Origin of the sequence: Paracidovorax wautersii (assembly GCF_900113035.1) — a bacterium.
Lineage (GTDB): Bacteria > Pseudomonadota > Gammaproteobacteria > Burkholderiales > Burkholderiaceae_C > Paracidovorax > Paracidovorax wautersii.
In genome coordinates this window covers 1-101,312 of the sequence record NZ_FONX01000017.1, presented here as the reverse complement: position 1 = coordinate 101,312, position 101,312 = coordinate 1, and the positions used below count along the sequence as shown (strand labels likewise).

Annotated in this window: 87 protein-coding genes and 1 pseudogene; 42 read left to right on the top strand and 46 right to left on the bottom strand. The window is 68.7% G+C overall.

Features of this window, described 5'->3' with window-relative positions; translation table 11 throughout:
- Positions 1-167 (top strand): annotated as a pseudogene (locus BM070_RS24455) (IS5/IS1182 family transposase); the annotation flags it as partial.
- A 270-nt stretch (positions 168-437) separates the two neighbouring features.
- Here the strand turns inward: BM070_RS24455 and BM070_RS24450 are convergent.
- The 5 genes from BM070_RS24450 to BM070_RS20350 all read right to left on the bottom strand — a co-directional run bounded on the left by BM070_RS24450 (position 438) and on the right by BM070_RS20350 (position 8,531).
- Positions 438-1,676 (bottom strand): hypothetical protein, encoded by a 1,239-nt coding sequence (locus BM070_RS24450; RefSeq protein ID WP_139222893.1) that lies wholly within the window; start codon positions 1,674-1,676, stop codon positions 438-440.
- Positions 1,677-2,087: 411 nt separating this feature from the next.
- Complete coding sequence (locus BM070_RS20365) at positions 2,088-4,247, bottom strand: hypothetical protein (RefSeq protein ID WP_139222892.1); 2,160 nt, start codon at positions 4,245-4,247, stop codon at positions 2,088-2,090.
- A 629-nt stretch (positions 4,248-4,876) separates the two neighbouring features.
- Positions 4,877-5,662: a TIGR02391 family protein gene (locus tag BM070_RS20360; protein ID WP_217648959.1), complete on the bottom strand. Its 786-nt coding sequence runs from the start codon at positions 5,660-5,662 to the stop codon at positions 4,877-4,879.
- 462 nt (positions 5,663-6,124) lie between these two features.
- Entirely contained in the window at positions 6,125-7,297 is a 1,173-nt protein-coding gene (locus BM070_RS20355) for a GGDEF domain-containing protein (protein ID WP_092941331.1), read from the bottom strand.
- Between the two features lie 331 nt (positions 7,298-7,628).
- On the bottom strand, positions 7,629-8,531 hold the full coding sequence (locus tag BM070_RS20350; RefSeq protein ID WP_092941329.1) for a LysR family transcriptional regulator: 903 nt from the start codon (positions 8,529-8,531) through the stop codon (positions 7,629-7,631).
- Between the two features lie 162 nt (positions 8,532-8,693).
- On the opposite strand from BM070_RS20350, the gene BM070_RS20345 reads away from it, so the two are divergent.
- Positions 8,694-9,416, top strand: coding sequence for a pirin family protein (locus tag BM070_RS20345; RefSeq protein ID WP_092941327.1), 723 nt, complete (start codon positions 8,694-8,696; stop codon positions 9,414-9,416).
- A 138-nt stretch (positions 9,417-9,554) separates the two neighbouring features.
- Here the strand turns inward: BM070_RS20345 and BM070_RS20340 are convergent, their stop codons facing one another.
- The 5 genes from BM070_RS20340 to BM070_RS20320 all read right to left on the bottom strand — a co-directional run bounded on the left by BM070_RS20340 (position 9,555) and on the right by BM070_RS20320 (position 15,688).
- Entirely contained in the window at positions 9,555-10,835 is a 1,281-nt protein-coding gene (locus BM070_RS20340; RefSeq protein ID WP_092941325.1) for a TRAP transporter large permease subunit, read from the bottom strand.
- Positions 10,836-10,848: 13 nt separating this feature from the next.
- A complete protein-coding gene (locus tag BM070_RS20335) occupies positions 10,849-11,466 on the bottom strand; it encodes a TRAP transporter small permease (protein WP_092941323.1) in 618 nt (205 codons plus the stop codon).
- A gap of 89 nt (positions 11,467-11,555) precedes the next feature.
- Positions 11,556-12,740: a fumarylacetoacetate hydrolase family protein gene (locus tag BM070_RS20330; protein WP_092941321.1), complete on the bottom strand. Its 1,185-nt coding sequence runs from the start codon at positions 12,738-12,740 to the stop codon at positions 11,556-11,558.
- A gap of 16 nt (positions 12,741-12,756) precedes the next feature.
- Positions 12,757-14,538 carry an IlvD/Edd family dehydratase gene (locus tag BM070_RS20325; RefSeq protein WP_092941319.1) on the bottom strand — a complete coding sequence of 594 codons (1,782 nt, stop codon included), beginning with the start codon at positions 14,536-14,538 and terminating at the stop codon, positions 12,757-12,759.
- Positions 14,539-14,659: 121 nt separating this feature from the next.
- The gene (locus BM070_RS20320) at positions 14,660-15,688 is read right to left on the bottom strand and encodes a TRAP transporter substrate-binding protein (RefSeq protein ID WP_092941317.1); all 1,029 of its coding nucleotides are present in this window, start codon (positions 15,686-15,688) and stop codon (positions 14,660-14,662) included.
- Between the two features lie 119 nt (positions 15,689-15,807).
- Here BM070_RS20320 and BM070_RS20315 point away from each other — a divergent pair, with 119 nt between their 5' ends.
- Complete coding sequence (locus BM070_RS20315; RefSeq protein ID WP_092941315.1) at positions 15,808-16,773, top strand: LysR substrate-binding domain-containing protein; 966 nt, start codon at positions 15,808-15,810, stop codon at positions 16,771-16,773.
- Between the two features lie 26 nt (positions 16,774-16,799).
- Here the strand turns inward: BM070_RS20315 and BM070_RS20310 are convergent, their stop codons facing one another.
- On the bottom strand, positions 16,800-17,750 hold the full coding sequence (locus BM070_RS20310) for a LysR family transcriptional regulator (RefSeq protein WP_092941313.1): 951 nt from the start codon (positions 17,748-17,750) through the stop codon (positions 16,800-16,802).
- Positions 17,751-17,843: 93 nt separating this feature from the next.
- Here BM070_RS20310 and BM070_RS20305 point away from each other — a divergent pair, with 93 nt between their 5' ends.
- The 4 genes from BM070_RS20305 (at position 17,844) to BM070_RS20290 (ending at position 21,267) form a co-directional block, all read left to right on the top strand.
- Positions 17,844-18,689, top strand: a complete 846-nt coding sequence (locus BM070_RS20305) for an ureidoglycolate lyase (RefSeq protein WP_092941311.1) — start codon at positions 17,844-17,846, stop codon at positions 18,687-18,689.
- A gap of 10 nt (positions 18,690-18,699) precedes the next feature.
- Positions 18,700-19,470, top strand: coding sequence for an SDR family NAD(P)-dependent oxidoreductase (locus BM070_RS20300; protein ID WP_092941309.1), 771 nt, complete (start codon positions 18,700-18,702; stop codon positions 19,468-19,470).
- An 85-nt stretch (positions 19,471-19,555) separates the two neighbouring features.
- Entirely contained in the window at positions 19,556-20,530 is a 975-nt protein-coding gene (locus tag BM070_RS20295) for a Bug family tripartite tricarboxylate transporter substrate binding protein (RefSeq protein WP_092941307.1), read from the top strand.
- Positions 20,527-21,267 carry an SDR family oxidoreductase gene (locus tag BM070_RS20290; RefSeq protein WP_092941305.1) on the top strand — a complete coding sequence of 247 codons (741 nt, stop codon included), beginning with the start codon at positions 20,527-20,529 and terminating at the stop codon, positions 21,265-21,267. The genes BM070_RS20295 and BM070_RS20290 overlap by 4 nt, the downstream gene beginning before the upstream one ends.
- A gap of 120 nt (positions 21,268-21,387) precedes the next feature.
- On the opposite strand, the gene BM070_RS20285 is transcribed toward BM070_RS20290, so the two are convergent.
- Positions 21,388-23,460 carry a molybdopterin-containing oxidoreductase family protein gene (locus tag BM070_RS20285; protein ID WP_092941303.1) on the bottom strand — a complete coding sequence of 691 codons (2,073 nt, stop codon included), beginning with the start codon at positions 23,458-23,460 and terminating at the stop codon, positions 21,388-21,390.
- 190 nt (positions 23,461-23,650) lie between these two features.
- On the opposite strand from BM070_RS20285, the gene BM070_RS20280 reads away from it, so the two are divergent.
- The 4 genes from BM070_RS20280 (at position 23,651) to BM070_RS20265 (ending at position 28,369) form a co-directional block, all read left to right on the top strand.
- On the top strand, positions 23,651-24,793 hold the full coding sequence (locus BM070_RS20280; protein WP_092941301.1) for an ABC transporter substrate-binding protein: 1,143 nt from the start codon (positions 23,651-23,653) through the stop codon (positions 24,791-24,793).
- 146 nt (positions 24,794-24,939) lie between these two features.
- Positions 24,940-26,160: a M20 aminoacylase family protein gene (locus BM070_RS20275; RefSeq protein WP_092941299.1), complete on the top strand. Its 1,221-nt coding sequence runs from the start codon at positions 24,940-24,942 to the stop codon at positions 26,158-26,160.
- Positions 26,161-26,426: 266 nt separating this feature from the next.
- The gene (locus BM070_RS20270) at positions 26,427-28,049 is read left to right on the top strand and encodes a methyl-accepting chemotaxis protein (protein ID WP_139222895.1); all 1,623 of its coding nucleotides are present in this window, start codon (positions 26,427-26,429) and stop codon (positions 28,047-28,049) included.
- Between the two features lie 65 nt (positions 28,050-28,114).
- A complete protein-coding gene (locus BM070_RS20265) occupies positions 28,115-28,369 on the top strand; it encodes an acyl-CoA-binding protein (protein WP_092941294.1) in 255 nt (84 codons plus the stop codon).
- A gap of 95 nt (positions 28,370-28,464) precedes the next feature.
- Here BM070_RS20265 and BM070_RS20260 read toward each other — a convergent pair whose 3' ends face one another.
- The 3 genes from BM070_RS20260 to BM070_RS20250 form a co-directional block, all read right to left on the bottom strand.
- The gene (locus BM070_RS20260; protein ID WP_092941292.1) at positions 28,465-28,791 is read right to left on the bottom strand and encodes a polyhydroxyalkanoic acid system family protein; all 327 of its coding nucleotides are present in this window, start codon (positions 28,789-28,791) and stop codon (positions 28,465-28,467) included.
- Entirely contained in the window at positions 28,784-29,950 is a 1,167-nt protein-coding gene (locus BM070_RS20255; protein ID WP_092941290.1) for an aminopeptidase, read from the bottom strand. The genes BM070_RS20260 and BM070_RS20255 overlap by 8 nt, the downstream gene beginning before the upstream one ends.
- A gap of 66 nt (positions 29,951-30,016) precedes the next feature.
- Positions 30,017-30,943, bottom strand: a complete 927-nt coding sequence (locus BM070_RS20250) for a LysR family transcriptional regulator (protein WP_092941288.1) — start codon at positions 30,941-30,943, stop codon at positions 30,017-30,019.
- Between the two features lie 369 nt (positions 30,944-31,312).
- Between BM070_RS20250 and BM070_RS20245 the strand changes: the two genes are divergently transcribed.
- The 13 genes from BM070_RS20245 (at position 31,313) to BM070_RS20185 (ending at position 42,740) form a co-directional block, all read left to right on the top strand.
- The gene (locus BM070_RS20245; RefSeq protein ID WP_092941286.1) at positions 31,313-32,179 is read left to right on the top strand and encodes a SphA family protein; all 867 of its coding nucleotides are present in this window, start codon (positions 31,313-31,315) and stop codon (positions 32,177-32,179) included.
- A gap of 38 nt (positions 32,180-32,217) precedes the next feature.
- On the top strand, positions 32,218-32,691 hold the full coding sequence (locus tag BM070_RS20240) for a nuclear transport factor 2 family protein (protein ID WP_092941284.1): 474 nt from the start codon (positions 32,218-32,220) through the stop codon (positions 32,689-32,691).
- A gap of 9 nt (positions 32,692-32,700) precedes the next feature.
- Positions 32,701-33,870, top strand: a complete 1,170-nt coding sequence (locus BM070_RS20235) for an alpha/beta hydrolase family protein (protein ID WP_092941282.1) — start codon at positions 32,701-32,703, stop codon at positions 33,868-33,870.
- A gap of 32 nt (positions 33,871-33,902) precedes the next feature.
- Positions 33,903-34,841 (top strand): VOC family protein, encoded by a 939-nt coding sequence (locus BM070_RS20230; RefSeq protein WP_092941280.1) that lies wholly within the window; start codon positions 33,903-33,905, stop codon positions 34,839-34,841.
- Positions 34,842-34,851: 10 nt separating this feature from the next.
- Positions 34,852-35,184, top strand: coding sequence for a Rieske (2Fe-2S) protein (locus tag BM070_RS20225; RefSeq protein WP_092941278.1), 333 nt, complete (start codon positions 34,852-34,854; stop codon positions 35,182-35,184).
- A gap of 14 nt (positions 35,185-35,198) precedes the next feature.
- A complete protein-coding gene (locus tag BM070_RS20220) occupies positions 35,199-36,329 on the top strand; it encodes an FAD-dependent oxidoreductase (protein ID WP_092941276.1) in 1,131 nt (376 codons plus the stop codon).
- Positions 36,330-36,342: 13 nt separating this feature from the next.
- Positions 36,343-37,509 carry an MFS transporter gene (locus tag BM070_RS20215; protein WP_092941274.1) on the top strand — a complete coding sequence of 389 codons (1,167 nt, stop codon included), beginning with the start codon at positions 36,343-36,345 and terminating at the stop codon, positions 37,507-37,509.
- Positions 37,506-38,522 carry a Bug family tripartite tricarboxylate transporter substrate binding protein gene (locus tag BM070_RS20210; RefSeq protein WP_245785315.1) on the top strand — a complete coding sequence of 339 codons (1,017 nt, stop codon included), beginning with the start codon at positions 37,506-37,508 and terminating at the stop codon, positions 38,520-38,522. Before BM070_RS20215 ends, BM070_RS20210 begins: the two co-directional genes overlap by 4 nt.
- A gap of 20 nt (positions 38,523-38,542) precedes the next feature.
- Entirely contained in the window at positions 38,543-39,352 is an 810-nt protein-coding gene (locus BM070_RS20205; protein ID WP_092941272.1) for a cyclase family protein, read from the top strand.
- 15 nt (positions 39,353-39,367) lie between these two features.
- Positions 39,368-39,949, top strand: a complete 582-nt coding sequence (locus BM070_RS20200; protein ID WP_092941270.1) for a cupin domain-containing protein — start codon at positions 39,368-39,370, stop codon at positions 39,947-39,949.
- A gap of 21 nt (positions 39,950-39,970) precedes the next feature.
- Positions 39,971-40,966 (top strand): fumarylacetoacetate hydrolase family protein, encoded by a 996-nt coding sequence (locus tag BM070_RS20195; protein ID WP_092941268.1) that lies wholly within the window; start codon positions 39,971-39,973, stop codon positions 40,964-40,966.
- Positions 40,966-41,970, top strand: coding sequence for an NAD-dependent epimerase/dehydratase family protein (locus BM070_RS20190; RefSeq protein ID WP_092941266.1), 1,005 nt, complete (start codon positions 40,966-40,968; stop codon positions 41,968-41,970). Before BM070_RS20195 ends, BM070_RS20190 begins: the two co-directional genes overlap by 1 nt.
- 86 nt (positions 41,971-42,056) lie before the next feature.
- Positions 42,057-42,740, top strand: a complete 684-nt coding sequence (locus tag BM070_RS20185) for a DNA-3-methyladenine glycosylase I (protein WP_092941264.1) — start codon at positions 42,057-42,059, stop codon at positions 42,738-42,740.
- A gap of 76 nt (positions 42,741-42,816) precedes the next feature.
- Here the strand turns inward: BM070_RS20185 and BM070_RS20180 are convergent, their stop codons facing one another.
- Entirely contained in the window at positions 42,817-44,541 is a 1,725-nt protein-coding gene (locus tag BM070_RS20180) for a methyl-accepting chemotaxis protein (RefSeq protein WP_245785314.1), read from the bottom strand.
- Between the two features lie 470 nt (positions 44,542-45,011).
- Entirely contained in the window at positions 45,012-45,182 is a 171-nt protein-coding gene (locus tag BM070_RS24890; protein ID WP_175518563.1) for a hypothetical protein, read from the bottom strand.
- Between the two features lie 162 nt (positions 45,183-45,344).
- On the opposite strand from BM070_RS24890, the gene BM070_RS20175 reads away from it, so the two are divergent.
- Entirely contained in the window at positions 45,345-46,637 is a 1,293-nt protein-coding gene (locus BM070_RS20175; protein WP_092941260.1) for a class I SAM-dependent methyltransferase, read from the top strand.
- 21 nt (positions 46,638-46,658) lie between these two features.
- Positions 46,659-46,979 (top strand): DUF1840 domain-containing protein, encoded by a 321-nt coding sequence (locus BM070_RS20170; protein ID WP_092941258.1) that lies wholly within the window; start codon positions 46,659-46,661, stop codon positions 46,977-46,979.
- A 99-nt stretch (positions 46,980-47,078) separates the two neighbouring features.
- Here the strand turns inward: BM070_RS20170 and BM070_RS20165 are convergent, their stop codons facing one another.
- From BM070_RS20165 to BM070_RS20130, 8 genes are all read right to left on the bottom strand, one after another.
- Positions 47,079-48,068 carry a tripartite tricarboxylate transporter substrate-binding protein gene (locus tag BM070_RS20165; RefSeq protein WP_092941256.1) on the bottom strand — a complete coding sequence of 330 codons (990 nt, stop codon included), beginning with the start codon at positions 48,066-48,068 and terminating at the stop codon, positions 47,079-47,081.
- A gap of 227 nt (positions 48,069-48,295) precedes the next feature.
- A complete protein-coding gene (locus tag BM070_RS20160; protein WP_092941254.1) occupies positions 48,296-49,543 on the bottom strand; it encodes a phenylacetate--CoA ligase family protein in 1,248 nt (415 codons plus the stop codon).
- 248 nt (positions 49,544-49,791) lie between these two features.
- The gene (locus BM070_RS20155; RefSeq protein WP_092941252.1) at positions 49,792-50,601 is read right to left on the bottom strand and encodes an ABC transporter ATP-binding protein; all 810 of its coding nucleotides are present in this window, start codon (positions 50,599-50,601) and stop codon (positions 49,792-49,794) included.
- Between the two features lie 211 nt (positions 50,602-50,812).
- The gene (locus BM070_RS20150; RefSeq protein WP_092941250.1) at positions 50,813-52,138 is read right to left on the bottom strand and encodes an ABC transporter substrate-binding protein; all 1,326 of its coding nucleotides are present in this window, start codon (positions 52,136-52,138) and stop codon (positions 50,813-50,815) included.
- Positions 52,139-52,319: 181 nt separating this feature from the next.
- On the bottom strand, positions 52,320-53,396 hold the full coding sequence (locus BM070_RS20145; RefSeq protein WP_092941248.1) for a branched-chain amino acid ABC transporter permease: 1,077 nt from the start codon (positions 53,394-53,396) through the stop codon (positions 52,320-52,322).
- A 31-nt stretch (positions 53,397-53,427) separates the two neighbouring features.
- Positions 53,428-54,357 (bottom strand): branched-chain amino acid ABC transporter permease, encoded by a 930-nt coding sequence (locus tag BM070_RS20140; protein WP_092941246.1) that lies wholly within the window; start codon positions 54,355-54,357, stop codon positions 53,428-53,430.
- Between the two features lie 8 nt (positions 54,358-54,365).
- Positions 54,366-55,154 carry an ABC transporter ATP-binding protein gene (locus BM070_RS20135; protein WP_092941244.1) on the bottom strand — a complete coding sequence of 263 codons (789 nt, stop codon included), beginning with the start codon at positions 55,152-55,154 and terminating at the stop codon, positions 54,366-54,368.
- Positions 55,155-55,188: 34 nt separating this feature from the next.
- Positions 55,189-57,126: an AMP-dependent synthetase/ligase gene (locus tag BM070_RS20130; protein ID WP_092941242.1), complete on the bottom strand. Its 1,938-nt coding sequence runs from the start codon at positions 57,124-57,126 to the stop codon at positions 55,189-55,191.
- A gap of 250 nt (positions 57,127-57,376) precedes the next feature.
- On the opposite strand from BM070_RS20130, the gene BM070_RS20125 reads away from it, so the two are divergent.
- The 3 genes from BM070_RS20125 to BM070_RS20115 all read left to right on the top strand — a co-directional run bounded on the left by BM070_RS20125 (position 57,377) and on the right by BM070_RS20115 (position 60,746).
- Complete coding sequence (locus BM070_RS20125; RefSeq protein ID WP_092941240.1) at positions 57,377-59,047, top strand: ExeA family protein; 1,671 nt, start codon at positions 57,377-57,379, stop codon at positions 59,045-59,047.
- A gap of 6 nt (positions 59,048-59,053) precedes the next feature.
- Positions 59,054-59,809: a general secretion pathway protein GspB gene (locus BM070_RS20120; RefSeq protein WP_092941238.1), complete on the top strand. Its 756-nt coding sequence runs from the start codon at positions 59,054-59,056 to the stop codon at positions 59,807-59,809.
- Positions 59,810-59,954: 145 nt separating this feature from the next.
- The gene (locus BM070_RS20115) at positions 59,955-60,746 is read left to right on the top strand and encodes a Crp/Fnr family transcriptional regulator (protein WP_175518562.1); all 792 of its coding nucleotides are present in this window, start codon (positions 59,955-59,957) and stop codon (positions 60,744-60,746) included.
- Here the strand turns inward: BM070_RS20115 and BM070_RS20110 are convergent.
- Entirely contained in the window at positions 60,733-62,439 is a 1,707-nt protein-coding gene (locus BM070_RS20110) for a methyl-accepting chemotaxis protein (RefSeq protein ID WP_092941234.1), read from the bottom strand. The genes BM070_RS20115 and BM070_RS20110 overlap by 14 nt on opposite strands.
- Positions 62,440-62,715: 276 nt before the next feature.
- Here BM070_RS20110 and BM070_RS20105 point away from each other — a divergent pair, with 276 nt between their 5' ends.
- From BM070_RS20105 to BM070_RS20095, 3 genes are all read left to right on the top strand, one after another.
- Positions 62,716-63,351, top strand: coding sequence for a methylamine utilization protein (locus BM070_RS20105; RefSeq protein WP_245785313.1), 636 nt, complete (start codon positions 62,716-62,718; stop codon positions 63,349-63,351).
- Positions 63,348-65,714, top strand: coding sequence for a putative bifunctional diguanylate cyclase/phosphodiesterase (locus tag BM070_RS20100; RefSeq protein WP_092941232.1), 2,367 nt, complete (start codon positions 63,348-63,350; stop codon positions 65,712-65,714). Before BM070_RS20105 ends, BM070_RS20100 begins: the two co-directional genes overlap by 4 nt.
- A 379-nt stretch (positions 65,715-66,093) precedes the next feature.
- Positions 66,094-66,822: a pseudouridine synthase gene (locus BM070_RS20095; RefSeq protein ID WP_245785316.1), complete on the top strand. Its 729-nt coding sequence runs from the start codon at positions 66,094-66,096 to the stop codon at positions 66,820-66,822.
- A 120-nt stretch (positions 66,823-66,942) separates the two neighbouring features.
- Here the strand turns inward: BM070_RS20095 and aqpZ are convergent, their stop codons facing one another.
- Entirely contained in the window at positions 66,943-67,644 is a 702-nt protein-coding gene (aqpZ, locus tag BM070_RS20090; protein WP_092941228.1) for an aquaporin Z, read from the bottom strand.
- Between the two features lie 235 nt (positions 67,645-67,879).
- Between aqpZ and htpG the strand changes: the two genes are divergently transcribed.
- The 4 genes from htpG to BM070_RS20070 all read left to right on the top strand — a co-directional run bounded on the left by htpG (position 67,880) and on the right by BM070_RS20070 (position 73,998).
- Positions 67,880-69,838 (top strand): molecular chaperone HtpG, encoded by a 1,959-nt coding sequence (htpG, locus tag BM070_RS20085; protein ID WP_092941226.1) that lies wholly within the window; start codon positions 67,880-67,882, stop codon positions 69,836-69,838.
- 135 nt (positions 69,839-69,973) lie between these two features.
- Positions 69,974-70,270, top strand: coding sequence for a hypothetical protein (locus tag BM070_RS20080; RefSeq protein WP_092941225.1), 297 nt, complete (start codon positions 69,974-69,976; stop codon positions 70,268-70,270).
- A 135-nt stretch (positions 70,271-70,405) separates the two neighbouring features.
- Entirely contained in the window at positions 70,406-71,026 is a 621-nt protein-coding gene (locus BM070_RS20075; protein WP_092941223.1) for a YjbF family lipoprotein, read from the top strand.
- Between the two features lie 89 nt (positions 71,027-71,115).
- Positions 71,116-73,998, top strand: a complete 2,883-nt coding sequence (locus BM070_RS20070) for a YjbH domain-containing protein (RefSeq protein WP_092941221.1) — start codon at positions 71,116-71,118, stop codon at positions 73,996-73,998.
- A gap of 48 nt (positions 73,999-74,046) precedes the next feature.
- Here BM070_RS20070 and BM070_RS20065 read toward each other — a convergent pair whose 3' ends face one another.
- The 10 genes from BM070_RS20065 to BM070_RS20020 form a co-directional block, all read right to left on the bottom strand.
- On the bottom strand, positions 74,047-75,117 hold the full coding sequence (locus BM070_RS20065; RefSeq protein ID WP_245785312.1) for a serine/threonine protein kinase: 1,071 nt from the start codon (positions 75,115-75,117) through the stop codon (positions 74,047-74,049).
- Between the two features lie 145 nt (positions 75,118-75,262).
- Positions 75,263-75,679, bottom strand: a complete 417-nt coding sequence (locus BM070_RS20060) for an organic hydroperoxide resistance protein (RefSeq protein WP_092941219.1) — start codon at positions 75,677-75,679, stop codon at positions 75,263-75,265.
- Between the two features lie 98 nt (positions 75,680-75,777).
- On the bottom strand, positions 75,778-76,257 hold the full coding sequence (locus BM070_RS20055; RefSeq protein WP_092941217.1) for a MarR family winged helix-turn-helix transcriptional regulator: 480 nt from the start codon (positions 76,255-76,257) through the stop codon (positions 75,778-75,780).
- Between the two features lie 205 nt (positions 76,258-76,462).
- Complete coding sequence (locus BM070_RS20050; RefSeq protein WP_092941215.1) at positions 76,463-77,818, bottom strand: MFS transporter; 1,356 nt, start codon at positions 77,816-77,818, stop codon at positions 76,463-76,465.
- Positions 77,819-77,882: 64 nt separating this feature from the next.
- The gene (locus BM070_RS20045; RefSeq protein ID WP_092941213.1) at positions 77,883-78,668 is read right to left on the bottom strand and encodes a 1,6-dihydroxycyclohexa-2,4-diene-1-carboxylate dehydrogenase; all 786 of its coding nucleotides are present in this window, start codon (positions 78,666-78,668) and stop codon (positions 77,883-77,885) included.
- Positions 78,665-79,705 (bottom strand): benzoate 1,2-dioxygenase electron transfer component BenC, encoded by a 1,041-nt coding sequence (gene benC, locus BM070_RS20040; RefSeq protein WP_092941211.1) that lies wholly within the window; start codon positions 79,703-79,705, stop codon positions 78,665-78,667. Before benC ends, BM070_RS20045 begins: the two co-directional genes overlap by 4 nt.
- Positions 79,706-79,724: 19 nt before the next feature.
- A complete protein-coding gene (gene benB / locus BM070_RS20035; protein WP_092941209.1) occupies positions 79,725-80,231 on the bottom strand; it encodes a benzoate 1,2-dioxygenase small subunit in 507 nt (168 codons plus the stop codon).
- Entirely contained in the window at positions 80,228-81,592 is a 1,365-nt protein-coding gene (locus tag BM070_RS20030; RefSeq protein WP_092941207.1) for a Rieske 2Fe-2S domain-containing protein, read from the bottom strand. Before BM070_RS20030 ends, benB begins: the two co-directional genes overlap by 4 nt.
- 102 nt (positions 81,593-81,694) lie before the next feature.
- Entirely contained in the window at positions 81,695-82,630 is a 936-nt protein-coding gene (gene catA / locus BM070_RS20025) for a catechol 1,2-dioxygenase (RefSeq protein WP_092941205.1), read from the bottom strand.
- 71 nt (positions 82,631-82,701) lie between these two features.
- Positions 82,702-83,904, bottom strand: a complete 1,203-nt coding sequence (locus BM070_RS20020; protein ID WP_092941339.1) for a muconate/chloromuconate family cycloisomerase — start codon at positions 83,902-83,904, stop codon at positions 82,702-82,704.
- Between the two features lie 144 nt (positions 83,905-84,048).
- On the opposite strand from BM070_RS20020, the gene BM070_RS20015 reads away from it, so the two are divergent.
- A complete protein-coding gene (locus BM070_RS20015; protein WP_092941203.1) occupies positions 84,049-85,077 on the top strand; it encodes a LysR family transcriptional regulator in 1,029 nt (342 codons plus the stop codon).
- On the opposite strand, the gene BM070_RS20010 is transcribed toward BM070_RS20015, so the two are convergent.
- The gene (locus BM070_RS20010) at positions 85,071-85,919 is read right to left on the bottom strand and encodes a 3-hydroxybutyryl-CoA dehydrogenase (protein ID WP_092941201.1); all 849 of its coding nucleotides are present in this window, start codon (positions 85,917-85,919) and stop codon (positions 85,071-85,073) included. The genes BM070_RS20015 and BM070_RS20010 overlap by 7 nt on opposite strands.
- Before the next feature lie 171 nt (positions 85,920-86,090).
- Here BM070_RS20010 and BM070_RS20005 point away from each other — a divergent pair, with 171 nt between their 5' ends.
- The 3 genes from BM070_RS20005 to purT all read left to right on the top strand — a co-directional run bounded on the left by BM070_RS20005 (position 86,091) and on the right by purT (position 89,658).
- The gene (locus BM070_RS20005; RefSeq protein WP_092941199.1) at positions 86,091-87,683 is read left to right on the top strand and encodes a GMC family oxidoreductase; all 1,593 of its coding nucleotides are present in this window, start codon (positions 86,091-86,093) and stop codon (positions 87,681-87,683) included.
- A gap of 106 nt (positions 87,684-87,789) precedes the next feature.
- Positions 87,790-88,233, top strand: a complete 444-nt coding sequence (cynS, locus tag BM070_RS20000; protein WP_092941197.1) for a cyanase — start codon at positions 87,790-87,792, stop codon at positions 88,231-88,233.
- 183 nt (positions 88,234-88,416) lie between these two features.
- A complete protein-coding gene (purT, locus tag BM070_RS19995; RefSeq protein WP_092941195.1) occupies positions 88,417-89,658 on the top strand; it encodes a formate-dependent phosphoribosylglycinamide formyltransferase in 1,242 nt (413 codons plus the stop codon).
- 34 nt (positions 89,659-89,692) lie between these two features.
- On the opposite strand, the gene BM070_RS19990 is transcribed toward purT, so the two are convergent.
- A complete protein-coding gene (locus BM070_RS19990) occupies positions 89,693-90,610 on the bottom strand; it encodes a LysR substrate-binding domain-containing protein (protein ID WP_092941193.1) in 918 nt (305 codons plus the stop codon).
- A 142-nt stretch (positions 90,611-90,752) separates the two neighbouring features.
- Here BM070_RS19990 and BM070_RS19985 point away from each other — a divergent pair, with 142 nt between their 5' ends.
- Positions 90,753-92,135 (top strand): L-serine ammonia-lyase, encoded by a 1,383-nt coding sequence (locus BM070_RS19985; RefSeq protein WP_092941191.1) that lies wholly within the window; start codon positions 90,753-90,755, stop codon positions 92,133-92,135.
- An 83-nt stretch (positions 92,136-92,218) separates the two neighbouring features.
- Positions 92,219-93,466, top strand: coding sequence for a serine/threonine transporter SstT (gene sstT, locus BM070_RS19980; RefSeq protein WP_092941189.1), 1,248 nt, complete (start codon positions 92,219-92,221; stop codon positions 93,464-93,466).
- Positions 93,467-93,535: 69 nt separating this feature from the next.
- Here sstT and BM070_RS19975 read toward each other — a convergent pair whose 3' ends face one another.
- The 7 genes from BM070_RS19975 to BM070_RS19940 form a co-directional block, all read right to left on the bottom strand.
- The gene (locus BM070_RS19975; RefSeq protein ID WP_092941187.1) at positions 93,536-95,008 is read right to left on the bottom strand and encodes a methyl-accepting chemotaxis protein; all 1,473 of its coding nucleotides are present in this window, start codon (positions 95,006-95,008) and stop codon (positions 93,536-93,538) included.
- A gap of 138 nt (positions 95,009-95,146) precedes the next feature.
- Positions 95,147-95,914, bottom strand: coding sequence for an SDR family NAD(P)-dependent oxidoreductase (locus BM070_RS19970; protein ID WP_092941185.1), 768 nt, complete (start codon positions 95,912-95,914; stop codon positions 95,147-95,149).
- 336 nt (positions 95,915-96,250) lie between these two features.
- Entirely contained in the window at positions 96,251-97,303 is a 1,053-nt protein-coding gene (locus BM070_RS19960; RefSeq protein WP_092941180.1) for an alpha/beta fold hydrolase, read from the bottom strand.
- 23 nt (positions 97,304-97,326) lie between these two features.
- Complete coding sequence (locus BM070_RS19955) at positions 97,327-98,097, bottom strand: SDR family NAD(P)-dependent oxidoreductase (protein ID WP_092941178.1); 771 nt, start codon at positions 98,095-98,097, stop codon at positions 97,327-97,329.
- Between the two features lie 29 nt (positions 98,098-98,126).
- Positions 98,127-99,785, bottom strand: a complete 1,659-nt coding sequence (locus BM070_RS19950; RefSeq protein ID WP_175518561.1) for a flavin-containing monooxygenase — start codon at positions 99,783-99,785, stop codon at positions 98,127-98,129.
- A gap of 233 nt (positions 99,786-100,018) precedes the next feature.
- The gene (locus BM070_RS19945; RefSeq protein ID WP_092941176.1) at positions 100,019-100,915 is read right to left on the bottom strand and encodes a helix-turn-helix domain-containing protein; all 897 of its coding nucleotides are present in this window, start codon (positions 100,913-100,915) and stop codon (positions 100,019-100,021) included.
- Positions 100,916-100,991: 76 nt separating this feature from the next.
- Positions 100,992-101,312: transposase (locus BM070_RS19940; protein ID WP_139222891.1), on the bottom strand; the 321-nt coding region annotated here is incomplete at its 5' end.

Genomic DNA, 101,312 nt, shown 5'->3' with positions numbered 1-101,312 from the left:
TCGGCACCCTCAAGCACTGGATGGGCTGGACGCACTTCCTGACTCGAGGCATCGAGAACGTGTCCACCGAAATGAGCCTGAGCGTGTTGGCGTACAACTTCAAACGCGTCCTCAGCATCCTGGGCTTCGAAAACACAATGAAGGCAATGCGCCTTTCGGGTGCCTAGGCCGCCCGAAAGGGTCGCTGTAAGCGGGAATCGGCCGTCCGAAGGTACCTCAAAGACCCCTCAGACGAATCGCAGGCTCGGCCAATCCGAGTAAGCCACTGTGGGCCGGAGTAGCGCTGCTGCGAGGTAAGTTCTCCGTGCGTTATCACACGGCCTCCAGCGATAGCAGTCGATCCGTCGTGCTGCCGAAAGGCCGCTTATAACTGTGGCGGGGCATCCTGGTTATGCGTTGATGTGCTTTCAGCAAGATTGCCAAGAAAAATCTGGTGCTTACATCGACGAAACGGGCACCACTCGCGCAGGGTCGCAATATCGCACGGTCTTGTCTGCGAAGTTTTCTCGCCACTTCTCGATCGTTGCTGGCAATGTGCCGCGGGCGTCTGGCACATTAGTGAAGTAACGCACGCAGTCCTCCTCTGAATCTATGTATGCGGCCCACATTTGCCCTAACTGATCGAACATGACAATGCTTTCCATTTGGGTATAAAGGCCTGCCACACCGCCCCAAACGACCGTGATCCCTTCCCCGTCGGCGCATTCGCCTAAGCCAATGTCTGATGTGCATGTCCGCATAGAGCTCATGTACTCGCCGACAAGTTGATAGAGGCGCGCCAGTTCCAGCTCATTCATGAGCCCGCTCTCAAACCAGGGCTCCGACTCGTGGATATAGTTTCCGCTGAAATGAGCCCGCATGCCGCCCCAGTAACGGCAGCGCGCCGCCTCATTGATCTCGATAGCGCGCCCAGCCTCACTGTGCTTGCGCCGAAAAACGAGTTCACCAGCCGGTTCGCCTGGTCCATTTGGCACCTTTGCGAATGCAAGATCGTGCGAAAGAAGCCTCGCGTAAGAAGTTATGCGACCATGGTGTGCGCCGTTGAACACAGCAAGGTCGAAAAGGAACCCACGCGGGCCGACTTCCCTAATGAACAGGTTTCCCCCAGCCATTTCATTCCAGCGCGATGTCCAGCGCCCCCACCAAACCGGAGCATTAGCTCCCGAGGGAAGGTTGCCTACCTCATCGGTAGTAAGTGCGCTGCGGAGGGCCGTTTCAAGCCGACCTTGCAATAGGGCGCGTGGCTCCGCCGGTTGGTCAGTACCAGCTTTGTGATACACAACCGTGCGGCGCCCCCGCAGGTCAAACGGCAACAACTCCGGCCCACCGTAGACGCCGTTTTGTACAAGGATCGTGTTCTCCCATCCGAGCTCCGCGATGGCATAACCAAGCTCCACTAAAACGTTAGGATTCGGACTCGGACGGGCTGCGCTAGCGTTCACGATACTCACGTCGGCGACGAAGACATCGCTGACGGCAATCTTTGCCAAGATGCTATTTGCGATATCGGGAGACCCTGCCAGGTTTGCTGTGTCACGGTCAAGTACTGCTTGTATGCCAGCATCATGGTCGCGGCCTATTGCACGAATTGCACGCTCCAAACTTTCCTGAATGAGATTTCGGTTGCCGGCGGAAGGCAGGTCCGATTGCCATGAGTAGAAGACGATTCGCTGCATCGTGGGGCTTGAGGACGACGATAAACCCCCGATCTTATTTGTCAGATCGCTCTCAGCAGTTAGGCAGTCATTCAAATCATGGCCCAACGTCCGTTTTCAGCCTGAAGCAGTCCTTCGGTGGAAAAAATCGACCGGCAACGTTGCAGCGTGAGGAGCCCCGTCGGCGCCCGCGTGCGTAGTGGGTATTTAAGCCATCGTGGATGCCGCTGCAGCTGACCGTGGGCGGCGTTTCAGCGCCATCTCAAGCTGCACCAGCTAGGTCAGGCGCTCATCAAAACTGAAGCGCCCAGGGTTTCGCGAAGGTCAGTTGGTTTACGTCAGGCGGCTCGCGGCCTGACCAGCGCGTTGTCTGTGGTACTTTGCCTCGGGCCTGGCCGGAGGGGTAGGTGATCACCATACGGTTCACGCACGCTACTTCGACGCCGATAGCACGACCCTCACGTTGCGATCGTTGGCAGAATCCCGCTTGGCAGCATTCAAGGTACCCTGCCCCGCGATACCCTCCGCCGGGACCTTCACCGCGGCCTTGGAGAGCACGCCTGCGGCCCATACTGCACGAGCGCGCGCCAAGGCACGGTTGCCATCGATCTGCGAGGTATTGGGGGCGCAGGAAGCTGGCAGGAAGATATTCGGGTCCTCTCGCGAGGTGAATCTGTAGGTCTGAACTCCATTCGATCCCGACGACGTGATCTGAAGGTCAGATGCATCGCCACCATCAAGCCACTGCTGGAGCTGCTTGCAATCGAAACTGGGTACGGATGCATTCCCTATGACTTCCGCCTTGTAGACATTCCCGCTGGCCTTGGCAGCGCTCGCGATCAGCAACAGCGACTGGCGAAGATCCTCGTCGCTGTAGAGCTTGGCAGCGAAGGGCCCGACATCAAAGCGGAACACCGAGTCGCCCAGGCGCATGCACCTGGAACCGGCCGGCGCGACCGCGCACAGATCCATGGACGGCACGACAGGCGCAGGGTTTGCCGCCTTGGCCGGCGCCGCCGCCGCGGGCGCAGGCGCTGTCACGTAGAGGTTCTGGGTGTTGGTCGACGTGGAGTTGGAGTTCGCAGAGGCCGACGCACTGGCTGTGGCCTGCGCGACAGACAGCGACATCGCCGCGCTGACCGCCATGCCCGGAGAGAAAGATATGCCGCTTTTCCGCGCATCCTCCGATATGGCCATGGAAGAACTGAGCGCCAGTGCGGAACGACGAATCAAGGCCTCGTCGACCGCACCGACCACATACTCTGCTCTCACCACAGCCCCCTTGTCGTCAACCATCTGCGCTGCCGTTGTCGGAGTCATTGCTTGGCGCACTGCCCACTGGGCCGACAGATAGGTCTGGCGCAGCCCCGGGGAATAGTCGGCGGCCACCTCTGGTGGCGAGGCCTTCTCGGTTGGCAGAGCCTTCTCGGCGGATTCAGGAGCAGAGGCCACCTGCGAAGCAGCCAATACCACTTCACTTCTTTCAGACTTCAGCATGTTCATAACGTTCTTTACGGCCAGAGCAAGGCCATGCTCAACGAACGGCTGCAAGGTCGGGCTCTTGCGGATCACCTTCGGATCGCTCAGCCGTTCGCAAGCAGCAATGCCTAGGGGGATCCACAAAGGACTTGCTTTACCCTGATCATTCAAACGTGTCTGAGCGCCCCCCTTGTAAGCCGCCATGACTTGCGCACGAATGAGCCCCTCCATACCCGAGGTTACTTTCTCCTGGATCTGTGTACCAAACGCCGCCATGGAAAGGGAAACGGTGCCATAGAGTTTCGCATTACCTCGGTCAATCAGAAGCTCGATGGGATGCAGGCTCTGGTCGACGAAATCGAATAGCCGGTAGGCTCGCTGATAGACAAGGCTTGCCAGCAAGGTGTCTGCAGTGGCAGCACTGATGTCCCCCGCCAAGGCCGTGCGGGCATCCGCGACATGTCGATCTACGGCAGCGGAGAACTGCGCCATGTCTTTCGCAATAGCGATGGTTGCGGTGTCAGCTGCGCCGTGTACCACAGCCACCTGACGCCGGGCTTGGTTCACACGCAAATTGGTCTCTGCGAGTGCCTTGTAGGCTGCGCTTAGAGAGGTCTGGGCTTTTGCGATCGCCGGTCGATTCGGGGCCTCGTGCAACAGCGATAGGTAACATTGGGAGATGGATGCTAGGTTGCGAGGCGTGAGCGGCGTGCCGCATACCTCAACGATCGCCGCCCTTAAATCCTTCCCAGCATCGGCCAATTGCCGGTCCTGTTCTTTGACCGCTGCAGCTAGTTTGGCCAATTCGGTGTCCATCACGCTGGACACGCTTTCACCTTGAACCTTTACCTTCATCTGCAGGTCTGCCAAGCTGCACTCGATGAGTGAGTGCAGGCCGCCCACGCCATCGATCGACAGGCAATAGGTTTCCGCGCGAAGGCGGGCCTGGATCAAATCCCCGAACTGGCTCGGCAACATGGGTAACGAAGCAGTCTTGTTCTGCTCCAAGTCCTGGCAGGCCTCGGCCAAACTGAGGCTCTGGCTCACATGTTCCGGCAATGAAGAACAGCCTGTCAGTATGAGCCCTAGCGCAACACTGATGAGACGACGCATCTTAGGCTCCATTTATATATTTGAAATTCCCTCAAATGGGCAAGCGCATTTGTAACGTCATATTTTGGTTTATGCAAGCACCACAAATGGAGGTGCACAGCCGGGGCTCAGAAGCAGAAGCAAAGGCTGAAGCGGCGGTCTGCTCAGTGCGCTTGTTGTAGTCAGAGGTTGCTTTTCTCTCACCAGGGCCGGTGCCAAATTCCCATCTGGATTTTCCCTTGGTACCAGGCTCTTTGCCTGGTTTTTTCTAGATCGCCATCCCAACCGTGTGGTTGGCAGTTCTAGTCGTTTGGGAAGCAGAACCGAGATGCGTCGTCATGTGATGCGGGTCAGATAGGCCAGCATGGCGATCAGCGTCTCGTGGGCGTTCCCGGACCTCAGGCGAAAGTGTGGGGACGTGTCCATGGTTCCACTTTCTTCCAGTGCTAGAGACTCCGCAAAACCCGGCGGCGCTTTAGATAGCAGTTATAGATTGGTTCAACTTGATGGAGCTACCCGGTCTTGAGCAGCCATCTTGGTAGGCGCTTCGGCAGCGTCTGCAGTCCTGCTGCTCCGTGGAATTCGACGCCCGAAAGCGGCCGTGCAACACTGTCACGACTGATCTGGCAGTCAGCCGCGTCTACGCAAGGCTATGCGCGCAGTTTGCACTCATCAACCCGGCGCGCAAGCAGGCTCAAGGTCACCAGGTATTGGATCGCTTTGACCTCAGTCAAGTCGTGGGTGAGGGAATGCGCCTTTACGTTCCGTACGCCTGTGTAGACACCCTCAAAAATCATCATGAAGCCTTTCTGGTCATTCTGCCCAGAAAGCGAGTCGACCTCGCTGAAGATGAGGCGCCCGTTGTTCATCCCGAAGGCTTGCCCTACGAGATCTTTTCCGTCTAGGTCCAAACCAGTTCGCGCTCGAATCATGTCAAAAACGGCGACTACGCCAGTCAGCACAGCATCACGCAAATGCCCATTTCGAAAGAGAGGAACTGCATGCGTAACTATCGCTGGATGCAGCAGATCCTCTACCCGAGGAAAGGCTGATGCCACGGCGAGAGGACCGGGCCCCGTGTTCTCTGCGGCGACTTCTGCAGTTGCAGTTTGAGCCTGAACCAACCGCTGCAGCGCGCCCTTCATGATTGCGACTGCATTGCCATACGCCTGCTCCGCCGTGCCCTGCGAGTAAGAGGTTGTCCCACTCACACTTCTAATTGCGCGCTTCAACGCATGTATAGCAGTCGCCGGCACGACCTTTCTCAGCTCAGGTACGAGGTCGTCATTCGCAATCATCGGCTCAACGATGGTTGCAAAGGTCGTCCCAATTTTCAACTCGTCATACGGAACGCCCTTGTCGTACCTCCGAAGGTCTTCGGACACTCGGTCGCACATGGAGATTAGCTCAGCGGCATCTTCAGGAGTCATGCTCATACTAGGGGGAGTCATTCCTTGGTTTTACTGGTGTGTAACCAGCGCGCAGCACATTTTTTCTGGAGCGCAGTCATCGCCCTAGCAATAACTGATAGGAGTCAACCTGAGTCCGCCTCAGACTCGCAGCATTATGGGCCCCCGGTTCTTGAAACACAGCCTCAGAGCCTTCGCTTTTAAGACGTCGTGGAATTTCAGTGCGACTTTCAAGGTGGCGGGGTCGACGTGCGGGAGACGGACCTTGCTAACCTCGAAAGGGCCACTGGCGGCTGACGGCCACCAGCCTGAAGCAGTCTCGCCAAGGTCGCTTCTTCAGCGATTGCTGCTGACCTCGGACGAGGCTCCGGTGACGGCTACGTGATCAAGGATTGCCCCAAGCTCGCGTGCAGCATTTTGGCCAGAACGCCGTCGCTGAAGGTGGATGGCAGCTGCGCACCACAGCCCTGTCCGGCAAGCCAATGCGCATCAGTGCGGACGCCCTGCCAGAGTCGGCGTGACAAGCTCCATCCGATCCCGCCCCTTCCGCTTCGACGCATACAGCGCTTCGTCCGCCCGCTTGAGCCAATGCGACAGCTCGGCTTCAGGATGGTCGAACAAGGCCGCCCCGATGCTGAGGGACACGGGCTCCGGGGTTGCGAACATCGCGCTCGCCTGCTGGGCGAACGCCTCGCGCAATTCCTGGCCCAGGGCCTGTGCGGCTGAAGCCGACGCATTGCGCAGCAGGATCACGAACTCGTCCCCGCCCAGCCGTGCGGCCAGCGCGCCGCTGGGCAGCGTGCTGCGGATCAGGTTGCTGAGCGTGATGAGCAGGCGGTCGCCTGCATCGTGGCCGTGCTGGTCGTTGACCTGCTTGAAGTGGTCGATGTCCATCAGCAGCAAGGCACCCGGGCTGGTGGGCGAAGCCTGCCGCAGCAGCGCCGGGGCGCTCAGGTAGAGCGCGCGGCGGTTGTTCAAAGCGGTGAGGGGGTCGAGGGCTGCTATCTGCGCAATGCGTTCCTCGCGGCGATAGCGCTCGGTGCCAGTCATGGACATGGCGAGCAACATGATCGCCATGACGCCTTCCACGAGCGATACCTGGATCACCACGCCCCGAAAGCTGGCCAGGTTGATGAATGCGTCGAGCGCCACCACCGAAGCGGCCTTGGTGAGGTAGAACAGGCCGTGGGCCCACAGGACGAAGCGCAGCTGCGCCGCGCCCACGCTTAAAGCGGAGCCGACCTGCGGGCGCAGCAGCAGGCCGGCGCGCAGGGTGACGGCGGCGACGAGCAGCGACTGCACGCCCAGCATCGCCTTGGACCACCAGGGCCCTTCGGGCAGCCACAGCATCGCCAGCCAGACGGCGGCCAGCAGCCACCACCCGGCGCGCGGCAGCCGGGCGCGCCTGAACGCGGCAATGCCGGCCAGGAACAGCGCGTGGGCCACGATCAGCAAGCCGTTGGAGAACCAGATGCCCACGAACACGAAGCCGCTGGAGCGCAGCAGGGCGAGCGCGCTGCCGACGGCGATGACGGCGAAGCCCGCGCTCCAAAGCAGCAGCGAACGCTCGCGCACGCTGCTCCACTCCGAAGCCAGGTACAGCGCAGAGGCGGTCGCCAGGGCGGCGGTGATGACGAGCAGGGTGAAAGGATCGAGAACCATGGGCGATAGATGGATATATCGGCACGGGCAGGCCGGGCTCCGTGCGAAGGCTTCCCGGCCAGGAGCCATGCGCGAGGACGGGGCGACTGCTCGGCGGCGACGGGAATCGGGCCCGAAGTGAAGTGCCTGAACCGCCCCTGATTTTTACTTTTCCCCAGGATCTGGACCTCCGTCCCGGGGGGATGGAACAGTATCCAGCAGAGTGCAAACCCGAAGTCGTCGAGTGCCTTTGGGGCTGATGAGGGCGGCGCGAAGCTGAAGCGTTGCAGGCCTGGCCCTTGCCGGGCCATCCAATGCAAGCCCTCCAGTGCAAGCCCGCCAACGCACTCCCTCAATACGGAAGAATCCCCGGCAGCAGCGGCCGGTTCAAGCGCTGGCTCCACCATTTGAGCGCCTCGCCCACGTGCTCCGGCCGCCAGGCCAGCCAGAAGGTCTCGTCCGGGCGCGGCTCTTCCACGGGCAGTTCCACCAGCACGCCGGTTTCCAGCTCCACCCGCACGCAGGCGCGCGGCACGAAGCCGTGGCCCAGGCCGGCGGCCTGGGCGGCTATCTTGGCCTGCATGTTCGGTACCGTGATGCGGCGCTGGCCGGAGAGCAGGCCCACCGTGCGGTCGGCGAGCGAGCGGGCGCCGTCGCCCACCACCACGGCCGTGTGCTCCAGCAGGTCGGCGCGGGTCAGGGGGCGCTGCAGTCGGGCCAGCGGGTGGGTGGCGGTCACGCAGAAGGCGAAGGCCAGGCTGCCGACCGCGACAGCCTTGTAGCCGCCGCCGGCCGGGCCTTCGCCGGCGGCCACGATGAGGTCGGCACGGCCTTCGCGCAGCGCTTCCCAGGTGCCGGTCATGGCCTCGCTGGCGATGCGCAGGCGGGTGCCGCACTGCAGGTCTTCGAAGGCGCAGATGTCCTGGTTGAAGGCCTCGGTGGGGATCAGCGAATCGTGCATCAGCCGCACTTCCGATTCGAAGCCGGTCGCCACCTGCCGCATGCGCGATTCGAGCTGGCGCGCGGCGGCCAGCAGCCAGCGGCCTTCGCGGATCAGCTCCTGCCCGGCGGGCGTCAGCGCCACGCGCGGGCCGTTGCGCGTGAAGAGAGCGAAACCCAGCTGTTCCTCCAGCTTGCCCACGGCGTAGGAGATGGTGGAGGGCACCTTGTGCAGCTGTTCCGATGCGCCCGCGAACGAGCCGCTGCGGGCGATGGCATCCACCAGTTCGATGGCTTCCAGCGTGAGTTTGAGCATGCGGTTCCCGGGGTGTGGTGAATCATCGAATTTATCGATGATGGCGGCCCACACCTTTCAACCTGCAGGGTGCGGTGCAGGCCGATACTTCTTCCATCGCAGCACTGAAAGCGCTTTCTTTCAGTGTGAATTCCATCGATGAAGAAAGAAGGGACAGACACCATGCTCGATATCCGCCGCGCCCAGCAACGAGGCATCGCCAACCACGGCTGGCTGCAGTCGCGCCACACCTTCTCGTTCGGCCACTACCGTGACGCGAACCAGCAAGGCTTTTCGGACCTGCTGGTCATCAACGACGACCACGTGACGCCATCCAACGGCTTCGGCACGCACGGCCACCGCGACATGGAGATCTTTTCCTACGTGCTCGAAGGCGCGCTGGAACACAAGGACTCGATGGGCACGGGATCGGTCATCCGCCCCGGCGACGTGCAGATGATGAGTGCCGGCAGCGGCGTGCAGCACAGCGAGTTCAACCACTCGGGCACCGATCCCGTGCACTTCCTGCAGATCTGGATCGTGCCGAACCAGCGCGGTGCCCAGCCGCGCTACCAGCAGGTGCATTTCACCGAGGCCGACAAGCGCGGGCGCCTGCGCCAGATCATCTCGCCCGAAGGCGATGACGGCGCCCTGGCCGTGCGCCAGGATGCGCGGGTCTATGCCGGCCTGTTCGACGGCGATGAGTCCGCCGAGCTGGCCGTGGGCCCGAACCGCCACGTCTATGTGCATGTGGCGCGCGGCAGCGTGGAGGTGAACGGCGAGCGGCTGGACGCAGGCGACGGCGCCCGCATCCGCAACGCCGGGCCGCTGCGCTTCACCGGGGGCGAGGGCGCCGAGGTGCTGGTTTTCGACCTGCGGCCGAACGAGCTGCCGACGATGCCTTGAGAGCGGCGAACAAAACCCTTCTGGCGTCGTTGCCGCATCTTGTCGTACTACTCGTACTGCCTGCGATGCAGCGCCTAGCCAGAACCGCTTCGCTGGGTTTTGTTCGCCGCTCCAAAGCTGCCCGGTGGCCTGCGCGCCTCAGCCGTAGAGCAGGCGCGCGGGCCAGATGACCAGCGCGGGGAAGGCGACCATGAGGAACATCATGGCGAACTCGGCCAGCATGAAAGGCCAGACGCCGCGGATCACGTCGTCCATGCGGATGCGCGCGACGCCGGCCACCACGTTGAGCACCGTGCCCACCGGCGGCGTGACCAGTCCGATCGAGTTGTTGATGATGAACAGCACGCCGAAGTAGATCGGGTCGATGCCCGCGGCCTTGACCACCGGCATCAGCACCGGCGTGAGGATCAGGATGGTGGGCGTCATGTCCATCGCCGTGCCGACGACGATCACCAGCAGCATGATCATCACCATCAGCAGCATGGGGCTGCCGATGAAGGGCTCCAGCAGCGTGACCACCTTGCCCGGCAGGTCGGCCACGGTGATGAGCCAGGCCGACACCAGCGCCGCGGCCACCAGGAACATCACCACGCCCGTGGTGCGCGCGGCGGTGACGAACACGCCGTAGATCTGCGAGGGCTTGAGCTCGCGGTAGATGACCACCGCGACGAAGAGCGAATACACCGCCGCCACCACGGCGGCCTCGGTCGGGGTGAAGACGCCGAAGCGCAGGCCGACGAGGATGATCAGCGGCAGCATCAGCGCCCAGCCGGCCTGGCGGAATGCGAGCCAGACCTCGCCCCGCGAGCGGCGCGGCGGCGGCACGATGTGCTCCTTGCGAACCAGCCACCACCAGGTCGTCCAGAGCGCGCCGGCGATCAGGATGCCGGGGAAGATGCCGGCCAGGAACAGCTTGCTGATCGACAGGTTGGCCGCCACGCCGAAGATCACGAAGCCGATCGAGGGCGGGATGATCGGGCCGATCACGCCGGCCGCGGCGATCAGGCCGCCGGAGCGGGCCTTGTCGTGGCCGGCCGCGACCATCATCGGGATCAGCAGGGCCGAGAGCGCTGCCGCGTCGGCCACCGCCGAGCCCGACAGCGCCGAGAGCACGCAGGCCGCGACGATGGCGACATAGCCCAGCCCGCCGCGCACGTGGCCGACGAGGGTCAGCGCCAGATCGACGATGCGCTTGGAGAGGCCGCCGGTGTTCATGATCTCGCCGGCCAGCATGAAGAAGGGCACGGCCAGCAGCGGGAAGCTGTCGGCGCCGTTGATCAGGTTCTGCGCGAGGATCTGGGCGTCGAACATGTCCAGGTGCCACATCAGCGCCACGCCGCACAGCAGCAGCGAGAAGGCGATAGGGATGCCGATCGCCATGGCGCCCAGCAGCGAGAGGAGGAAGACGGCGATGGTCATGGTGCGGCCTCCTTCAGCGCTTTCCGGCCTCAGGGCCGGGGGCGGCCCCGCTGGCTGCGTTGCGGCCCTGCGCCGCCAGCCGGTCCTCTTCGGCCAGGCGAGCCTGCAGGGCGTCGAATTCCGCCGTCTCCTCCGAATCCTTGACCATCACCAGCGCGTCGCCCTGCAGCTGGCCGCTCAGCACCCGCCACAGGTCGTAGAGCAGGAACACCGCGGCCGACACGGCGAAGACGACGCCCACGAAGTAGAAGGCGCCCATGGACCAGCCGGTCGTCGGCGCGGGCACGTCGCGGTTGAGCCAGGCCTGGTCCCAGCTGCCCGAAAAGACCAGCCAGCAGACCCAGAGCATCAGCACCTGGCCGATGACCACGCAGGCCTTCTTGCCGGCGTCGGGCAGCCGGCTCACGAGCATGTCCACCCCCAGGTGGCCGTGGTCCTTCATGGCGACCACCGCGCCCAGGAAGGTCAGCCAGACGAAGAGCCAGCGCGAGACCTCTTCCGACACGGTGATGCCGGTGTTGAAGGCGTAGCGCAGCACGACGTTGCCGAACACCATCGCCACCATCACGGCCAGCGCGCCGGCCATGAGGAAGTCCAGCATCCGGCAATAGCCATCCATCCAACGTTTCATGGTTCGTCTCCTTGTGGACGGGGTTCGATCCCGTTCCGTTCTTCGTGCGTGCGTGCAGCGGCGGCGGGCGGCGCGAGGCCAGCCTCGGGTCAGAGGCTGCGGCCGTCCAGCAGCCCGCGCGCGGCCAGGTTGGCGATGAAGGCGCGCAGGCCGAAGCGCCAGGGCGGCGCGGTCTCGCTGTGCGTCACCCGGTTGCGCAGCACGCCGATCCGGGCGCTGCGGATGGTCACCTCGTCGCCCAGCTTGTGGGTGAAGCCGCCGCCGGGTTCGCCCCGGTCTTCGATGGGCGCGAACAGCGTTCCCAGGAACAGCATGAAGCCGTCCGGGTACTGGTGCGCGGCCAGGGTCTGGGCGACGATGTCCTCCGGGTCGCGGCTGATGCTGGCCATGGTGTTGATGCCGCGCAGCACGAAGCCGTCGGTGCCGCGCACCTCCAGATGCACCGTCTCGCGGCGTACGTCGTCCATGCCGAAGCTGCCGTCGAACAGGCGGATGAACGGGCCGATGGCGCAGGAGGCGTTGTTGTCCTTGGCCTTGCCCAGCAGCAGGGCGCTGCGGCCTTCGATGTCGCGCAGGTTGACGTCGTTGCCCAGCGTGGCGCCGACGATGTCTCCGCGGCCGTTCACGGCCAGCACCACCTCGGGCTCGGGGTTGTTCCAGGCCGAGTCGCTGCGGATGCCGATCTCCTCGCCGCTGCCGACGGACGCCAGCACCGGCGCCTTGGTGAAGACCTCGGCATCGGGGCCGATGCCCACTTCCAGGTACTGCGACCACAGCCCCTGCTGCTGCAGCAGCGCCTTGAGGGCCATCGCCTTGTCGGAGCCGGGGCGGACGGCGGCGAGGTTGTCGCCGATCAGCGCCTGCACCTTGCCGCGCAGCTCCTGCGCACGCGAGGCGTCGCCGCGGGCCTGCTCCTCGATCACCCGCTCGACCATGCTGGCCGCGAAGGTCACGCCGGCGGCCTTCACCACCTGCAGGTCGCAGGGCGCGAGCAGGAAGGGGTGTGCGGGGTCGCGGGTGCCGGGCCGGCTGTTGTCCAGCAGTTCCTCCACCGCGCACAGGCGCTCGCCGGTAGCGGCGCGTGCGGCCTCTGCGGGGCGCTCGGCGTCCAGCAGGGTGCTCATGGTGGGAAAGGCGCGGCTGATGTCGAACACGCCTTCGGGGCGCAGCACCACCACGGCGGGGCCGGCGGGCGCGGCGCTCGTCCAGACCCGGGCCACCAGCGTGCCGGCCAGGCCGTCTTCGGGCAGCAGGCCCGTGCGATCGTCGTTCATGCGTTCGTTTCCTCGGTCAGTGGTTGTGGCGCGGCGTCTGTTCGGCGATGCGGCGGAACTGCAGTGCGAAGTCCAGCGTGGCGCCATCGGCCAGCTGGCCGGTCTTTTCGCGGTAGAGCGCTTCCCAGGGCGAGCGGCTGGCGGGCACGGGCGGGGGAGGCAGTTCGCGGCGGCGGCGGGCGATCTCTTCCTCGGGCACCAGCGCGTCGCAGCGGCCCTGGTTCAGGTCGATGCGGACGCGGTCGCCGGTCTGCAGCCAGCTGAGGCCCCCGCCCGCCGCGCTCTCGGGCGAGGCGTTGAGGATCGAGGGGCTGTCGGCCGTGCCCGACTGCCGGCCGTCGCCCAGCGTCGGCAGCGCGCGGATGCCGCGCTGGATCAGCGCATCGGGCGGCTGCATGTTGACCACCTCGGCGGAGCCGGGCCAGCCCAGCGGGCCGGCGCCGCGCATCACCAGGATGCAGTCCTCGTCGATGGCGAGCGATGGGTCGTTGATGCGCGCGTGGTAGTCCTCGGCGCCGTCGAAGACGATGGCCCGGGCCTCGAAAACGCCCTCGTTGCCGGGCTCGCAGAGGTAGCGCGCGCGGAAGGCATCGGAGATCACCGAGGTCTTCATGATCCCGAAATCGAACAGGTTGCCCGAGAGCACGAGGAAGCCGGCCTTCTCCATGAGCGGCTCGGCGAAGGGGCGGATCACTTCGCGGTCCTTGGACTCGCGGCCCTGCAGGTTCTCGGCGATGCTGCGGCCGGTGACGCTGGCGCAGCCGCCGTGCAGGCGGCCGGCCTGCAGCAGCTCCCACATCACGGCCGGCACGCCGCCGGCGCGGAAGAAGCGCTCGCCCAGGTACTTGCCCGCGGGCTGCATGTTGACCAGCAAGGGCAGGTCGTAGGCATGGTCCGTCCAGTCGCGCGGATGCAGCTCGACGCCGGCATGGCGCGCCATGGCCTGGATGTGTACCTGCGCGTTGCTGGAGCCGCCCGCGCAGCTGACCACCGCCAGCGCGTTGAGAAAGCTCTCGCGGGTGAGCACGCGCGAGGGGCGCAGGTCTTCGTGCGCCATCTCGACGATGCGCCGGCCGGTGGCATAGGCCATCTGGCCGCGCTCGCGGTAGGGCGCGGGAATGGCCGCGCAGCCGGGCAGCGAGAGGCCCAGCGCCTCGGCCACCGCGTTCATGGTGGAGGCCGTGCCCATGGTGTTGCAGTGGCCGGCGGAGGGCGCGCTGTCGCAGGCGCGCTGCAGGAATTCTTCCTCGTCGATCTCGCCGGCCGCCAGCATGCGGCGGCTGCGCCAGATCACGGTGCCCGAGCCCACCAGTTCGCCCTCATGCCAGCCGTCGAGCATCGGCCCGCCCGAGAGCACGATGGCCGGGATATCCACCGTGGAGGCGGCCATGATGCCGGCCGGCGTGGTCTTGTCGCAGCCGGTGGTCAGCACCACCGCGTCGATGGGGTAGCCGTAGAGGATCTCCACCAGCCCCAGGTAGGCCAGGTTGCGGTCCAGCGCGGCGGAGGGGCGCCGGCAGTTCTCGAAGATCGGATGGACCGGGAATTCCAGCGGAATGCCGCCCGCGTCGCGGATGCCCTCGCGCACCCGGCGCGCCAGGTCGAGGTGGATGCGGTTGCAGGGCGAGAGGTCGCTGCCGGTCTGGGCGATGCCGATGATCGGCCGGCCCGAGCGCAGCTCTTCGGGCGTGAGCCCGTAGTTCATGAAGCGTTCGAGATAGAGCGCGGTCATGTCGGAGCGTGCCGGATCGGCGAACCAGTCGCGCGAGCGGAAGCGACGGCCTTCGGGTGTCGTCATGGCGTTCTGTGTTGCGGTGGGGTGAGAAAAGGGCAGGGGATGCCTGCCGGCGCCGGTGGCTGCGCGGCATGGCTCAGTGGCGGTACGAGGTGCGCCAGGGGCGCCAGGGACGCCCTCGGGATCACTTGCGGCGGGCTTTTTCCAGCTCGGCCATCATTTCGCGGGTGCTGTCCTCGCCGAATTCCTTGCTGTACTTGGCCACCACGGGCTGCAGCTTGTCGCGCAGCTTCGCCTGCTCCGCGGCGGGCAGCTCGGTCACCTGCATGCCGAGCTTCTTCAGCTCGCCGAGCGCCTTGTCGCTGAGCGCGCGGATCGCCTTGCGCTCGAAGGCCGTGGCCTCGTTCGCGGCTTCCTGGACGATCTTCTGCTCCTCGGGCGAGAGCGTGTCCCAGGTCTTCCTGGACATCAGGAACACCCAGGTGCTGTAGATGTGGCGCGACAGCACCAGATTCTTCTGCACCTCGTAGAACTTGCTGGTCAGGATGGTCGCGTTCGGGTTCTCCTGGCCGTCCACCGCCTTCTGCTCCATCGCGGAATAGAGCTCGGTGAAGGGCATGGGCGTGGCGTTGGCGCCGAGCGCGTTGAAGCTGTCGATGAACAGCTGGTTCTGGATCACGCGGATCTTCAGGCCGGCCAGGTCTTCGGCCTTGTGGATGGGGCGGCGCGAGTTGGTGATCTGGCGGAAGCCGTTCTCCCAGTAGCCCAGGCCGATCAGGCCCTTCTCGGGCAGCTTGGCCAGCAGCTTCTTGCCGAAGGCGCTGTCGAGCACCGCGTCGGCCTCCTGCTCGTTGTTGAAGGTCAGCGGCAGGTTCAGCACGCCGAAGTCCTTGACCACCGGCACCAGGGTGGAGCTGTCGGGCACCGTCATCTCCAGCGTGCCGCCGCGCAGCGCCGAGATCATGGTCACGTCGTTGCCCAGCGTGCCGTTGGCGAAGAGCTTGGCGCGCATCTTCCCGCCGCTCTTGGCGGAAAGCACCTCGGCGAAGTGCCGCGAGGCCTGGGCCTGCGGATGGTCGTCGGTGATGCCGGTACCGATCTTGAAGTTGCGCTCGCGCACCTGCGCCTGGGCCGGTGCTGCCATCAGGGCCGCCAGGGCGGTGGCCAGCGCGAAGGTCTTGATGATGCTGCTGTTGCCTGCGTGCAATCCCATGTCGTGTCTCCTGTGTATGTCTTCTGATGCTTCGAAGGTGCAGACTACGGGCCACCGCATACGCCGTCCAATCAGTGTTTTTGGACGGGTCATTCCATTCAGTTATCGGGCGTCCCAAAATGACGGGAAAACCCTTATCTATCGCCACCGCCTGCAGCCGGCTGCGCGCCAGGCACCTGCAGTTCCTCGACATCCTCGGGCGCACCCGCAACCTGCGGCTCACCGCCGAGCAGATGCACGTGACCCAGCCGGCCGCCACCAAGATCCTGCTGGACCTGGAGGAGATCTTCGACGCGCGCCTCTTCGAGCGCCTGCCGCGCGAGATGCGCCCGACCGAGCTGGGCCTATTCGCCCTGGGCTACGCCGCTTCCGCGCTGGCCGGCCAGGCCCGGTTCGTGGACGAGTTCAACGCGCTCAAGCAGGGCGGCCATGGCCAGCTCGCCATCGGCGCCATCTCCGGGTCGGCGGCGCGCCTGCTGACCACTGCCATCGCCGAGATGCAGCGCCGCCGGCCGCTGCTGGTGCTCAAGGTGCGCGAGCAGAGCAGCGACCAGCTCATCGCCTGGCTGGGCGAGCGCAAGATCGATCTGATGATCGGCCGCTTCACCGACGAGGCGCAGCAGGCGCAGTTCCAGTACGAGCGCCTCTCGGGCGAGACGCTGCAGGTGGTGGGTGGCCCGCACCACCCGCTGCGCGGCATCCAGGGGCTGGAGGCCGGCCGCCTGGCGCACTGGCCGTGGCTGCTCTACCCGGAATCGACGGCGCTGCGCAAGGTGTCCGACGACATCTTCCGTGCCATCGGCATGACGCCGACTTCGGGCGTGATGGAGACGCAGTCCTTCCTCTTCGCGCTGGAATCGCTGCGCGCCACCGACATGCTCTCGCTGCAGCCCAGCGCGCTGGCGGACAAGTACGTCGCCCAGGGGCTGCTCGCGCAAATCCACGTGGACGTGCCCCGGGCGATGCCCGACTACGGCATGCTGGTGCGCGTGGGCGAGACGCCCACGCCGGCCGCCCAGGCCTTCATGGCGGTGCTGCGCGATGTGGCGGGCGGCCGCGTGGTGCCCGCGCCGCGCCAGGGGTGAGCGGCGGCCGGGCCGGGGGTTTCATTTCAGCCGTCTTCCCGCGCCGGCTGGCCGGCGGCCCGCCGCAGGCACTCCACCAGCATCGCCGCCGCGGGCGTGAGGCGCGCGCCGCGCCGGGTCACGATGCCGAAAGCCTCGTGGCGCGAACCGATGGCGAGCGGCAGCCGCCGCGCGATGCCGTGCTCTTCGCAGAAGTCCATCGTCGCCGACGACATCAGCGCGACCAGATGCGGGTCTTCCTTGAGCATCAGCATGGTGGCCAGCGAGGAAGAAGTCTCGATCGGATACGGCGGCAGGACCAGCCCGGCCTCGCGGAATTCGCGCTCCAGCAGCTTGCGCAGCGGCATGTTGCCCGGGTAGAAGACCCAGCGGTAGCGGGCCAGCTGCGCGAGCGTCACACGCCGCGACTTCGCCAGCGCGTGCTGCGGGCCCACGGCCACGGCGACCGACTCGTCCATCAGCTCTTCGTAGTCGAACTGCTCCCCGTTGCTCGATACGGTGGTGCGGCCGATGGCCAGATCGAGCCGGCCTTCGTTGACCGCGTTGAGCAGCTCGAGGCTGGTGCTTTCCCGGATCTCGACCGAGAGCGCGGGCTGCAGGCGGCGCAGCTCGGACACGGCGCTCACCAGCACCGAATGCAGCGCGCCGGTGATGGCGCCCACCGCCACCCGGCCGCCGCTGCCGCGCAGCACGCCGTTCATCTCTTCGCGCAGGTGCTCCAGGTCGGCATCCACCAGCCGGGCATGGCGGATCAGGCACTGGCCCAGTTCGTTGGGCTTCACGCCCTGCTGGGTCCGCACGAAGAGCTCGGTGCCGAAGGTGGATTCCACCTCGCGCAGCGCCTTGGTGAGGCCGGGCTGGGTCATGCCCAGCCGCTCGGCCGCGCGGTGCAGGCTGCCGCATTCCTCCAGCGCCACCAGCAGGTTGAGCTGGCGGAACCGCAGGCGCGACGTGATCGAAGACAGGCTCGGGATCATCGGTGATTCCTGAAAGCTATTACCTCATGCATAGCTCTCACTATGCAGCATGCTTGGCGCTGTCCAGAATCCGCCCCGCAAGGAGAACTCTTCATGAAACTGCTACGTTACGGCCCCCTGGGCCAGGAAAAGCCCGGCCTGCTCGACGCCGCCGGCACGCTGCGCGACCTTTCGGCCCATGTGGCCGACATCGATGGCGCGGCCCTCTCGCCCGATTCGCTGGCCCGCCTGCGCGCCATCGATCCGGCCACGCTGCCCGCCGTGCCCGGCACGCCGCGCATCGGCGCCTGCGTGGGCGCCATCGGCAAGTTCGTCTGCATCGGCCTGAACTACGCCGACCACGCGGCCGAATCCAACATGCCGATTCCCGCCGAGCCCATCGTCTTCAACAAGTGGACCTCGGCCGTGGTCGGACCCAACGACGATGTGAAGATCCCGCGCGGCTCGGAGAAGACCGACTGGGAGGTCGAGCTGGGCGTGGTCATCGGCAGCACCGCGAGCTACGTGGACGAGGCCGACGCCATGCGCCACGTGGCGGGCTACTGCGTGATCAACGACGTCTCCGAGCGCAGCTACCAGCTCGAACGCGGCGGCACCTGGGACAAGGGCAAGGGCTGCGACACCTTCGGCCCCACGGGCCCCTGGCTGGTGACGGCCGACGAGGTGCCCGACCCGCATGCGCTCGATCTGTGGCTGGAGGTGGACGGCCGGCGCTTCCAGAACGGCAACACGCGCACCATGATCTTCAAGGTGCCGCAGCTCGTCGCCTACCTGAGCCGCTTCATGACGCTGCAGCCCGGCGACGTGATTTCCACCGGCACGCCGCCCGGCGTGGGCATGGGCGTCAAGCCCGAGCCGGTCTTTCTGCGCGCGGGCCAGACCATGCGCCTGGGCATCGAGGGCCTGGGCGAGCAGCGCCAGAAGGCCGTGGACGCCTGAGGCCGGCGCCATGGTCCATTACGACTATGCAGGCCGCACGGCGGTCGTGACCGGCGGTGCGCAGGGCATCGGCCTGGCGGTGGCGCGCCGCCTGCTGGCGGGCAACGCCCGGGTCTGCCTCTGGGATCGCGATGCCGAGGCCATCGCGGCCGCGCAGCAGGCCCTGGCTGGCGTGGGCCCGGGCACGGCGGGCGGCGCCGTGGCCGGCGTGACGGTGGACATCACCGACTACGCCCAGGTCGAGGCCGCCGTCCGGCAGACCGAACGCGACTGCGGCCCCATCGCCATGCTGGTGCACAGCGCGGGCATCGCCGGCGCCAACATGCCGCTGGGCGACTACCCGCTGGACGAGTGGCGCAAGGTGCTGTCGATCAACCTGGACGGCGCCTTCCACGTCAACAAGGCCATCGTGCCGGGCATGGCGGCGCGCGGCTACGGCCGGGTGGTCAACATCGCCTCCATCGCGGGCAAGGAGGGCAACCCGAACGCCTCGGCCTACAGCGCCTCCAAGGCCGGCGTGATCGCGCTGACCAAGAGCCTGGGCAAGGAGACCGCGCTGAGCAACGTGGCGGTCAACGCCATCACGCCGGCGGCGGCGCGCACGCGGATCTTCGAGCAGATGTCGCAGCAGCACATCGACTACATGCTCTCGAAGATCCCGCGCGCACGCTTCGTCGAGGTGGACGAGGTCGCGGCGATGGTGGCCTGGCTGGTGTGCGAGGAGAACTCCTTCACCACCGGGGCGGTCTTCGACCTCTCGGGCGGGCGCGCCACCTACTGATACCGGCGTACGGCCGGCGGTGCCGTGCCACGCGGCTCGGCACGGCACGGAATGAAAAAAAAGAATTCACAACGGAGACAACGTCATGCACTTCAACAGACGCCAGATCATCGCCTCGGCCTGCGCTGCGGCACTGGGCAGCGGGGCCTCGCTCGCGCGGGCCGCCAGCGACTATCCCTCCAAACCCATCGAGCTCATCGTGCCCGTGGTGGCCGGCGGCGGCACCGACATCGTGGGCCGGGCGTTCGCGGAATCGGCCAAGAAATACCTGCCGCAGCAGCCGATGATCGTGGTCAACAAGCCCGGCGCCAGCGGCGCCATCGGCACGGCCGAACTGATCAACGCCCGGCCCGACGGCTACAAGATCGGCATCATCATCTGCGAGATCACCATCATCCCGAACCTGGGGATCACCAAGCAGACCGCCGCCGACGTGCGGCCCATCGCGCGGCTCAATGCCGACCCGGCCGCGATCACGGTGCGCGCGGATGCGCCCTGGCAGAACATCGAGGAATTCATCGCCGACGCGCGCAAGCGCAAGGAGCCGGTGTCCATCGCCAATGCGGGCATGGGCTCGATCTGGCACATGGCGGCAGCGGCCTTCGCCGAGAAGCTGGCGCTGCCGGTGAACCACGTGCCCTTCCTGGGCGCGGCGCCGGCGGCCGTCGTGCTACTGGGCGGGCATGTGGATGCCATCGCGGTCAGCCCGGGCGAGGTGGCGCCGCACGTCGCCGCCGGCAAGCTGCGCACGCTGGCCGTGATGGCCGACCAGCGCGTGGGCGGCCTCTTCCAGCAGGTGCCCACGCTCAAGGAGCGCGGCATCGACCTTTCCATCGGCGTCTGGCGGGGCCTGGCCGTGCCCAAGACCACGCCGCCCGACATCGTCCGCACGCTCAGCGACGTGGCGGCCAAGGCCGCGGCCGACCCGGTGTTCCGCGACATGCTGGCCAAGGCCAACCTGGGCTGGGCCTATGCCGATGCCGACGCGTTCCAGAAGGTCATCGACCAGGACCGCGCCTTCTACGCCCAGCTGGTGCCCCGCCTGGGGCTGCAGAAATGACCGGGCGGCTCGCAAGCAAGACCGCCGTGGTCACCGCCGCCGGCCAGGGCATCGGCCGGGCCACGGCCCTCGCCATGGCGCGCGAAGGCGCCCAGGTCTGGGCCACCGACATCAGCGCCGCCGCGCTGGCCTCGCTGGAGGGCTCGGCAGGCATCCGCACCGCTGTGCTCGACGTCTGCGACCGCGCGGCGATTGATGCCTTCTTCGCCGGGCTCGACGCCATCGACGTGCTGTTCAACTGCGCGGGCATGGTGCATTCCGGCACCGTGCTGCAGGCCAGCGACGACGACTGGGCGCAGGCCATGGACCTCAACGTGCGCTCGCAGTTCTGGACCATCCGCGCCGCGCTGCCGCGCATGCTGCAGCGGGGCACGGGCAGCATCGTCAACATGGCCAGCGTCGCCAGTTCGGTGAAGGGGCTGCCCAACCGCTGCGTCTATGGCGCCAGCAAGGCGGCCGTCATCGGGCTGACCAAGTCGGTGGCGATGGACTATGTGGGCGCGGGCATCCGCTGCAACAGCATCTCCCCCGGCACGGTGGACACGCCCTCGCTGGCCGGGCGCATCGCCGCCATGGGCGATGCCGAAGCGGCCCGCCGCCAGTTCGTGGCCCGCCAGCCCATGGGGCGCCTCGCCACGGCCGACGAGATCGCGCCGCTGGTGGTGTTTCTCGCCAGCGACGAGTCTTCGTTCGTCACGGGGCAGAACTACGGCATCGACGGCGGGATCACGATTTAGATCGTGAACACGTTCTGAGGGCGGCTAACGAAACCCTTCTGGCGTCGTTGCCGCGTTACCCGTCCTGCCTTCGATGCGGGGCCTGGCCGGACTCGCTTCGCCGGGCCTTGTCAGCCGTTATCAGGCCTGCACCGCCTCCACCTGCACCACGCAGTCGTAGAACGTGGGTGCGGCGCCCAGGTCGGTCAGGGCCTGGCCGGTCAGCTCGTTCACGTTGGTGCCGCCCACGCCGAACTTGCGCCACCAGATGCCCAGGCCGTTGACCACGCCGGGGCGCGCGCGGTGGTTCACGGCGGCGTGGCATTCGTAGCTGCCGCGGGCGTTGAAGACGCGCACCCGGCCGCCGTCGGCGATGCCGCGCGGGGCGGCGTCGTCGGGGTGGATCTCCAGCACGGGCTGCGTCTCGATGTTGCGCAGGCTCTTGACGTTCACGAAGGTGGAGTTGAGGAAGTTGCGCGCCGGCGGCGAGATCATGGCCAGCGGGTATTCGGCCGACATGCCGGCCCGCTCGCGGTTGGGCAGGTGGTCGGGCAGCGGGTCCAGGCCCTGGGCGGCCAGGCGTTCGCTGTGGAATTCGCAGCGGCCCGAGGGCGTGGGGAAGCCGCCTTCGGCATAGGGCGCATCGGGCACGGGCAGGCTGGCGAAGCCCTCGTCCAGCAGCTGCTGGAAGTCCACATGGCTGCCGTAGGCCTGGCGGCACAGGTCTTCGTCGCTGTCGGCGAAGCAGGCGTCGGTGAAGCCCATGCGCGCGGCCAGGTCGCGGAAGACCTGCGTGTTGGGCCGGGCCTGGCCCACGGGGGCGATGGCCGGGCGGTTGAGCAGCACGTCGGTGTGGCCGTAGGCGACGTGGACGTCCCAGTGCTCCAGCTGCGTGGTGGCGGGCAGCACGTAGTCGGCGTAGTCGGCGGTGTCGGTCTGGAAGTGTTCGAGCACCACGGTAAAGAGGTCTTCGCGCGCGAAGCCCGCCACCACCTTGGCCGATTCTGGCGCCACGGCCACCGGGTTGCTGTTGTAGACCACCAGGGCGTCGATGCGCGGGCCGAAGGCGTCGGACGCGGGCCGCAGCAGGTCGTCGCCGATGGTGGACATGTTCACGGTGCGCGGCGGCTGGCCTGCGGGCATCAGTTCGGGCCGCTGCAGCGCGGCGCGCTGCACGGGGAACATGCCGGAGCTGGACATGAGCAGGCCCCCCGCCCGGTGCCGCCAGGCGCCCACCAGCGCGGGCAGGCAGGCCACGGCGCGGGTGGCGTTGCCGCCGCCGCGGGCGCGCTGCATGCCGTAGTTCAGGCGGATGGCGGCCGGCCCGGTGGTGCCGTAGTCGCGCGCCAGGCGGCGGATCTGCTCGACGGGAAGGCCGCAGATTTCGGCGGCGCGCTCGGGCGGCCACTGCAGGGCGCGTTCGCGCAGGCCCTCCCAGCCCAGGGTGTGGCGGGCGATGTAGTCGTGGTCCAGCCAGTCGTTGGCGATGAGTTCGTGCATCAGCGCCAGCGCCAGGGCGGCGTCGGTGCCGGGCAGCAGCTGCAGGTGTTCGTGGCACTTGTCGGCCGTCTCGCTCTTGCGCGGGTCGATGCACACCAGCCGGGCGCCTTCGCGCTTGGCCTGCTGCGCGTAGCGCCAGAAATGCAGGTTGCTGCCGATGGAGTTGCTGCCCCAGATGAGGATCAGCTTCGATTCGGCGAACCATTCGACCTTCATGCCCACCTTGCCGCCCAGCGTCTGGTTCAGCCCTTCGCTGCCGGCCGAGGCGCAGATGGTGCGGCCCAGCAGCGATGCGCCCAGGCGGTGGAAGAAGCGCCGGTCCACGCTCTCGCCCTGCACCAGGCCCATGGTGCCGGCGTAGCTGTAGGGCAGGATGGCCTGCGGGTCGCGTGCGGCGATGGCGGCCAGGCGCTGGGCGATGTCGTCCAGGGCCTCGTCCCAGCCGACGGGGGTGAACTGCCCGCTGCCCTTGGGTCCGCTGCGCTTCAAGGGGGTGAGCAGGCGTTCCGGGTGGTGGGTGCGTTCGGCGTACTTGGAGACCTTGGCGCATAGCACGCCGTCGGTGTGGCCGTGCGCGGGGTTGCCCTGCACGCGGATGGCGATGCCGTTCTCGACGGTGGTCAGCAGCGCGCAGGTGTCGGGGCAGTCGTGCGGGCAGGCGCCGCGCACGGTCTGCGGGGCGGAAGGGGCGGTGGCGGGCGTCGGCGTAGTCATGTCGTTGGGCCGGAGAGAAAAGTAGTGGGCGGTCGCTAAACTGCCCGGTGGGGAGGAAAGCTGCTGGGATGATCGCAACCCAAGAACAAGAAGGAGAGCCAAGGAGCTGCGATCGGGAGCGGTGGGGTGGCCTGCACGACAGGCCGTTCCCGCGCCCCAGCCAGATTCACCGGGATCGGGACATTTCACCATGAAGCAGAACCAGACGCCTATCGGGCGCAGAGAGTTTTCAATTGGCCTCGGCGCTGCGGCGCTGGGCGGTTTCGCCCGCGTGCAGGCCCAGAGCGATGGTCCGCTGGTGCTGGGCCAGTCGGGTGCCCTGTCCGGGCCGGCGGCGCAGCTGGGCCTGCAGTTCCGGCAGGGGGCGAAGCTCTACTTCGACCAGTACAACGCGCAAGGGCCGCGGCGGCCGGTGGAGCTGCGCAGCCTCGACGACGGCTACGAGCCCGAGCGCTGCGTCGCCAACACCCGCCAGTTCATCGCCGACGATGTGTTCGCGCTCTTCGGCTACATCGGCACGCCCACCAGCCTGGCCGCGCTGCCGCTCGCCACGCAGGCGCGGCTGCCGTTCTTTGCGCCCTTCACCGGCGCCGGCGGGCTGCGCCAGCCCTTCAACCGGCTGGTGTTCCACGTGCGCGCCTCGTACGACGACGAGACCGCGCTCATCACCCGCCAGCTCACGCATCTGGGCCTCACGCGCATCGCCGTGCTGCACCAGAACGACAGCTACGGCCGCGCCGGGCTGGACGGCATGGTGCGCGCGCTGGCCGAGCAGCGCCTGGAGCCCGTGGCCCGTGCCACGGTGGAGCGCAATTCGGTCGATGTGGCGACCGGCGTGCGGACCCTGGTGGAGGCCCGGCCCGAGGCCATCGTGCTGGTCTGCACCTACGGGGCCAGCGCCGCCTTCACGCGGGCGGCGCGCAAGGCCGGCTACGGCGGCAACTTCTACAACCTGTCCTTCGTCGGCACGCAGGCGCTGTCCGATGCGCTGGGCAAGGAAAGCGCCGGCGTGGTCGTCTCGCAGGTCATGCCCTCGCCCTACCAGACCACCAAGCAGATCACGCGCGAATTCCTCGACGCCATCAAGAAGGGCGGCGGGCAGGTGCAGGCCAACTATTCCAGCCTGGAGGGCTATCTGGCCGCCCGGGTGTTCGGCGAAGGCCTGCGCCGCGCGGGCGAGCGGCCCACGCGCGAGGGCGTCGTCACCGCGCTGGAGTCCATCGGGCCGCAGGGCGTGTCGGGCTTTCCGCTCAGCTTCAGCGCCAGCAGCCATGCGGGCTCGCGCTTCGTCGAGATGTCGATGCTGACGGGCGACGGGCGCGTGCTGGTCTGATGCCTTGCAGTGCGCGCCGGCGCGAGCGTGGCGCGATTCATGCTGCATTGGCCGCGTCCGAATCTCCATCGTCCGAATAACCCCGCATGGCGGCCCGTCCTGCGGGGGCCTAGACTCCGCGGACCAGCCAAGGAACCCTTTTGCCCATGAAAGTCATCGACTCCATCGTCGCGCAGGCCGCGTCCATCGCCGCCCTGCGGCGCGACATCCACGCCCACCCCGAACTCTGCTTCGAAGAAGTGCGCACCGCCGACCTGGTGGCTGCCAAGCTCACCGAGTGGGGCATTCCCATCCACCGGGGCCTGGGCAAGACCGGCGTGGTCGGCATCCTCCAGGGGCGCGACGGCGGGGCTTCGGGCCATGCCATCGGCCTGCGCGCGGACATCGACGCGCTGCCCATCACCGAGTTCAACACCTTCGCGCACGCCAGCAAGCACGCCGGCAAGATGCACGCCTGCGGCCATGACGGCCACACCGCCATGCTGCTGGCGGCGGCGCAGCACCTCGCCCAGCACCGCGACTTCGACGGCACGGTGTATCTGATCTTCCAGCCGGCCGAAGAAGGCGGCGGCGGCGCGCGCGAGATGATCAACGACGGCCTGTTCGAGCAGTTCCCCATGCAGGCCGTGTTCGGCATGCACAACTGGCCCGGCATGAAGGCCGGCCAGTTCGCCGTGAGCCCCGGCCCGGTGATGGCGTCCAGCAACGAATTCAAGATCGTCGTCCGCGGCAAGGGCAGCCACGCCGCCATGCCGCACATGGGCATCGACCCGGTGCCGGTGGCCTGCCAGATGGTGCTGGCCTTCCAGAACATCATCAGCCGCAACAAGAAGCCGGTGGATGCGGGCGTGATCTCGGTCACCATGGTCCACACGGGCGAGGCCACCAACGTGGTGCCCGACAGCTGCGAGCTGCAGGGCACGGTGCGCACCTTCAGCATCGAGGTGCTCGACATGATCGAGCGCCGCATGCAGCAGGTGGCCGAACACACCTGCGCCGCGCACGACGCGACCTGCGAATTCGAGTTCGTGCGCAACTACCCGCCCGTCGTCAACTCGCCGGCCGAAGCGGAATTCGCCCGCAAGGTCATGCAGGGCATCGTGGGCGAGGCCAACGTCGTTCCGCAGGAGCCCACCATGGGCGCGGAAGACTTCGCCTACATGCTGCAGGCCAAGCCCGGCGCGTATTGCTTCATCGCCAACGGCGACGGCGACCACCGCGCCATGGGCCACGGCGGCGGCCCCTGCACGCTGCACAACCCCAGCTACGACTTCAACGACGACCTGATCCCGCTGGGCGCCACCTACTGGGTGCGGCTGGCGCAGGACTGGCTGGCGGCACGCTCGGCCGCCGCGCCCGCGGCCTGAGGCATTTCCTTTCTCTTTCATCGCCGACCGAAAGGCGGCAGCGGCTTGCGGGCCGCTGCCGCCTTTTTTTCGTTGGCGGGCCGTTGTGCCGTAGGCGGCGATCTTCTCGAATTCCACATTCCACTGGATGGAATGAAATTTGTCGGTTGTGTGACTTTTCCCGGTGGTGCACCGAGCGGGATCACTTGAGAATGAAACGGCAGCCGTGCCGAATGGACAGGCCTGGCCCCAAACGGACAACTCTGAAGATGAGGACTCAGACCATGATGACGGCACCGCCCTCCAGCACCCTCGCCCGCCGCCTTTTTCTTGCCAACGGCGCCATCCTGCTGCTGCTGGCCTCGATGGCCGTGGCCATCTGGATCATGATGGGCCGGCTCATCGGCGATGCCGAGTTGGTGCGGGCGACCAACGTGCCGCAGCTGCAGCGCATCGCGGCTCTGGAGCTCAACGTCACGCGGGTGTCGCTGCAGCTGCGGCACGCCATCCTCTCGCGCAACCCGCAGGAGCTGGAGGCCACGCTGGCCGACATCGGCGAAAAGCGCCAGCTGCTGCAGAGCACGCTGCAGGCCTTCGGCGACGGCATGATCTCCGCCGAAGGGCACAGCGCCTATGCGCCCCTGCCTGCGCTGATGCAGGAGTTCTGGGCCGTGGGCGAGCGCAATATCCAGCTCATCCGCGATGGCCGCAAGGACGACGCCTTCGCCTTCCTGGTGGACCAGACCATTCCCGCCCGCAACCGCCTGCTGGCACCGCTGGGCACCGAAAAGGACCGCCAGGGCGAGCGCCTCTCGGCCCGCATCAGCGAGGTGACGGGGCTGGCTGCCACCAACCGCGGGATCACCCTGGCCGCCATGCTGGTGCTGGCGGCCTGCCTGCTGGCGCTGGGCGCCTACCTGCGGTCGGTGGTGCGCCAGCTGGGGGGCGACCCGGATCAGCTGCGCCGGGCGGCCGACGCGGTAGCAGGCGGTGACCTCTCGGCCCGGATCGCGCTGCGCCCGGGCGACAGCAGCAGCATCATGGCCGCCATGTCCCGCATGAGCGCCCAGCTGGCCCAGGTGGTGCGCACGGTGCGCGCCAGCGCGCAGAGCGTGTCGGGCGCCAGCGGCGAGATCGACGCCGGCAACCACGACCTTTCCGCGCGCACCGAGCGGCAGGCCTCGGCGCTGGAGCAGACGGCCGCGTCGATGGAAGAGCTGGGCTCCACCGTGCGCCAGAACGCCGACAGCGCCCGCCGCGCCAACGAGCTGGCGCAGAACGCATCGGCCGTGGCCGAGGAGGGCGGCGCCGTGGTCGCCCAGGTGGTGGAGACCATGCGCGGCATCCAGGATTCGAGCCGCCGCATCGGCGAGATCACCGGCGTGATCGACGGCATCGCCTTCCAGACCAACATCCTGGCGCTGAACGCCGCCGTGGAAGCGGCCCGCGCGGGCGAGCAGGGCCGCGGCTTCGCGGTGGTGGCCTCCGAAGTGCGCGTGCTGGCCCAGCGCAGCGCCGATGCGGCGCGCGAGATCCGCCAGCTCATCACCGACAGCGGCCAGCGCGTGGATGCCGGCAGCCAGCTGGTGGACCAGGCCGGCCAGACCATGCACGAGGTGGTCGCCGCCATCCGCCGCGCGACCGACCTCATGGGCGAGATCAGTGCAGCCAGCTCCGAGCAGAGCTCGGGCGTGGACCAGGTCGGCGAGGCCATCACCCACATCGACCAGGCCACGCAGCAGAACGCCGCGCTGGTCGAGGAGATGGCCGCCGCCACCAGCAGCCTGAGTGCCCAGGCCCGCGAACTGGTCAAGGCCACGGCGGTCTTCCGGCTGGCGGGGGAAGAGGGCGGCGCGCTGCAGGCAGCGCCGGCGGCACCTGTCCCGCAGGCGCGCAGGCTGGCCGGCTGAAGGGGGCAGGGCGTTGCGCCTTGCCTTACCATGCCCTTTTTTCAAAACCACCCGGAGACCGTTGCATGTCCGACCTGAACGCCGCCTTCGAGGCCGCCGTCGCCCAGTCCAAGAACCTGAGCGAGCGCCCTGACAACCCGACGCTGCTGAAGATCTACGCGCTCTACAAGCAGGCCACGGCCGGCGACAACGCCGAGAAGAAGCCCAGCTTCACCGACGTGGTGGGCCGCGCCAAGTGGGACGCCTGGGAAAAGCTCAAGGGCACGGGCGGCGACGCCGCCCGCCAGCAATACATCGACCTGATCGAATCGCTGAGCTGACCGCTCGCTCGCTCAGCCGTCCCGCCGCAGCACCGGCTGCCGCGACGCACGCCCCCGTCCGCCAGGCTCTGGCGCGGGGGCGTTTTGCATGGGGGTCAGGCCGTCCGCTGCGCTGGCTGCGCGCCCAGGAGCTTGTCGAACTGCTCCTCGATCTCGGCGGCGATGCGCTGCTTGAAGGCGGCGAAGAGAAAGCCCAGCTCGGCCTGCAGCTCGAAGCGCTCGCCCGTCACCTGCAGCGTGCCTTCCATGCCGGGCCGGCTGAAGTGCAGGGTGTCGCCGGCATCGGCCGTGCCTTCGGCGTAGGTGCATTGCATGTCGAACTTGGACTGAGCCTTCTCCGCCCATTGGTGGGCGGCCTGGCGTGCAGCGGGCAGGCCCAGGGTGTGCGGGCGGTGGATGTGCAGGGTGTTGTCGTCAGGCAAGCGGGGGCTCCGTGCGGTGGGGTGGGGTGTTGGTGGTTGCGGGGTTTGGCGCCGGCATCAGCGCCTGCAGTTCCGCATCGCGCTGGGCGCGCGGCGCGTCGGCCAGGGCGCGCACGGCGGCGTAGAAGCGCGGCCAGTCGCGGCCTTCGCGCTCGAACAGGGCGATGAAGGCCGGCACCAGATCGTCGTAGGCGGCCTGGGCGCCGAAGCTGGCGTTGTTCGCGTTGCGCACCCACTGGTCCAGCCCGGCGAGCTGCGCGGGCGTGGCGCCGCCGGCGAGCCAGCGGGCGCGCAGCGCGGCGTAGTCGTCGCGGAACTGTGCGAATGCTCTCTTTTTCATAGCTTCGAGTGCAGGTGCTTCCTGCGCTGGAGCCGGTTTTGATGCATAGATCGCGGCCAGCCGCTCGCGCGTGGCGCGGGTCAGGTCGCGGAAGGCCTGGCGGCGCGCCTCGCTGGCGGCGTAGTCGGCCCGCACCTGGGGCGTGGCGCGCTCCTCCAGCCAGCGCTGCACGCCCATGCGTTCGACGGCGGTGGCGAAGGATTCGTTGAAGCGCGTGTCGCCCTGGGCATAGACCACCTGGTGCGCCAGTTCGTGGAACAGCAGCCGCACGAAGTCGCCCTCGGGCCAGCCGATGAAGGTGTTGAGCAGCGGGTCGCCGCCAGCCCAGTTCATGTAGCCCAGCGTGGAATAGGCGGGCACGCCATAGACGCTGGTTTCCAGCCCCTGGGCCTGCAGGCGCTCGGCCTCGGCGCGGGCGGCGTCCTCGTCGAAATAGCCCCGGTAGCCGATGCAGCCCGTGACCGGAAAGCACCAGGTGTGCAGCGTGAGGCTGTAGGGCCCGGCCGCCACCACGTTCCACACGGCGGCGCGGCGGCCCAGGTCGGCATAGCGGCGGTAGCTGGCGTTGTCGGGCAGGCCCAGTTCGGCCACGGCGAAGCGGCGGGCCTGCTGCGCCAGCTGCAGGCGTTCGCGCAGCGCGGCGCTGGTCGTGGGGCGGGCCAGCCAGTCTTCGATGGGCTCGGCCGCGTTCATCAGCTGCAGGTGCCCGCGCGCGGACTGCCAGTAATAGGCCAGCGACTGGCCGGTGCCGGCGCAGCCCGCGAGCAGCAGGCTCAGGGCCAGGGCGGGGAGGATGGCGATGGCGCGGCAACGTGGCATGGGTGCCAAGGATAGCGAACCGGGCCGGCACCGGGAGCGCGTGCGAAGGCCGGGGCCAGCGCGTCTTCAGTGGGCGGGGCCGGCGGCGGCGCCGTCCATGGCCGTGACGGCCTCCCGCAGCAGCGCGCGCAGCCATACCAGGCCCGGGTCCGTGGTGCGCAGCTGGTGCCACTGCATCACCTGCTGCATGCGCGGGATCGGCACGGGCAGTTCGCGGATGGCGATGGGCAGGAAACGCGCCGCCATCGAGGCCAGGCGGCGGTGCATGGTGGCGATGCGGTGCGTGCCGACCACCAGGCTGGCCTGGGAGAGGAAGCTGAAGGTGCTGGTCTCGGCCCGGCGCTTGACGGAGGACTGCCGCATGAACCAGTCCATGAGCGCCACGCCGTCGCCGGGCTGCACCACGACGTGGCCGGCGTTCATGTAGCGCTCCTCGGTCAGCGTGCCGGAGGCCAGGTGGCTCTCGCTCCAGACGACGCAGCAGAACGCTTCTTCGAGCAGCATCTCCGAGGGGTGGCTGGCCGAGCAGAAGTCGTTCGGGATGATCAGCAGGTCGGCCTCGCCGCGTTCGAGCGTGCGCTGCGGCTGGGTGGTCTGCGGGCGCAGGTCGAAGCGCACGCCCGGCGCCTGCCGGTAGGCCATCTGCTGCAGATGGGGCAGCAGCGTCAGCAGGGTGTAGTCGGAGATCAGCAGCCGGAAGAGGCGGGTCGATTGCGAGGGGATGAACTCGGGCTGCGCGGTGACGCTGGCTTCCACCCGCACCAGGATGTCGCGCACCGGGTCCTTCAGCGAGTGGGCGCGCGGGGTGGGCTCCATCTTGCGCCCGACCTGCACCAAGAGCTCGTCATCGAAGTACTCGCGCAGCCGCGCCAGCGCGTTGCTCATCGCGGACTGGCTCAGATGGGTCTTCTCGGCGGCCCGGCTGATGCTTTGTTCCGTCAGCAGCGCGTCGAGCGCGACCAGCAGATTCAGGTCCAGCTTGTTGAAACGCATCGGCGCTGTCTCCGTGGGGTTCTTGTTGTTTTCCGAACCGATACGACCCTGCCGGCGCGGCCCCGTGGAGCCGGGCCGGCATCAGGGTTTGTACTTGATCTATTCGCGCGATCAATACACCGAATGGAATCAATTCATTTGATCTAGGTAAAGGCAAATCTTAATCTAACCCCGTCCTGCAGCTGGCTGGCGACAGCCGCAGCAAGCAGGGCCCGGGAGTCGGTGCCGGCGCTGCAGAAGGCGCTGTGGCCGCCCACAAAGCATGCCGACGGCCGCAGCCTCACAGGGCCCGGCCGGGGCGCCATAACGAGACAGGAGACAAATGTGAAAACCGTGCTTTCCCGCGCAGCTACTGCTGCGGGCTGCGTGATGCTGAGCCTTGTGGGCGCCCAGAGCGCCCATGCATTCGAGGGGGGCGTCTCGCCGTTCCCGGTGGGATCCACGGGCGAGTACGTGGCCGGCATGCCGCCCATCCCGGGGCTGTTCGTGCTGGAACAGCTGCACTACACCTCGTCCAACGGGCTGTACGACAACGAGGGCAACAAGCGGCCCATTCCCTTCAAGCTGAGCGGGTTCTCCGCCACCACCCGCCTGCTCGCGGCCTACCCGACGACCATCCTGGGCGCCCGGCTGTACTCGCAGCTGGTGCTGCCGGTCGTCTCCCTGCATACCGAGGTCGCGGGGCACAGCGAGCGCCACAGCGGGCTGGCCAACATCACGGTGTCGCCCGCGGTCCTGCGCTGGAGCCTGTCCGAGCATGCCTACGCGGTCGCCGGCCTGGACCTGGCCCTGTCCAACGGCTCCTACAGCCCCACCCGGCCCAGCGTCTCCACGGGCTACGCCTCGATCCAGCCGGTGTTCGGCCTGCGCCACACCGACCCGAACGGCCTGGATATCGGGATGATCAACCGCCTGCTGATCAACCGCGAGAACAGCACGACGAACTACAAGTCCGGACGCGGCTACGTGAACGAGTTCACCGCGGGCTGGAACAGCGGCCCCTGGAAGATGGGCGTGGTGGGTTCCTACCTCAACCAGTTCAGCGATGACCGCCAGGGCGGCGCCACGATCCAGGGCAACCGTGCCCGCAGCTTCGCGCTGGGCCCGTCGCTCAACTACAACGCGGGCCGGTTCAGCGTGAGCGTGAATTACCAGCGTGGCCTCTACGCCGCCAACACCACCAAGAACAACGTTCTGGGCGTGGGTATCGCGGTGCCTCTCTGGATCATGCAATGAAGCGCCTCCGCTTGCACGCTGGCAAGGCTTTGCGCCCGATGGCGGCCCCTGCGCTGCTGGCCGCCGCCGCGCTCGCCCATGCGGCGCCGCCTGACGGCCCGCAGGCGGTGTTTGACCGCTACGTGCAGGCGGTGCATGCGGCCGACATGCCGGCCGTGCGCGCCCTGATCGCGCCGGATGTGGAGCGTTCCGACTACGTCGGCTGCACGCCGGAGATGGACAACCCCGCGTGCCTGGCCTTCTACATAGAGCAGACGGTGGTCAGGCCCCGGGCCCGGATCCGGGTGGTCTCGCTGGACACCCGGGGCGACGAGCTGCACGCCCGTCTGGAAGTGCGCAGCGAGCTGTACCGCCGCGCCGGCGCCGAACGCATCGTGGGCGTGGATGCCCTGCGCATCGCCGACGGGCAGATCCACGCCTTCCGCTTCATCCCGGATTTCAACGACGAGGCCACGGCCTCGTTCTTCGCAAGCATCGGCATCCGGCCGCAACCAGGCTCCAAGCAACCCTGACCTTTCAAGATGTTCAAGTACTTCCCCACCAACTATGTCTGGAACCTGTCCGTCGATCTGGCGATCGAGATGGGCGCGCGCATCGGCGAAATCGAAGAGATGTGCGCACCGCTGCAGGAGGCCGCCAAGGCCCCGGACGCGTCGGGTACCCAGGCCTTCCGCGAGACCTGGGTGCGCATGGCCGACAAGCTTTGCGGCCTGGCGGCGGAAGACGAGGAACGCGGCCGGATCTATTCGGCCGGCGAGAAATACCGCCGCGCAGCCAGCTACCTGATCACGGCCGAGCGCTTGCAGGCCCATGATGCGCCGGGCCGGATGGACATCTACCGGCGGGAACTGGAGCTGTTCCTCAAGGGCTGCCGCATGCGGGGCGAATCGGTGGAGCGCGTCGAGATTCCCTACGAAGGCAAGCACCTGTCGGCGCTGTACTACCCGGCCCACGGCCTGCAGCCGGGCCAGCGGGCACCGCTGCTGGTGCAGCTCAACGGGCTGGATTCGACCAAGGAGATGAAGTACCTGGTGGGGCTGCCGGCGTGGCTGGCCCGGCGCGGCGTTTCCTCGCTGGTGGTGGACCAGCCCGGCACCGGCGAGGCGCTGCGGCTGCAGGGCCTGACGGCGCGCTACGACACCGAGCACTGGGCCAGCCGCGTGGTGGACTGGCTGGAGCAGCACCCCGCCGTGGACCCGCAGCGCATCGGCTGCGAGGGCGTTTCGCTCGGCGGCTACTACTGCCCCCGCAGCGTGGCCATGGAGCCCCGGTTCGCCTGCGGCGTGGCCTGGGGCGCCAACCACGACTGGCGGGACGTGCAGAAGCGCCGCCTGGAAAAGGAGGGCGACTTCCCCGTGCCGCACTACTGGGCCCACGTCTGCTGGGTCTGGGGCGCGAAGGACATCGACGACTTCATGCGCATCGCGCAAGACGTGCACCTGGATGGCGTGGTCGAGAAGATCCGCGTGCCCTTCCTGGTCACGCACGGCGAGCGTGATTCGCAGATCCCGCTGAAGTGGGCGCATCGCACCTACGAGCAGCTGGTGAACAGCCCGCAGCGCGAACTCAAGATCTTCACCGACCGTGAGGGCGGATCGCAGCACGCGAGCTTCGACAACAGCATCAACGCGGGCCAGTACATCGCCGACTGGGTCGCCGAAGTCCTGGGTGGACACACCGCCCCGCGCTGACCTTTCCCTTTCATATGAGACAGATGCCAACCATGAACATCATCGGACTCGACGCCCTGGTTTTCGGCGTGGAAGACCTCGCCGCCTGCGGGCAGTACCTGGCCGACTACGGCCTGCGCGACGCAGGCCACGGACGATTCGAGGCGCTGGACGGCACGGCCGTGGTCATTCGCGCCCAGGACGATCCCTCGCTGCCGCCCGCCATGGGCACGGCCAGCCTGCTGCGCGAGACGGTCTATGGCGTGGCCGACGAAGCCACGCTGCAGGCCATCGCCAGCGAGCTGTCGAAGGACCGCCCGGTGACGCAGGAAGGCGGCGTGGTGCGCGCGCAGGACGACCTGGGCTTCGCCCTGGCCTTCCAGCTCTCGGTGCGCAAGCCCCTGGCACTGCCGGCGGAAGCCGTGAACGCCCCGGGCGCCGCCCCGCAGCGCGAACCCAACGTGCTGGGCATCTCGCCCGAGATGGCGGCGCTGCCCCGCTCGCTCTCGCATGTGGTGTATTTCGTGCCCGATGTGGCCAAGGGCGAGGCGTTCTACACCCGCCTGGGCTTCGTCTGCACCGACCGCTTCACCGGCGTGGGCCCGTTCCTGCGCCCGGCGGGAACGCAGGACCACCACACCCTGTTCATGATCCAGACCCCGCCGTTCATGAAGGGCTGCGAGCACTTCACCTTCCACATGGGCGGCCCCACCGAGGTGCTGCTCGCGGGCACGCGGTTCGTGGAGAAGGGCTACCAGAGCTTCTGGGGCCCGGGGCGCCACAAGTTCGGCAGCAACTGGTTCTGGTACTTCAACTCGCCCCTGGGCTGCCACGTGGAGTACGACGCCGACATGGACCTGCACGACGACGCATGGGCCGCCCGCGAGGCCCCCATGGGCGCCGATGCGTCGCAGCTCTTTCTCTTCCAGCACCGCGAGAAGTGGGCTCCTTCGGGCCCCCCGCCCGGTGCCAAGACGGGCGCGGCCCACTGAGGCGACGGCCATGCAGCTGTGCCATGAGCGTGACTTGCCCGAAGGCGCCAGCCGCGGCTTCGATCCGCACGGGATCGGGCAGGACACGGTGCTGGTCGTCCGATGGGCGGGCCGTCTGCATGCCTATGCGGATGCCTGCCCGCACCACCAGACGCCCATGGCATGGCGCAAGGACCACTACCTGAACGCTGCGGGCGACCGCATCGTGTGCGCGGCCCACGGCGCGCTGTTCGAGATCGCGACCGGCCGGTGCACCCTGGGCCCCTGCCTGGGCGAATCCCTGACCCCGATACCCCTGACCCTGCAAGCGGATGGCTCGGTCCATCTCGCCGAAAAAAAGTAAACGGAGACAAACCCATGAACCTCACCTCACGGCGCGTGCTGATCATCGGCGGCGGTTTTTCAGGCATGGCTGCGGCCATCGAACTGCGCAAGCAGGGCGCCCAGGTCGATCTGGTGGAGATCGATCCCGGCTGGCGCAGCTACGGGGCCGGCATCAGCCTGGGTGGGGCGACGCTGCGGGCGTTCCGGCGCCTGGGCATGCTGGACGCCTTCCTGGCGCACGGCCACGCGGCGGACGGCGTGCACCTGCACCTGGCCCACGGCCCGCGCATCGCCACCCTGCCGACCCCGCGCATCGCCGGGGAGGACGTGCCGGGCGGCGGAGCCGTCATGCGCACCGTGCTGGCCCGCATCCTGGCCGACGCCACGCGTGCGGCGGGCGTGAATGTGCGGCTGGGCTGCACGTTCACGGCCCTGGAGCAGGACGCGGACGGCGTGCAGGCGGACTTCACGGACGGGCAGCGCCAGCGCTATGACCTCGTGATCGGCGCGGACGGGCTGTATTCGAAGGTCCGCGAAGCGGTGTTCCCCGATGCGCCCCGGCCCCGCTACAGCGGCCAGGCCGTGTGGCGGGCGGTGCTGCCGCGTCCGGCCGACATCGAGACCGCCACCATGTGGCTGGGGCCGCACATCAAGCCGGGGGTCAATCCGGTGTCCAGGACGGAGATGTACCTCTTCGTGACCGAGCCGCGGCCGGTCAACGATCGCGTCGATCCGGCCACCTTCGTGGACCGGCTGCGCGCTCTGCTGGAAGGCTTTTCGGCGCCGACGCTGCAGGCCATCCGCGCGCAGATCGGCGCGGATTCGCAGATCGTGTTCCGCCCGCTGGAGGGGCTGCTCATGCCCCGCCCATGGTCCCAGGGCCGCGTGGTGCTGATCGGCGACACCGTGCACGCCACCACGCCCCATCTGGCCTCCGGCGCCTGCATCGGCATCGAGGACGCCCTGGTGCTGGCCGATGAGCTGGCCGCCGCCGGCGACGTGCCGCAGGCGCTGCACGCCTTCGAGGCCCGCCGGTGGGAGCGCTGCCGCATGGTGGTGGAGAACTCCGCGCGCCTCGGCGAAATCGAGATCGGCGGCGGCGACAAGGAAGAGCACTCGCGCATCATGCGCGAGTCCCTCGCCGCCCTGACCCTGCCCATCTGACGAGGGGGCCACGATGACGACAACCCAATCGCTGCGCGGCCGCGCAGCGCTGATGATCGGCCATTGCGCCGGCATGGTGGACCTGGTCGCGCTGCCCGTGTGGGTGGGCACGCTGATGTCGGTGTACCACTTCGACCCGCAGCAGGCGGGGCTGCTGGCGACGCTGTTCCTGGCCGGCGCCGTGGTCGCCAGCCTGTTCCTGGCGCCGTTCTTCCTGGTGCTGCCCGGCCGCGCCGTCGCCACGGCGGGCTTCGCGGTGGCCGCCGCCGGATTCGCGATGGCCGCCACCACCCCGCAGTTCGCCATGCTGGCCCTGCTGCATGCCGTTTCGGGCATCGCGGCGGGCGCCGCCCTGAGCGTGACGCACGGCACCATCGCCCGCAGCCACAACCCGCACCGCATGTTCGCCCTGGTGGGCATGGCGCTGGGTGTCTTCGCCATCGTGTTCCTCGGCGGCACCCCCGTGCTGGTGGCCCGGCTGGGCGGCCCGGTGCTGTTCCAGGTGTTCGCCGGCGTGATGGCGCTCGGCGCCCTGGCGGCTGCCTTCGCCTTTCCGGTGCCCGACGAGGTGGCCGGCGCTGCCGGCGCATCGCGCCCGGCGGCCGCTGCGCTGCCCGCGCCGGTGTGGTGGGGCATCCTGGGCCTGGCCGCGATGGGCCTGGTCCAGTCCATGACGTTCAGCTTCCTGGAGCGCGTGGGCAGCGAGCGGGGCTTCGGATTGCAGGCCGTCACGGGGGTGCTCATCGCGCTGGGCGTGGTCAACCTCTTTCCCGCAGCGCTGGCGGCCGTGCTGGAAAAACGCTGGGCCGCGAGCAGCGTGTTGCGCGGCGGACCGGCGGTGCAGGCCCTGCTGGTGGTGGCGATCATGAGCTCGCCCATCTTCGCGCCCTATGCCGTCGCTGCGGCGCTGTTCGCCGCGGTGATGATCTTCACGCACACCTTCGCGTTCGGCGTGCTGGCCCGGCTGGACCCGAGCGGCCGCGCCCTGGCGGCCACGCCCGCCATGCTGATGTTCGGCGCGGCCATCGGCCCGATCCTGGGCGGCACCCTGGTCAAGGCCTGGGGCTATGGCAGCCTGGGTCTCGCGGCCCTGGTGATCGATGCCGTTGCCATCTATGCCTTCGCACGGGTCCACCGTGCGCCGCCCGGCGCTCCCGTCTCTGCGCGAGGGCTGGCGTGAGCGGCCCGTCGCCGCAGCACGGCGGCGGCGGTGGGCTGGGCCGGCGGGCGTGGATCGCCGCGTCGGCCATGGCCTGCCTGGTTCCGCCGTCGCGTGCGCAGACGGCCCGGCACCTGACCTTCCTGGTGCCGCAGCCCGCCGGCAATCCCGGCGATGTGTTCGCGCGCAAGCTCCAGGCCCCGATGCAGCGCGCGCTGGGGCAGGCCATCGTGGTGGAGAACCTGCCGGGCGCAGGCGGCTCGATCGGCTTGCAGCGCATGCTCAATGCCCCGGCCGATGGGGCCACGGTGGCGGTCGTCTCCCAGACCGAGCCCATCCTCACCCCGCTGTCGCTGGCCAGCGCCCGGTACCGGCCCGAGCAGATGCGGATGATCGGCCTGCTCGGGCGCACGAGCTATGTGCTGGCAGGCCGGCCCGACATGCCGGCGAAGACGCATGCGCAGCTGCTGGACCTGGCCCGGCAGGCGGGCGCCGCAGGCCGACCGCTGACCTTCGGGCACATCGGGCAGGGTTCGATGATCCATCTGATGGGGGCCCAGTGGGCCCGGCTGTGCGGCGTGCCGCTGGTGCATGTGCCGTACCGGGGCGTGCCGCCGCTGGCGCAGGACCTGATGGGCAGCCAGATCGATCTCTCCTTCGTGCCGCTCGGCGGCTCGGTGCTCGGCATGCTGGAGGCGGGCCATCTGCGCGCCTTCGGCAGCACGGCCGCGCAGACGCCTGCACTGCTGCCCCAGGCCGCGCCGCTGGGCCAGCAGTCCGCCGCGCTCAAGGGCTTCGAGCACACCGCCTGGGGTGCGCTGCTGCTGCCGCGCAAGACCCCCGAGGCGGCGGTGCTGCGCCTGCACCAGGCCTTCGGCGCCGCCATGCGCGATGCCGAGGTCCAGAGCTTCCTGCGCGCCAATGGCACCGAGCCCCAGGAGCCCTTGCCGCTCGACGCGCTGGACCGGTTCTACGCCGCCGAAATCCAGATCCACCAGGCGCTCGCCCGCACCGTGGGCGTGCTGCCCGAGTGAGCCTCGCCCTTCGAACCGCCATGACACCCACCCGACCACCCGCCCGCCGCCGTTTCGTGGACCTTTCCATCTACCTGGAAAACGACGTCCTCTCCGACCCGCCGCCCCTGGCGCCCAAGATCACCTACCAGAAGCACGCGGACACGCTGCCCGAGTTCATGGCCATGCTCCCCGGCACCCGGCCCGAGGACTATCCCGATGGCGAGGCGGCCGCCGCGGAGTGGGTCACGCTCACCACGCACAACGGCACCCACCTGGATGCGCCGTGGCACTTCCACTCCACGCAGGACGCGAAGAACGGCGGCGCCCGTCCCTCCATCACCATCGACGAGGTGCCGCTGGAGTGGTGCTTCCAGTCCGGCGTGAAGCTGGACTTCCGCCACCTGCCCGACGGCTACGTGGCCACCGCCGCCGATGTCGAGGCCGAGCTGGCCCGCATCGGCCACGTCCTGCAGCCGCTCGACATCGTGGTGGTCAACACCCGGGCGGGCTCGCGCTACGGGCACCGGGACTACCTGGGCGCCGGTTGCGGCATGGGCTACGAAGCCACCATGTACCTGCTCGAACGCGGCGTGCGCCTGACCGGCACCGATGCCTGGAGCTGGGACGCGCCGTTCTCCCATACCGCCCAGCGCATCGCCGAAACGGGCGACAAGGCCCTGATCTGGGAGGGCCACAAGGCGGGCCGCGACATCGGCTACTGCCACCTGGAGAAGCTGCATAACCTGGAGGCGCTGCCGCCCACGGGTTTCACCATCAGCTGCTTTCCCCACAAGATCCGCGGCGCCTCGGCAGGCTGGACGCGCGCGGTCGCCATCTTTGAAGACTGAACGAGGAGCTTTCCCATGGGATTTCCCGCCATCCATCGCGTGGTCACCGGCCACGACGACCAGGGCCGCGCCGCGGTCGCCAGCCAGGGGCCCCTGCCTACGGTGGTCGAGGTCGCTGCCATTCCCGGCACCGTGTTCCACGAGGTGTGGAGCACCGCCCAATCGCCTGCCGCCGTGGACAACGGCCCGGACCCGACCCTCGGCCCGCTGGTGCTGCCGCCCCCGCCGGGCGGCACGCGCATCCGGTTCGTGGACATCCCGCCGGACACGCCCGAGTTCCTGGCCGGCGGCGCCGAGCGCATGCACGACGCCTTCAGCCAGATCGGCGATGCGGCGGCCTCCACGGTGCAGGCCGATTCGCCCCACCCGCTGATGCACCGCACCGAGTCGGTGGACTACGGCGTCGTGATCGAGGGCGAGCTGACGCTGGTGCTCGACACGGGCGAGGTGCAGCTGCGCCCCGGCAGCGTGGTGGTGCAGCGCGGCACCAACCATGCGTGGGCCAACCGTTCCGGCGCGCCGTGCCGCATGCTCTTCGTGCTGGTGGACGGGCGCTTCGACGCGTCTCTGGCGGCGCCCGCAGCGGCGCAGCCCTGAATTTTCCGGAGGGGATAGACGATGCGATTCGCAACCTTGAAAGACGGCCGCCTGGACGGCCGCCTGGTGCTGGTGTCCTCCAGCGGCCTGCAGGCCGTCGATGCCGCGCCGATAGCCGCCAGCCTGCTGGCGGCCCTGCAGGACTGGGAGCGCGTGGAACCCGCCCTGCGCGCGCGCGCCGCGGCGCTGGAGGCGGGCACCGCCGCCGGTATCTTCGCGTTCGACCCCACCGTTTGCAGCGCCCCGCTGCCGCGCAGCCCGCAGTGGCTCGATGCCTCGGCCTTCCTCAACCATGGCCGCCTGATGGAGCAGGCGTTCAACACGCCGCCCATCCCGCATTTCGACACCATCCCGGTCATGTACCAGGGCGCCAGCGACGACTTCCTGGGCCCTTGCGATGACGTGCCCCTGCCCAGCGAGGCCGACGGCATCGACTTCGAAGGCGAGTTCGGCGTGATCTGCGGCCCGGTGCCCATGGCGGCGACGCCCGAAGCGGCGCTGGGCTGCGTGCGCCTCGTCGTGCAGATCAACGACTGGAGCCTGCGTGCACTGGGCCCGCACGAGATGAAGGCTGGCTTCGGCTTCCTGCAGGCCAAGCCCTCCACCAGCTTCGCCCCGCTGGCCGTCACCCCCGACGAGCTGGGCGACGCCTGGCAGGACGGCCGGGTGCACCTGCGGCTGCATGTGGAATCCAACGGCCAGTGGTTCGGCCACCCCCATGGCGCCGAGATGAATTTCAGCTTCGGCCAGCTGATCGCCCACGCGGCCCGCACGCGGCGGCTCACGGCGGGCACGATCGTCGGCTCGGGCACGGTGTCCAACCGGTCGCGGGATGCCGGCTCGGCCTGCCTGGCCGAGCGGCGCGTGATCGAGATCATCGACAGCGGCGCGGCCAGCACGCCCTTCATGCGCTATGGCGATACCGTGCGCATGCAGGCCCGCCGGGCGGACGGCAGCGACGGGCCCTTCGGCGTGGTGCATCAGCGCGTGGTGGCGCCTGGCGCGGGGGAACGCTGATGCACGTGGTCATCACCGGCGCCGGGGGCTTCGTGGGCGCCGCCCTGGTGCAGCGCTTGCGCGAGCAGCCCGATAGCCTGGGGCAGGCTGGCCCGGTCAGGTTCACGCTGATCGACCGGGCCGCGCCGACGCCCCCACCGGGCACGGCGCCGCAGGCAGCGCCCGAGGCGCAGGTGCGCTGGCATCTGGGCGGCTTCGCCGATCCCGCCCTGCTGAGCGCCTTGCAGAGCGATCCGCCGCACTGCGTCTTCCACCTCGCGAGCGTGCCCGGGGCCTTGGCCGAACGGGAGCCCGCTCTGGGCGTGCAGGCCAATCTGCTCGATACGGTGGCACTGCTCGAAGGCCTGGTCCAGCCGGTGCGCGCGGGCCGGGCCCCGGCGCCGCGCGTGGTGTTCGCCAGCTCCGTCGCCGTCTATGGGGCGCTGGATGCCGGCCCCATGGCCGAGGACCGGCTGCCCCAGCCCACGCTGAGCTATGGCGCCCACAAATGGGCGGCCGAGCTGCTGCTGGCCGACTACAGCCGCAGGGGGGAACTCGACGCCTGCAGCCTGCGCCTGCCGGGCGTGGTGGCCCGCCCTCCGGCCGATTCCGGCCACGGCTCCGCCTTCATGAGCCAGATCTTCCACGCGCTGGCCGGGCGCACGGCCTACACCTGTCCGGTGTCGCCGCAGGCCACGGCCTGGTGGATGTCGCTGTCGCGCTGCCTGGACAACCTGCTGCATGCCGCGCGCCTGCCGTCCGCCGCGATGCCGCCTTCGCGCTGCTGGCAGCCGCCGGTGCTGCACTCGCCGGTGGCTGCGGTGGTGGAGGCCGCTGCGCAGCACCTGGGCTGCGAGGCGCAGGAGTGGGTCCGCTACGCCCCCGATCCGCGCATCGAAGCCCTCTTCGGGCGGCAGCCGCCGCTGCAGACGCCGGCCGCGCAGGCGGCGGGCTTCGTGCACGACGGCAGCGTGGAGGCCTTGGTGGCGCGCGTGCTCCAGCGCCACGATCGCGCTGCTCCGTGATGCGCGCGCTCGTGGCGTCGCTTGCGGCGTAGCTCGTAGCGCAGGGGCCTGCCGGCCCTGCGCCGCGATGGCGCGAAAATGGCGCCATGCCCACCCCTGCCGCACCCCTGGACCCGCAGCCCGCCACCGTGGATGCCGCCACCGGCCTCTTTACCGACGAGAGCGGCTGCCCGCGCTGCGGCTGGTGCCGCGCCACGCCGCTCTACCGGCACTATCACGACCACGAATGGGGTTTCCCGGTGGCCGACGACCGGCGCCTCTTCGAGAAGCTCTGCCTGGAAGGCTTCCAGGCCGGCCTGAGCTGGATCACTATCCTGAACAAGCGCGAGGCCTTCCGCGCCGGCTTCGCGCAGTTCGATGCCGAGCAGGTGGCGCGGTTCGGCCCGGCGGACGTGGAGCGCCTGCTGGCCGACGCCGGCATCGTGCGGCACCGCGGCAAGATCGAATCGGCCATCGGCAATGCGCAGCGCGTGCTGGAGCTGCGCCGCGAATTCGGCTCGCTCGCGCACTACATCTGGCGCTTCGAGCCCCTGGCCCAACAAGGCCGCCCGCCGCGCCTGACGGCCGAGGTGGCACGCTCGCTGACCACTTCGCCTGCGGCGCAGGCGCTCTCCAAGGACCTGAAAAAGCGCGGCTTCCGCTTCGTGGGCCCGACCACCATGTATGCCTTCATGCAGGCCATGGGGCTGGTCAACGACCATTTCGAGGGCTGCCACGTGCGCCAGAAGGCGCTGGAGGCACGCGCGGCCTTCGAGGTGCCGGGCGGCTGAAGAGGGTGTTCCGGGGGCGCGCTGCGGCACGCCCCCTGCGAGATCGCGAACACGTTCTGAGATCGCCGGCAGGCGCTCAGAAGCTTTCCCAATCGCCGTTGTCGCTGGCGGATGCGCCGGAGCGGGCGCTGCGGCTTGCGCCGGTGGCGTTCGTGCCGAGCTGGGCCTGGGCGATCTTGCCGGGCTGCGGCGCGGCGACGGCCGGCTTGGCCGGGGCCTTGGCGGCAGGCCGGGCGATGGAGGCCTTGGGCTGCACGGGGGCGGCGCTGGTGGCGGGCGGCGGCGCATACGGCGCCTGGGCGCCGGCTTCGATCTGGAACACCGATACCGCCACGTTCAGTGCCTTGGCCTGTTCGGACAGCACGGTCGCTGCGCTGGCCGATTCCTGCACCAGCGCGGAGTTCTGCTGCGTCATCTGCTCCAGATGCCCCACGGCCTGGTTCACCTGGCCGATGCCGTCGCGCTGCTCCACCGATGCGGCGGTGATCTCGCCGATGAGGTCGGACACCCGCCGCACGCTGCCGATGATCTCCTCCATGGACTTGCCGGCCTCGGCCACCTGGTCGGAGCCGGCCTGCACCGTGTCCACCGAGGTGGTGATGAGCGCCTTGATCTGCTTGGCCGCATCCGCGCTGCGGCCGGCCAGGGCCCGCACCTCGCTGGCCACCACGGCGAAGCCGCGGCCCTGCTCGCCCGCGCGGGCCGCTTCCACGGCGGCATTCAGAGCCAGGATGTTGGTCTGGAAGGCGATGCCGTCGATCACGCCGATGATGTCGCTGATCTGCCGGCTGTTGTCCGTGATGCGCTGCATGCTCGACACCACATGGCCCACCACCTGCTCGCCGCGCGCTGCCGCCTGCGCGGCCGCGCCGGCCAGCTGGTTGGCCTGCTGCGCGGCTTCCGTGGAACTGCCGATGGTGGCGGTGAGCTCTTCCATGCTGGCGGCCGTCTCCTCCAGGTTGGAGGCCGTCTGGTCGGTGCGGCTGGACAGCTCCGCGCTGCCGCGCGTGATGTCGTCGGCCTGCGTCTGGATACGGCCGCCCGCCTGGCGCACCTGCGAGACCAGCGCTGCCAGCGATTCCTTCATGGAACCCATGGCGCGCACCAGCGTGCCCAGCTCGTCCTGGCGGGATGAGGCCATGGAGCCGGTGAGGTCGCCCTTGGCCACGCGGGTGGCGAACTGCACCACGTCGTCCAGAGCGGTCGTGATCTGGCGGCGCAGCATTTCCAGCAGGGCGAAGACGAAGACCATGCCGGCCAGCCCCAGGCCGATGAACCACAGCGTGGCCTTGCGGTTGCTCTCTGCCAGCGATTCCTGCAGCCGCGTGGCGGCATCGCGCTGCAGCTGTTGCAGCTGGGCGGCGCCGTCCATGGCGAGCTTGGCCGCCGGGTCGAATCGCTGCGACATCAGGAGGCGGGCATCTTCCAGCCGGCCTGCGGCCTTGAGCTTGCGCATTTCTTCGGCGGCGTTGATGGCGGCGCCGCCCTGTTCGATGAGCAGCTTCAATGCCGCCTTCTCCGCCGCGCTCTGGGGCTGGGCATTGAAGGTTTCGAGTTCCTTGCGGTAGGCGTCCACGGCTTCACGCATGTCGGACGACAGGAGCCCTTCCAGCGCCGGGTCGCTGGTATAGGCCACGACGCGGATGCGCACGATATTGGCCTTGGCGATTCCCTCGATATTCAAGGCGCGCGCCAGCCGTTCTTTCGTGAGGTCGAGCGCTTCGTTGAACAGCGTTTGCGTGGACTGGAAGCGCTGAACGGCGCCACCCATGAGTCCCAGCAGCGCAATGATGAAAATCATTCCCAGCAATCGAATTTGCGAAGAAATGGACAGGCGTTGCATGGTGAACCTTCAAGGACGGCGGGGTTGGGGAAATCAGGGCTGAAAAGCTGGGCTGATGGACAAAACTAGTATTTCGCTCGGTTTTTCCATTCGGCATGCGAATTCAAAGCGTGTAACCGAAGTGAAACGCTCGCAAATATATTATTTTTAGCGAATTGTGTTTGGGGGCCGCCTGAAAGCCATCTGGCGACGGATGGCCGTTCGGCAAAGGCGGCGGAACCGCCCCTGTGCAAGGGCATCGCTGCGGCGCTGCCATGCCCCAGTCCGCCGGATCGCCGCCCGGGCACGCAGGGGATGCAGGGGATGCAGGCAATTGCTGTTGCGGAAAAGCAAAAAGCCCTCCGAGGGAGGGCTTTCGGCGCACGTGCCGGCGTGCGGGGGTTCGGCTTGGGCAGGGCCGCCAGGCAGGCGGCGCCCGCCGGGGCTGGTCAGCCGCCCTTCTTGGAGCGCTTGCCGGGGTTCTTCTTGCTGCGCGTGGCGACGCCACGCTCCAGGCTCACGCGCTGGCCACGGCCGGGCGTTGCCAGGGTCACGCCGGGAGGAGTGACGGGACGGGGGGTACGCTTGCGGTCGGCTTCGGTAACGATCTTGTTGCCCATGGTGGCAGCTCCTGCAGAAGAAAATTTCAAGAAATGAGAACCCGCTATTAGGCCATAGCCTGCGGCGCTTGCCCAACACGGCTTTCGCCGAGACCCTGGGCGCAGTGGTTTGTAGGGCTCCACGGTTTGACGCCAGACTCTAAAGAGGCATACATAAACGGCATGAACGCTTTTTCTCATGCCTTGCAAGCCCGGCTGGAAGGGCTGCCAGTGGGTCTGGCGCTGGAGTTGCCCGGCGGCCAGCAGGTCGGCCCCGCCGACGCTCCTGTCGCATTGCGCTTCCATGACCGGCGCTCGCTCACGGCGCTGGCGCTGGGCGAGATCGGCGACGTGGGCGCCGCCATCGTCGAAGGGCGGGTGCTGCTGCAGGGTTCCATGCGCGACCTGATGGCCGCCGCGGCCGGGCTTCTGCGCGGCGACCCGGCGCGCGCCAATGCGAGCTGGTGGCAGCAGATGATGGCCCGGGCGCGGTCCCGCGCGGTGCACACCATCGCGCGCGATGCGCGGCAGGTGCAGTTCCACTACGACCTCTCCGACGACTTCTACGCGCTGTGGCTGGACCCGCGCCGGGTCTATTCCTGCGCCTACTACTCCCGGGCCGACATGACGCTCGCGCAGGCGCAGGAGGCCAAGCTCGACCTCATCTGCCGCAAGCTGCGGCTCGCGCCGGGCGAGCGCCTGCTCGACATCGGCGCCGGCTGGGGCGGGCTGCTGCTGTGGGCGGCCGAGCGCTATGGCGTGGACGCCACCGGCATCACGCTGTCGCGCAACCAGCATGCCCATGTGCAGCGCCTGATCGAAGAGCGCGGGCTGCAGGGCCGCGTGCGCGTGCGCCTGTGCGACTATCGTGAGCTGGAGGCCGAAGGCGGCGGCTACGACAAGATCGCCTCGGTCGGCATGTTCGAGCATGTGGGCCGCGCGCACATGCCCGAATACTTCCGCCATGTGCGCAGCCTGCTGCGCCCGGGCGGTCTGCTGATGAACCATGGCATCACCGCCGGCGGCGTGGACAACGCCCAGCTGGGCGCCGGCCTGGGCGACTTCATCGAGAAATACATCTTCCCCGGCGGCGAGCTGCTGCACGTGAGCGCCGTGCTGCACGACATGGCCGAGGCGGGCCTGGAGATGGTGGACACCGAGAACCTGCGGCCGCACTATGCGCGCACGCTCTGGGCCTGGTCCGACGCGCTGGAGAGCCGGCTGGACGAGGCGCTGGCCGTGCTGTCCCGGCAACAGGGGCCGGTGGCGGCGGGCCGCGCGCTGCGCGCCTACCGGCTTTACCTGGCCGGCAGCGCCATGGGTTTCGAGCGCGGCTGGATGGCGCTGCACCAGATGGTGGCTACGCGGCCCGACGGCAACCTGCAGACGGGAACGATGGTCGGCGCGCAGTCCGACTACCCCTTCCACCGCGAGTCCCTATATTCAGGGCGTTCGACACAACCTCCAGCGCCGTGACGACGAGCGGCCCTCATCACCATGCTCTACAAATTCAAATCCCGCGCCACCGCCGACGTGATCATGCTGGAGGCCAATGCCCGGCAGCTGCTGCAGATCATCGGCAAATCGCCCGACGCGCACGGCATCGTCACCCTGGCGCAGATCCCGGCGGCCCTGCAGGCGCTGGAGGCCGCGGTCTCGGAGGACCAGTCCCGTTCCAAGGACTCCGCGGAGGACGAGGGCGAGGAGGGCGCCGGCGGCGACAAGGCCGCTGCCGCCGTGCACCTGCACCAGCGCGCCGCGCCGCTGATCGACATGCTGCGCCGCAGCGCTGCCGAGAAGGCCGACGTCATCTGGTGATCCGGCGGCGAGCAGCGGTTCGCCGCTGCAGCCTCGCAGGCGCAAAAAAGCCGCCTGGCACCGGGGTGCGCAGGCGGCCGATGGCTTTCGGTCCGGTGGTCAGTCGGCGTAGGTGCCGGCGGCCTTGATGATCGGGCCCCACTTGGCGATCTCGGCCTGCACGAACTTCTTGTGTTCGGCGGGCTCGACGCGCTTGTCGGCCACCACCACGGCGCCCAGGCCTTCCTGCTTCTTGATGAAGTCCGGGTCCTTCACGGCGGCCTTGACGGCCTCGTTCAGCTTGGCCAGCACCGGCGCGGGCGTGCCCTTGGGCGCGTAGAGGCCGTGCCAGATGGTCACCTCGAAGTTCGGCAGGCCCGATTCGGCCAGCGTGGGCAGGTCCTTGAGCGAGGGCGTCTTCAGGCGCTGCGCCGTGCTCACGGCATAGGCCTTGACCTTCTTGGCCTCGATCTGCGAGGTGGTGTTGGTGGTCTGGTCGCACAGCAGGTCGATCTGGCCGCCGATCAGGTCGGTGATGGCCGGCGCCGTGCCCTTGTAGGCGATGGTGGTCATCTCGACCTTGGTGGCGCTCTGGAACAGCAGGCCGCACAGGTGCGAGGCGGCGCCCAGGCCCGCGTTGCCCAGGTTGATCTTGCCCTTGTTCTGCTCGATCCAGGTCGCCAGTTCCTTGTAGTTGTTGGCCGGCAGCGTGGGGCGGCCGATCAGCGTCATGGGCACGTCGTTCACGATGCCCAGGTACTCGAAGTCGTTGGGCACGCTGAACGGCAGCTTGCGGTAGAGCGCGGGCATGGTGGCCATGCCGATGTGGTTGAGCAGCAGCGTGTAGCCGTCGGGCGTGGCACGCGCGGCCTTGGCCGTGCCGATGGTGCTGCCGGCGCCGGCGGCGTTGTCGATCACCACGCTGACGCCGCCCAGCGGCTTGCGCAGGGCTTCGGCCAGGTCGCGCGCCACGCGGTCGGTGGGGCCGCCGGCAGCGAAGGGCACCACGATGGTGACCGTACGGTCCTTGGCCGGAAAGTCCTGGGCGGAGGCGCCGAAAGCCACGGTGGCAGCGATGGCGGACAGGGCGAATTGGATCGGCTTGTTCATGATGCTCCTACAGAAAAGAGGCGCCATGATGTCACCCGCCCCAGCCCTTGGCATTAAGGTAATCACTAGCCGCAGGGGCATTAGTATTTAAATGTTTTCGCCCTGGAGCGCTTGTATTTGCTGGGCCTGATGCTATTGAAAGCGGAGCATGTGGGTTCTACGTATAAGCAGGCGATGTGCGCGGGAACGTACCGCGAACGGGGCCCGGGCCGCCGCTCGCTAGCTAGCTAGCGGTAGCTGCGCGCGTCCTCGATCACGCGGCCATCGTTGGGCAGGGAGCCGGGCGGCGTGACCTGCACCTCGCAGCGCAGCTTGGTCACCTCGCGCACGGCGGCGGCGAGCTGCTCGGCCAGGCCGCCGGAGGTTTCGGCCGATTCGACCCGCAGCAGCATCTGGTCGTTGGCCATCTCGCCGCTCACCACCAGCCGCGCGCGCAGCACCTGCGGAAAGCGCTTGGCCACGGCGGCGATCTGGCCGGGGTGCACGAACATGCCGCGCACCTTGGTGGTCTGGTCGGCGCGGCCCAGCCAGCCGCGGATGCGCGTGTTGGTGCGGCCGGTGGGGCAGGGCCCGGGCAGCACGGCAGAGAGGTCGCCGGTGCCGAAGCGGATCAGCGGGTAGTCGGGGTTGAGCGTGGTGACCACCACCTCGCCGACCTCGCCTTCGGGCACCGGGTCGCCGGTGCCCGGGCGCACGATCTCCACGATCACGCCTTCGTCGAGCACCAGGCCTTCGCGGGCGCTGGTCTCGTAGGCCACCAGGCCCAGGTCGGCCGTGGCGTAGCACTGGTAGCCGGCCACGCCGCGCTCGGCGAACCAGTCGCGCAGCGAGGGCGGGAAGGCCTCGCCCGACACCAGCGCCTTGGCCAGGCTGGGCAGGGCCACACCCAGCTCGGCGGCCTTTTCCAGAATGATCTTGAGAAAGCTCGGCGTGCCCGCGTAGCCGGCCGGGCGCAGGTCGGCCATGGCCTGCACCTGCTGCTCGGTCTGGCCGGTGCCGCCTGCGAACACGGTGCAGCCCAGCGCCTGCGCGCCGCTTTCCATCATCGAGCCGGCCGGAACGAAGTGGTAGCTGAAGCTGTTGTGGACCAGCTCGCCTGCGCGAAAGCCCGCCGCGTGCAGCGCCCGCGCCATGCGCCAGTAGTCGCGCCGCGTGCCTTCGGGCTCGTAGATCGTGCCGGGGCTGGCGAAGACGCGCGGCATGCCCGCGCCGAAGGCCAGCGCGCTGAAGCCGCCGAACACGTCGCGCGCGCGCTGCGCCTGCTGGCGCTCCAGCAGCTCGTGCTTGCGCGTGACGGGCAGCCGGGCCAGCGCCTGGCGGCTGGCGACGTCGCCCGCCTCCACGCCCGCCAGGATCTCGGCGAACGCGGCCGAGCGCCGCTGCGCCTGCGCGATCTGCCCGGGCAGCGCGGCCAGCAGCGCGGCCTCGCGCTCCTGCGGGGGGCGGGTCTCCAGGACGTCGTGGAAGGTGCTCATGCCGGAACTCCTGCGTGGGTCTTTAATGAATCGGCCGCTGGCGCTTGTCCGTCAAGCGCGAGTTGCTATGGAAATTGAAAGGATGGCTAAAGCCACATGGCACTGCATTCACCGCCGCACGGCCCCAGGCCAGGGCCGCCGTGGATCTGGCTTTGCCAGTCCACTGGCGGCGTCCCCCTTCCCGGATCGCGCAGCGAGCCGAGAGAAGGGGGAAGGCGCGCAGCGCCTCAGGGGGATGAACACCTCCTCTAGGCCAGCCACCGCTTGCGCCGCTTGTAGCTCTTGACGTCGCGGAAGCTCTTGCGCTCGCCGCCGCCCATGCCCAGGTAGAACTCCTTGACGTCCTCGTTGCTGGCCAGATCGACGGCCGCGCCGTCCATCACCACGCGGCCGCTTTCCATGATGTAGCCGTAGTCGGCGTACTTCAGCGCCATGCCGGTGTTCTGCTCGGCCAGCAGGAAGGTCACTTTCTCCCGGGCGTTCAGGTCTTTGACGATGTGGAACACCTCATCGACGATCTGCGGCGCCAGGCCCATGGAGGGTTCGTCCAGCAGCACCATGCTCGGATTGGCCATCAGTGCGCGGCCGATGGCGCACATCTGCTGCTCGCCGCCCGAGGTGTAGGCCGCCTGCGACGTGCGGCGGGTCTTCAGGCGCGGAAAGTAGGTGTACACCTTCTCCAGATTGGCCGCGATCTCGGCGCGGTCGGTGCGGGTGTACGAGCCCGTCATCAGGTTCTCTTCGATGGTCAGGTGGGCGAAGCAGTGGCGCCCCTCCATCACCTGCACCACGCCACGCCGCACCAGATCGACGGGCGAGAGGTTCTCGATGCGCTCGCCGCGCAGCTCGATGCTGCCCTTGGTGACCGCGCCGCGCTGGCCCTGCAGCAGACTGGAGATGGCGCGCAGCGTGGTGGTCTTGCCCGCGCCGTTGCCGCCCAGCAGGGCGACGATGCCGCCTTCGGGCACCTGCAGCGACACGCCCTTGAGCACCAGGATCACGTGGTTGTAGATGACCTCGATGCCGTTGACGTTCAGGACGATGTTCTTGGGTTCCATGGTGTTGCCTTCGCTGTGCCAATCGGAAGGGCTGCCGTGCAGCGCTTTCGGCTGGCGGCTGTAAAACAGCCTGGAAAACCGGCGCGGACCACGCCAGCAGACGCCGCAGAAGCGGCTTTGCCGGGCTGCTGGCGTCGTCCCTCTTCCCTCGGCGCGCAGCGCCAAGAGAGAAGAGAAGGGAGAAGGCGCGCAGCGCCTCAGGGGGTTGATCTCAAGACTGGCAGTCGGCCGCGTCGCGCCGCGTCATCTTCTTGTCGGCCAGGTACTTGTCGGAGCCGGCCTTGATCATGGGTTTCAGGATCTGCTCGTCCGCCTGGTACCAGTCGGAGGAGAAGTTCCACTTCTTGCCGTCCCAGGTGTGCACGCGGGCCCAGGTCGATCCCATGTGGTCGGAGCAACTCGTGGACAGAGGCCGCATGATGTCGGTGAAGCCCAGCGCGTCAAGCCGCTTCTGGTCGAGCGCCAGGTTCTCCATGCCCCAGCGCACCTGCTCGCCCGTCATGACCTTGCCCTTGCCGAAGCGCTCCTGCGCGCGGCGCACGGACTCCACGGCCAGCATCTGGATGATCACGCCGCGCGTGTACAGCACCGAGCCCACTTCGTCCTTCGGCCCTGTGCCCTGGCCCTTGTCGTGCACGTTCTTCAGGATGTCCTGGATCACCTTGGACTGCGTGCCGTAGCCGTTCAGCGCCAGCGCGTGGTAGCCCTTGGCGCCTTCGCCCACGTCGCGCACATCGGGCTCGGCACCGGCCCACCACACGCCATAGAGCTTGTCGCGGGGGAAACCCGTGGCCTGCGCTTCTTTCAGCGCTGTGGAGTTCATCACGCCCCAGCCCCACAGAAGCACGTAGTCGGGGCGGCTCTGGCGCACCTGCAGCCAGGTGGCTTTCTGCTCGACGCCAGGGGCGGTCACGGGCAGCATCTGCAGCTCGAAGCCGTGCATCTTGGCGCGTTCCTGCAGCACGGGAATGGGCTCCTTGCCGAACGGGCTGTCGTGATAGACCAGCGCGATCTTCTTGCCCTTGAGTTTGTCCAGTCCGCCGGCCTGCTTGCCGATGTGCTGGATCAGGATGTCCGCGCCCGTCCAGTAGCTGCCCATGAAGGGGAAGTTCCACTTGAAGGCCATCCCGTCCTGCGCGACCGACAGGCCGTAGCCCAGCGTCATCAGCGGGATCTTGTCCACCGGGGCTTTTTCGGTCAGGGCGAAGGTGATGCCGGTGGCCTGCGGGTCGAACAGCGCCACGCCGGGGCGGCTCTTCAGGCGCTCATAGCACTCCACGCCGCGGTCGGTGGCGTAGCCGGTCTCGCATTCCTCGAACGTGAGCTTGACGCCGTTCACGCCGCCGTCCCGGGCGTTGATCATCTTGATGTAGTCCTGCTTGCCGTTGGCCCACGGCACGCCGTTGGGCGCATACGGCCCTGTGCGGTACGACAGCAGTGGAAAGAACTGCTCCTTGGCCTGCGCGAAGGCGCTGGTCGCCACGGACACACTGCCTGCCGCCACGAGGGCAGCGATCACGAGTTTCGAAAGCTTCATTTGTCTCTCCTTGGAAATTGAATGGTCTGAAGCACGGGGGGAATGGGCAAGCCTTTCAGTCCAGCGGGCGCGGTACATCGGCGGGACGCCGAACAAGCGCCGCCCCGCAGCGAGGGCGTCGTCCCCCTTCCCGCGTAGCGAGAGAAGGGGGGCGCGAAGCGACTCAGGGTGGTGTGTCATGTCAGTGCGGGAAGGGCCAGAGGCGCAGCTTCTGCTTGGCCGTGGACCACAGCTTGGCCAGGCCGTGCGGCTCGACGATGAGGAACCACACGATGAGCGCGCCGAAGATCATCAGCTCGGCATGCGACACGCCGGCCGTGGAGATGCCGATGCCGAACAGGCTGAGCAGTGCCGGCAGGAACTGGTTGAGCACGATGGGCAGCACCACGATGAACGCCGCACCGAAGAAGCCGCCCATGATCGAGCCCAGTCCGCCGATGATCACCATGAACAGCAGCCGGAAGGACACCTCGACCGAGAACGCTGCAGGCTCCCACGCACCCAGGTGCACGAAGGCCCACAGCGCGCCGGCCATGCCGACGATGAACGAGCTGACAGCGAAGGCGCTGAGCTTGGCGTACATGGGGCGGATGCCGATCACTGCGGCGGCCACGTCCATGTCGCGGATGGCCATCCACTCGCGGCCCACCGCGCCGCGCACCAGGTTCTTGGCCAGCAGCGCCACCACCACGAGCAGGGCCAGGCAGAAGAGGTACTTGGACTGCGCGCTCTCGATGGGCATGCCGAGCACCTGCAGTCCGTTGACCGACACCGAGCCCGAGTCGGAATGGTTGGTGAACCACTTGATGCGCAGGAACATCCAGTCGCTGAAGAACTGCGCTGCCAGCGTCGCCACTGCAAGGTACAGCCCCTTCACGCGCAGGCTCGGCAGCCCGAAGAGGATGCCGAAGAACGTGGCGCACAGCCCGCCCAGCACGATGGCGGGAATGAGCGGCAGGCCCGGCAGCCGCACGAAGAAGTTGTAGGCCCCGTAGGCGCCCACGGCCATGAATGCACCGGAGCCCAGCGAGATCTGCCCGCAGTAGCCCACGAGGATGTTCACCCCCAGCGCCGCCATCGACATGATGACCAGCGGGATCAGGATGGCGCGGAAGAAATAATCGCTTGCCAGCATCGGCACGGCGACGAAGGCCACCGCCAGCAGCACCGCGATGGCGATGCGGTCCTGCGCGATGGGAAAGATCTGCTGGTCGGCGCGGTAGCTCGTCTTGAACTGGCCGTTTTCGCGGTAGATCATGGCGTGTCTCCTGTGTTCTGGTCGTTATGGGTTACACGCGGTCAATGATCTTCTCTCCGAACAAGCCCTGGGGCCTGAAGAGGAGGAAGACCAGCGCCAGCACATACGCGAACCAGATCTCGATGCCCCCGCCCACGAACGGTCCCAGGTACACCTCGGATAGCTTCTCGCCCACGCCGATGATCAGCCCGCCCAGGATGGCGCCCGGCACCGAGGTGAGGCCGCCCAGGATCACCACTGGCAGTGCGCGCAGCGCCACCGTGGTGAGCGAGAACTGCACGCCCAGCTTGCTGCCCCAGATCATTCCGGCCACCAGCGCCACCACGCCCGCCACGCACCACACGATCACCCAGATGCGGTTGAGCGGAATGCCGATGGACTGCGCCGCCTGGTGGTCGTCCGCCACGGCGCGCAGCGCGCGGCCGGTGGAGGTCTTCTGGAAGAAGACGCTCAGCAGGATCACCAGGCCGGCGGCGATGGCGGCGGCGATCACGTCTTCCTTGTTGATAAGTACGCCGCCTTCGAAGATCGAATCGAACGCGAAGATCGGCTCCTTGGGCATGCCGATGTCGATCTTGTAGATGTCGCTGCCGAAAATCGTCTGGCCCAGGCCTTCCAGGAAGTAGGTGATGCCCAGCGTCGCCATGAGCAGGGTAGCGCCTTCCTGGTTCACCAGATGGCGCAGCACCAGACGTTCGATGCACCAGGCCACGATGAACATGAGCGCGCCCGCCAGGATGAAGGCCACGACGCCGGCGAAAAGGGCGCTCTCGATGCCGGTCCACTTCGGAATCCATTCCGAGAGCCGCGCCATCGCGAGCGCGGCGAACAGCACCATCGCCCCCTGCGCGAAGTTGAAGACGCCCGAGGCTTTGTAGATCAGCACGAAGCCCAGCGCCACCAGCGAATACAGCATGCCGGCCATGAGGCCGCCGATGAGGGTTTCCAGAAAGAATGCCATGGTGGTCCTCAGTGCGATGTGCCGAGATAGGCGCTGATCACGTCTTCGTTTCTGCGCACTTCGTCCGGCGTGCCGTCGCCGATCTTCTTGCCGTAATCCAGCACGACCACGCGGTCGGAGATGTCCATCACCACGCCCATGTCGTGCTCGATGAGCACGATGGTGGTGCCGAACTCGTCGTTCACGTCGAGCACGAAGCGGCACATGTCCTGCTTTTCCTCGACGTTCATGCCCGCCATCGGCTCGTCCAGCAGCAGCACCTGCGGCTCCATGGCGAGGGCGCGGCCCAGGTCCACGCGCTTTTGCAGGCCGTAGGGCAGCTGGCCCACGGGGGTCTTGCGCCAGGCCTGGATCTCCAGGAAGTCGATGATGTGTTCGACGAATTCGCGGTGGCGGATCTCCTCGTGCTCGGCCGGCCCCCAGCGCAGCGCCTGCAGCAGCAGGTTGCTTTTGATCTTCAGGTTGCGGCCCGACATGATGTTGTCGATCACGCTCATGCCCTTGAAGAGCGCCAGGTTCTGGAAGGTGCGCGCCACGCCCATCTCGGCCACCTGGCGGCTGTTCATGTGCGAGAAGGTCTGGCCGCGGAAGGTGATGGAGCCTTCCTGCGGCGCATAGACGCCGTTGATGCAGTTGAGCATGGAGCTCTTGCCCGCGCCGTTGGGGCCGATGATGGCGCGGATCTCGTGCTCGCGCACGTCGAACGAGATGTCGGTCAGCGCCTTCACGCCGCCGAACCGCAGGCTGATGTTGCGCACGTCGAGGATGACGTCGCCGATCTTCTTGGGTGTGGTCATGGGGGCCGTCGTTGCGGTGCTTGATGGGGGCGCGTCAGGCGGCGCGCTGCGCGGCAGCGGGGGAGGTGCGGGCGTCGGCCAGCTGCAGCGTGGCGCTGACGCTGCCCTTGCGGCCGTCCTCGAACTTCACCTGCGTCTCGATGAACTGCTCGGTGCGGCCGGCGTAGAGCGCATCGACCAGCACGCCGTATTTCTCGGCCACGAACTTGCGGCGCACCTTGCGGGTGCGGGTCAGCTCGTCGTCGTCCGGGTCCAGCTCCTTGTGCAGCACGAGGAAGCGCGCCACCTGCGTGTCGGCCATGCCGGGCTCGGCGGCGAGGTCGGCATTCACCTGGGCGATGCAGTCGCCGATGAGCGCGATCACCTGCGGCTTGGCCGCCAGATCGACGTAGCCGCCGTAGGGCAGGCCCTGGCGCTCGGCCCAGTTGCCCACGGCCTCGAAGTCGATGTTGACGAAGGCGCAGACCTGATCGCGCCCGTGGCCGAAGCACACGGCCTCCTTGATGTACGGGAAGAACTTGAGCTTGTTCTCGATGTAGTTGGGCGCGAACATGGCGCCGCCCGCCAGCCGGCCCACGTCCTTGGCGCGGTCGATGATGCGCAGCTGGCCGGCGGCATCGATCACGCCCGCATCGCCGGTGCGGAACCAGCCGGCCGCGTCGATCACCTCGGCCGTGGCGTCGGGGCGCTTGTAGTACTCCTTGAGCACCGACACGCCCTTGACCAGCACCTCGCCGTTGTCGGCGATCTTCAGCTCGATGCCCGGCGCCGCCGAGCCCACGGTGTTCAGCTGCACCTGCCCGTTACGCTGGATGCAGACGTAGGCGCAGGTCTCGGTCTGGCCGTAGAGCTGCTTGAGGTTCACGCCGATGGAGCGGAAGAAGCGGAACAGGTCCGGCCCGATGGCCGCACCCGCCGTGTAGGCCACGCGGATGCGCGACAGGCCCATCACGTTGCGCAGCGGGCCGTAGATGGCCGCGTCGGCGAGCGCGTAGCAGAAGCGGTCCCAGCCGCCCACGGGCTTGCCGTCGAGCAGGTCGGCGCCCACGCGGCGCGCCAGCGCCATGCAGCGCTCGAACAGCCAGCGCTTGGGGGCCGAGGCGTCTTCCATGCGGATGGAGACCGAGGTCAGCATGCCCTCGAACACGCGCGGCGGCGCGAAGTAGTAGGTGGGGCCGATCTCGCGCAGGTCGATCTGCACCGTGGCCGCCGATTCGGGGCAGTTGATGGTGAAGCCCGCCACCAGCCACTGCGCGGTGGAGAAAAGGTGGTCGCCCACCCAGGCCGGCGGCAGGTACGAGATCACGTTGTCGGCGGGCGAGAGGCCGTCCACCTCCACGCCGCCGCGCGCCGAGGCGATGAAGCTCGCATGCGTCTGGCACACGCCCTTGGGCTGGCCGGTGGTGCCCGAGGTGTAGAGGATCACCGACACGTCATCGGGCTCCACCTGCGCGGCCAGGGCTTCCCAGGCGCCGGGGTGCTCGCGGTCCCAGGCGGCGCCCAGGGCCAGCAGCTCGGCCGTGCTGACGAGGCCCGGCTGGTCGTAGTGGCGCAGGCCGCGCGGGTCGTCGTAGATGATGTGGGCGATGCCCGGCACCGATTCGCGCACTTCGAGCAGCTTGTCCACCTGCTCCTGGTTCTCGGCGAAGGCGAAGGCCACGTCCGCGTCCTGCATGACGAACACCATCTCGGCGGCCACCGCGTCCTGGTAGAGCGGGATCGGCACGCCGCCCACGCTCTGCACGGCGACGAAGCCCAGATAGACGTGCGGCCGGTTGTCGCTCACGAACGCCAGGTTCTGCCCCCGCTCGAAACCCAGCGCGCGCAGGCCGCAGGCCATGTGGCGCACCGTGCTCGCGGCCTCGCGCCAGGTCCGGGTCTGCCAGATGCCGTATTCCTTCTCGCGCAGCGCCGGCGCGTCGGGGCGCTCGGCGGCATGGCGCAGCAGCAGGTGGGGGAACGTGGTCGTCATTCCGGCTCCTATGGGTGGGGTGGGGGGCGTGCCGGGCCGCAAGGCCGGGGCCGCCGCAGTGCGGGGGAGGGGCAGTCCGCAGACTTCCTGCCCTGCGTGAACCCATGGTAGGAACCACTTTGACGCCAACCTGTCTTCGCAACGACAATTTGCGGGAAACACCTGACGGGTCTAACCCTGCACTGCAGCGCAGCAGGCGCGGGGCCGCTCCCGGGCGATCCGCCATGCGACAGCGGTATCCTCGCGGCCCATGTACGCCCCGTTCTTCGGCCTCGAGCACGCGCCGTTCTCCATCGCGCCGGACCCCCGCTATCTCTTCATGAGCGACCGCCACCGCGAGGCGCTCGCCCACCTGCTCTACGGCCTCGATGCAGGCGGCGGCTTCGTGCTGCTGACCGGCGAGATCGGCACCGGCAAGACCACCGTGTGCCGGTGCTTCCTGGAGCAGATCCCGGCGCACTGCAACGTCGCCTACATCTTCAACCCCAAGCTCACGGCCACCGAGCTGCTGCGCTCCATCTGCGACGAGTTCGGCGTGGCCCACGCCCCGGCCGTGCCGGGCGCGGAAACCGTCAAGGACTGCCTGGACCCGCTCAACGCCTTCCTGCTGGCGCAGCACGCGGCCGGGCGCAACAACGTGCTCATCATCGACGAGGCGCAGAACCTCGCGCCCGACGTGCTGGAGCAGCTGCGCCTGCTGACCAACCTGGAGACCAGCGAGCGCAAGCTGCTGCAGATCATCCTGATCGGCCAGCCCGAGCTGCGCGGCATGGTCGCCAGCCCCGAGCTGGAGCAGCTGGCGCAGCGCGTGATCGCGCGCTTCCACCTCGACGCGCTCAGCGCGCAGGAAACCGCCCAGTACATCGCCCACCGCCTGGGCGTGGCGGGCCTGGCCGGGCCGCTGCCCTTCGACCGGCGCGCCCTGCAGCGCGTGCACCGGCTGGCGCGCGGCGTGCCCCGCCGCATCAACCTGCTGTGCGACCGCGCCCTGCTGGGCGCCTACGCGGCCGGCGTGCGCGTGGTGACCGACGCCACCGTGCGCCGTGCCGCGCGCGAGGTGTTCGGCGCCGCGCCGGGGCCGGCCGCCCATCGCCCCCGCCGCTGGCCCGCCGCCGCGGTGGGCGCCGTGGGCGCGCTGGCCGGCGCGGCGGTGGTGGCTGCGGGCGTCTGGGCCTGGCAGGCGCATGGGCCTTCTGCATCGGCGGCATCGCCGGCACCGTCTGCAAAAGCAGCTGCCGCCCTGGCCGGCGCCTCGGCACCGGCTTCCGCCGCATCGGCCGCCGCCTCCGCGGCGCAGGGGCTGGAGGCCTTCCTGGCAGCGCAGCCGGCGGGCGAGGGCACGGCCTGGGCCGATCTGGCCCGCGCCTGGGGGGCGGCACCACCCGCGGGTACCGCCGCCGCCCAGGGCGATGACTGCCCGGCCTGGCTGGCATCGGCGCGCCTGGCCTGCCACGCCGTGCCGCGCGCCAGCCTGAGCCTGCTGCGCCAGCTCGACCGGCCTGCGCTGCTGACCCTGCACCCCGCAGGCGGCGCCGCGCCCGTGGCGGCCGTGCTGCGCCATCTGGACGGCAAAGTCGCCACGTTCGAAGGCGCGGGCGGCCACAGCCTGCACGTGCCGGTGGCCGAACTCGCCCAGGTCTGGCGCGGGGAGATGGCCACCCTCTGGCGCGAGCCCGAGGGCGTGACGGCCGGGCGGGACGTGGCCATCCTGCCCGCCGGCCGCGACTGGATCGACCAGCACCTGCCAGCCGAGGCCGCGGGCGGGCGCGACGCCGGCTCGGAGCAGGAGCGCCGCGCGCGCATCCGCCGCTTCCAGGTGGCCCAAGGCCTCACGCCCGACGGCCGTGCCGGGCCGCTCACCCTCATGCAGCTCAACCGCGCCGCCGGCGTGAGCGAACCGCGCCTCAGCACCGGAAACTGAAACACCATGTCCTACATCCTTGATGCGCTGCGGCGCGCCGAAGCCGAACGCGGGCGCGGCGCCGTGCCCGGCCTGCACACCCCGGGCGCTCCGCCTCCGGGCCAGCCCGAGGGGGGCTCGGCCGGCCGCGCGCAGGCCGTGGCGGTGGTCGCCCTGGCCGCGGTCGCTGCGGCGGCACTGGCGGCCAGCGGCATGTGGTGGTGGCAGCGGCCTGCGGCTTCCGCCGCGCGTACCGCGCCCGAGGCCAGTGCCCCCGCTGCCGCGCCGGCACCGGCGCCTGTGGCATCGGCGGCGGTCGTGCCTTCGCCCCCGTCGCCTGCGCCGGCCCCCGCCCCCGTCCCCGCTCCAGCACCTGTCAGGCCACCCGCCGCTCCCCGGCCTGCCGAAAGCCGCCCCGCGCCTGCGCCTTCCGCACCGCCGCAGCCGGCGGCACGGCAGTCCGCTGCGCCCGAGGCCGCACCGGCCCCTGCACCGACCGTGCCCCGGCCCACGCCGGCCCCGGCACCCGCGCGGCCGGCCACCACCGCCGGCACGGTCTTCGCGCCGGGCGATCTGCCGGCCTCGGTGCGCGAGCAGTTACCCACGCTGCAGATCGCCGGGGTCACCTATTCGTCCAACCCGGTCTATCGCATGGCCATCGTCAACGGCCAGGTGCTGCACGAGGGCGACGCCGCCGCGCCCGGCCTCACGCTGGAGCGCGTGGAGCCGGGCCGCACGGTCTGGGCCTTCCAGGGCTACCGCTACGCCGTGCCTTCCAAGTAGCGGCGCGTTGCAGGGCCTATCGGCCTGCAGCCCAGGTTCCGAAAGCGCTGTTTGCTATTGAATTGGTAGCAATCAGCCCTTGGGGCCGGGCCATCGTGGTATTCCCCCATCCGCCCGGGCCGCATCCTGTTCCATGCTCGGGCGCATGAACCAGGATCTTTCCCTGCACCAGCGCCGCCGGGCGCCCTCGTCGCAGGAACTCGCCGGCATTCCGTGGCTGGATGCGCTGCTGCCGCCGGAGCGGGAGAGGGCGGTGCGCGCGCTCTGCGTGGGCGATGCGCTGGTGGGCGACTACGTGTGCCGGGTGGGGCGGCCGGTGACCTACTGGTTCGGCGTGGTGGAGGGGCTTTTGAAGATGAGCACCGACAACGAGCAGGGCCAGACCATGACGTTTGCCGGCATGCCGCCCGGCGGCTGGTTCGGCGAGGGCACGGTGGTCAAGCGCGAGCCCTACCGCTACAACGTGCGTACGCTGCGCCGCAGCGTGGTGGCGGGCCTGCCGCTGGAGACCTTCCACTGGCTGCTCGACCACTCCATCGGCTTCAACCGCTTCGTGATGGGCCAGCTCAACGAGCGGCTGGGCCAGTTCATCGCCGCCCGCGAGATCGACCGCATGACCAACCCCAACCTGCGCGTGGCGCGCAGCCTGGCGGCGCTGTTCAATCCGGTGCTCTATCCCGGTGTGGGCGAGGTGCTGCGCATCACGCAGCAGGAGCTGGCCTATCTGGTGGGGCTGTCGCGCCAGCGCGTGAACGAGGCCCTGGCGGCGCTGGAGGCGCAGGGCGCGATCCGCGTGGAATACGGCGGCCTGCGGGTGCTCGACCTGGCGGCGCTGCGCAGCGCGGACTTCGCCCAGGTTGCCGACGCCCTCGGCACGGGCGCCCGCCGCAGCCGCCGGGCGCGCACGGCTGCTGCGCTGGCGCTCAGCGCCTGCTGAGTTGCGGCCGGGTCGCTGCCGCCGGCTGCAGCCGCATGGCGGGCTGGAATTGGGGCCGCGGCTGCGGCTGCGGTTGAGGCGCCAGGGACAGGCGGGCTTCCCCGTCCTGTGCCGGGTCTCGCGCGAGGCGGAACTGGCCCACCGCGTGCATCAGCCGGTCGGCCTGCTCCTTCAGGCTGGTGGCGGCGGCCGAGCTTTCCTCGACCAGGGCCGCGTTCTGCTGCGTCATGCCGTCGAGTTCGCCCATCGCCTGGCTGACCTGCATCACGCTCTGGCTCTGCGACTGGGCCGAGGCGGTGATCTCGCCCATGATGTCCGAGACGCGGCGCACCGAATCCACCAGTTCGCGGATGGTCTGGCCCGCATGGCCGACGAGGGTGCTGCCCTGGTCCACCTGCTGCCCGCTCGCGAGGATCAGTTCCTTGATCTGCCGCGCGGCGTCGGCCGAACGGCCGGCCAGCGCCCGCACCTCGCTGGCCACCACGGCGAAGCCGCGGCCCTGCTCGCCGGCGCGGGCGGCTTCCACCGCCGCGTTCAGCGCCAGGATGTTGGTCTGGAAGGCGATGCCGTCGATCACCGAGATGATGTCGCCGATCCTGCGCGAACTGGTGCTGATGGTGTCCATGGTGTGCACCACCTGCGCCACCACGTCGCCGCCGCGCGTGGCCGCCTCGGAGGCGGCGGTGGTCATGCGGTGCGCCTGCTGCGAGGCTTCGGCGCTCTGCGTCACGGTGTGCGTGACCTCGCCCAGGGCGGATGCGGCCTGCTGCAGGCTGCGCGAGGTGTGTTCGGTGCGCTGGCTCAGGTCCAGGTTGCCCGAGGCGACTTCGCCGCTCGCGCTCAGGATCGAGCCGGCCGTGGTGCTGATCTCGCCCACCAGCGCGCGCAGGCGGTCCTGCATGGCGGCGATGGCGAGCAGCAGCCGGCCGGTCTCGTCGTGGATGCGGACCTCGACCTGCGAGGTCAGGTCGCCCCGGGCGATGCGCTCGGCCACCACCACGGCGCGGCCGATGGGCTGGGTGATGCTGCGCGTGGCCCGCCAGGCGATCAGGCCGCCCAGCGCCAGGGCCAGCGCCACCAGCAGCGCGCTGGTGAGGCGGGCGCGTTCCTGGGTGGCGGTGGCGGCTTCCACGGCTGCGGCGTTCAGCGTCTGCTGCAGCTGCTCCATCTTGCCCAGCTGCGCGCGCCAGGCGGATTCCAGCGGCGCCACGCGCGTCATCAGGCCCAGTGTGGCGGTGACGGTGTCGCCGTCGGCGATCGCCTTGCCCGTGGCGATCACCTCCGGCTTCACCTTGAGCGCCAGGGCCTGCGTCTCGGCGAACATCTGCTGCTCCGCCGCGGTGGCGCCGTCGTCGCGCAGCAGCGCCTGCAGGCGGGCTTCGTCGCGCGCGTAGCTGTCCAGGGCCTTGGCGGTGGCGGCGATCTGTTCGTTGGCGCGCTGTGGGTCCATCTCCGCGAGCATCGCGGCGGAGCGGCTGTGCAGCCCCATCGCGCTCACGCTGTCCAGCAGGCTGTTGACCAGGCGCGTCTTGGCGGCGCTGGTGGCGGTGATGTACTGCATCTGCGCCTGGATGGAGGACTGCGCCCACAGCCCCACCAGCGCGATGGACAGCACCAGCACCAGCATGCAGCCGAACCCCAGCCACAGGCGCGTGGAGATCGAAAAGGAACGAAGGCGGTTGGAGTCGGACATGTAGGACTTTCGCGGAAATGCAGCCATGGACTGCAGCAAGATGGATGCCTTGATTTTTCGTGCTTTTGTTACAAAGCAAAAGAATCCCCGGACAGCTCCCGACAATGGCAACGGGCCGCACGCGCCCGACCATAACCATTTAAAGTGTGATCCGTCCCCTGCCATGGCGTAATTTTTAGCTATCAATTCAGTAGCTTCATAATCCTCGCCAGCGCGGCTTGCTGCGGGGGAAGGTGGCTCCCACGTGGTCATGTTTGTTACAAAGAAGGGTCTTGCATGCGTTCGGTGATCGGCGTCGGCCGGCTTGTCTGCCAGATTTCGATGGGCGCCCTGTCGCTGGGGCTGGCCACGGCGGCATGCGCCGCCACGGTGCAGGTCACCGTGCAGGACGGCGCCGGCAAGCCCTTGCCTGGTGCGGTGGCCTTCCTGGAGTCGCCCGAGGCCAAGCGCCTGGTGCGGCCCGTGGCCGGGGCGGAGATCGTCCAGCAGCGGATGCGCTTCAACCCGGACGTGCTGGTCGTGCCCGTGGGCACGGCGGTGAGTTTCCCGAACCGCGACACGGTGCGGCACCACGTGTATTCGTTCTCGCCGGCCAAGAAGTTCGAGCTCAAGCTCTATGCGGGCGTGCCCGCCAACCCGGTGCTGTTCGACCAGCCGGGCGTGGTGGTGCTGGGCTGCAACATCCATGACCAGATGGTGGGCTGGGTGCTGGTGGTCGAGACGCCCTATTACGCCCATGGCACCGCGCCCGACGGCAGCGTGCGCCTGGAGAACGTGGCGGCGGGGAGCTATCAGCTGCGCGTGTGGCACGAGGCCCTGCCGGTGGGTGCTGCGGCCCATGCCCAGGCCCTGACCGTGTCCGAACCCGGCGGCGCGCCCGTCGTGGTGCGTCTGGCGGCTGCAAAACCGTGACGTGCAGGGCGCTGCCGCGCAGCCTCATCTTCAGGCTGGTGGGCCTGTCACTGCTGCTGCTGCTGATCGTGCAGCTGGCCGGCTTCGCCGTGGTGCGCGCGACCATCGACCGCAACGCGCATGCGCAGATCGACGCCGCGCTGCAAGGCGACGAGCGCGCCTGGCCGCGCGTGCTGGAGCACAACTCCGAACGCCTCCGGCAGGGCGCGACCCTGCTGGCGGCCGACTACGGCTTCCGCTCGGCCGTGCTGTCGGGCGATGTGGAGACGATGCAGTCGGTGCTCGACAACCATGGCCGGCGCATCGGCGCCACCGTGACGGCGATGCTGGACCTGCGCCGGGCGCTGGTGGCCTCCAGCACCAAGGACGTGAGCGGCGAACATTCGGCAGCGCTGCTGCAGGCGGTGAGCCAGATCGGCGCCACCTCGCACACCGGCCGCGTCGTGGTGGTGGAGGGCGTGCCCTATCAATTCGTGATGGTGCCCATGCGGGCGCCGCTCACCATCGGCTGGGTGCTGATGGGTTTCCCGATCAGCCGGGCGCAGCTCGAAGAGCTGCAGCAGCTGCGCTCGGTGGACATCGCCTTGCTGGTAACGGGCGCCGGCGGCAGCCGGTCGGTGCCGGTCAGCACCTTGCCCGCCGAGGTGACGGACGAGCTGCGCCGGGCCGGCGCCGTGCATGAGCTGGACACCGCGCAGGGCGTGCTGCTGGCCCGCGTGGTTCCCATGGACAGCGTGGGCGGGCAGGTGGAGGCCGTGATCCTGCGCTCGGTGGACGAGGTCGTCGCCCCCTACCACCGGCTGCAGGTGCTGCTGGGCGCGATCACGCTGGCGGGCGTGCTGCTGTTCGCGGCGGCCAATGCCTGGATGGCGCACCGGCTCACCATTCCGCTGCGCTCGCTGATCGCGGGCACCCGGCGGCTGTCCAGCGGCAACTACGCCGTGCCCATGGAGCACATGGAGCGTCGCGACGAGATCGGCAACCTGGCGCGCGCGTTCGACCGCATGCGCCTGGATATCGCCGGCCAGCAGGCCGAGATCCACCGGCTGGCCCACACCGACCGCGTCACGGGCCTGCCCAACCGCGAGCATTTCCGCCGCCTGGTGGTGCAGGCGCTGGAGGCCGAGGGCCCGGCCGCCCGCTTCGCCGTGCTGTCGCTGGACCTGCACCGCTTCCGCCACGTCAACGGCGTGCTGGGCTATGCGGTGGGCGACCGCCTGCTGCGCGCCGTGGCCGAGCGCATCGCCGGACAGTTCCGCACCGATGCCGACGTGGGAGCCCGCGTGGGCGGCAATACCTTCGGCATCCTGCTGCCGGGCGCCGACGCCGAAGAGGCCGCCGCCGTCGCGCAACGGGTGCAGCGCGCCTTCGAGACGCCGCTGGCGCTGGGCGACCAGACGCTGGACATCAGCGCCGGCATCGGCATCGCCTGCTTCCCGGGGCCGGCCACCGATGCCGACGCCCTGCTCAACCATGCCGAGATCGCGATGTACGCCGCCAAGCAGCATCTGGGCGGCATCATGCAGTACGACACGTCCATGGACTCGTCGAGCCCGCAGAGCCTTTCGATGCTGACCGACCTGCGGCGCGCGGTGGAGCAGGGCGAGCTGCGGGTCTATCTGCAGCCCAAGGTGGGCCTGAGCGGCCCGCCGGGGTTCTCCGCCGAGGCGCTGCTGCGCTGGCAGCATCCCGAGCGCGGCCTGGTGCCGCCGATGCTGTTCATTCCCTTCGCCGAGCAGACCGGCTTCGTGCGCCAGCTCACGCTCTGGGTCTTCGGCGAGGTCGCCCGCCTGCTGTCCGGGCCCGCGCTGCGCGGCTCCGGCCTGCGCGTGTCGGTCAACCTCTCCGCCCACGACCTGCTGGACCCGGAGCTGCACAACAAGCTGGGCGCGGTGCTGCAGCGGCAGGGGCTCTCGGCCCGGTCGTTCTGCCTGGAGATCACCGAAAGCGCCATCATCGACGACCCGACCCGCGCCGCCGCCATGCTGCAGCGCCTGGCGGACATGGGCTTTCGCCTGTCCATCGACGACTTCGGCACGGGCTACTCGTCCCTGGGCTACCTGCGCCGGCTGCCGGTGCACGAGCTGAAGATCGACAAGTCCTTCGTCATGGGCATGGCCTCGGCCGACGGCGACGCGCAGATCGTGCGCTCGACCATCGACCTGGCTCACAACCTGGGCCTGACGGTGGTGGCCGAAGGCGTGGAAACCGATGAAGTGCTGCAGCGCCTGAAGGCCCTGCATTGCGACGATGCGCAGGGCTACTTCATCAGCCGGCCCTTGCCGGTGGATGCGTTCCTGGCCTGGATGGAGCGCACCCGTGCGCAGGAGGCGTCATCCGCTCTGTCCGGCGCGACACAATAGCGGCATGTCCGATACGCCGCCCCGCCGCACTCCGTCTTCCCCGCCCGCCGGCTCCGACCGGCCTGCCTCCAGCAGCGGCCCTGCATCGTCCCCCGCCGGGCCGCAGAGCCCGCCCGCCCGCCCCACGCTGCGCCGCCCGGCCGGCGCGCCGCCCGCGTCGGCACCCGTGCGCCGCGGCGCCACGCCTGCGCCGCGCCCCGCCGTCTCCGGCGGGCCCGGGCGCGGCGGCTTTGCCGCCCCCGGTGGTGGTGCCGGGCCGCGTGTGCCGCCCCGGCCTGCTCCGCAGGCTTGGGCCGCCCGCCCGCCGGCTGCGGTGCGCGCCCCGGCCGCGCCTGCGGCAGCGGCGGGGCCTGGCGATACCCAGCGGCTCAACAAGCGCATGGCCGAGCTGGGCCTCTGTTCACGGCGCGAGGCCGACGACTGGATCGCCCAGGGCTGGGTCAAGGTCAACGGCGAGGTCGCGCCCATGGGGCTGCAGGTGCGCCCGGGCGACCGCATCGAGGTCGAGCGCGTGGCGCAGGGCTTTCAGGAGCAGAAGGTCACTATCCTCATGCACAAGCCCATGGGCTACGTGAGCGGCCAGGCCGAAGACGGCCACACGCCGGCCGTGGCGCTCATCAACCCGCGCACCCACTGGCGCGAGGACCCGAGCGGCATGCGCTTTTCGCCGCCGCAGCTGCGGGGCCTCGCGCCCTGCGGCCGGCTGGACATCGACTCGGTCGGCCTGCTGGTGCTCACGCAGGACGGCCGCGTGGCGCGCCAGCTCATCGGCGAGAACTCCGAGGTGGACAAGGAATACCTGGTGCGCGTGCAGTACGGCGAGGTGGCCACCGACGTGCAGTCGGCGTTCCCGCGCGAGCAGCTGGCGCGCCTGTGCCACGGCCTTTCGCTGGACGGGCAGGCGCTCAAGCCCGCCAAGGTGGATTGGCAGAACCCCGAGCAGCTGCGCTTCGTGCTGACCGAGGGCAAGAAGCGCCAGATCCGCCGCATGTGCGAGCTGGTCGGCCTGAAGGTGGTGGGCCTCAAGCGCATCCGCATCGGCCGCGTGGTGCTGGGCAACCTGCCCGTGGGCCAGTGGCGCTACCTGGGGCCGAACGAGCGGTTCTGATTCCCGAAGCGCGGGGCTTCGCTGCCCCGGCCAGCGTTCGCAGGCATTGGCCGCCATTGAAGGGCGGGCTGGCGGGGCATGAGGGCCCGGGCGCCCTGCGCCCGCCGGGCCACGGAAAGATCAGTCGTCCGACAGCAGCGCCTGATAGATCACGGCACCGATGACCGCGCCTGCGATGGGCGCGACCCAGAAGAGCCAGAGCTGCGAGAGGGCGATCTCCGGACCGAACAGCGCCGGGCCGGTGCTGCGGGCCGGGTTGACCGAGGTGTTGGTGACCGGAATGGAGATCAGGTGGATCAGCGTGAGCGCCAGGCCGATGGCCAGGCCGCCGAAGCTCTCGGCCGCGCGCCGCGAGGTCGCCCCCAGGATCACCAGCAGGAAGACGGCGGTGAGCACCACCTCGGTGATCAGCGCCGCCATCAGGCCGTAGCCACCCGGCGAATGCACCCCGTAGCCGTTGGTGGCGAAGCCGCCGATGTCGGCGCCCGGCTTGCCCGTGGCGATCAGATAGAGCAGCCCTGCCGCCACGATGGCGCCCAGCACCTGCGCGGCGATGTAGCCCGGCAGGTCGGCCGCCCGGAAACGCCTGCCCACCGCCAGCCCGATGGAGACCGCCGGATTGAAGTGGCCGCCTGAGATCGGGCCGAAGGCGTAGGCGCCGGTCAGCACCGTGAGGCCGAACGCCAGCGACACGCCGAGCAGGCCGATGCCCCACTGCGGAAAAGTCGCCGCCAGCACGGCGCTGCCGCAGCCGCCGAACGTCAGCCAGAAAGTGCCGAGGAACTCGGCGGTCCATTTTTTGATGTTGCTTGGGTTGCCCACGGTGTGTTTTCCCTCGTCTGCTTGTTGGTTGGTTGGATGGATGCAAAAAAGCCCGCGATCGACGGGTCGGCGGGCTCCGGGAAATCTTAGGCAGGCAGGGGCTCGGGCAGGAGGGCGCCAATGTGAACAATGCGTTCCTTCGGGTGCAATCCACACTTCTTGATAATGGCGGGCTCGCCCCGATGTGTGCGGGCGTCGTGTTTTTCGTGAATCCTGTTTCAGTCACACACCTACCATGAGCAAGCAAACCCATTCCTTCCAGGCCGAAGTGGCGCAACTGCTGCACCTGGTCACCCATTCGCTGTATTCCAACCAGGAAATCTTCCTGCGCGAGCTGATCTCGAACGCCTCCGACGCGTGCGACAAGCTGCGCTTCGAGGCACTCAATGACAGCGCGCTCTACGAAGACGCGCCCAACCTCGAAGTGCGCGTGTCCTTCGACAAGGCCGCCAAGACCCTGACCATCACCGACAACGGCATCGGCATGAGCCAGCAGGAGGCCATCGACCACCTGGGCACCATCGCCAAGAGCGGCACCAAGGACTTCATGAGCCGCCTCTCCGGCGACCAGAAGCAGACCGCCAGCGAGCAGGGCCAGCTGATCGGCCAGTTCGGCGTGGGCTTCTATTCGGGCTTCATCGTGGCCGACCGAATCACCGTCGAATCGCGCCGCGCGGGCCTCAAGCCCGAAGAGGGCGTGCGCTGGATCAGCGGCGGCACGGGCGACTTCGAGGTCGAGACCATCACCCGCGCCCAGCGCGGCACCAGCATCATCCTGCACCTGCGCGATGACGCCGAAGAGTTCCTGAACGCCTGGAAGCTCAAGTCGATCATCGGCAAGTATTCCGACCACATCAGCCTGCCCATCCTGATGGAAAAGGAAGAGTGGAAGGACGGCGAGAACGATCAGCCCGGCGACATGGTCAAGACCGGCGAGTGGGAAGCCGTGAACAAGGCCAGCGCGCTCTGGACCCGCCCCAAGAAGGACGTGACGGCCGAGCAGTACCAGGACTTCTACAAGGCCATCAGCCACGACCACGAGAACCCGCTCACCTGGAGCCACAACCGGGTCGAGGGCAATACCGAATACACGCAGCTGCTCTACATCCCCGCCAAGGCGCCGTTCGACCTGTGGAACCGCGACAAGAAGGCCGGCGTGAAGCTCTACGTCAAGCGCGTCTTCATCATGGACGACGCCGAGGCGCTCATGCCCACCTACCTGCGCTTCGTCAAGGGCGTGATCGACTCCAGCGACCTGCCGCTCAACGTGAGCCGCGAGCTGCTGCAGGAAAGCCGCGACGTGCGCGCCATCCGCGAGGGCTCCACCAAGCGCGTGCTGGCCATGCTGGAAGACCTGGCCAAGCACGACCAGCATGCCGCCGGCGAGGGCGCCGACGGCGTGACCGATGTGGTGAGCGAGGAAGACAAGGCCAAGGAAGGCAAGTACAGCCAGTTCTACGCCGAATTCGGCGCGGTGCTCAAGGAAGGCCTGGGCGAGGACTTCGCCAACCGCGAGCGCATCGCCAAGCTGCTGCGCTTCCCGTCCACCACCACCGACAGCGCCACCGTCTCGCTGGCCGGCTACAAGGCCCGCATGAAGGAGGGCCAGGAGGCCATCTACTACATCACCGCCGACACGCTCGCCGCCGCGAAGAACAGCCCGCAGCTCGAGGTCTTCAAGAAGAAAGGCATCGAAGTGCTGCTGATGGCCGACCGCGTGGACGAGTGGGCCCTGAACTATCTGCACGACTTCGACGGCACGCCGCTGCAGTCCGTGGCCAAGGGGGCCGTGGACCTGGGCAAGCTGCAGGACGAAGCCGAGAAGAAGGCTGCCGAGGAAGCCGCGGAAAGCTTCAAGCCCGTGCTGGCCCAACTCAAGGAAGCGCTGAAGGACAAGGCGCAGGACGTGCGCGTCACCACCCGCCTGGTCGATTCACCGGCCTGCCTGGTTACCACCGAGGATGGCATGAGCACCCAGCTGGCGCGCCTGCTCAAGCAGGCCGGCCAGCAGGCTCCCGACACCAAGCCGGTGCTGGAGGTGAACCCGGAGCATGCCCTGGTCAAGAAGCTCGACGGCAGCGTGCATTTCCACGATCTGGCGCACATCCTGTTCGACCAGGCCCTGCTGGCCGAAGGCGGGCTGCCGGAAGATCCGGCAGCCTACGTCAAGCGTGTGAACGCACTCCTGTTGTAAATTTTTACAAAAGGCTTTGTCGGAAAAAAGCGATTCCTTAGGGTTGTTTATCCGTTTGTTAATGGAAAAAGACCATGAAATCAGGGCTTGGCGTTACGATTGCGACGCCTCGTCCTTTTTTATTGGGAGAATTTCATGAACTTCAAGAAACTCGGTTACTTCGTCGCTTCCGCAGCACTGGCTGCTGCTCCCGCTCTGTCGCACGCTCAGACGGAAGGCGCTGCTGCTTCCACCAGCACCTCCACGTCCACCACGGCAACCGCCGCCGGTGCCGGCGGTGCTGCTGGTGGCTCCGCTGCCACCGTGGGCGCACTGGGTGCCGTGAGCGCTGGCACCATCGCCGTCGGCGTGGTGGCTGTGGCCGCTATCGCTGCCGTCGCCGGTTCGTCCAGCGATTCCGGCACCACGGGCACCACGGGCACGACCCGCTAAGCTCTGCCGCTGGTGCAGCTGTCTGCCGCCCAGTCAAAACCCGGTTTCTACCGGGTTTTGTTTTTTGTGCCGTCGGCCTGCGTGATTGCCGCAGTGCTGGCGGGGTGCAGCGCGAGTTCTTCCACCTTGCAGGGCATGGTCAGCCGCTACGTGCTGCCCGGCGATCCGCTCGCCCAGGCACAGCTGGACCCGCGCCTGCGCTACCTGCGCGTCGATACCTCCCAAGGGGGCGCCGCCCTGATGGCGCTGGGTTATCTCGATCCCGTGAAGGATGATCCCCAGGGCGCGCCCGAAGAGGTCTGGTACAGCGCTTCCAAGGAGGTGCTGCGGCTGCGCCATGGGCGGCTTGCTGGTGCCACCGGCCTGCCCCGCGAATGGCGCGACGTGAGCTTCTCCGCCGTGCCTTCCTGGCGCAGCGTGCTGGAGCGCCCGTCGCTGGGCTCCTATCAGCGTGTGCGCGACAGCATGCCCGGCGCGCTGACCGGCGTGAAGGACTCCGTCACCATCCGCCCCATCGCGCCGCCTGGCAAGACGCTGGTGTCGGTGCAGGTGCCGGCGTCGGTGCAATGGTTCGAAGAGGTCGCCGTCACACGCCCGCCGGCTGCGCAGCTGCCGGCCTCGCTGTTCGCGGTGGACCTGTCCAATGGTGCCGAGCGCGTGGTGTATTCCCAGCAGTGCCTGGCCGTCGATCTGTGCCTGGCTCTGCGCCCGGTCACCGCCGCTGCGCCGTCTCCGGCGGCTGCTGCCTCGCGCTGATCTCGTCTCCCTTTAGCTAGCCGGATGTCCTCGTGCGCCCATCGTTGACCTGTTCGTTGTCGTGCCGGCGCCGCTGGCCCCTCTCCGCCTTGGCGGCTTCGCTTCTTGCGGGCCTGGGGCTGGATGCCTGGGCCGCCGAGCCCGTGCCCCCTTCCACGACGCCCGAGCGCGCAAGCGCCTGGCTGCTGCGGCAGCCCGCGGAGCGCTACGACGGCGGCGCCGCCTGGCTGGTGCCGGCGGAAAAGCCTGCGCAACAGGCCTTGCGCAACCAAGTCGTGGACGGCCTGCGCGCCTTGCCGCTGGACCATCCCAACGGCCTGCCCCGGCTGGCCGATTGGTTGGCGGGGCTGCCGGTGACCGGCCGCGCGGCGCTGGCTTCGGCCGATGCGCGCTGGCTGGAGGTCCATCCCGACCAGGACCCGGTGCTGCTCCAGGGGGGCGACTCGCTGGAGCTGCCCGAGCGTCCGCGCACCGTGACCGTGGTGCTCGAGAACGGGGAGCGCTGCCGCGTGCCCGCGCAGGCCGGCGGCATGGCCTTCGACTATGTGCGCGCCTGTGTGGCCGATGCCGCCGACCGCGACGTGGTCTGGATCGCCCAGCCCGACGGCCGCACCTATCGCTACGGCACAGGCCTCTGGAATGGCGAGGCGCAGGACCCGCCGGCCGCAGGCGCCTGGATCTGGGCGCCGGCGCGGCAGAGCCGCATTCCGGCCTCTTTGTCCGATGCGCTGATCCGCTTGCTGGCGACCCAGGGCGCGGCACCCGACACCCAGGGCTATTCCGTGCCGCCGGTAGCGAACAGCCTGCCCGACGGCGGCGGCGTGCGCCAGCGCGCGCTGCCGCTCACGGCCAGCGACTGGGGCGAGATTGGCCTGCTGCAGACCCCTACCGCGCGCATGGAAGCCGCCGGGGATACACGCCTGAGCATCAGCCGCACCACGCCCTACACGCGCGCCACGGTGATGTTCCAGCCACTGGACTGGATCGAATTCGGCTTCCGCTACGTCACCGTAAGCAATCAAGATTACGGCATCGCTATCTCCAGCCAATCTTTCAAGGATAAGAACTTCGACGTGAAACTGAGGCTCCGGGAGGAGTCTCGCTACCTGCCAGGCATTGCGGTCGGTGCCCGCGACATCGGCGGCACCGGGCTCTTTTCGGGCGAATACGTGGTGGCCAGCAAGCGCACCGGCAATTTCGACTGGAGCCTGGGCCTGGGCTGGGGCTATCTGGGAGCGCGGGGCAACCTGAAGAATCCGCTGTCGGTCGTCAGTGACCGGTTTTCCACGCGTCCTGCCGGCAGTACGGCCTCGGGCGGCACATTGGAATCCACCAGCTATTTCCGCGGTCCGACCAGCCTCTTCGGCGGCGTGCAGTGGCAGTCGCCCTACCAGCCGCTGGTCGTCAAGCTCGAATACGACGGCAACAACTACCAGCGTGAGCCTTTCTCCGCCACCTTCAGGCAGCGCGTGCCGATCAACGTGGGCGTGGTCTATCGCTATTCCCCGCACATCGACATCTCGGCGGGCGTGGAGCGCGGCGACAAGGTGAGCTTCGGCATCACCTTCCATGGCGGGCTGAACCGCTTGCAGTCGCCCAAGCTGTTCGACACGCCGGCGCCCGCCGTGCAGGCCGCGCGGCCCGCGGCGCAGGCGTCCTGGAACGATCTGTCGTCGCAGATGAACCGCGACACGGGCTGGCGCGTGACGGAGGCGGTGCGCGAGGGCGACACGCTGCGCGTGAGCGTGAGCGGCGCCACCGGCCTGTACCGCTCCGGGCATTTCGACCGCCTGGTGGCCTATCTGCACCGCGATTCCGCGGCCGACGTGAACCGCTTCGTCATCGACTTCGTCGAGCACGGCATGGTCATGGGCAGCAAGACCATCGACCGTGCCGACTGGGTCGCGCTTCATACCGAGGCGCAGTCGCCCGCCCAGCGGCAGGCGCTCGGCGGCGACGTGCCGACGGCCCCGCTGGCCGACATCACGCCCCCGGCGCAGCCGCAGCAACGGCAGGCCAGCGCTGCGCCTGCTGCGCCCGCCCCGGCCGGCGCCAGGACGGATGCCGGCTTCTGGCGCAGCGCCGACGGCCGCTTCACCGGCGGCCTGGGCCCGAGCTTCTGGCAGACCCTGGGCGGCCCGGACAGCTTCGTGCTCTACCAGATCGGCATCAAGGGCGATGCCGAATACCGCCTGACGCGCAGCACCTGGGTGAATGCCTCGGCCAACCTGCGCGTGATCGACAACTACGACAAGTTCAAGTACACGGCGCCCAGCAATCTGCCGCGCGTGCGCACGCTGGCCCGTGAATTCGTCACCACCTCGCGTTTCACGCTGAGCAACCTGCAGATCACCCATGCCGAGCAGTTGGGCGGCAACCATTTCGCCAGCATCTACGGCGGCCTGCTGGAGCCGATGTACGGCGGCGTGGGGGCCGAATACCTCTACCGCCCGCTGCGCAGCCGCTGGGCCTTCGGCGTCGATGTGAACCGGGTGCGCCAGCGCGCCTTCGAGCAGAACTTCAGCTTCCGCGACTACCAGGTCACCACCGGCCATGCCTCCATCTACTGGGACACGGGCTGGAACGGCGTGAACGTGCGACTGAGCGCGGGCCAGTACCTGGCGGGCGACAAGGGCGCCACGCTGGACGTGAGCCGGCGCTTCGCCAACGGCGTCGTCATCGGCGCCTATGCCACCAAGACCAACGTGTCGGCCGCGCAGTTCGGCGAGGGCAGCTTCGACAAGGGCCTCTACGTGTCCTTCCCGTTCGATGCGATCCTGCCGCGCTCCACGCCGACCACCGGCACCATCTTCTGGACGCCGCTCACGCGGGACGGCGGCGCGCGGCTGGCGCGCACGCAGACGCTGTATTCGGTGACCTCGGCCCGTGCGCTCGACGCCTTCAGCGCCGGCCCGCCGCCGGAGGACCGCCTGCGCTCGGGCGACGACGTCTTCACGCCGCGCAAGGACTGATTCAGCCCGGCCCTGCGGCGGTGGGGCAGGGGGGTGACGCCCCTGCGCTCATGCCGCCAGCGGCGCCTCGCCCATGGCCTCGATCTGCTCGTGCAGCATGTCCACCTGGCCGCGCCAGTAGTCGCTGCTGCCGAACCAGGGGAAGTTGATCGGGAAGATCGGGTCGTCCCAGCGCCGCGCCAGCCAGGCGCTGTAGTGGATCAGGCGCAGCGTGCGCAGCGGCTCGATCAGCGCCAGCTCGCGGCGGTCGAACGGACGGAACTGCTCGTAGCCGTCCAGCAGCGCCGACAGCTGCAGCGTGCGCTGGCGGCGATCGCCCGAGAGCAGCATCCAGAGATCCTGCACGGCCGGGCCGGTGCGGGCGTCGTCCAGATCGACGAAGTGCGGGCCGCCGCGGCCGGTGTCCTCGTCCACCGGCGTCCAGAGCACGTTGCCCGGGTGGCAGTCGCCGTGCAGGCGCAGCAGCTGCGCGTCTTTCAAGCCAAAATGGCCGTGAGCGCCCTTTCCGTCGAGGCATGCAGCTATCAAATCAATAGCTTTCTGGCAGGCGCCTTGCCAGGCGGAGCGCTGGTCCAGCGGGATGATTTCATGCTCCATCAGCCAGGCCAGGGGCTCGCGGGCCAGCGTCTGCAGGTCCAGGGCCGGCCGGTGGACGAAGGGCCGGGCGGCGCCCACGGTGTGGATGCGCGCGAGGAAGCGGCCGATCCACTCCAGCACCTCGAAGTCGTCCAGCTCGGGCGTGCGCCCGCCGCGCCAGGGGCTGACCGAGAACGCGAAGCCGGCATGCTGGTGCAGCGTGCGGCCCGCGATGGACAGGGGCGCGACCATGGGGATTTCGGCCTCGGCCAGCTCGGCGGCGAAGGCGTGCTCTTCGAGGATCTGCGCCTCGCTCCAGCGCCCCGGGCGGTAGAACTTGGCGACCACCCGCGTTCCGTCATCTTCCAGCGTGGCCTGATAGACCCGGTTCTCGTAGGAGCCCAGGGCCATCAGCCGGCCGTCGCCGTAGAGGCCGACGCTGGCCAGCGCATCCAGCACTAGGTCCGGCGTGAGGACCGCGTAGGGATGGTGGGCGCTGCCGGGTGTGGCGTTGGGCGAGGAGGAGGCGGGAGGCATCTGCATGCCTCCATTGTCTGCCTCTGCGCCGGGGCGGGCCGATGCAGGGTTGTGGACCACCCATGAAAAAAGCCGCCAGCGCTTGAGAGACAAGCGCTGGCAGCTCTTTTGTCGATAGCGCCGGAGCCCGCAGGCCCCGCCTACCGGGCGATCAGACCAGGGTGATGGTCACGTCGATGTTGCCGCGGGTGGCGTTGGAGTAGGGGCAGACCTGGTGGGCTGCGTCCACCAGTTCCTGGGCCTTGGCCTTGTCCACGCCGGGCAGGGAGATGTTCAGGCGTGCGGCGATGCCGTAGGCGTTGGGGATGGGGCCCAGGTCCACTTCGGCGTCGATCGACACGTCTTGCGGCACCGTCACGCCCACCTTGCTGGCGACGGCCTTCATGGCGCCGATGAAGCAGGCGGAGTAGCCGGCGGCGAACAGCTGCTCGGGGTTGGTGCCCGTGCCGCTGGTGCCGGGGGAAGACAGCTTCACGTCCAGACGGCCATCGTCGGTGCGCGATGCGCCATCGCGGCCGCCGGTGGTGTGGGCGCGGGCGGTGTAGAGAACTTTGTCGAGCGTGGTCATGGTGCGTTCCTTGAGGTTGCTTGGGGTGGAGAAAAAAGCCTAACAGGCCGGTGTGAAACGAAAGAAGAGGCTGGCGGGCGGTGGCTGTGGCCGCCGCTTCAGGCGGGCGGCGCGGCCTGGCGGCCCAGGCGGTCGCGCAGCGCGGTCAGCTGCCCTGTCAGGGCCGTGAGCTCGTGCAGCGTGCATTGCGTGCGTTCCAGCACGCAGTTGGGAATGCGCTCGGCCTGCTCGCGCAGGGCCCGGCCCTGCGCCGTGAGGCTGATGCGCACGCGGCGCTCGTCTTCGGCATCGCGCAGCCGGCTCAGGTGGCCCGAGGCTTCGAGCCGCTTGAGCAGCGGGGTCAGCGTGCCGGAATCGAGGAACAGGCGCTCGCCCAGCTCGGAGACGGTGACGCCGTCGCGCTCCCAGAGGGTGAGCATCACGACGTACTGCGGGTAGGTCAGGCCGATCTCGTCGAGCAGCGGCTTGTAGAACTTGGTCATGGCCAGCGATGCCGAATACAGCGCGAAGCAGACTTGGTTGTCCAGTTGCAGCAGGGCGGTGCTGGGTATCGCGGCAGTGGCTGGGTGGCGGGGCATGGGTTGAATTATTGCTGGCAATTGAATTGCGTGAAATTTAAATTCAAGGAGACCATCTTCTGGGAGTGGTCTTTGGCGCCTCGAACCCGGCATGGTGCCTGGTGCGCTGCATCGCAGTCACCCCCTGCCGGAAACGCCGAAGGCCTCCCACCTCATAGGGGGGGAGGCCTTCGGCCCCGCTGGGCAGCGAGCGGCAGGGAGCGTGTCAGGCGCCGCTGGGCTGCGAAGCGGTGGCCATCAAGGGGCGTTCCATGGCGGCCTTGCGGCGATGGCCCGCGATGAAGACGCAGACCGCCAGCGCCGCGACCAGGCCCGGCACGGCGAAGGCCAGGAAGTTCATCTTGAGCGGCAGCGCCGCCGCCACCAGCGAGCCGCCCAGCAGCGGCCCCACGATGGCGCCGAGCCGGCCGACGCCCGAGGCCCAGCCCAGCCCCGTGGAGCGGATGGACAGCGGATAGAACTGCGCCGTGTTGGCATAGAGCAGGATCTGCGTGCCGATGGTGGTCGCGCCCGCCACGGCGATCAGCAGGTAGAGCACGGGCATGGGGCTGTTGAAGCCCAGCAGCGCGATGGAGGCCGTGCCCAGGGCGAAGTACGTCACCACCACCTTGGGCAGGCTGAACCGGTCGCCCAGCCAGCCGCCGGCGATGGCGCCCACCACGCCGCCGAAGTTCAGCACCAGCAGGAAGGACAGGCTCGACCCCAGGCTGTAGCCGGCGTTGGCCATCAGCTTGGGCAGCCAGGAGCCGAGCGCATAGACCATCAGCAGGCAGCAGAAGAACGACAGCCAGATCATCAGCGTGCCCAGGGTGCGCCCTTCCTTGAAGAGGTCCAGCATCGGCACGCCCGTGGTTTTGGCGCCGGACTGGACCAGCTGCGTGTCGGCCCCCAGCCGCAGGCCCGGATCGACATGGCCCAGCATCGCGCGGGCCTGCTCGTGCCGGCCCTGGCGCAGCAGGAAACCGACCGATTCGGGCAGCTTCCACAGGATGACGGGCAAAAGCAGCAGCGGCAGGGCCGCCACGAAGAACATGGATTGCCAGCCGAAGCGCGGCAGCATGTAGATGCCCAGGCCGGCGCAGAGCACGCCGCCCAGCGAATAGCCGCTGAACATGATCGCGACCAGGGTGCTGCGGGCGCGCCGGGGCGCGTACTCGTTCATCAGCGCCACGGCATTGGGCATCAGGCCGCCGCAGCCCAGGCCGGCGATGAAGCGGTAGATGCCGAACTCGGTCGGCGTGGTGGCCAGGCCGCTCAGGAAGGTCGCCACGCTGAACAGGGCGAAGCTGGCGGCGATGCCCTTCTTGCGCCCGATGCGGTCGGCCAGCGGGCCGAAGACGAAGGCGCCGAACATCATGCCGAAGAGGGCATAGCTGCCCAGCGCGCCGGCCTGCACCGGCGTGAGCTGCCACTGCTGCATCAGCACCGGCAGCACCACGCCGTAGATGAAGAGGTCGTAGCCGTCGAAGATGAGCAGCAGTGCGCACAGGCACATCACCATCCAGTGAAAGCGCGTGAAGCGCGCGCCATCGATGACCTCGTTGACGTCCAACGTTTTCATGCTTGTCTCCTTGTGTTGTAGTGGGGGCGGGCGTGCGGGGCCCCTGGCCCGCGGGTGCGGTGCTTCAGCCCTGGTCGCCGCCACCGACGGGGAGCACCGTCCCCGTGATGTAGGAGGCCCGGTCCGATGCGAGAAAGAGAATCGCCTCGGCCTGTTCGTCCAGCGTGCCGTAGCGCTTCATCAAGGTGCTGGAGACCGTCTGGTCCACGATCTGCTGGTACCAGGCCTGGTCCTGCCGGCCCAGGCGGCTGGTATTGCGCGGAATGCGGCGCGGCGGCGCCTCGGTGCCCCCCGGCGCCACGGCGTTGACGCGGATGCCGCGCTCGCCGTTCTCGAAGGCCAGGCAGGCCGTGAGCGTATTCACGCCGCCCTTGGCCGCGCCGTAGGGCGCGCGGTGGATGCTGCGCGTGGCGATGGACGAGACGTTGACGATGGCGCCCTTCTTCTTCTTGAGCATGTAGGGCAGCACGGCCCGGCAGCACCACAGGGTCGGGAAGAGCGAGCGCCGCACTTCGGCCTCGATCTCCTCGGGGCGGTAGTGCTCGTAGGGCTTGGTCCAGATGGTGCCGCCCACGTTGTTGACCAGCACGTCGATGCGGCGGAAGGCCTTGTGCGCCTGTGCCGCGGCATCTTCCGCGCCGGTGAACTGCTCCAGATCCGCCTCGATCGCGATCACGCCGCCGGTGCCGCAGGTGGCCAGGAGTCGCTCGCGCAGTTCATGCACCAGCGGCGAGCGGTCCACCAGGGCGAGGCGTGCGCCCCGCTCGGCGGCCAGCTCGGCCACCCGCTGCCCGATGCCCTGGGCCGCGCCGGTGATCAGCATGGCCTGGCCTTTGAAGAGGTCGTTCATGCGACGGCCTCCAGGGCGGGGGCGGCAGCCGCCGCGTTGGGGGTGAACTTCTCGTAGTGGAAGTGCGCCGGCTCCAGCCCTGCGGCCTGGAAGTGCTTCTGCACGGCATCCACCATGGGCGGCGGGCCGCAGAGATAGACATCCACCGCTCCGCCGTGCAGCACCTCCTGCGGCATGTGCTGGGTCACGTAGCCCTGGCGCGAGTGCGTGGTCTGCGGGTCCGCGACGCAGGTGGCAAAGCTGAAGCCGGGAATGCGTTCGGCATAGGCCTGCAGCCGGTCCACCAGCACCAGGTCCTGGTCCCGCGTGACCCCGTAGATCAGATGCACCGGCTGCCCGGACGGTTGGCGGGCCAGCACTTCCAGCATGGAGAGAAAGGGCGCGAGCCCCGTGCCGCCGGCCAGCAGGAGCAGCGGGCGCGCCACGTCGCGCAGGTAGAAGCTGCCCAGCGGCCCGGTGAGCTGCAGCGGCTGGCCCGGTGCGGCGCCTTCGAGCCAGCGGCTCATGAGGCCGCCCGGCACCTGCTTGATCAGGAAGCGGATGCGCTGCTCGCCCGGCGCCGAGCTGAACGAATACGAGCGGTGCTGCGCGCTGCCCGGCACGCCGATGTTCACGTACTGGCCCGGCAGGAAGTGGGGCGGCGCCTGCGGCAGATCCAGCGCCAGTTCGTAGGCCGCATCGCCGAGCGCCGTGACCTCGGCGACGGTGGCCGTGAACTGGGCCATGCCCGTCTTGCAGGCGGTGGAGGGCACGGGCACGGCGATCACGCAGTCCGCGCGGGGCACCATCTGGCAGGTCAGCACCAGGCCCTGCGCGGCCTCGTCCTGCGTCAGGGCCTCGTCGATGTAGTCGTCGCCCAGGTCGTAGCTGCCGGCCTCGGCGCGGCACTTGCAGGTGCCGCAGACGCCGTCGGAGCAGTCCATGGGCAGGTTGATGCGCTGGCGGAAGGCGGCGTCGAGCACCTTCTCGCCGGCCCCGCAGTCGATGAAGCGGGTGACGCCGTCCTCGAAGTTCAGGGCAATGCGGTGGCTGGTCATCGTGGTCTTCTCCTGCGTGTCAGAGGTGGTAGATGTCGATGACCTGGCGGATGTAGTCGTCCTTGAGGACGATCTTCTTGCGCGCGATCAGGTAGCCGCCGTCGCCCTGCTTTCGCAGCGTGGCGAAGACGGTGCCGAAGAACTGGTCGGTCTTCTGGTAGCGGTGGCTCAGCGTGTGGAAGTTGTAGCGCACGTCCACGGCATCGCCGCGCTCCTGCAGCACCTCCACGTTGGCGATCATGTGGCTGGTGCGCGGCTCGGGCATGGAGGCGCTGGAGCGTTCCGTCTGGATGCGGAAGACGCGGTCTTCCAGCCCGTTGCGGTTCGGGTAGTAGATCAGCGAGATCTCGCGCTGGGGGTCTTCGGTCAGCCGGTCGTCGTCGTCCCAGGCCGGCATCCAGTACTCCACGTCGGGGGCGTACAGCTCCAGCCAGGCGTCCCATTCGCGGTCGTCCAGATGGCGTGCCTCGCGGTAGAGAAAGGCGCTGATCGCGGCGTGGCCGGTGGGGTGGGCGGCGCCGCTCATGGCTGCACCTCCTCGCGCTCCTGCTGCACGGCCTGGCGCAGGGTCTTCACCCAGTAGTCGTGCTGGCAGACGAAGAGGCCCTCGTCCTCGCTGCGGCTGCCGCTGAGCAGGGGCGACATGCCCATCTTCCTGGCGTTCTCGTCGGGCCCCTCTGTCCACAGCGGGGCGCCGCGGCTCAGGTCGTTCCACGGCGCATTCCTGCCGGCGTAGCCGCTCTGGCAGGCGCGGAACTCCTCCAGGTCGTCGGCCGTGCCCATGCCGGAGACGTTGAAGAAGTCCTCGTACTGGCGGATGCGGATGGCTCGGTTCTCGGCGCTCTCGCCCTTGGGGGCGAAGCAGTAGATGCTGATCTCGGTCTTGTCCACGCTGATCGGGCGGGTCACGCGGATCTGCGTGGAGAACTGGTCCATCAGATAGACGTTGGGGTAGAGGCAGAGATTGCGCGTCTGGCTGACGATGAATTCGGCCCGGTCTTCGCCCAGGCGTTCCTTGAGCGCTTCGCGGTGGCTGTACACCGGGCGGACCTCGGGGTTCATCGTGCGCGTCCACAGCAGGATGTGGCCGTTCTCGAAGCCGTACACGCCACCCACGCTCCGGCTCCAGCCGTTGGCATCGACGGCCTTGGTGCCGCCGTCCTTGCGGCGCCCCATGGTGGCCGCATAGTTCCAGTGCACGGAGCTGACGTGGTAGCCGTCGCTGCCGTTCTCCATCTGCATCTTCCAGTTGGCGTCGTAGGTGTAGGTGGAGCTGCCGCGCAGCACCTCCAGCCCCTCGGGCGCCTGGTCCACGATCTGGTCGATGATGACCTTCGTCTCGCCCAGGAAGTCCTCCAGCGGCTGCACCTCGGCCTTCAGGCTGCCGAACAGGAAGCCCTTGTAGCTTTCGAAGCGGGCCACCTTCTTCAGGTCGTGCGAGCCGCCGGTGTTGAACTGCACCGGGTACTCGGTGGTCTTCTCGTCCTTGACCTTGAGCAGCTTGCCGGCGTTGTTGAAGGTCCAGCCGTGGAACGGGCAGGTGAAGCTGCCCTTGTTGCCGTGCTTCTTGCGGCACAGCGTGGCGCCGCGGTGGGCGCAGGCGTTGATCATCGCGTTGAGCGTGCCGTCCTTGCCGCGCGTGATGACGATGGGCTGGCGGCCGATGTAGGTCGTGAAGTAGTCGTTGATCTCGGGGATCTGGCTCTCGTGCGCGAGATAGACCCAGTTGCCCTCGAAGATGTGCGTCATCTCGAGCTCGAACAGGGCCGGGTCGGTGAAGATGTCGCGGCGGCAGCGGAAGACGCCGGCGTCCCTGTCGTGCTGCAGGGCCGATTCCAGCAGCTGCTCGATGTGGCCGTGCCGTGGCGTGGATGCGGTCGGGTTCATGGGAGGTCCTCGTGGGGTGCGTTCATCCGCCGCGGCCTGGCGCCGCGTCGCGGTGTGTGCGGGAAGGATGGAAGGCCCCGCCGTCGGGGGGCCTTCAGGCCGTCAGGCGGCGAGCCGGGGGCGGTTCACGAGCTGGTTGTCCACGCCGTCCACCAGCGCGCTGAGCGTGATGTCGAAGTGGATTTCCGCGAACGGCCCGGTCAGGCCGTGGGCCTGGATGCTGGCTGCGTCCGTGCGCTCGACCAGCGGCGGGATCAGGCCCTCGCGGGTGGCGTAGGCGAAGTCGTCATGCACCAGCGGGTCGCCGTCGATGTTGATCTGCGTGGTGAGCTTGCGATGGCCTTCCGCCGTCACGAAGAAGTGGATGTGCGCGGGGCGGTTGCCGTGCCGGCCCAGCCGCTGCAGCAGCACGTGCGTGGGGCCGCCGGGCGGCACGCCGTAGCCCGCGGGCACGATGCTCTGGAACTTGTAGCGGCCCTGGGCGTCGGTGACGATGGTGCGGCGCATGTTGAACGGCTTCTGCTCGCCGGTCGGGTCGAAGTGGGAATAGAAGCCCTTGGTGTTGGCATGCCAGACCTCCACCGAGGCGCCGGGCAGGGGCTGGCCGTCGGCGCCGAAGACCGTGCCGTGCATGATCAGCGTGTGGCCCTGCTGGTCGCTGCCGTCGTCCAGCCGCGCGAAGCCCTGCGCCACGGGCGCACCGGCCACGTACAGCGGGCCTTCGATGGTGCGCGGCGTGCCGTTTTCCACGCCCAGCGCGGCGTCCTCGGCGTCCATGCGCATGTCGTAGTAGCGGTCCAGCCCCAGGCCGGGAGACAGCAGGCCGGCTTCGCCGCGCGTGCCCAGCTGGTTGATGTAGGCGACGCCGGCCCAGTATTCGTCGGAGCTGATGTCGAGGTCCTCGATCGCCTTGAACAGGTCCGAGAGGATGCGGTGGACGATCGCCTTGGTGCGCGCGTCGCCGCCTTCTTGCGTGAGGCCGCTGGCCAGGCGCAGGAAGTCCTGGACCTCGGCGGTGTTGAAGATCTTGGTGCTCATGGGGGGTCTCCGTTCTGTGGGGTTGTGGATCGTTGGTCGTGGGAAGCGGCAGGCGGGCCCTGGCCGCGGTTTCAGGCCGCCTGGGCGGTCGCCGGGCCCACGCTGGTGCGGGGCCGGTCGCGGCGGAAGTGCCGCACGCGGTCTTCGTCCAGCGCGATGCCGAGCCCGGGTCCGCCCGGGATCTGCAGCTCGAAGTCCTGGTAGGCGAGCGGCTGGGTCAGGATCTCCTCGGTCAGCAGCAGGGGGCCGAACAGCTCGGTGCCCCAGCGCAGCTCGCGGAAGGTCGAGAACACGTGGGCTGAAGCGATGGAGCCCACGGCGCCTTCCAGCATGGTTCCGCCGTACAGCCCGATGTGCGCCGCATCGGCGATGGCCGCCACCTGCTGCGCGGCCAGCAGGCCGCCCGACTGTTCGGTCTTGATGGCGAACACGTCCGCGCCGCGGGCGCTGGCCAGCGCGAAGGCCGAGGCCGGCCCGGTCAGCGATTCGTCGGCCATGACGGCGATGGGGTACTTGCCGGTCAGCCGCGCCAGCGCATCGGCGCTGCCGACGGGCTGCTCGACCAGTTCGCAGCCGGCATCCACCAGCCCGGCCAGCCCGTAATGCGCTTCCAGCTCGGTCCAGGCCATGTTCACATCGACGCGCACGCTGGCCTCATCGCCCAGCGCCTGCCGGATCGCCGCCACGTGCACCACGTCGTCGCGCACGGGCTTGCGCCCGATCTTGAGCTTGAAGATCCGGTGCCGGCGCGTGGCCAGCATGCGCTGCGCCTCGTCGATGTCGCGCGCCGTGTCGCCGGACGCCAGCGTCCAGGCCACCGGCAGGCGATCGCGCAGGCGGCCACCCAGCAGCTCGGACACCGGCAGGCCCACGCGGTGGCCCAGCGCATCGAAGAGGGCCGTCTCGACGGCGCATTTGGCGAAGCGGTTGTCGCGCACGGCCTTGCCCAGCCGCGCCATCAGCGCGGCGACCCGGCTGGCGTCCGCGCCCAGCATCAGCGGGGCGAAATAGGTGTCGATGGCGAGCTTCATGCCCTCGGGCGATTCGGCGCCGTACGCCAGGCCGCCGATGGTCGTGCCTTCGCCGATGCCCACCGTGCCGTCCGAGCAGTGCACGCGCACCAGCATCAGCGTCTGGCCGTGCATGGTCGCCATGGACAGCTGGTGGGGGCGGATGGTGGGCAGATCGACCAGCATGGTCTCCACCTTGTCGATGACGGCGGTGGAGTGGGCGGTGGCGCTGGCCAGGGACGAGGTGGCGTTGGTGGGCTGCATGGCTGCCATTGAACGGCAGCCACCCTCTGCCGATCCAATACCAAATTGATCTTGATCAATACCTTTTAAGTATGGTTCGTCTGAATATTCATAAATAACAAGTACTTAGAATCTGTGCATTCACCGGAGGTATGGTTTACCCGAATGGATCTACGTCAATTGCGCTATTTCGTGGCCGTGGCCACCACCCGCAACTTCACCCGTGCGGCGGAGGAAATGCACATCGCGCAGCCGCCTCTCAGCCGGCAGATCCAGCTGCTGGAAGAGGAGCTCGGCGTGCAGCTCATCCAGCGCAACAGCCGGCCGGTGCGCCTGACGGAGGCGGGGCGGCTCTTCCACGAGCAGTCGCTGCAGGTGCTGCAGCGCGTCGATCAGATGAAGATGAGCGCGCGGCAGGCCGGGCGCCATCTGCGGCAGTCGATCTCAATCGGCTACGTGGGCTCCACGCTCTACGGCGGCCTGCCGATGCTGGTGCGCATGTTCCGCCAGCGCTACCCCGATACCGACGTGCACCTGGTGGACCTGAGTTCGGTCCAGCAGATCAGCGAACTCAAGACCGGCCGCATCGACCTGGGATTCGGCCGCATCAGGACCAACGACACGTCGGTCGCGCGCACCGTGCTGCGCGAGGAGCGGCTGGTGCTGGCCATGCCGCCCGGATCGCCGCTGGCTGCGGACCGGGGGCGGGTCAGCCTGCGGGAAGTGGCGCACCAGCGCCTCATCGTGTTTCCGAAGGAGCCGCGGCCCAGCTATGCGGACCACGTGCTCGGGCTGCTGCACGACCAGGGCATACCGCTGGCCGAGATCCATGAGGTGCGCGAGCTGCAGGCGGCGCTGGGCCTGGTCGCGGCGGAAATGGGGGTCTGCATCGTGCCCGCCGCCGCGCGGATGCGCACGGACCTGGCCTACCGGCTCATCGAAGACGAGGGCGCCACCTCGCCGATCATCCTGAGCCATCGCCTGAACGACGATTCCTGGTACGTCGCGGCGGTCAAGCAGCTCATCGCCGAGATGTATGCGCAGAACCCGCCGTGGCTGGATTTCGACACCAACGCCTTCCCTGCGCAAAACGCCGCCGGCCTGCCGCAGGCGGCGGGGGCGCCCGGCCGTGGCAAGCCGCGGGCCCGCCAGCGCGGCGGCCCGCCGGCGGGGGGCGCCGGGCCCGCTCAGTAGCGGTAAACGCCCTGGCCCGTCTTGCGGCCCAGGCGGCCGGCGGCCACCATTTCCTTGAGCAGCGGGCAGGGGCGGTACTTGCTGTCGCCGAACTCGTCCAGATAGACGTTCATCACGGCCAGGCACACGTCCAGGCCGATCATGTCGGCCAGGGCCAGCGGGCCGATGGGCTGGTTGCAGCCCAGCTTCATGCCGGCGTCGATGTCCTCGGGCGTGGCCAGGCCCTCGGCCAGCACGAAGAAGGCCTCGTTGATCATCGGCACCAGGATGCGGTTGACCACGAAGCCCGGCGCGTTCTTCACCGTGATGGGGCTCTTGCCCAGGCGTTCGGCCAGCGCCTTCACCGCGTCGTGCGTGGCGTCGCTGGTCTGCAGGCCGCGGATGATCTCCACCAGCGCCATCATCGGCACCGGGTTGAAGAAGTGCATGCCGATGAAGCGGTCGGGCCGCGAGGTGGACGCTGCCAGCTGCGTGATGGAGATCGACGAGGTGTTGGAGGCCACGATCACCTCGGGCGCCGCGATCGCATCCACCTGCTTGAGGATCTTCACCTTGAGCTCGTGGTTCTCGGTGGCGGCCTCGATGATGAGCTGCGCGGCCTGCAGGTCGTCGTAGCTGGTCGAGGTCTTGATGCGCGCCAGCGCCGCGTCCTTGTCGGCGGCGGTGCACTTCTCCTTCTTGATGAGCCGGTCCAGGCTGCCGGCCACCGTGGCCAGGCCCTTTTGCACGGCGGCGTCCGAAATGTCCACCATCACCACGTCGATGCCCGACACCGCGCACGCCTGTGCGATGCCGTTGCCCATGGTGCCCGCGCCGATGATGCCGACGGTCGTGATCGTCATGTGAATGTCCCTTGCGTGTCTGTCTGGTTGGCTGGAAGGAAAAGAGGGGGAGGCCGGCAGGCCCTGGCGCATGGTAATCGGCAATCCGCGGCGGGGCCGCAATGCGCGTGACAGCCGGGCATGGTCCCGGCGGCCCGCCGGTGGTACAAGCCCAGGCAGGAGGCATCCACCATGTTCGACTACATCGTGATCGGCGGCGGCTCGGCCGGCTGCGTGCTGGCGGGCCGGCTGACGCAGGACCCGGCCGTGCGGGTCTGCCTGCTGGAAGCCGGGCCGCCCGATGCCAGCGCCTTCATCCACTGCCCGGGCGGCCTCGCCGTGCTGAACCGCATCCCCTCGCTCAACTGGAACCAGCACACCACGCCGCAGCCCGGACTGGGCGGGCGCCGGGGCCTGCAGCCGCGCGGCCGGGTGCTGGGCGGCTCCAGCTCCGTCAACGCCATGATCTACGTGCGCGGCCAGCCGGCCGACTACGACTGGTGGGCACAGCAGGCCGGCAACCCCGGCTGGGGCTGGCGCGACGTGCTGCCCTGCTTCCTGCGCGCCGAAAACAACGAGCGCGGCGCCAGCGACTGGCACGGCACGGGCGGCCCGCTGAACGTGGCCGACCTGCAGGCGCCGCACCGCGTGGCCCGCGCCTTCGTGCAGGCGGGCGTGCAGGCCGGCCACGCGCACAACCCCGACTTCAACGGCCCCGCGCAGGAAGGCGTGGGCCTCTATCAGGTCACTCACCGTGGGGGCGAGCGCTTCAGCGCCGCCAAGGCCTATCTGACGCCCCACCTCGGCCGCGCCAACCTGCGCGTGGAAACCGGCGCCCGGGCCACGCGCATCCTCTTCGAAGACCGGCGCGCCGTGGGCGTGCAGTACCTGCAGGGCGGTGCGCTGCACACCGTGCGGGCCGCGCACGAGGTGCTGCTGTCGGCCGGCGCGCTGCTCTCGCCGCAGCTGCTGATGCTCTCGGGCGTGGGCCCGGCGGCGGAGCTGCAGCGCCACGGCATCGCCGTGCTGCACGAGCTGCCCGGCGTGGGCGAGCATCTGCACGACCACCCCGACGTGGTGCAGGTGGTGGACGCTCCCGCGCTCACCGACCTGTTCGGCCTCTCGCTTGCCGGGGCGCGCCACCTGCTGCGCGGTGTGCGTGAATGGCGGGCGCGGCGCACCGGCCTGCTCACCACCAACTTCGCCGAAGCGGGCGGCTTCATCAAGAGCCGCCCCGAGGAGCCCGCGCCCGACCTGCAGCTGCACTTCGTCATCGCCAAGCTGCTGGACCACGGGCGCGAGTTGAGCTGGGGCCACGGCTATTCGTGCCACGTCTGCCTGCTGCAGCCGCGCAGCCGGGGCCGCGTGACCCTGGCCAGCGCCGACCCGCAGGCCCTGCCGCTGGTGGACCCGGCCTTCCTCACCGACGAGGACGACCTGCAGCGCCTGGTGCGCGGCGTGCGGCGCATGCGCGAGATCCTCTCGCAGCCCGCGCTGGCCGGCCTGGGCGGGCGCGAGCTGGCCCGGTCCGCCAGTGCGCAGAGCGATGCCGAGATCGCCGCTTTCGTCCGCCGGCATGCCGACACCGTCTATCACCCGGTGGGCAGCTGCCGCATGGGGCCCGGGCCGCTCGACGTGGTGGATGCGCAACTGCGCGTGCACGGCCTGCAGGGCCTGCGCGTGGTCGATGCCTCCGTCATGCCGCGCATCGTGAGCGGCAACACCAACGCGCCGACGATCATGATCGCGGAGAAGGCGGTGGACCTGCTGCGGGGCGGCGGCTGAAGGACGAAAGGCGCTGGCCGCGCCGCTGGGCTGGCCCCAGAAGATGTCTCGTGGCACGCACGTTGCTTGGAGTAGGGGCCCTATCCGACACGGAAGTTTTCAGCCCATGAACCGCAACGACGTCACCGAGAAGATCATCGGCACCAAGGTGCTGAAAGGCCTGCAGTGGCACGACATCGCCAGCCAGGTCGGCCAGTCCAAGGAATGGACGACGGCGCTCTGCCTGGGGCAGATGACCGCATCGCCGGAACAGGCCCGGGTGCTGGGCAGGATCTTCGATCTGACCGACGAAGAGCAGAAATGGCTGCAGGTGGTGCCCTACAAGGGGTCGCTGCCCACGCCCGTGCCCACCGATCCGTTGATCTACCGCTGGTACGAGGTGGTGAGCGTGTACGGCAGCACCATCAAGGAGCTGATCCACGAGGAGTTCGGCGACGGCATCATGAGCGCCATCGACTTCAGCATGGACATCCAGCGCGAGGCCGACCCCAAGGGCGACCGCGTGAACGTGGTGCTGTCGGGCAAGTTCCTGCCGTACAAGGCGTATTGAGGGGGGAGCACGCCGCCTGGGCGGCTGCGCGGCTTCTCCCGCAGCGTCTGGGTGCGGGCCGCCGCGGCGTGAGCTGCACGGGTGCCGGGGCACGCAGTCGCTCTATCATCGCCGGCTGCAGCACCCGCCTGGCGGGTGCTTCCCGTCTCCTTCCTTCCCTCTTACCTTTGCACCGCTTCGCCCATGACCACCCTCGGCACCCCCCTCTCGCCCTCCGCCACCAAAGTGATGCTGCTCGGCAGCGGTGAACTGGGCAAGGAAGTCCTCATCGCCCTGCAGCGCCTGGGCGTGGAAACCACGGCGGTGGACCGCTACGAGAACGCGCCCGGCCAGCAGGTGGCCCACCACGCGCGCACCATCACCATGAGCGATCCGGCACAGCTCAAGAGCCTGATCGAGGCCGAGCGCCCGCACCTGGTCGTGCCCGAGATCGAGGCCATCGCCACGCCCATGCTCGAAGAGCTGGAAGCCGCCGGCACCGTGCGCGTCATCCCCACCGCCCGCGCCGCGCGCCTGACCATGGACCGCGAAGGCATCCGCCGCCTGGCCGCCGAAACCCTGGGCCTGCCCACCAGCCCCTACCGCTTCTGCGATTCGGCCGAGGAACTGCAGGCCGCCATCGATGGCACCGACGGCCAGCCCGCCATCGGCTTTCCGTGCGTGGTCAAGCCGGTGATGAGCAGCTCCGGCAAGGGCCAGAGCAAGCTCGACGGCCCGGCCGATGTGCAAAAGGCCTGGGACTACGCCATGGCCGGCGGCCGCGTGAGCCATGGCCGCGTCATCGTCGAAGGCTTCATCGACTTCGAATACGAGATCACCCTGCTCACCGTGCGCGCCAAGGCCGCCGACGGCAGCATCCAGACCTCCTTCTGCGAACCCATTGGCCACAAGCAGGTGAGCGGCGACTACGTGGAAAGCTGGCAGCCCCAGCCCATGCCATCCCTCGCGCTGCAGCGCGCCAAGGACATCGCCAAGGCCGTGACCGACGATCTGGGCCGTGGCCTGGACGGCCAGCCCTCGGGCCTGGGCCTCTTCGGCGTGGAGCTGTTCGTCAAGGGCGACGAGGTCTGGTTCAGCGAAGTCAGCCCGCGCCCGCACGACACGGGCCTGGTCACCCTGGCCACCCAGCACCAGAGCGAATTCGAGCTGCACGCCCGCGCCATCCTGGGCCTGCCGGTGGACACCAGCCTGCGCAACCCCGGCGCCAGCGCCGTGATCTACGGCGGCGTCGATGCCCTGGGCATCGCCTTCGACGGCGTCGATGAAGCCCTGGCCGTGCCGGGCACCGACCTGCGCCTCTTCGGCAAGCCCGAGAGCTTCACCAAGCGCCGCATGGGCGTGGCCGTGGCCCGCGCCGCCGACGTGGACACCGCCCGCGCCAACGCCAAGCTGGCCGCGAGCAAGGTCAAGCCGCGCCAGGCCTGATCCGCGGGGCGGCCAGCCGGCCGCGCCCCGGCGCTCAGGCCGTCAGGGCCTGCTCCACGATCCAGTCGTGCACGGCCTGCACCCGCCGGTCGTCCAGCGCGCCGGCCGGATAGACCAGGCAGTAGCGCTTGCCGGTGGGCACGGCTTGCGTGCCGAAGGGCGCCAGCAGCTTGCCGCTGGCGATCTCGTTGGTGGTCAGCCTGCGCCGCGCGATCGCCACGCCCATGCCGGCCATGGCCGCCTGGATGGTGATGTGGTTGCGGTTGAACATGTAGCCGCGCCGCACATCCACCTGCGGCGCGCCCACGGCCTTGAGGTAGCGTTCCCACTCGGCATAGGGCTGGCTGCCGCGCCAGGCGGTCATGTCGTGCAGCAGCGGGTAGTGCGCCAGATGCTCGGGGCGGGTCAGGGCAGGGCGGCCCTGCAGCAGCTCGGGCGCGCAGACCGGGAAGATGTCCTCCTCCACCAGCGGCGTGCTCTGAAAGCCCGGGTAGGCGCCGTCGTTCAGGTCGATGGCCAGGTCGAACTCCCCGTCGCGCAGCGAGCGTGTGCTGTCTTCTGCTTCCAGCTGCAGTTCGATGGCCGGGTGGCGCTGCATCAAGAGCGGCAGCCGGGGCACCAGCCAGGTCGCCAGGAACGAGGGCACCGAACGCATGCGCACCACGCCGCTCAGGGCGCCGCCGCGCAGGCGGCCGATGGCCAGGTCGATGGACGCATAGGCCGGCTGCGCGGCGACCTGCAGCCGCTGGCCCTCGTCCGTCAGCTCCAGCCGCCGGGGCAGGCGCCGAAACAGCTTCACGCCCAGCCAGTCTTCCAGCGACTTGATCTGCTGGCTCACCGCGCCCGTGGTGATGTGCAGTTCCTCCCCCGCCTGGGTGAACGAGAGATGGTGCGCCGCGGCCAGGAAGACCTTGAGCCGGGCATGCACGAAGGCGGGTGCGTTGTCGATCATGGTTTAGTTTTACTGAATCGGAGGCCAGAATATTTGGTTTGCCGGTGGGGTGTCATAGGGAAAGAATCGGTGCCTGCACAGCCTGTGTTGTGCATCGCATCAGGAATCCTAAACAAAACGACCGCCCCAGGAGAAATACGAAATGGCCATCAGCGTGCTGGACCTGTTCAAGATCGGCATCGGGCCTTCGAGTTCGCACACCGTGGGGCCGATGCGCGCGGCGCACGATTTCGTGCACGAACTGGCGGAGCGCGCACCGCTGGCGGCGGTGCGGCGCGTGGAGGTGCGGCTCTACGGTTCGCTCTCCGCCACCGGCATCGGCCACGGCACCGACCGCGCCGTGGTGCTGGGCCTGATGGGCGAGCGGCCCGACCGCATCGATCCCGACCGCGCCGTGGCTGCCGTGGATGCCGTGCGCGCCAGCGGCCTGCTGCAGCTGGCGGGCCAGGTGGCGCTGCCTTTCGACTGGGATGCGGACCTGCGCCTGCTGCCCGTGAGCCTGCCCTACCACCCCAACGCGCTGCGGCTGGCCGCGCACGGGGCGGACGGGCTGCTGCACGAGAACACCTATTACTCCGTGGGCGGCGGCTTCGTCGTCGATGAGCGGACGGCCCGGGCCGGCGTGCCGCAGGGCGAAGAGGTCGAGCTGCCGCTGCCCTTCGACACCGCCGCCCAGCTGCTGGCCGTCTGCCGCCGCGAGGGCCTGCGCATCAGCGAGGTGATGCTGCGCAACGAAGGCGCCTGGCGCAGCGAAGCCGACACGCGCGCCGCGCTGGCCCAGATCTGGCAGGCCATGCAGGACTGCGTGCAGCGCGGCATGGTGCAGCAGGGCGTTCTGCCCGGCGGCCTGGCCGTGCGCCGGCGGGCCGCCGCCATGCACCGCAGCCTGCGCGAGCGCGAGGCCGGCGAGGGCAACCTGATCGCCCGCACCCTGGGCGCGCTCGACTGGGTCAATCTGTTCGCGCTGGCGGTGAACGAAGAGAACGCCGCCGGTGGCCGCGTGGTGACGGCGCCCACCAACGGCGCGGCCGGCATCATCCCCGCCGTGCTGCACTACTTCACCCGGTTCGAGCCCGGCGCCAGCGCGGGCCAGGCGGCCGACTTCCTGCTCACGGCCGGCGCCATCGGCACCCTGTTCAAGAAGAACGCATCGATCTCGGGCGCCGAGGTCGGTTGCCAGGGCGAGGTCGGCTCGGCCTGCGCCATGGCCGCCGCGGGCCTCGCCGAGGTGATGGGCGCCACGCCCGAGCAGGTCGAGAACGCGGCCGAGATCGGGCTGGAGCACAACCTGGGCCTGACCTGCGACCCGGTGGGCGGTCTGGTGCAGGTGCCCTGCATCGAGCGCAACGCCATGGCCTCGGTCAAGGCCATCAACGCGGCCCAGCTCGCGCTGCGCGGCGACGGCGCCCACGCCATCTCGCTGGACCAGGCGATCCGCACCATGCGCGACACGGGCCGCGACATGCTGGACAAATACAAGGAAACCTCGCGCGGCGGGCTGGCCGTGAGCTTCATCGAGTGCTGACCCAGCCACCGCGCGACCGCGCGAGCGGGCGGGGACGCCATCCCACGCCCGCACCATAAAAACTTCCATAGGAGACAAGGACGATGGCATTTGATTTCTCTGCAGCGGCGCGCCGCTGCCAGCGCACCGGGCTGGTGACGCGCATCCTCATCGGCATGGTGCTGGGCGTGCTGCTGGGCCTGCTGGCGCCGGGCTGGGCCGCGCCGGCAGGGCTGCTCGGCGACCTGTTCATCGCCGGCCTGAAGGCGGTGGCGCCGGTGCTGGTCCTCGTGCTGGTGGCCGCGGCGATCGCCGGGCACCAGGCGGGCCAGCCCACGCACATCCGGCCGATCATCCTGCTCTACCTCATCAGCACGCTGGGCGCGGCGGTGGTCGCGGTGGCCGCGAGCTTCCTGTTCCCGACCACGCTGGTGCTCAACGCGCCGCCGGTGGGCGGCGAGCCGCCCGGCAGCATCCTGGGCGTGCTGCGCAACCTGCTGCTGAGCGCGGTGCAGAACCCGGTCAAGGCGCTGATGGAGGCCAACTTCATCGGCATCCTGGCCTGGGCGATCGGCCTGGGCGTGATGCTGCGCCACGCCAGCGAGGGCACGCGCCGCATGCTCTTCGATCTGTCCGACGCGATCTCGGGCCTCATCAGGCTGGTGATCTCGTTCGCGCCGCTGGGCATCTTCGGCCTGGTGGCCGCCACGCTGGCGGAGTCGGGCCTGGGCGCGCTGGCGGGCTACGGCCAGCTGCTGCTGGTCATCGTGGGCTGCATGCTGTTCGTCGCGCTGGTGCTGAACCCGCTGATCGTCTTCTGGAAGCTGCGCCGCAACCCGTATCCGCTGGTCTTCACCTGCCTGCGCGAGAGCGGCATCACGGCCTTCTTCACGCGCAGCTCGGCGGCCAACATCCCCATCAACCTGCAGCTGTGCCGCAAGCTGGGCCTGCACGAGGACACCTACGCCATCTCGATCCCGCTGGGCGCGACGATCAACATGGCGGGCGCCGCGGTCACCATCACCGTGATGACGCTGGCGGCCACCCACACGCTGGGCATCCAGGTCGATCTGCTCACCGCGCTGCTGCTGTGCATCGTGTCGTCGCTGGCGGCGGCCGGCGTCTCGGGCGTGGCCGGCGGCTCGCTGCTGCTCATTCCCATGGCCACCAGCCTGTTCGGCATCTCGGCCGACGTGGCCATGCAGGTGGTGGCCATCGGCTTCGTGATCAGCGTGGTGCAGGACTCGGCCGAGACGGCGCTCAATTCCTCCACCGACGTGCTGCTCACCGCCGCCGGCTGCCCGCAGGACGTGCAGCTGCCCGGTCAGGGCTCCGGCGCAGTGCGCGCCTGATGCGCAAGGGCGCTGCTGCGGCTGTCGATGCAGCATGCGCCGGGCCGGCGCTGCGCCGCGGCGTGAGCGCTACACCCTGAAGAAGGCCACGGCCTCGCTGAGGTTGTCCGCCTGCTGCTTCAGGCTGTAGGTGGCTGCCGCGCTCTGCTCGGCGATGGCTGCGTTTTGCTGGGTGGAGTCGTCCAGCAGCGTGACGGTCTGGGAGATTTCCGCGATGCCCGAGGACTGCTGGGCCAGCGTGGAGGAGATCTCGCCGATCAGCGTCTGCACCCGGTCCACCCGGGATTCGATCTGCTGCACCGCGCGCACCGCATCGTCCACCAGCCTGGAGCCGGTATCGACCTTCTCGACGCTGGCGCCGATCAGGGCCTTGATCTCGCGCGCCGAAGCGGCGGCCCGCCCCGCGAGCGTGCGCACCTCGGTCGCCACCACGGCGAAGCCGCGCCCCTGCTCGCCCGCCCGGGCGGCCTCGACGGCGGCGTTGAGCGCGAGGATGTTGGTCTGGAAGGCGATGCCGTCGATCACGCCGATGATGTTGGCGATGCTGCCGGAGTCGGTGGCGATGGCCTTCATCGTCTCCATGGTGTGTTTCATGACCTCGCCGCCCTGGCGCGCCGCATCGTTGGCCTCGCGGGCCACCTGGGTCGCTGACGCCGCGGTATCGGCGTTCTGCCGCACCGCTTCCACCATCTCCGTCATGGCCGAGGAGGCGTGCTGCAGGCGGCTGGCCTGCTCTTCGGTGCGGTGGCTCAGATCGGTGCTGCCGGTGGCGATCTCGCTGCTGCCCGCCACGACCGACTGGCTGGCTTCGGTCACCCGCGCGACCACATCCCTGAACGTGCCCTGCATGGTGCGCAGCGCGGACAGCAGCTCGCCCACCTCGTGGGCCTGGCCGCGGGCATCGCTGCCGATAGGCACCGACAGATCGCCCTGGGCCAGGGTCTGCGCCACGTCCCGCGCCTTCTCCAGCGGGCCGAGCACGGCGTCTGCCATGCGCCAGAGGATCAAGCCCAGCAGGGCCAGGCAGATCGCGGTCAGCACGCGCACGGCGACGCCCACGAAGTCCACGGCGGCGGAGACTTCCTTGGCGAAATCATCGCCATAGCGTATGAGCTCCATGAGGTCCGGCTGCAGCGCCTTCGCCAGCGCCGGCGACAGCTGGGCCGAAGGGTCTGCCTGCAGCTTGGAGATCATGCCGCCCACGCGCCGGATGCTGTCGCGGGGCAGGTCGATCACCGCGCCGAAGCCCATGAGGCGGAACGCGACGAGCTCGAAACCGAAGAGTTCCGTATCCACATGGCCGGAGATCCATTGCGAATGGTTCAGTGCCTTGAGGATGGGCGCCTTGTCCTGCGCTGCTCCTGCCACCGTGTGTTCCAGGTCCCTGTCCAGGTGCAGCAGGTTCACCGCGTACTCGCGCTCCAGGTAATGGAACTTCGCTCCCTTGCCCATCAGACGCAAGCCGTAGAACGACGTGACCGCGGACACGAGCAGCACGATTGCGAGGAGTTTGAGCCATTGGCGGATGGAGCGTTTGTGCATGGCGGCTTTCGTGGGGTCGGCAGAGATCCGATGTGAGGCTTAGTTTTAATTTGTACGGATTTGTATTCCGCTTGGATCACTCGCGGATCAGGGAGATACCCGGGGGCGGTGGCGCCGCCTCCGGATATCGCGGCGAGCTCACCCCGCCGACATGCCGCCATCGACGCTGTAGCGGCCACCCGTGCAGAACGCGCTGTCGTCGCTGGCGAGGAACAGCGCGGTGCGCGCCACTTCTTCCGGCAGGCCGTAGCGCCCGGCGGGAATGGCGGCCGAGAACTGCGCCTTGGCCGCTGCGCCGGCGCCGGGCGCGGCTCCCTCCTCGATGGATCGCATCATGCGTGTCTCGATGGGCGAGGGGTGGATGGTGTTGATGCGCACGCCGGAGCTGCCCGCCTCCAGCACGGCCGAACGCATCAGGCCGACCAGCGCATGCTTGCTGGTCACGTAGGCCGACAGGCCCGCGAAGCCCTTGAGGCCGGCGATGGACGAGGTGATGACGATGCTGCCGCCGCCCTGCTTGTGCATGATGGGCATGGCGTGCTTGAGGCCCAGATAGACCCCGCGCACGTTCACCGCGATCACGCGGTCGAAGGCGTCCATGGGGTAGTCCACGATGGGCGCGATCCGGCCTTCGGTGCCGGCGTTGCAAAAGAGCGCGTCGATGCGGCCGTGCCGCTGCAGCGCGGCCTGCAGATAGGCCTGGGTCTGCGCCTCGTCGCTCACGTCGGCAGCCACGGCGCTCACCGCGTCGCTGTGGATCTCGGCCAGCGCTGCGTCCAGCGCCTCTTGCTGCAGATCGACGAGCACGACCTGCGCGCCCTCGCTGATGAACAGCTTGGCGCTGGCCTTGCCGATGCCGCCGGCGCCGCCGGTGATGACGATGCGCTTGCCTTCCAGTCGTTTCATGTACTGCTCCTTTGAATGGGTTCGAGAGAAGAAAAAGAGAGGGCTCTCAGAACGTGTTTACGATCTCGCAGGGGATCGCGTTGGAACGCAATCGGGATGAGTGGATGCCTCGGATGCGCCGCATGGACTCATGTCCATGCAAGCAGCCGGGGCGTCCAATCGCCCGATTTCGCTCCAACCCGAAGGGCAGCTACGTCGGCGGGCGGTCTGCGGCGTTGCGGCGCTTGTGGATAGCCGTGCTATCCACTGCGCACCGCGCCTTGCATCCCATCCCGCCGACGTAGCTGCGCGACCCCTGGGAGATCGTGAACACGTTCTCAGAACGTGTTCACGATCTCAGGCCGGCAGCGCCAGCAGCTCGGCCAGATGTGCATCCACCTGGGCGAGGAACTGCGGGTCGGTGCCGAAGAGCCCCAGGTGGCCGTCGATGCAGGCCAGCGGGCGGAATTCGCTGCCCGGTATGAGGCGCTGCTCGGCCTGGCAGTCGGCGGGCGGGAAGAACATGTCGTGGCTGATCGGCATCACGAAGGTCTTGGCCTGGATGCGGCCCAGCGCCGCTGCCAGATCGCCGCCGGTGTGCCGGCTCACGTCGCCGCGCTGCCATTTCCAGGCCATGGCCAGCAGGGCGTTCGGGTCCATGGGGGCGAAGTAGCCAGTCATGAAGTTGTCCACGAAGGCCTGCAGGGAGTCGAAGCCCAGCGCCTTGTGGCGGCCCGCCCTGAAGAACTCGGTGCTCCAGCCCATCACCGTCCACAGCTGGGCGTGGCGCTTCAGGCCCGCGGCCACGTCGGCCGGCGATGCGTACCGCCCATCCTGGAAGCCCGGGTCCGAGGTGATGGCATCGGCCAGGGTCTGGGCGAAGAGGAAGTCGTGCTCGGTGTTCTTCGCGGTGCCGGCGATGGGCGCGGCGCGGCGCACCATCTCGGGGTAGCGCACGGCCCATTCGTAGGTCTGCTGCGCGCCCATGGAGCCGCCCACCACCAGCGCGAGTTCGCGCAGGCCGTAGTGCTCGGTGACGAGCCGGTGCTGGGCGCGCACGTCGTCGCCGATGCGCACCTTGGGAAAGCCCGGCCCCGCCAGTTCGCCCGCCGCGTCGTGCGGAGAGGTCGAGAGGCCGTTGCCGATCTGGTTGACCACGATGATGAAATACTTGGACGGGTCCAGCGCCCGGCCCGGGCCGATGTAGGCCTGCTCCATGATCTTGCTGGTGCCCGAATACCAGGTCGGCACGAGGATGGCGTTGTCCCGGGCCGCGTTGAGCGTGCCGTGCGTGGCGACGGCGAACTGGCAGTCGGGCAGCGTGCCACCGTCTTCCAGCTCCAGCGCGCCGATGCCGATGCGCTCGAAGGGGCCGTGGGCTTCCTGGGTGTAGTAGGTGTTCTGGGTCATGGTGTCGTCTCCTTTGAATGGGGTCAGCGGGCCGTGTAGCCGCCGTCGATCACGAGTTCCGAACCTGTCACCCAGCGGGCCTGGTCGGAGGCGAGATAGACCACGCCCCAGGCGATGTCGTCGGGCGTGCCGGTGCCGCCCAGGGGGTGCAGGCTGTCCAGGTGCTGGCGCACGGCCTCTTCGGGCAGGCCCGACTGCTGGGCATGGCGCTTGACCATCGCGGTGAAGATGAAGCCGGGGTGCAGCGAATTCACGCGGATGCGGTCCGGGGCGTAGGTCAGCGCGTCGTTCTTCGACATGGTGCGCACGGCGCCCTTGGCTGCGTGATAGGGCGGGACGTCGCCGCCGCCCACGATGCCGTAGATCGACGAGATGTTGACGATGGAGCCGCCGCCCACGGCCCGAAGGTGCGGGATCGCGTGCTTGGTGCATAGGAAGACCCCGGTGACGTTGACCGCCATCACGCGCTCCCATTCCTGTAGCGGCAGTTCGTGGGTGGGCTTGTTGGCGCCCTCTATACCGGCGTTGTTGACCAGGACGTGCAGACCGCCCAGTTCCGCCGCAGCCTGGTCGAGCGCGGCCTGCACCTGGTCTTCGCGGGTCACGTCGGCCATGACGAAGATTGCGCGGATTCCGCGCTGCTGCAGCTGTCCGGCGACCTCGCGGCCGCGCTGCTCGTCCCGGTCCAGCAGCGCTACGGCGGCACCTTCCTCGCCCAGGCGCAGCGCGATGGCTTCGCCCAGGCCGTTGGCGCCGCCGGTCACGGCGGCCACCTTGCCTTCGAGTCGGCTCATGGTGTTTCTCCTGTCGTGTCGTGGATGCCTCAGTTCATGCTGAAGCCGGGGTAGCCCTTGGCCGCCAGTTCGTCGCACTGGCGGTGGTAGTTGCCCGCGCCGCCGATATAGGAGAGCAGGCGGCGCGGCTTGCCATCGACGTTCGAGCCCATGTACCAGGAGTCGGTCTTGACCACGAGCGTGGCGGCAGCGGTCTCGTCGTGGTGCTGCACCCAGCGGTCCTCGAACTCCTTCGTCGCCTCGATGGTCTGCTTGCCGCTGCGGCGCGCGTGTGCGATGCATTCGCTGATCCAGTCCACCTGCTGCTGCAGGCAGGTGGTCATGTTGCAGAGCGCGGCGGAGGGCGCCAGCGGCGCGCCGGTGGTGAAGAGGTTGGGGTAGCCGTGGATCTGCAGGCCCATGGCGGTGCGGATCTCCTGCGACCACTGCTCCTTGAGCGAGCGCCCGCCGCGGCCGCGGATGTCGATGCGGCTGAGCGCGCCGGAGCCGGCATCGAAGCCGACGGCCAGGATGATCACGTCCACCTCGTGCACGGTGCCGTCGGCGGTCTGGATGCCCTCGGGCACGATGCGCTCGATGGGCGTGGCGCGGCAATCGACGGGCTCGACGTTGTCCTGCAGATAGACCTCCAGGTAGCCGTTCTCCAGCGGTACGCGGTGGGTGCCGAAGCCGTAGTCCTGGGCGCCGGGGATGAGGATCTGGCAGAGCCGGGGGTCGTTGCGCAGCCGCTCGCGCATCTTGCCGCGCACGAATTCGGAGACCACGGCGCTCACGCCCTCGTCGAAGAACATCTCGGGGAAGGTGGCCAGCCACATCGACAGCGAGCCGTCGGCCCAGTACTTTTCCATGATCTCCGTGCGCTCGGCCGGCGTCAGCTCGGCCCAGGGCTTGTTCTCGAAGTCGCATTCGAAGCCGGCAAAGGTGGTGCGCACGCGCGCCTTGAGTTCATGGAAGCGCTCGCCATGCCGTTGCCAGTCGGCTTCGCTGTACTTGGGGTTCTTCATCGGCACCACGTACTGCGGCACCCGCGTGAAGACCTTGAGCGAGCCGACCTCGCGCGCAATGGTCTGTATCACCTGGATGCCGGTGGCGCCCGTGCCGATCACGGCCACGCGCTTGCCCTTCAGGTCGATGCCTTCTTTCGGCCAGAGCCCGGTGTGCGTGATGGCGCCCTTGAAGCTCGACTGGCCGGGAAAGCGGTCGGCCAGCGGTGCCGACAGCATGCCGCAGCAGGCCAGCAGGTACTGGGTGTCGATGCGCTCGCCGGCCGCGGTGGTGACCAGCCAGCGGCCGGTGCCTTCCTGGTAGTGGGCCGAGACGATGCGGGTGTCGAACTGGATGTCCTTCTTCAGGTCCAGCCGGTCGGCCACGAAGTTGAGCCACTGTTCGGTCTCGGGCTGGGCCGGGAAGCGCTCGCTGGGCTGCCAGGCCTTGTAGAGCGCTTCGGAGAACCAGTACTGGTAGATCTCGGCCTGCGAGTCGAAGCGGGCGCCGGGGTAGCGGTTCCAGTACCAGGTGCCGCCGACGCCGGAGGCCGTGTCGTAGGCCCGGACCTTCAGGCCCATCTCGCGCATGCGGTGCAGCTGGTAGAGGCCGGCCACGCCTGCGCCGATGACCATGGCATCGAGCCGGGTGGTGGGAGCGTCGGCCACAGCCGTGTCGCTGCGGTCCAGAGTGGTGTCGTTCATGGTCTTGTCTCCTTGTGTGCATGGATGTGTGGAGAGCGCGTGGCTGGGGCGCGCCGCGTTCTCCCGGGCATGGCTGCGTTGGCCATGGCATGCACGATAGGCAGGGCACCCCCTGCGGGACTAGAACGATCCGGTGGGGTTTTTGAAGAAAGCTGTGGGGCGGATGGCGGCCTGCTGGCGAGCCGCCCCGGGGGGCTGCGGGCGAGGCAGCGTTTTTCCTGCCCGCTGCGGCGTCAGTGCGCCTGGCCCTGGCGCAGCACGGCGGGCGTGCAGCCCAGGCGCGTGCGCATGGCCCGCGTGAGGTGGGCCTGGTCCGCGAAGCCGCATTCGGCGGCCACGGCCTTGAGCGCCAGCGTGCTGTGCGTGAGCAGGCGCTGGGCGCGCTCCAGCCGGCGATCGACGATGTAGCCATGCGGCGAGGTCTGGAACGAGGCCCTGAAGCGCTTGCAGAACGACCAGATGCCCATGCCCGCCACGGCGGCGAGCTCTTCCAGCGACAGCGGCTGGTCCAGCCGTGCCTCGATGAATTCCTCCAGCCTCCGGCGCAGGACGGCGGACAGCTGGCCGTCGGCGGAATGATCGATGCAGTCCACGGAGGCGTAGTGCCGCAGCAGGTGCACCGCCAGCTGCACGCCCAGCGCCTCGGCGTAGAGGGCGCCGCCGATGGCGTTGCCGCCCGCCTCCCGGGCCATGGTCTCGACGATGGCGCTGAGCGTGGCGTCCTGCGTGCGCAGCAGGTCGTGCAGCCGCACTTCGGCGATGGGCTTGTCGAGCATGTCGGCCGCCACCTGGGTCATCACGCTGGCGGACAGATAGACGTGGGCCACATCGATGGGCGCGGTCCAGTGCCAGTGAGAGGCCTGCGAGCGGGTCAGCAGCGACAGGTCGCCCGGCCGGCAATCGGTGCGCGTCCAGCGGCCCTCGAAGCGGCGCTCCATGCGCGTGTCTCCCCGCTGGTAGGCGACGAGCATGAAATCGGCCAGCGGCGGCACCTGCACTTCCATGCCGTCGTAGCGGTAGGCGCGCAGGGCGAGGTTCTTCCAGCCGCATCGGTCGCTGGTATGCAGCAGCTCGCCGGGCACCCAGTGCGGCAGGTCTTCCGAGGAGATGGGGTGGGCATGCGGGGCCATGGCCCGATTTCAAACGACGCCGGCCGTGCCGGGGGCTGGGGGAAACACCAGCGTCCCTGCATCCCTTAGAACCTGTTTACGATCTTCGACACAGCAAAGCCAAGAATGCCAAGTGGACGAACTGCAAGCTGGTGTTGAGCGACCTCTCGCAGTTCTTCCATAAACGCCTGTTCTTGTCCAACCAGGCAAAGCTGCGCTCCACCACCCAGCGCTGAGGCATCACCTTGAACGCGTGCAACTCGCTTCGCTTGGCGATCTGAACGGTGACGTGCTCGCCCAGGATCTCTTGCACGCCCAGGGCGAACGGCTTGCCCACGTAGCCGCTGTCGCACAGCAGGCTTCGCACCCTGCCCAGCGCAGGTCGGCAGCGCTGCAGCGCCTGCAAGGCTCCTTTGCG

Excerpts from the sequence above, each read along its gene's own strand:
- BM070_RS20075 (WP_092941223.1), top strand. The coding sequence starts at position 70,406 with ATGGTCAGCCGCTACGTGCTGCCCGGCGATCCGCTCGCCCAGGCACAG.
- BM070_RS20265 (WP_092941294.1), top strand. The coding sequence starts at position 28,115 with ATGTCCGACCTGAACGCCGCCTTCGAGGCCGCCGTCGCCCAGTCCAAG.
- BM070_RS20115 (WP_175518562.1), top strand. The coding sequence starts at position 59,955 with ATGAACCAGGATCTTTCCCTGCACCAGCGCCGCCGGGCGCCCTCGTCG.
- BM070_RS19950 (WP_175518561.1), bottom strand. The coding sequence starts at position 99,785 with ATGAACGACACCACTCTGGACCGCAGCGACACGGCTGTGGCCGACGCT.
- BM070_RS19960 (WP_092941180.1), bottom strand. The coding sequence starts at position 97,303 with ATGACCCAGAACACCTACTACACCCAGGAAGCCCACGGCCCCTTCGAG.
- BM070_RS19990 (WP_092941193.1), bottom strand. The coding sequence starts at position 90,610 with ATGATCGACAACGCACCCGCCTTCGTGCATGCCCGGCTCAAGGTCTTC.
- BM070_RS20335 (WP_092941323.1), bottom strand. The coding sequence starts at position 11,466 with ATGAAACGTTGGATGGATGGCTATTGCCGGATGCTGGACTTCCTCATG.
- BM070_RS20220 (WP_092941276.1), top strand. The coding sequence starts at position 35,199 with ATGAACCTCACCTCACGGCGCGTGCTGATCATCGGCGGCGGTTTTTCA.
- BM070_RS19975 (WP_092941187.1), bottom strand. The coding sequence starts at position 95,008 with ATGCACAAACGCTCCATCCGCCAATGGCTCAAACTCCTCGCAATCGTG.
- BM070_RS20120 (WP_092941238.1), top strand. The coding sequence starts at position 59,054 with ATGTCCTACATCCTTGATGCGCTGCGGCGCGCCGAAGCCGAACGCGGG.
- BM070_RS20175 (WP_092941260.1), top strand. The coding sequence starts at position 45,345 with ATGAACGCTTTTTCTCATGCCTTGCAAGCCCGGCTGGAAGGGCTGCCA.
- BM070_RS19955 (WP_092941178.1), bottom strand. The coding sequence starts at position 98,097 with ATGAGCCGACTCGAAGGCAAGGTGGCCGCCGTGACCGGCGGCGCCAAC.
- BM070_RS20345 (WP_092941327.1), top strand. The coding sequence starts at position 8,694 with ATGCTCGATATCCGCCGCGCCCAGCAACGAGGCATCGCCAACCACGGC.
- BM070_RS24890 (WP_175518563.1), bottom strand. The coding sequence starts at position 45,182 with ATGGGCAACAAGATCGTTACCGAAGCCGACCGCAAGCGTACCCCCCGT.
- BM070_RS20135 (WP_092941244.1), bottom strand. The coding sequence starts at position 55,154 with ATGACCACACCCAAGAAGATCGGCGACGTCATCCTCGACGTGCGCAAC.
- BM070_RS20255 (WP_092941290.1), bottom strand. The coding sequence starts at position 29,950 with ATGCCACGTTGCCGCGCCATCGCCATCCTCCCCGCCCTGGCCCTGAGC.
- BM070_RS20320 (WP_092941317.1), bottom strand. The coding sequence starts at position 15,688 with ATGGGATTGCACGCAGGCAACAGCAGCATCATCAAGACCTTCGCGCTG.
- BM070_RS20225 (WP_092941278.1), top strand. The coding sequence starts at position 34,852 with ATGCAGCTGTGCCATGAGCGTGACTTGCCCGAAGGCGCCAGCCGCGGC.
- BM070_RS19985 (WP_092941191.1), top strand. The coding sequence starts at position 90,753 with ATGGCCATCAGCGTGCTGGACCTGTTCAAGATCGGCATCGGGCCTTCG.
- BM070_RS20150 (WP_092941250.1), bottom strand. The coding sequence starts at position 52,138 with ATGAAGCTTTCGAAACTCGTGATCGCTGCCCTCGTGGCGGCAGGCAGT.
- BM070_RS20350 (WP_092941329.1), bottom strand. The coding sequence starts at position 8,531 with ATGCTCAAACTCACGCTGGAAGCCATCGAACTGGTGGATGCCATCGCC.
- BM070_RS20285 (WP_092941303.1), bottom strand. The coding sequence starts at position 23,460 with ATGACTACGCCGACGCCCGCCACCGCCCCTTCCGCCCCGCAGACCGTG.
- cynS (WP_092941197.1), top strand. The coding sequence starts at position 87,790 with ATGAACCGCAACGACGTCACCGAGAAGATCATCGGCACCAAGGTGCTG.
- BM070_RS20005 (WP_092941199.1), top strand. The coding sequence starts at position 86,091 with ATGTTCGACTACATCGTGATCGGCGGCGGCTCGGCCGGCTGCGTGCTG.
- BM070_RS20045 (WP_092941213.1), bottom strand. The coding sequence starts at position 78,668 with ATGAACGACCTCTTCAAAGGCCAGGCCATGCTGATCACCGGCGCGGCC.
- BM070_RS20060 (WP_092941219.1), bottom strand. The coding sequence starts at position 75,679 with ATGACCACGCTCGACAAAGTTCTCTACACCGCCCGCGCCCACACCACC.
- BM070_RS20355 (WP_092941331.1), bottom strand. The coding sequence starts at position 7,297 with ATGGTTCTCGATCCTTTCACCCTGCTCGTCATCACCGCCGCCCTGGCG.
- BM070_RS20280 (WP_092941301.1), top strand. The coding sequence starts at position 23,651 with ATGAAGCAGAACCAGACGCCTATCGGGCGCAGAGAGTTTTCAATTGGC.
- BM070_RS20205 (WP_092941272.1), top strand. The coding sequence starts at position 38,543 with ATGACACCCACCCGACCACCCGCCCGCCGCCGTTTCGTGGACCTTTCC.
- BM070_RS20270 (WP_139222895.1), top strand. The coding sequence starts at position 26,427 with ATGACGGCACCGCCCTCCAGCACCCTCGCCCGCCGCCTTTTTCTTGCC.
- BM070_RS20190 (WP_092941266.1), top strand. The coding sequence starts at position 40,966 with ATGCACGTGGTCATCACCGGCGCCGGGGGCTTCGTGGGCGCCGCCCTG.
- BM070_RS20030 (WP_092941207.1), bottom strand. The coding sequence starts at position 81,592 with ATGAACCCGACCGCATCCACGCCACGGCACGGCCACATCGAGCAGCTG.
- BM070_RS20275 (WP_092941299.1), top strand. The coding sequence starts at position 24,940 with ATGAAAGTCATCGACTCCATCGTCGCGCAGGCCGCGTCCATCGCCGCC.
- BM070_RS20340 (WP_092941325.1), bottom strand. The coding sequence starts at position 10,835 with ATGACCATCGCCGTCTTCCTCCTCTCGCTGCTGGGCGCCATGGCGATC.
- BM070_RS20160 (WP_092941254.1), bottom strand. The coding sequence starts at position 49,543 with ATGAGCACCTTCCACGACGTCCTGGAGACCCGCCCCCCGCAGGAGCGC.
- BM070_RS20330 (WP_092941321.1), bottom strand. The coding sequence starts at position 12,740 with ATGAACGACGATCGCACGGGCCTGCTGCCCGAAGACGGCCTGGCCGGC.
- BM070_RS19945 (WP_092941176.1), bottom strand. The coding sequence starts at position 100,915 with ATGGCCCCGCATGCCCACCCCATCTCCTCGGAAGACCTGCCGCACTGG.
- BM070_RS24450 (WP_139222893.1), bottom strand. The coding sequence starts at position 1,676 with ATGCAGCGAATCGTCTTCTACTCATGGCAATCGGACCTGCCTTCCGCC.
- BM070_RS20020 (WP_092941339.1), bottom strand. The coding sequence starts at position 83,904 with ATGCAGCCCACCAACGCCACCTCGTCCCTGGCCAGCGCCACCGCCCAC.
- BM070_RS20310 (WP_092941313.1), bottom strand. The coding sequence starts at position 17,750 with ATGATCCCGAGCCTGTCTTCGATCACGTCGCGCCTGCGGTTCCGCCAG.
- BM070_RS20050 (WP_092941215.1), bottom strand. The coding sequence starts at position 77,818 with ATGAAAACGTTGGACGTCAACGAGGTCATCGATGGCGCGCGCTTCACG.
- BM070_RS20145 (WP_092941248.1), bottom strand. The coding sequence starts at position 53,396 with ATGATCTACCGCGAAAACGGCCAGTTCAAGACGAGCTACCGCGCCGAC.
- BM070_RS20130 (WP_092941242.1), bottom strand. The coding sequence starts at position 57,126 with ATGACGACCACGTTCCCCCACCTGCTGCTGCGCCATGCCGCCGAGCGC.
- BM070_RS20365 (WP_139222892.1), bottom strand. The coding sequence starts at position 4,247 with ATGCGTCGTCTCATCAGTGTTGCGCTAGGGCTCATACTGACAGGCTGT.
- BM070_RS20105 (WP_245785313.1), top strand. The coding sequence starts at position 62,716 with ATGCGTTCGGTGATCGGCGTCGGCCGGCTTGTCTGCCAGATTTCGATG.
- catA (WP_092941205.1), bottom strand. The coding sequence starts at position 82,630 with ATGAGCACCAAGATCTTCAACACCGCCGAGGTCCAGGACTTCCTGCGC.
- BM070_RS20155 (WP_092941252.1), bottom strand. The coding sequence starts at position 50,601 with ATGGAACCCAAGAACATCGTCCTGAACGTCAACGGCATCGAGGTCATC.
- BM070_RS20065 (WP_245785312.1), bottom strand. The coding sequence starts at position 75,117 with ATGCAGATGCCTCCCGCCTCCTCCTCGCCCAACGCCACACCCGGCAGC.
- BM070_RS20200 (WP_092941270.1), top strand. The coding sequence starts at position 39,368 with ATGGGATTTCCCGCCATCCATCGCGTGGTCACCGGCCACGACGACCAG.
- htpG (WP_092941226.1), top strand. The coding sequence starts at position 67,880 with ATGAGCAAGCAAACCCATTCCTTCCAGGCCGAAGTGGCGCAACTGCTG.
- BM070_RS20240 (WP_092941284.1), top strand. The coding sequence starts at position 32,218 with ATGGCGGCCCCTGCGCTGCTGGCCGCCGCCGCGCTCGCCCATGCGGCG.
- BM070_RS20325 (WP_092941319.1), bottom strand. The coding sequence starts at position 14,538 with ATGACGACACCCGAAGGCCGTCGCTTCCGCTCGCGCGACTGGTTCGCC.
- benB (WP_092941209.1), bottom strand. The coding sequence starts at position 80,231 with ATGAGCGGCGCCGCCCACCCCACCGGCCACGCCGCGATCAGCGCCTTT.
- BM070_RS19970 (WP_092941185.1), bottom strand. The coding sequence starts at position 95,914 with ATGAAACGACTGGAAGGCAAGCGCATCGTCATCACCGGCGGCGCCGGC.
- BM070_RS20015 (WP_092941203.1), top strand. The coding sequence starts at position 84,049 with ATGGATCTACGTCAATTGCGCTATTTCGTGGCCGTGGCCACCACCCGC.
- BM070_RS20170 (WP_092941258.1), top strand. The coding sequence starts at position 46,659 with ATGCTCTACAAATTCAAATCCCGCGCCACCGCCGACGTGATCATGCTG.
- BM070_RS20245 (WP_092941286.1), top strand. The coding sequence starts at position 31,313 with ATGCTGAGCCTTGTGGGCGCCCAGAGCGCCCATGCATTCGAGGGGGGC.
- sstT (WP_092941189.1), top strand. The coding sequence starts at position 92,219 with ATGGCATTTGATTTCTCTGCAGCGGCGCGCCGCTGCCAGCGCACCGGG.
- BM070_RS20180 (WP_245785314.1), bottom strand. The coding sequence starts at position 44,541 with ATGATTTTCATCATTGCGCTGCTGGGACTCATGGGTGGCGCCGTTCAG.
- BM070_RS20230 (WP_092941280.1), top strand. The coding sequence starts at position 33,903 with ATGAACATCATCGGACTCGACGCCCTGGTTTTCGGCGTGGAAGACCTC.
- BM070_RS20140 (WP_092941246.1), bottom strand. The coding sequence starts at position 54,357 with ATGGCATTCTTTCTGGAAACCCTCATCGGCGGCCTCATGGCCGGCATG.
- BM070_RS20295 (WP_092941307.1), top strand. The coding sequence starts at position 19,556 with ATGCACTTCAACAGACGCCAGATCATCGCCTCGGCCTGCGCTGCGGCA.
- BM070_RS20125 (WP_092941240.1), top strand. The coding sequence starts at position 57,377 with ATGTACGCCCCGTTCTTCGGCCTCGAGCACGCGCCGTTCTCCATCGCG.
- BM070_RS20235 (WP_092941282.1), top strand. The coding sequence starts at position 32,701 with ATGTTCAAGTACTTCCCCACCAACTATGTCTGGAACCTGTCCGTCGAT.
- benC (WP_092941211.1), bottom strand. The coding sequence starts at position 79,705 with ATGACCAGCCACCGCATTGCCCTGAACTTCGAGGACGGCGTCACCCGC.
- BM070_RS20080 (WP_092941225.1), top strand. The coding sequence starts at position 69,974 with ATGAACTTCAAGAAACTCGGTTACTTCGTCGCTTCCGCAGCACTGGCT.
- BM070_RS20360 (WP_217648959.1), bottom strand. The coding sequence starts at position 5,662 with ATGAGCATGACTCCTGAAGATGCCGCTGAGCTAATCTCCATGTGCGAC.
- purT (WP_092941195.1), top strand. The coding sequence starts at position 88,417 with ATGACCACCCTCGGCACCCCCCTCTCGCCCTCCGCCACCAAAGTGATG.
- BM070_RS20010 (WP_092941201.1), bottom strand. The coding sequence starts at position 85,919 with ATGACGATCACGACCGTCGGCATCATCGGCGCGGGCACCATGGGCAAC.
- BM070_RS20250 (WP_092941288.1), bottom strand. The coding sequence starts at position 30,943 with ATGCGTTTCAACAAGCTGGACCTGAATCTGCTGGTCGCGCTCGACGCG.
- BM070_RS20315 (WP_092941315.1), top strand. The coding sequence starts at position 15,808 with ATGACGGGAAAACCCTTATCTATCGCCACCGCCTGCAGCCGGCTGCGC.
- BM070_RS20300 (WP_092941309.1), top strand. The coding sequence starts at position 18,700 with ATGGTCCATTACGACTATGCAGGCCGCACGGCGGTCGTGACCGGCGGT.
- BM070_RS20215 (WP_092941274.1), top strand. The coding sequence starts at position 36,343 with ATGACGACAACCCAATCGCTGCGCGGCCGCGCAGCGCTGATGATCGGC.
- BM070_RS20305 (WP_092941311.1), top strand. The coding sequence starts at position 17,844 with ATGAAACTGCTACGTTACGGCCCCCTGGGCCAGGAAAAGCCCGGCCTG.
- BM070_RS20290 (WP_092941305.1), top strand. The coding sequence starts at position 20,527 with ATGACCGGGCGGCTCGCAAGCAAGACCGCCGTGGTCACCGCCGCCGGC.
- BM070_RS20195 (WP_092941268.1), top strand. The coding sequence starts at position 39,971 with ATGCGATTCGCAACCTTGAAAGACGGCCGCCTGGACGGCCGCCTGGTG.
- BM070_RS20110 (WP_092941234.1), bottom strand. The coding sequence starts at position 62,439 with ATGTCCGACTCCAACCGCCTTCGTTCCTTTTCGATCTCCACGCGCCTG.
- BM070_RS20095 (WP_245785316.1), top strand. The coding sequence starts at position 66,094 with ATGGCCGAGCTGGGCCTCTGTTCACGGCGCGAGGCCGACGACTGGATC.
- BM070_RS20165 (WP_092941256.1), bottom strand. The coding sequence starts at position 48,068 with ATGAACAAGCCGATCCAATTCGCCCTGTCCGCCATCGCTGCCACCGTG.
- BM070_RS20185 (WP_092941264.1), top strand. The coding sequence starts at position 42,057 with ATGCCCACCCCTGCCGCACCCCTGGACCCGCAGCCCGCCACCGTGGAT.
- BM070_RS20055 (WP_092941217.1), bottom strand. The coding sequence starts at position 76,257 with ATGCCCCGCCACCCAGCCACTGCCGCGATACCCAGCACCGCCCTGCTG.